The 105,908-nt window shown below is 66.1% G+C and carries 122 protein-coding genes, 2 tRNA genes and 2 pseudogenes (1 of these 126 running past the window's edge); 51 read left to right on the forward strand and 75 right to left on the reverse strand.

Going from position 1 to position 105,908, the window contains the following annotated elements; genetic code table 11:
* The 13 genes from pstA to ACO05N_RS19120 form a co-directional block, all read left to right on the forward strand.
* Nucleotides 1-302, forward strand: partial view of a phosphate ABC transporter permease PstA gene (gene pstA, locus ACO05N_RS19060; RefSeq protein WP_422058553.1) — the 3' portion only. Its footprint begins 1,000 nt before the window's first position; only the last 302 of its 1,302 coding nucleotides appear in the window; its start codon lies off the left edge, out of view; the stop codon is at nucleotides 300-302.
* The gene (gene pstB / locus ACO05N_RS19065; RefSeq protein WP_422058554.1) at nucleotides 302-1,120 is read left to right on the forward strand and encodes a phosphate ABC transporter ATP-binding protein PstB; all 819 of its coding nucleotides are present in this window, start codon (nucleotides 302-304) and stop codon (nucleotides 1,118-1,120) included. Before pstA ends, pstB begins: the two co-directional genes overlap by 1 nt.
* Nucleotides 1,120-1,821, forward strand: coding sequence for a phosphate signaling complex protein PhoU (gene phoU, locus ACO05N_RS19070; RefSeq protein ID WP_422058555.1), 702 nt, complete (start codon nucleotides 1,120-1,122; stop codon nucleotides 1,819-1,821). Before pstB ends, phoU begins: the two co-directional genes overlap by 1 nt.
* 1 nt (nucleotide 1,822) lies before the next feature.
* Complete coding sequence (gene phoB, locus ACO05N_RS19075; RefSeq protein WP_422058556.1) at nucleotides 1,823-2,515, forward strand: phosphate regulon transcriptional regulator PhoB; 693 nt, start codon at nucleotides 1,823-1,825, stop codon at nucleotides 2,513-2,515.
* 163 nt (nucleotides 2,516-2,678) lie between these two features.
* Nucleotides 2,679-2,981 carry a hypothetical protein gene (locus ACO05N_RS19080; RefSeq protein ID WP_422058557.1) on the forward strand — a complete coding sequence of 101 codons (303 nt, stop codon included), beginning with the start codon at nucleotides 2,679-2,681 and terminating at the stop codon, nucleotides 2,979-2,981.
* Nucleotides 2,982-3,075: 94 nt separating this feature from the next.
* Nucleotides 3,076-3,972 (forward strand): SDR family NAD(P)-dependent oxidoreductase, encoded by an 897-nt coding sequence (locus tag ACO05N_RS19085; protein WP_422058558.1) that lies wholly within the window; start codon nucleotides 3,076-3,078, stop codon nucleotides 3,970-3,972.
* A 124-nt stretch (nucleotides 3,973-4,096) separates the two neighbouring features.
* Nucleotides 4,097-5,164 (forward strand): hypothetical protein, encoded by a 1,068-nt coding sequence (locus ACO05N_RS19090; RefSeq protein ID WP_422058559.1) that lies wholly within the window; start codon nucleotides 4,097-4,099, stop codon nucleotides 5,162-5,164.
* A gap of 409 nt (nucleotides 5,165-5,573) precedes the next feature.
* The gene (locus ACO05N_RS19095) at nucleotides 5,574-6,347 is read left to right on the forward strand and encodes a hypothetical protein (protein ID WP_422058560.1); all 774 of its coding nucleotides are present in this window, start codon (nucleotides 5,574-5,576) and stop codon (nucleotides 6,345-6,347) included.
* A gap of 68 nt (nucleotides 6,348-6,415) precedes the next feature.
* Complete coding sequence (locus ACO05N_RS19100) at nucleotides 6,416-6,907, forward strand: pyridoxamine 5'-phosphate oxidase family protein (protein ID WP_422058561.1); 492 nt, start codon at nucleotides 6,416-6,418, stop codon at nucleotides 6,905-6,907.
* Nucleotides 6,908-7,025: 118 nt separating this feature from the next.
* Nucleotides 7,026-8,351, forward strand: coding sequence for an MFS transporter (locus ACO05N_RS19105; protein WP_422058562.1), 1,326 nt, complete (start codon nucleotides 7,026-7,028; stop codon nucleotides 8,349-8,351).
* Nucleotides 8,348-9,268, forward strand: coding sequence for a cysteine synthase A (cysK, locus tag ACO05N_RS19110; protein WP_422058563.1), 921 nt, complete (start codon nucleotides 8,348-8,350; stop codon nucleotides 9,266-9,268). Before ACO05N_RS19105 ends, cysK begins: the two co-directional genes overlap by 4 nt.
* Before the next feature lie 100 nt (nucleotides 9,269-9,368).
* Nucleotides 9,369-9,662: a hypothetical protein gene (locus ACO05N_RS19115; RefSeq protein WP_422058564.1), complete on the forward strand. Its 294-nt coding sequence runs from the start codon at nucleotides 9,369-9,371 to the stop codon at nucleotides 9,660-9,662.
* A gap of 68 nt (nucleotides 9,663-9,730) precedes the next feature.
* The gene (locus ACO05N_RS19120) at nucleotides 9,731-11,071 is read left to right on the forward strand and encodes a cell wall hydrolase (protein WP_422058565.1); all 1,341 of its coding nucleotides are present in this window, start codon (nucleotides 9,731-9,733) and stop codon (nucleotides 11,069-11,071) included.
* Here the strand turns inward: ACO05N_RS19120 and ACO05N_RS19125 are convergent.
* From ACO05N_RS19125 to ACO05N_RS19135, 3 genes are read right to left on the reverse strand one after another with little or no spacing between them, the layout of a single operon-like run.
* The gene (locus ACO05N_RS19125; RefSeq protein WP_422058566.1) at nucleotides 11,064-12,515 is read right to left on the reverse strand and encodes a PH domain-containing protein; all 1,452 of its coding nucleotides are present in this window, start codon (nucleotides 12,513-12,515) and stop codon (nucleotides 11,064-11,066) included. The two genes, ACO05N_RS19120 and ACO05N_RS19125, sit on opposite strands and share 8 nt — an antisense overlap.
* Complete coding sequence (locus ACO05N_RS19130; RefSeq protein WP_422058567.1) at nucleotides 12,512-12,997, reverse strand: PH domain-containing protein; 486 nt, start codon at nucleotides 12,995-12,997, stop codon at nucleotides 12,512-12,514. The genes ACO05N_RS19125 and ACO05N_RS19130 overlap by 4 nt, the downstream gene beginning before the upstream one ends.
* Nucleotides 12,998-13,046: 49 nt before the next feature.
* Nucleotides 13,047-14,225: a hypothetical protein gene (locus ACO05N_RS19135; RefSeq protein ID WP_422058568.1), complete on the reverse strand. Its 1,179-nt coding sequence runs from the start codon at nucleotides 14,223-14,225 to the stop codon at nucleotides 13,047-13,049.
* Between the two features lie 170 nt (nucleotides 14,226-14,395).
* On the opposite strand from ACO05N_RS19135, the gene ACO05N_RS19140 reads away from it, so the two are divergent.
* The 3 genes from ACO05N_RS19140 to ACO05N_RS19150 are packed head-to-tail and all read left to right on the forward strand — an operon-like array spanning nucleotide 14,396 to nucleotide 16,471.
* Complete coding sequence (locus ACO05N_RS19140; RefSeq protein WP_422058569.1) at nucleotides 14,396-15,607, forward strand: hypothetical protein; 1,212 nt, start codon at nucleotides 14,396-14,398, stop codon at nucleotides 15,605-15,607.
* Nucleotides 15,597-15,935, forward strand: coding sequence for an STAS-like domain-containing protein (locus ACO05N_RS19145; RefSeq protein ID WP_422058570.1), 339 nt, complete (start codon nucleotides 15,597-15,599; stop codon nucleotides 15,933-15,935). Before ACO05N_RS19140 ends, ACO05N_RS19145 begins: the two co-directional genes overlap by 11 nt.
* Nucleotides 15,935-16,471 carry a hypothetical protein gene (locus ACO05N_RS19150; protein WP_422058571.1) on the forward strand — a complete coding sequence of 179 codons (537 nt, stop codon included), beginning with the start codon at nucleotides 15,935-15,937 and terminating at the stop codon, nucleotides 16,469-16,471. Before ACO05N_RS19145 ends, ACO05N_RS19150 begins: the two co-directional genes overlap by 1 nt.
* Before the next feature lie 48 nt (nucleotides 16,472-16,519).
* Here ACO05N_RS19150 and ACO05N_RS19155 read toward each other — a convergent pair whose 3' ends face one another.
* The 4 genes from ACO05N_RS19155 to hisI are packed head-to-tail and all read right to left on the reverse strand — an operon-like array spanning nucleotide 16,520 to nucleotide 19,666.
* Nucleotides 16,520-18,319, reverse strand: a complete 1,800-nt coding sequence (locus ACO05N_RS19155) for an acyl-CoA dehydrogenase C-terminal domain-containing protein (protein ID WP_422058572.1) — start codon at nucleotides 18,317-18,319, stop codon at nucleotides 16,520-16,522.
* Nucleotides 18,320-18,336: 17 nt separating this feature from the next.
* The gene (locus ACO05N_RS19160; RefSeq protein WP_422058573.1) at nucleotides 18,337-18,768 is read right to left on the reverse strand and encodes a MerR family transcriptional regulator; all 432 of its coding nucleotides are present in this window, start codon (nucleotides 18,766-18,768) and stop codon (nucleotides 18,337-18,339) included.
* Nucleotides 18,769-18,800: 32 nt separating this feature from the next.
* A complete protein-coding gene (locus tag ACO05N_RS19165) occupies nucleotides 18,801-19,310 on the reverse strand; it encodes a hypothetical protein (protein ID WP_422058574.1) in 510 nt (169 codons plus the stop codon).
* Nucleotides 19,307-19,666 (reverse strand): phosphoribosyl-AMP cyclohydrolase, encoded by a 360-nt coding sequence (hisI, locus tag ACO05N_RS19170; RefSeq protein ID WP_422058575.1) that lies wholly within the window; start codon nucleotides 19,664-19,666, stop codon nucleotides 19,307-19,309. The genes ACO05N_RS19165 and hisI overlap by 4 nt, the downstream gene beginning before the upstream one ends.
* Nucleotides 19,667-19,747: 81 nt before the next feature.
* Here hisI and ACO05N_RS19175 point away from each other — a divergent pair, with 81 nt between their 5' ends.
* The 3 genes from ACO05N_RS19175 to ACO05N_RS19185 are packed head-to-tail and all read left to right on the forward strand — an operon-like array spanning nucleotide 19,748 to nucleotide 22,229.
* Nucleotides 19,748-20,308 carry an RNA polymerase sigma factor gene (locus tag ACO05N_RS19175; RefSeq protein ID WP_422058576.1) on the forward strand — a complete coding sequence of 187 codons (561 nt, stop codon included), beginning with the start codon at nucleotides 19,748-19,750 and terminating at the stop codon, nucleotides 20,306-20,308.
* Nucleotides 20,305-20,799: a hypothetical protein gene (locus ACO05N_RS19180; RefSeq protein WP_422058577.1), complete on the forward strand. Its 495-nt coding sequence runs from the start codon at nucleotides 20,305-20,307 to the stop codon at nucleotides 20,797-20,799. The genes ACO05N_RS19175 and ACO05N_RS19180 overlap by 4 nt, the downstream gene beginning before the upstream one ends.
* A complete protein-coding gene (locus ACO05N_RS19185; RefSeq protein WP_422058578.1) occupies nucleotides 20,796-22,229 on the forward strand; it encodes an alpha/beta fold hydrolase in 1,434 nt (477 codons plus the stop codon). The genes ACO05N_RS19180 and ACO05N_RS19185 overlap by 4 nt, the downstream gene beginning before the upstream one ends.
* A gap of 77 nt (nucleotides 22,230-22,306) precedes the next feature.
* On the opposite strand, the gene ACO05N_RS19190 is transcribed toward ACO05N_RS19185, so the two are convergent.
* The 5 genes from ACO05N_RS19190 to ACO05N_RS19210 form a co-directional block, all read right to left on the reverse strand.
* Nucleotides 22,307-22,684: a hypothetical protein gene (locus ACO05N_RS19190; RefSeq protein WP_422058579.1), complete on the reverse strand. Its 378-nt coding sequence runs from the start codon at nucleotides 22,682-22,684 to the stop codon at nucleotides 22,307-22,309.
* A 90-nt stretch (nucleotides 22,685-22,774) separates the two neighbouring features.
* A complete protein-coding gene (locus tag ACO05N_RS19195; RefSeq protein WP_422058580.1) occupies nucleotides 22,775-23,917 on the reverse strand; it encodes a serine hydrolase domain-containing protein in 1,143 nt (380 codons plus the stop codon).
* The gene (locus ACO05N_RS19200; RefSeq protein ID WP_422058581.1) at nucleotides 23,914-25,500 is read right to left on the reverse strand and encodes an FAD-dependent oxidoreductase; all 1,587 of its coding nucleotides are present in this window, start codon (nucleotides 25,498-25,500) and stop codon (nucleotides 23,914-23,916) included. Before ACO05N_RS19200 ends, ACO05N_RS19195 begins: the two co-directional genes overlap by 4 nt.
* Nucleotides 25,501-25,802: 302 nt before the next feature.
* Nucleotides 25,803-28,004 (reverse strand): catalase/peroxidase HPI, encoded by a 2,202-nt coding sequence (katG, locus tag ACO05N_RS19205; RefSeq protein ID WP_422058582.1) that lies wholly within the window; start codon nucleotides 28,002-28,004, stop codon nucleotides 25,803-25,805.
* Nucleotides 28,005-28,269: 265 nt separating this feature from the next.
* A complete protein-coding gene (locus ACO05N_RS19210) occupies nucleotides 28,270-28,518 on the reverse strand; it encodes a DUF7218 family protein (RefSeq protein ID WP_422058583.1) in 249 nt (82 codons plus the stop codon).
* Between the two features lie 136 nt (nucleotides 28,519-28,654).
* On the opposite strand from ACO05N_RS19210, the gene purF reads away from it, so the two are divergent.
* Both purF and ACO05N_RS19220 read left to right on the forward strand, forming a co-directional pair.
* The gene (gene purF / locus ACO05N_RS19215; protein WP_422058584.1) at nucleotides 28,655-30,106 is read left to right on the forward strand and encodes an amidophosphoribosyltransferase; all 1,452 of its coding nucleotides are present in this window, start codon (nucleotides 28,655-28,657) and stop codon (nucleotides 30,104-30,106) included.
* Between the two features lie 4 nt (nucleotides 30,107-30,110).
* Complete coding sequence (locus ACO05N_RS19220) at nucleotides 30,111-30,821, forward strand: SDR family NAD(P)-dependent oxidoreductase (RefSeq protein ID WP_422058585.1); 711 nt, start codon at nucleotides 30,111-30,113, stop codon at nucleotides 30,819-30,821.
* Nucleotides 30,822-31,525: 704 nt separating this feature from the next.
* On the opposite strand, the gene ACO05N_RS19225 is transcribed toward ACO05N_RS19220, so the two are convergent.
* From ACO05N_RS19225 to ACO05N_RS19245, 5 genes are read right to left on the reverse strand one after another with little or no spacing between them, the layout of a single operon-like run.
* Nucleotides 31,526-32,008 (reverse strand): FKBP-type peptidyl-prolyl cis-trans isomerase, encoded by a 483-nt coding sequence (locus ACO05N_RS19225; protein WP_422058586.1) that lies wholly within the window; start codon nucleotides 32,006-32,008, stop codon nucleotides 31,526-31,528.
* A complete protein-coding gene (locus ACO05N_RS19230) occupies nucleotides 32,005-32,895 on the reverse strand; it encodes an alpha/beta fold hydrolase (protein ID WP_422058587.1) in 891 nt (296 codons plus the stop codon). The genes ACO05N_RS19225 and ACO05N_RS19230 overlap by 4 nt, the downstream gene beginning before the upstream one ends.
* Nucleotides 32,896-32,911: 16 nt before the next feature.
* Nucleotides 32,912-33,349, reverse strand: coding sequence for a hypothetical protein (locus tag ACO05N_RS19235; RefSeq protein ID WP_422058588.1), 438 nt, complete (start codon nucleotides 33,347-33,349; stop codon nucleotides 32,912-32,914).
* On the reverse strand, nucleotides 33,349-33,804 hold the full coding sequence (locus ACO05N_RS19240) for a YybH family protein (protein WP_422058589.1): 456 nt from the start codon (nucleotides 33,802-33,804) through the stop codon (nucleotides 33,349-33,351). Before ACO05N_RS19240 ends, ACO05N_RS19235 begins: the two co-directional genes overlap by 1 nt.
* On the reverse strand, nucleotides 33,801-35,774 hold the full coding sequence (locus ACO05N_RS19245) for a putative bifunctional diguanylate cyclase/phosphodiesterase (protein WP_422058590.1): 1,974 nt from the start codon (nucleotides 35,772-35,774) through the stop codon (nucleotides 33,801-33,803). Before ACO05N_RS19245 ends, ACO05N_RS19240 begins: the two co-directional genes overlap by 4 nt.
* Before the next feature lie 59 nt (nucleotides 35,775-35,833).
* On the opposite strand from ACO05N_RS19245, the gene moaA reads away from it, so the two are divergent.
* The 5 genes from moaA to ACO05N_RS19270 all read left to right on the forward strand — a co-directional run bounded on the left by moaA (nucleotide 35,834) and on the right by ACO05N_RS19270 (nucleotide 39,989).
* On the forward strand, nucleotides 35,834-36,832 hold the full coding sequence (moaA, locus tag ACO05N_RS19250) for a GTP 3',8-cyclase MoaA (protein WP_422058591.1): 999 nt from the start codon (nucleotides 35,834-35,836) through the stop codon (nucleotides 36,830-36,832).
* Nucleotides 36,829-37,602 carry an NAD kinase gene (locus ACO05N_RS19255; protein WP_422058592.1) on the forward strand — a complete coding sequence of 258 codons (774 nt, stop codon included), beginning with the start codon at nucleotides 36,829-36,831 and terminating at the stop codon, nucleotides 37,600-37,602. The genes moaA and ACO05N_RS19255 overlap by 4 nt, the downstream gene beginning before the upstream one ends.
* 170 nt (nucleotides 37,603-37,772) lie before the next feature.
* A tRNA-Asn gene (locus tag ACO05N_RS19260) sits at nucleotides 37,773-37,847 on the forward strand.
* A gap of 158 nt (nucleotides 37,848-38,005) precedes the next feature.
* Nucleotides 38,006-39,259 carry a tyrosine-type recombinase/integrase gene (locus tag ACO05N_RS19265; RefSeq protein ID WP_422058593.1) on the forward strand — a complete coding sequence of 418 codons (1,254 nt, stop codon included), beginning with the start codon at nucleotides 38,006-38,008 and terminating at the stop codon, nucleotides 39,257-39,259.
* A 16-nt stretch (nucleotides 39,260-39,275) separates the two neighbouring features.
* Nucleotides 39,276-39,989 carry a hypothetical protein gene (locus tag ACO05N_RS19270; RefSeq protein ID WP_422058594.1) on the forward strand — a complete coding sequence of 238 codons (714 nt, stop codon included), beginning with the start codon at nucleotides 39,276-39,278 and terminating at the stop codon, nucleotides 39,987-39,989.
* A 197-nt stretch (nucleotides 39,990-40,186) separates the two neighbouring features.
* Here ACO05N_RS19270 and ACO05N_RS19275 read toward each other — a convergent pair whose 3' ends face one another.
* Entirely contained in the window at nucleotides 40,187-41,368 is a 1,182-nt protein-coding gene (locus ACO05N_RS19275) for a tyrosine-type recombinase/integrase (protein WP_422058595.1), read from the reverse strand.
* Nucleotides 41,369-41,390: 22 nt separating this feature from the next.
* Between ACO05N_RS19275 and ACO05N_RS19280 the strand changes: the two genes are divergently transcribed.
* A complete protein-coding gene (locus ACO05N_RS19280) occupies nucleotides 41,391-41,588 on the forward strand; it encodes a hypothetical protein (protein ID WP_422058596.1) in 198 nt (65 codons plus the stop codon).
* A 113-nt stretch (nucleotides 41,589-41,701) separates the two neighbouring features.
* On the opposite strand, the gene ACO05N_RS19285 is transcribed toward ACO05N_RS19280, so the two are convergent.
* The 45 genes and pseudogenes from ACO05N_RS19285 to ACO05N_RS19505 form a co-directional block, all read right to left on the reverse strand.
* A complete protein-coding gene (locus ACO05N_RS19285; RefSeq protein ID WP_422058787.1) occupies nucleotides 41,702-42,004 on the reverse strand; it encodes a hypothetical protein in 303 nt (100 codons plus the stop codon).
* Between the two features lie 151 nt (nucleotides 42,005-42,155).
* Nucleotides 42,156-42,629, reverse strand: a pseudogene (locus ACO05N_RS19290) (DNA cytosine methyltransferase); the annotation flags it as partial.
* Nucleotides 42,601-42,804: a Com family DNA-binding transcriptional regulator gene (locus ACO05N_RS19295; RefSeq protein ID WP_422058597.1), complete on the reverse strand. Its 204-nt coding sequence runs from the start codon at nucleotides 42,802-42,804 to the stop codon at nucleotides 42,601-42,603. The gene ACO05N_RS19295 and the pseudogene ACO05N_RS19290, both read right to left, overlap by 29 nt.
* A 118-nt stretch (nucleotides 42,805-42,922) precedes the next feature.
* Nucleotides 42,923-43,717 carry a DNA adenine methylase gene (locus ACO05N_RS19300; protein ID WP_422058598.1) on the reverse strand — a complete coding sequence of 265 codons (795 nt, stop codon included), beginning with the start codon at nucleotides 43,715-43,717 and terminating at the stop codon, nucleotides 42,923-42,925.
* A gap of 304 nt (nucleotides 43,718-44,021) precedes the next feature.
* Nucleotides 44,022-44,402: a hypothetical protein gene (locus tag ACO05N_RS19305; RefSeq protein WP_422058599.1), complete on the reverse strand. Its 381-nt coding sequence runs from the start codon at nucleotides 44,400-44,402 to the stop codon at nucleotides 44,022-44,024.
* Between the two features lie 48 nt (nucleotides 44,403-44,450).
* Complete coding sequence (locus ACO05N_RS19310; protein WP_422058600.1) at nucleotides 44,451-45,080, reverse strand: hypothetical protein; 630 nt, start codon at nucleotides 45,078-45,080, stop codon at nucleotides 44,451-44,453.
* On the reverse strand, nucleotides 45,077-45,595 hold the full coding sequence (locus tag ACO05N_RS19315; protein WP_422058601.1) for a lysozyme: 519 nt from the start codon (nucleotides 45,593-45,595) through the stop codon (nucleotides 45,077-45,079). Before ACO05N_RS19315 ends, ACO05N_RS19310 begins: the two co-directional genes overlap by 4 nt.
* Nucleotides 45,585-45,791 carry a hypothetical protein gene (locus ACO05N_RS19320; protein ID WP_422058602.1) on the reverse strand — a complete coding sequence of 69 codons (207 nt, stop codon included), beginning with the start codon at nucleotides 45,789-45,791 and terminating at the stop codon, nucleotides 45,585-45,587. The genes ACO05N_RS19315 and ACO05N_RS19320 overlap by 11 nt, the downstream gene beginning before the upstream one ends.
* A 41-nt stretch (nucleotides 45,792-45,832) precedes the next feature.
* Nucleotides 45,833-46,330, reverse strand: coding sequence for a hypothetical protein (locus ACO05N_RS19325; protein WP_422058603.1), 498 nt, complete (start codon nucleotides 46,328-46,330; stop codon nucleotides 45,833-45,835).
* A gap of 11 nt (nucleotides 46,331-46,341) precedes the next feature.
* A complete protein-coding gene (locus ACO05N_RS19330) occupies nucleotides 46,342-47,850 on the reverse strand; it encodes a hypothetical protein (protein WP_422058604.1) in 1,509 nt (502 codons plus the stop codon).
* On the reverse strand, nucleotides 47,847-48,248 hold the full coding sequence (locus ACO05N_RS19335; RefSeq protein ID WP_422058605.1) for a hypothetical protein: 402 nt from the start codon (nucleotides 48,246-48,248) through the stop codon (nucleotides 47,847-47,849). Before ACO05N_RS19335 ends, ACO05N_RS19330 begins: the two co-directional genes overlap by 4 nt.
* Nucleotides 48,249-48,284: 36 nt before the next feature.
* On the reverse strand, nucleotides 48,285-49,544 hold the full coding sequence (locus ACO05N_RS19340) for a hypothetical protein (protein ID WP_422058606.1): 1,260 nt from the start codon (nucleotides 49,542-49,544) through the stop codon (nucleotides 48,285-48,287).
* Nucleotides 49,544-51,412 (reverse strand): hypothetical protein, encoded by a 1,869-nt coding sequence (locus ACO05N_RS19345; protein ID WP_422058607.1) that lies wholly within the window; start codon nucleotides 51,410-51,412, stop codon nucleotides 49,544-49,546. Before ACO05N_RS19345 ends, ACO05N_RS19340 begins: the two co-directional genes overlap by 1 nt.
* Complete coding sequence (locus ACO05N_RS19350; protein WP_422058608.1) at nucleotides 51,397-51,843, reverse strand: DUF6950 family protein; 447 nt, start codon at nucleotides 51,841-51,843, stop codon at nucleotides 51,397-51,399. The genes ACO05N_RS19345 and ACO05N_RS19350 overlap by 16 nt, the downstream gene beginning before the upstream one ends.
* Nucleotides 51,840-52,436, reverse strand: coding sequence for a hypothetical protein (locus ACO05N_RS19355; RefSeq protein WP_422058609.1), 597 nt, complete (start codon nucleotides 52,434-52,436; stop codon nucleotides 51,840-51,842). The genes ACO05N_RS19350 and ACO05N_RS19355 overlap by 4 nt, the downstream gene beginning before the upstream one ends.
* Nucleotides 52,436-53,035 carry a hypothetical protein gene (locus tag ACO05N_RS19360; RefSeq protein ID WP_422058610.1) on the reverse strand — a complete coding sequence of 200 codons (600 nt, stop codon included), beginning with the start codon at nucleotides 53,033-53,035 and terminating at the stop codon, nucleotides 52,436-52,438. Before ACO05N_RS19360 ends, ACO05N_RS19355 begins: the two co-directional genes overlap by 1 nt.
* Entirely contained in the window at nucleotides 53,032-56,037 is a 3,006-nt protein-coding gene (locus tag ACO05N_RS19365) for a hypothetical protein (RefSeq protein WP_422058611.1), read from the reverse strand. Before ACO05N_RS19365 ends, ACO05N_RS19360 begins: the two co-directional genes overlap by 4 nt.
* Nucleotides 56,038-56,052: 15 nt before the next feature.
* On the reverse strand, nucleotides 56,053-56,175 hold the full coding sequence (locus ACO05N_RS19370) for a phage tail assembly chaperone (RefSeq protein WP_422058612.1): 123 nt from the start codon (nucleotides 56,173-56,175) through the stop codon (nucleotides 56,053-56,055).
* Nucleotides 56,176-56,192: 17 nt separating this feature from the next.
* Entirely contained in the window at nucleotides 56,193-56,582 is a 390-nt protein-coding gene (locus ACO05N_RS19375; RefSeq protein ID WP_422058613.1) for a GTA-gp10 family protein, read from the reverse strand.
* Nucleotides 56,579-57,007 (reverse strand): phage tail tube protein, encoded by a 429-nt coding sequence (locus ACO05N_RS19380; RefSeq protein ID WP_422058614.1) that lies wholly within the window; start codon nucleotides 57,005-57,007, stop codon nucleotides 56,579-56,581. The genes ACO05N_RS19375 and ACO05N_RS19380 overlap by 4 nt, the downstream gene beginning before the upstream one ends.
* Before the next feature lie 20 nt (nucleotides 57,008-57,027).
* The gene (locus ACO05N_RS19385; protein ID WP_422058615.1) at nucleotides 57,028-57,450 is read right to left on the reverse strand and encodes a hypothetical protein; all 423 of its coding nucleotides are present in this window, start codon (nucleotides 57,448-57,450) and stop codon (nucleotides 57,028-57,030) included.
* A complete protein-coding gene (locus tag ACO05N_RS19390; RefSeq protein WP_422058616.1) occupies nucleotides 57,447-58,016 on the reverse strand; it encodes a hypothetical protein in 570 nt (189 codons plus the stop codon). Before ACO05N_RS19390 ends, ACO05N_RS19385 begins: the two co-directional genes overlap by 4 nt.
* The gene (locus tag ACO05N_RS19395) at nucleotides 57,994-58,227 is read right to left on the reverse strand and encodes a hypothetical protein (protein ID WP_422058617.1); all 234 of its coding nucleotides are present in this window, start codon (nucleotides 58,225-58,227) and stop codon (nucleotides 57,994-57,996) included. Before ACO05N_RS19395 ends, ACO05N_RS19390 begins: the two co-directional genes overlap by 23 nt.
* Nucleotides 58,228-58,239: 12 nt before the next feature.
* Entirely contained in the window at nucleotides 58,240-58,578 is a 339-nt protein-coding gene (locus tag ACO05N_RS19400; RefSeq protein WP_422058618.1) for a head-tail adaptor protein, read from the reverse strand.
* A complete protein-coding gene (locus ACO05N_RS19405; RefSeq protein WP_422058619.1) occupies nucleotides 58,575-58,898 on the reverse strand; it encodes a head-tail connector protein in 324 nt (107 codons plus the stop codon). Before ACO05N_RS19405 ends, ACO05N_RS19400 begins: the two co-directional genes overlap by 4 nt.
* Nucleotides 58,895-59,239 (reverse strand): hypothetical protein, encoded by a 345-nt coding sequence (locus tag ACO05N_RS19410; RefSeq protein ID WP_422058620.1) that lies wholly within the window; start codon nucleotides 59,237-59,239, stop codon nucleotides 58,895-58,897. Before ACO05N_RS19410 ends, ACO05N_RS19405 begins: the two co-directional genes overlap by 4 nt.
* 89 nt (nucleotides 59,240-59,328) lie before the next feature.
* Nucleotides 59,329-60,582: a phage major capsid protein gene (locus ACO05N_RS19415; protein ID WP_422058621.1), complete on the reverse strand. Its 1,254-nt coding sequence runs from the start codon at nucleotides 60,580-60,582 to the stop codon at nucleotides 59,329-59,331.
* A gap of 85 nt (nucleotides 60,583-60,667) precedes the next feature.
* Nucleotides 60,668-61,375, reverse strand: coding sequence for a head maturation protease, ClpP-related (locus tag ACO05N_RS19420; RefSeq protein WP_422058622.1), 708 nt, complete (start codon nucleotides 61,373-61,375; stop codon nucleotides 60,668-60,670).
* On the reverse strand, nucleotides 61,368-62,765 hold the full coding sequence (locus tag ACO05N_RS19425; protein WP_422058623.1) for a phage portal protein: 1,398 nt from the start codon (nucleotides 62,763-62,765) through the stop codon (nucleotides 61,368-61,370). The genes ACO05N_RS19420 and ACO05N_RS19425 overlap by 8 nt, the downstream gene beginning before the upstream one ends.
* The gene (locus tag ACO05N_RS19430) at nucleotides 62,762-64,618 is read right to left on the reverse strand and encodes a terminase large subunit (RefSeq protein WP_422058624.1); all 1,857 of its coding nucleotides are present in this window, start codon (nucleotides 64,616-64,618) and stop codon (nucleotides 62,762-62,764) included. The genes ACO05N_RS19425 and ACO05N_RS19430 overlap by 4 nt, the downstream gene beginning before the upstream one ends.
* Nucleotides 64,587-64,961: a P27 family phage terminase small subunit gene (locus ACO05N_RS19435; RefSeq protein ID WP_422058625.1), complete on the reverse strand. Its 375-nt coding sequence runs from the start codon at nucleotides 64,959-64,961 to the stop codon at nucleotides 64,587-64,589. Before ACO05N_RS19435 ends, ACO05N_RS19430 begins: the two co-directional genes overlap by 32 nt.
* Nucleotides 64,962-65,054: 93 nt before the next feature.
* Entirely contained in the window at nucleotides 65,055-65,549 is a 495-nt protein-coding gene (locus ACO05N_RS19440) for an HNH endonuclease (protein ID WP_422058626.1), read from the reverse strand.
* The gene (locus ACO05N_RS19445) at nucleotides 65,485-65,670 is read right to left on the reverse strand and encodes a hypothetical protein (protein ID WP_422058627.1); all 186 of its coding nucleotides are present in this window, start codon (nucleotides 65,668-65,670) and stop codon (nucleotides 65,485-65,487) included. Before ACO05N_RS19445 ends, ACO05N_RS19440 begins: the two co-directional genes overlap by 65 nt.
* A 24-nt stretch (nucleotides 65,671-65,694) precedes the next feature.
* Nucleotides 65,695-66,024: a hypothetical protein gene (locus ACO05N_RS19450; protein WP_422058628.1), complete on the reverse strand. Its 330-nt coding sequence runs from the start codon at nucleotides 66,022-66,024 to the stop codon at nucleotides 65,695-65,697.
* 2 nt (nucleotides 66,025-66,026) lie between these two features.
* Nucleotides 66,027-66,533, reverse strand: a complete 507-nt coding sequence (locus ACO05N_RS19455) for a host-nuclease inhibitor Gam family protein (RefSeq protein WP_422058629.1) — start codon at nucleotides 66,531-66,533, stop codon at nucleotides 66,027-66,029.
* Nucleotides 66,530-66,748 (reverse strand): hypothetical protein, encoded by a 219-nt coding sequence (locus ACO05N_RS19460; RefSeq protein ID WP_422058630.1) that lies wholly within the window; start codon nucleotides 66,746-66,748, stop codon nucleotides 66,530-66,532. Before ACO05N_RS19460 ends, ACO05N_RS19455 begins: the two co-directional genes overlap by 4 nt.
* Nucleotides 66,739-66,975 (reverse strand): hypothetical protein, encoded by a 237-nt coding sequence (locus ACO05N_RS19465; protein WP_422058631.1) that lies wholly within the window; start codon nucleotides 66,973-66,975, stop codon nucleotides 66,739-66,741. Before ACO05N_RS19465 ends, ACO05N_RS19460 begins: the two co-directional genes overlap by 10 nt.
* Before the next feature lie 131 nt (nucleotides 66,976-67,106).
* Nucleotides 67,107-67,796, reverse strand: a complete 690-nt coding sequence (locus tag ACO05N_RS19470) for a hypothetical protein (RefSeq protein ID WP_422058632.1) — start codon at nucleotides 67,794-67,796, stop codon at nucleotides 67,107-67,109.
* Entirely contained in the window at nucleotides 67,774-68,184 is a 411-nt protein-coding gene (locus ACO05N_RS19475; protein WP_422058633.1) for a hypothetical protein, read from the reverse strand. The genes ACO05N_RS19470 and ACO05N_RS19475 overlap by 23 nt, the downstream gene beginning before the upstream one ends.
* Before the next feature lie 160 nt (nucleotides 68,185-68,344).
* Entirely contained in the window at nucleotides 68,345-68,890 is a 546-nt protein-coding gene (locus tag ACO05N_RS19480; protein ID WP_422058634.1) for a hypothetical protein, read from the reverse strand.
* Nucleotides 68,887-69,885, reverse strand: coding sequence for a hypothetical protein (locus ACO05N_RS19485; protein ID WP_422058635.1), 999 nt, complete (start codon nucleotides 69,883-69,885; stop codon nucleotides 68,887-68,889). The genes ACO05N_RS19480 and ACO05N_RS19485 overlap by 4 nt, the downstream gene beginning before the upstream one ends.
* Nucleotides 69,886-69,896: 11 nt before the next feature.
* Nucleotides 69,897-70,253 (reverse strand): thermonuclease family protein, encoded by a 357-nt coding sequence (locus tag ACO05N_RS19490; protein WP_422058636.1) that lies wholly within the window; start codon nucleotides 70,251-70,253, stop codon nucleotides 69,897-69,899.
* A complete protein-coding gene (locus ACO05N_RS19495; protein ID WP_422058637.1) occupies nucleotides 70,250-70,663 on the reverse strand; it encodes a hypothetical protein in 414 nt (137 codons plus the stop codon). Before ACO05N_RS19495 ends, ACO05N_RS19490 begins: the two co-directional genes overlap by 4 nt.
* Nucleotides 70,660-71,247: a hypothetical protein gene (locus tag ACO05N_RS19500; protein ID WP_422058638.1), complete on the reverse strand. Its 588-nt coding sequence runs from the start codon at nucleotides 71,245-71,247 to the stop codon at nucleotides 70,660-70,662. The genes ACO05N_RS19495 and ACO05N_RS19500 overlap by 4 nt, the downstream gene beginning before the upstream one ends.
* A gap of 249 nt (nucleotides 71,248-71,496) precedes the next feature.
* On the reverse strand, nucleotides 71,497-71,892 hold the full coding sequence (locus ACO05N_RS19505) for a helix-turn-helix domain-containing protein (protein ID WP_422058639.1): 396 nt from the start codon (nucleotides 71,890-71,892) through the stop codon (nucleotides 71,497-71,499).
* Nucleotides 71,893-71,954: 62 nt separating this feature from the next.
* Here ACO05N_RS19505 and ACO05N_RS19510 point away from each other — a divergent pair, with 62 nt between their 5' ends.
* The 16 genes from ACO05N_RS19510 to ACO05N_RS19585 all read left to right on the forward strand — a co-directional run bounded on the left by ACO05N_RS19510 (nucleotide 71,955) and on the right by ACO05N_RS19585 (nucleotide 81,449).
* Nucleotides 71,955-72,218: a DNA-binding protein gene (locus ACO05N_RS19510; protein WP_422058640.1), complete on the forward strand. Its 264-nt coding sequence runs from the start codon at nucleotides 71,955-71,957 to the stop codon at nucleotides 72,216-72,218.
* Nucleotides 72,215-72,379 carry a hypothetical protein gene (locus tag ACO05N_RS19515; protein ID WP_422058641.1) on the forward strand — a complete coding sequence of 55 codons (165 nt, stop codon included), beginning with the start codon at nucleotides 72,215-72,217 and terminating at the stop codon, nucleotides 72,377-72,379. Before ACO05N_RS19510 ends, ACO05N_RS19515 begins: the two co-directional genes overlap by 4 nt.
* Nucleotides 72,380-72,692: 313 nt before the next feature.
* Nucleotides 72,693-73,178: a hypothetical protein gene (locus tag ACO05N_RS19520; protein WP_422058642.1), complete on the forward strand. Its 486-nt coding sequence runs from the start codon at nucleotides 72,693-72,695 to the stop codon at nucleotides 73,176-73,178.
* A gap of 98 nt (nucleotides 73,179-73,276) precedes the next feature.
* A complete protein-coding gene (locus ACO05N_RS19525) occupies nucleotides 73,277-73,726 on the forward strand; it encodes a helix-turn-helix domain-containing protein (RefSeq protein ID WP_422058643.1) in 450 nt (149 codons plus the stop codon).
* The gene (locus tag ACO05N_RS19530; protein ID WP_422058644.1) at nucleotides 73,723-73,896 is read left to right on the forward strand and encodes a hypothetical protein; all 174 of its coding nucleotides are present in this window, start codon (nucleotides 73,723-73,725) and stop codon (nucleotides 73,894-73,896) included. Before ACO05N_RS19525 ends, ACO05N_RS19530 begins: the two co-directional genes overlap by 4 nt.
* Nucleotides 73,896-74,087, forward strand: a complete 192-nt coding sequence (locus ACO05N_RS19535; RefSeq protein WP_422058645.1) for a hypothetical protein — start codon at nucleotides 73,896-73,898, stop codon at nucleotides 74,085-74,087. The genes ACO05N_RS19530 and ACO05N_RS19535 overlap by 1 nt, the downstream gene beginning before the upstream one ends.
* Nucleotides 74,084-74,323 (forward strand): DUF2312 domain-containing protein, encoded by a 240-nt coding sequence (locus ACO05N_RS19540; protein ID WP_422058646.1) that lies wholly within the window; start codon nucleotides 74,084-74,086, stop codon nucleotides 74,321-74,323. The genes ACO05N_RS19535 and ACO05N_RS19540 overlap by 4 nt, the downstream gene beginning before the upstream one ends.
* Nucleotides 74,324-74,346: 23 nt before the next feature.
* Nucleotides 74,347-74,688, forward strand: a complete 342-nt coding sequence (locus ACO05N_RS19545) for a hypothetical protein (protein WP_422058647.1) — start codon at nucleotides 74,347-74,349, stop codon at nucleotides 74,686-74,688.
* Nucleotides 74,689-74,880: 192 nt separating this feature from the next.
* Nucleotides 74,881-76,905 carry a ParB/RepB/Spo0J family partition protein gene (locus tag ACO05N_RS19550; protein WP_422058648.1) on the forward strand — a complete coding sequence of 675 codons (2,025 nt, stop codon included), beginning with the start codon at nucleotides 74,881-74,883 and terminating at the stop codon, nucleotides 76,903-76,905.
* Entirely contained in the window at nucleotides 76,902-77,228 is a 327-nt protein-coding gene (locus ACO05N_RS19555; RefSeq protein ID WP_422058649.1) for a hypothetical protein, read from the forward strand. Before ACO05N_RS19550 ends, ACO05N_RS19555 begins: the two co-directional genes overlap by 4 nt.
* Entirely contained in the window at nucleotides 77,225-77,581 is a 357-nt protein-coding gene (locus ACO05N_RS19560; RefSeq protein WP_422058650.1) for a hypothetical protein, read from the forward strand. Before ACO05N_RS19555 ends, ACO05N_RS19560 begins: the two co-directional genes overlap by 4 nt.
* Complete coding sequence (locus ACO05N_RS19565; RefSeq protein WP_422058651.1) at nucleotides 77,578-78,060, forward strand: hypothetical protein; 483 nt, start codon at nucleotides 77,578-77,580, stop codon at nucleotides 78,058-78,060. Before ACO05N_RS19560 ends, ACO05N_RS19565 begins: the two co-directional genes overlap by 4 nt.
* Entirely contained in the window at nucleotides 77,982-79,757 is a 1,776-nt protein-coding gene (locus ACO05N_RS19570) for a hypothetical protein (RefSeq protein WP_422058652.1), read from the forward strand. The genes ACO05N_RS19565 and ACO05N_RS19570 overlap by 79 nt, the downstream gene beginning before the upstream one ends.
* Before the next feature lie 241 nt (nucleotides 79,758-79,998).
* Entirely contained in the window at nucleotides 79,999-80,367 is a 369-nt protein-coding gene (locus tag ACO05N_RS19575) for a hypothetical protein (protein ID WP_422058653.1), read from the forward strand.
* On the forward strand, nucleotides 80,364-80,591 hold the full coding sequence (locus ACO05N_RS19580) for a helix-turn-helix transcriptional regulator (protein WP_422058654.1): 228 nt from the start codon (nucleotides 80,364-80,366) through the stop codon (nucleotides 80,589-80,591). Before ACO05N_RS19575 ends, ACO05N_RS19580 begins: the two co-directional genes overlap by 4 nt.
* A gap of 270 nt (nucleotides 80,592-80,861) precedes the next feature.
* Complete coding sequence (locus ACO05N_RS19585; protein ID WP_422058655.1) at nucleotides 80,862-81,449, forward strand: CC0125/CC1285 family lipoprotein; 588 nt, start codon at nucleotides 80,862-80,864, stop codon at nucleotides 81,447-81,449.
* A 93-nt stretch (nucleotides 81,450-81,542) separates the two neighbouring features.
* On the opposite strand, the gene secA is transcribed toward ACO05N_RS19585, so the two are convergent.
* From secA to folE, 5 genes are all read right to left on the reverse strand, one after another.
* Nucleotides 81,543-84,284 carry a preprotein translocase subunit SecA gene (gene secA / locus ACO05N_RS19590; RefSeq protein WP_422058656.1) on the reverse strand — a complete coding sequence of 914 codons (2,742 nt, stop codon included), beginning with the start codon at nucleotides 84,282-84,284 and terminating at the stop codon, nucleotides 81,543-81,545.
* Between the two features lie 108 nt (nucleotides 84,285-84,392).
* Nucleotides 84,393-84,662: a hypothetical protein gene (locus ACO05N_RS19595; RefSeq protein ID WP_422058657.1), complete on the reverse strand. Its 270-nt coding sequence runs from the start codon at nucleotides 84,660-84,662 to the stop codon at nucleotides 84,393-84,395.
* An 87-nt stretch (nucleotides 84,663-84,749) separates the two neighbouring features.
* Nucleotides 84,750-85,118 (reverse strand): dihydroneopterin aldolase, encoded by a 369-nt coding sequence (locus tag ACO05N_RS19600; protein ID WP_422058658.1) that lies wholly within the window; start codon nucleotides 85,116-85,118, stop codon nucleotides 84,750-84,752.
* Entirely contained in the window at nucleotides 85,111-85,860 is a 750-nt protein-coding gene (locus ACO05N_RS19605; protein ID WP_422058659.1) for an SDR family oxidoreductase, read from the reverse strand. The genes ACO05N_RS19600 and ACO05N_RS19605 overlap by 8 nt, the downstream gene beginning before the upstream one ends.
* A complete protein-coding gene (gene folE / locus ACO05N_RS19610; protein WP_422058660.1) occupies nucleotides 85,860-86,483 on the reverse strand; it encodes a GTP cyclohydrolase I FolE in 624 nt (207 codons plus the stop codon). Before folE ends, ACO05N_RS19605 begins: the two co-directional genes overlap by 1 nt.
* Nucleotides 86,484-86,714: 231 nt before the next feature.
* On the opposite strand from folE, the gene ACO05N_RS19615 reads away from it, so the two are divergent.
* From ACO05N_RS19615 to ACO05N_RS19630, 4 genes are all read left to right on the forward strand, one after another.
* Nucleotides 86,715-89,426 (forward strand): TonB-dependent receptor, encoded by a 2,712-nt coding sequence (locus ACO05N_RS19615; RefSeq protein ID WP_422058661.1) that lies wholly within the window; start codon nucleotides 86,715-86,717, stop codon nucleotides 89,424-89,426.
* A 116-nt stretch (nucleotides 89,427-89,542) separates the two neighbouring features.
* Nucleotides 89,543-89,749 (forward strand): DUF2945 domain-containing protein, encoded by a 207-nt coding sequence (locus tag ACO05N_RS19620; RefSeq protein WP_422058662.1) that lies wholly within the window; start codon nucleotides 89,543-89,545, stop codon nucleotides 89,747-89,749.
* 40 nt (nucleotides 89,750-89,789) lie between these two features.
* Nucleotides 89,790-90,059, forward strand: a complete 270-nt coding sequence (locus ACO05N_RS19625) for an SWIB/MDM2 domain-containing protein (protein WP_422058663.1) — start codon at nucleotides 89,790-89,792, stop codon at nucleotides 90,057-90,059.
* Between the two features lie 123 nt (nucleotides 90,060-90,182).
* Nucleotides 90,183-91,202 carry a sensor histidine kinase gene (locus ACO05N_RS19630; RefSeq protein ID WP_422058664.1) on the forward strand — a complete coding sequence of 340 codons (1,020 nt, stop codon included), beginning with the start codon at nucleotides 90,183-90,185 and terminating at the stop codon, nucleotides 91,200-91,202.
* A 37-nt stretch (nucleotides 91,203-91,239) separates the two neighbouring features.
* On the opposite strand, the gene ACO05N_RS19635 is transcribed toward ACO05N_RS19630, so the two are convergent.
* Nucleotides 91,240-91,323, reverse strand: a tRNA-Leu gene (locus ACO05N_RS19635).
* A 294-nt stretch (nucleotides 91,324-91,617) separates the two neighbouring features.
* On the opposite strand from ACO05N_RS19635, the gene rpoB reads away from it, so the two are divergent.
* From rpoB to rpoC, 3 genes are read left to right on the forward strand one after another with little or no spacing between them, the layout of a single operon-like run.
* The gene (gene rpoB / locus ACO05N_RS19640; protein WP_422058665.1) at nucleotides 91,618-95,763 is read left to right on the forward strand and encodes a DNA-directed RNA polymerase subunit beta; all 4,146 of its coding nucleotides are present in this window, start codon (nucleotides 91,618-91,620) and stop codon (nucleotides 95,761-95,763) included.
* 9 nt (nucleotides 95,764-95,772) lie between these two features.
* On the forward strand, nucleotides 95,773-95,982 hold the full coding sequence (locus ACO05N_RS19645; RefSeq protein WP_422058666.1) for a hypothetical protein: 210 nt from the start codon (nucleotides 95,773-95,775) through the stop codon (nucleotides 95,980-95,982).
* Between the two features lie 3 nt (nucleotides 95,983-95,985).
* Nucleotides 95,986-100,266, forward strand: coding sequence for a DNA-directed RNA polymerase subunit beta' (rpoC, locus tag ACO05N_RS19650; protein WP_422058667.1), 4,281 nt, complete (start codon nucleotides 95,986-95,988; stop codon nucleotides 100,264-100,266).
* 152 nt (nucleotides 100,267-100,418) lie between these two features.
* Here rpoC and ACO05N_RS19655 read toward each other — a convergent pair whose 3' ends face one another.
* Nucleotides 100,419-101,792 (reverse strand): alginate export family protein, encoded by a 1,374-nt coding sequence (locus ACO05N_RS19655; protein ID WP_422058668.1) that lies wholly within the window; start codon nucleotides 101,790-101,792, stop codon nucleotides 100,419-100,421.
* A 270-nt stretch (nucleotides 101,793-102,062) separates the two neighbouring features.
* On the reverse strand, nucleotides 102,063-102,314 hold the full coding sequence (locus ACO05N_RS19660) for a hypothetical protein (protein ID WP_422058669.1): 252 nt from the start codon (nucleotides 102,312-102,314) through the stop codon (nucleotides 102,063-102,065).
* Between the two features lie 37 nt (nucleotides 102,315-102,351).
* Between ACO05N_RS19660 and ACO05N_RS19665 the strand changes: the two genes are divergently transcribed.
* Nucleotides 102,352-102,906: a hypothetical protein gene (locus tag ACO05N_RS19665; protein ID WP_422058670.1), complete on the forward strand. Its 555-nt coding sequence runs from the start codon at nucleotides 102,352-102,354 to the stop codon at nucleotides 102,904-102,906.
* Nucleotides 102,907-102,962: 56 nt separating this feature from the next.
* Here the strand turns inward: ACO05N_RS19665 and ACO05N_RS19670 are convergent, their stop codons facing one another.
* The 4 genes and pseudogenes from ACO05N_RS19670 to ACO05N_RS19685 all read right to left on the reverse strand — a co-directional run.
* Nucleotides 102,963-103,502, reverse strand: a complete 540-nt coding sequence (locus ACO05N_RS19670) for a DUF805 domain-containing protein (protein WP_422058671.1) — start codon at nucleotides 103,500-103,502, stop codon at nucleotides 102,963-102,965.
* A gap of 77 nt (nucleotides 103,503-103,579) precedes the next feature.
* Nucleotides 103,580-104,458 (reverse strand): annotated as a pseudogene (locus ACO05N_RS19675) (YifB family Mg chelatase-like AAA ATPase); the annotation flags it as partial.
* Nucleotides 104,459-104,675: 217 nt separating this feature from the next.
* Nucleotides 104,676-105,125: an SRPBCC family protein gene (locus ACO05N_RS19680; RefSeq protein ID WP_422058672.1), complete on the reverse strand. Its 450-nt coding sequence runs from the start codon at nucleotides 105,123-105,125 to the stop codon at nucleotides 104,676-104,678.
* Nucleotides 105,122-105,908: Rieske 2Fe-2S domain-containing protein (locus tag ACO05N_RS19685; protein ID WP_422058673.1), on the reverse strand; the 787-nt coding region annotated here is incomplete at its 5' end. The genes ACO05N_RS19685 and ACO05N_RS19680, both read right to left, overlap by 4 nt.

Genomic DNA, 105,908 nt, shown 5'->3' on the forward strand with positions numbered 1-105,908 from the left:
ATCACGTCCTGCCGCTGGCACTGCCCGGGATCCTGACCGGCACGATCATCGGCATGGCACGTGCACTGGGAGAGACCGCGCCGCTGCTGCTCATCGGCATGCGCGCGTTCATCGTCACCCCACCGGGCGGCGTGTTCGATCCGGCGACGGTACTGCCGGTTCAGATCTTCCTGTGGTCGGACCAGGTGAGCCGCGGCTTTGTCGAGAAGACGAGCGCCGCGATCATCGTCCTGCTCATCTTCCTGCTCGCGATGAACGCCATCGCCATCTATCTTCGCAACCGTTTCGAGACTCGCTGGTGATGACCCAAACCGATTATGCAAGCACCGCCGTCGACAGCGCCGCGCCCGCCCGGGCCGGGGCCACGCCCAAGATGTCGGCGCGCGGCGTCAACGTCTTCTATGGCGAGAAACAGGCGATCCGCGAGGTGTCGATCGATGTCGACATGGACAATGTCACCGCGTTCATCGGCCCGTCGGGCTGTGGCAAGTCCACCTTCCTGCGCACGCTCAACCGCATGAACGACACGGTCGCCAGCGCGCGGGTCGAGGGCAAGATCACGCTGGACGGCGAGGACATCTACGACAAGGCGATGGACGTGGTGCAGCTGCGCGCCCGCGTCGGGATGGTGTTCCAGAAGCCGAACCCCTTCCCCAAATCGATCTATGAAAACGTTGCCTATGGCCCGCGCATCCACGGCCTTGCGCGCTCGCGCAACGAAATGGATGCGATCGTCGAACGCTCGCTCAAGCGCGCGGGCCTGTGGGAAGAGGTCAAGGACCGGCTGCAGGACAGCGGCACCGCGCTGTCGGGTGGTCAGCAACAGCGGCTGTGCATCGCGCGTGCGATCGCGGTCGACCCCGAAGTGATCCTGATGGATGAGCCCTGCTCGGCGCTCGACCCGATCGCGACCGCAAAGATCGAGGAGCTGATCCACGAGTTGCGCGGCAAATATGCGATCGTGATCGTTACCCACAACATGCAGCAGGCCGCGCGCGTCAGCCAGCGCACCGCCTTTTTCCACCTCGGCACGCTTGTCGAATATGGCGAGACGGACCAGATCTTCACCGCGCCCCGTCAGGAGCGGACGAAAGACTATATCACCGGAAGGTACGGCTAATGGCGACGGGCCAGGAACATACGGTCAAGGCGTTCGACGAGGACATCAAGCACCTCCGCGCGCTGATCTCGCAGATGGGCGGCCTCGCCGAAGAGGCGATCGGCGATGCGATGACCGCGCTCCAGCGCGGCGACGTCGCGCTCGCCAAGCAGGTGCGGACCAAGGACAAGGCGATCGACGCGATCGAGGCCGAAGTCGAAAAGCTCGCCGTGCGCGTCATCGCGCTGCGCGCGCCCATGGCCGACGATCTGCGCGACGTTGTCGCTGCCCTCAAGATCGCGGGCGTGGTCGAGCGGATCGGCGATTATGCCAAGAACATCGCCAAGCGCGTTCCGCTGATCCACCCGTCGGGCACCGACCGGATCGAGGCGATTTCGGTGATCCCGGCGATGGCGCAGATGGCGAGCGAGATGGTGCACGACGTGCTCGACGCCTTCTCCGCGCGCGATGCCGAAGGCGCGATCCGCGTGATCGAGCGCGACAACCGGCTCGACGATTTCTACGACAGCATCTTCCGCACGCTCGTCACCTATATGGTCGAAAATCCGCGGACGATCAGCGAGGTCGCACACCTGCTGTTCGTCGTGAAGAATCTCGAGCGGATCGGCGACCACGCGACCAACGTCGCCGAAATGGTCTATTTCGCCGCGACCGGCCAGTATCTGGCGGATCGCGACGCAACCGAAGTGCCGGAGGCCTGACATGAGCCGCGCGCGCATGCTGCTGGTCGAGGACGATGCGGCACTTGCCGAGCTTCTCACCTATCATTTCCGGCGTGAGGATTTCGAAGTCCGCCACACGCCAGATGGGGAGGAGGCACTGCTGCTCGCGCAGGAATCGCCGCCCGATATCGTCCTGCTCGACTGGATGGTCGAAAGCCTGTCGGGCATCGAAGTGTGCCGCCGCCTGCGCCGGATGAGCGAGACGGCCAACGTGCCGATCATCATGCTCACCGCGCGCGGCGAGGAAGAGGACCGCGTCCGCGGCCTGGAAACCGGTGCCGACGACTATGTCACCAAGCCCTTCTCCCCGCGTGAACTGGTTGCGCGCGTCGGCGCGGTGCTGCGCCGCGTGCGCCCGGCGCTTGCGGGTGAGGCGCTGACCTATGTCGATATCGAAATGGACACGGTCGGGCACAAGGTTCGGCGCGGCGGCGAAGTCGTGCCGCTCGGCCCGACCGAGTTCCGCCTGCTCAAGCATTTCCTCGAGCATCCCGGTTGGGTCTTCTCGCGCGAACGCCTGCTCGACGCGGTGTGGGGCCATGACAGCGACATCGAAAGCCGCACGGTCGACGTCCATATCCGGCGACTGCGCAAGGCGATCAACATCGGCAACCGCCCCGACATTATCCGCACCGTGCGCTCGGCCGGCTACTCGCTCGACGCGGGGCAGTAACAGGGAACGGCGCTGCACCGGTCGGTACTCCCGGTAGGCTGGCTGGTCGGTTCCGCCGTCATCCGGCTTGCTGGATGAACATTGCACCGGAAAGATTCGCCTCCTGACGCGTTGGCGCGACGAGCAATTCGCTCCGAAGCGTAACAATGTCAGGAGAACGAAGATGAAGCTGATCGCACTCGCCGCCGCGCTTGCCATGGCCGGGACGGCTGCTGCGCAGGACATGGGCACGACGTCTGCACCGACCGCGCCGCAGAGCACCACCACGGCAACCCCGACTGACGATCCGGTCGGCGGCTACCAGCCCGCAAACCCGCCAATGTCGGCCCCGCCGGCACCGGGTGCGACGGTCGTGTTCCAGCAGGCGCCTGCACCGGACGTCGCCTTCCCGGCCCCCGCACCGCTCGCCGAATATCCGATCTGCAAGAAGGGCCAGTACGACAATTGCCGCCAGCGCGGCGGCTGACCCCGTGGGGCGGGTGCGATCCCGCCCCCTCCCCGCTTGCCAGCCGCGCATGTGCGCCGCATAGCTTGACGGAAACGTCAATGCGGAGAGGGTTATGAGCATCGATTTTGCAAGCCGCGTCGCGATCGTAACGGGTGCCGGCGGCGGTCTTGGCCGCGCTTATGCGCTGGAACTTGCGCGGCGGGGCGCACGCGTCGTCGTCAACGACCTTGGCGGATCGCGCGACGGCAGCGGTGCATCGGATGCTGCCGATCGCGTCGTCGCCGAAATCGAAGCCGCCGGGGGCGAGGCCATGGCCAATGGCGGCAGCGTCACCGATTACGCGCAGATGCAGGACATGGTGGCACAGGCGCAAGCGAAGTGGGGCGGCGTCCACATCCTCATCAACAATGCCGGGGTGCTGCGCGACAAGAGCTTCGCGAATATGGAGCCCGAAGATTTCCGCTTCGTCGTCGACGTACACCTCAATGGATCGGCCAATGCGACCAAGGCGGTGTGGGCAACGATGCGCGACCAGAATTACGGGCGCATCCTGATGACCGCGTCGTCCAGTGGACTTTACGGCAATTTCGGCCAGGCAAATTACGGCGCCGCAAAGCTCGGCCTCGCGGGCCTGACCAAGACGCTCTACCTGGAGGGCGCGAAATACAATATCCGCGTCAACACCCTCGCCCCCACCGCGGGAACGCGGATGACCGAGGATATCTTTCCCGAAGCCGCGTTCAAGGCATTCACCCCCGAAAGCGTTGCGCCCGCCGCACTGTTTCTCGTCAGCGAGGACGCGCCGACCAATGCGATCGTTGGCGCGGGCGCAGGCGTGTTCCAGGCTGCCTATGTCACGCTCACGCAAGGCGTGCGCCTGACGGGCGACGACATGAGCCCGGAAGGCGTCGCGGCGCACTGGGCACAGATCATCGATCGCACCGGTGAGATCGTGCCCAAGTCAGGGGGCGAGCAGGCGATGACGATCATGGCCAAGCTGCAGGGCTGATCCAGTCCTCCCCTTGTCTCGCAAAGCAACTGGATGAGGGGATGGGCGTGGCCCGACGCCCCGCCATACCGTATTGCATCACTAATACAGCTGTGGCAGTCTCGCCGTTACAGGAGGGACTGCCATGTATAGCGAAGTCGATCTGAACAGCGCGGTGGAGGCGGGGGCGATTAGCCCGGAGGCCGCCGCCGCATTCCGCGACCATATAGCATCGATGCGCGCCGCGCCGATTGCGGACGAGGAGCATTTCCGGCTGCTCACCGGGTTCAACGACATCTTTGTCGCCATTGCCGCGGCGCTGATGCTGGTCGCGGTCGGCAAGATCGGTGCCGAGATCAAGCCATGGCTCGGCGGCATCGCGGTCGCCGCGCTAGCCTGGGGGCTCGCCGAATATTTCACGCGCGTACGCCGCATGGCACTGCCCAGCATCCTGCTGTTGCTCGCCTTTGTCGGGGGCATTGCCGCCACGCTGGTGGGCGTCGTTGCCGACAATGTGATGCTGCTCGAACGCTATGTCGGCAATGATGAGACGCTTTCCCGTCAGGTCGGTTCGGCTATCGCCGCGACTGTCGGCCTCGCCACGGCGACGGCCGCCTGGCTGCACTGGCGGCGCTTCATGGTACCAATCACCGTTGCTGCGGGGGCGGTCGCGGTGATCGGCGTGCTGATCGCGCTGATCATGCTCGCGCTGCCGGCGGCACAGGACTGGGCGATGCCGATCGTGCTGACCGGCGGCGTGCTGATGTTCCTGTTCGCCATGCGCTGGGACATGTCCGACCGCGAGCGCAAGACGCGCCGCGCCGACGTCGCCTTCTGGCTGCATCTTGCCGCAGCGCCGATGATCGCACACCCGATCTTCCAGATGCTCGGCGTCTTCGACGGCGCGGTCCAGCCGGGCATCGCCGCGATCGTCCTGCTGCTCTACATCGGCTTCGCTATCGTCGCACTGGCGGTGGATCGCCGCGCTTTGCTCGTCTCCAGCCTCGCCTATGTTCTCTACGCCATGTACGCGCTGCTGCAGACGGCGGGCGCGGTCGAACTGGGTGCGGCGCTGACCGCTTTGGTAATCGGATCGGCGCTCCTGACCCTGTCGGCCTTCTGGCAGCCCATGCGGCGGCTGGTGGTCGGCCCACTCGGTGGTCTCGGCCACCGTCTGCCGCCGGTCGCCGCGCGTGAAGCCGCTTATGCCTGATCCGGATGGGGGCGCGGGTCGACCGCGCCCCCATCCGCTTCCAGCGGCACGATTGGACCCAATATGGCCGTATCTTTGATCGGATGGCCGACCGATTGCTTGCGCGACCGTGTAGCGCCCGATGTGTCTTTTGGGCCGCGACTATCCATATTTTCCGGTCACTGACCCGTACGGCGCGCAAAATGAGTAGCTGACGCATTGCGCGCCCGGCGCAGAACGCCCTTACTTTGCTCCACTTTGGGGAAAACAGTGGCTTTTCTGCGTGCGAACCTCACATGCATCAAGTTGGTCTGCGGCCACATCATCCAGGCCAGACAGACGGCATCAGGCAGCGGCGCCGCTATCGGGGCCTGAATTCGATCTGCACATCCTCGCATTTGTCGTGTCGGCGACGGCGCATGCGCTGGAAATGTTCGGAAACCTGAACAGCGCAGTGGTGTTCGCGGCGACGGCGCGGGCCTGTGGCCCGTTCGACCAGACACCAGGACGCAAGCGCCCGGTAAGCATCAACGCGCTGGCGTCATCGATCGGCCGCCCGTTCGAAACGACACGCCGCCATGCCCTTACCCTGATCGAGGGTGGTCTGATCGCCCGCTCCCCCGACGGTCTTTCGGTGACCATCGATGCGATCGCCGACCCGCGCGTGGCGCGCTTTACCGAAAGCTGCCACGATCTGCTCGTCCGGCTAGCCGCAGATTTGGGCGAAGGCGGCTTCGCATTGCCGCCATCCGCCATCGACATCACCTATGACCCGCGATCCGGCATGGGGATCGCGCTCGACCTCATCCTTGCCGCGATGGAAAGCCATGGGCCGCGCGAGGAGAATTTTACCCGGCTCGCCCTTTTGCTGGCAATCGAATGGGCGCATTGCCACCATGGGCATCTCGGGCCGGATGGCACGCGCGCGCCGATGATCCGCACCAGCGACGCCGCACGCGTGCTCGGGCTGCCCTACGCGACCACGTCCCGCAATATCGATGCGCTGGTTGAGCGCGGCCTGCTCACGCGTTCCGGCGCCATGCTGCATCCGGTTGCCGATGCCGCGTCGGCCGTCGCGGCCGACGCCGCGCTGGCCAATCGTGCGCGTCAGCTCATTGGACGACTCGCCCAGTGCGGCTTTCCGATGAAAACTCCCGGCCACGCCTATATTCGCGGCCGCACGCCGCTGCCCGATCTGGGGTAGCATCCGTACGGAACCGCGCCACCGCATCGTCCGTTCCCGCTGCAACTCAATCATACAGGAGCAGCCCGATGCCGACCCCGCAGGAACTCGCCGACAAATTCTGGAAAGCGCTCGACAGCGACCGTACCCTGTTCCTCGGCCTCGACGGCGCCCGCGACGGCCATGCCCAGCCGATGACCGCGCTGCGCGAGGACGGGCAAGACGGTGGCCCGATCTGGTTCTTTACCACCAAGGACAACAGCCTTGTCGCCGCGCTGAGCGAGAGCAACCGCGCGATGGCGCATTTCGTGTCCAAGGGGCATGAGCTTTGGGCGACGATTCACGGCAATCTGGTCGCCGATAACGACCGTGCCACGATCGACCGGCTGTGGAACCCGTTCATCGCGGCCTGGTATGAAGGCGGCAAGGACGACCCCAAGCTTCAGCTACTGCGTCTCGACACCGAACACGGCCAGATCTGGCTCAACGAAAACAGCCTGTTCGCCGGCCTGAAGATGTTGCTGGGTTCGGATCCGAAGGCCGACTATCAGGACAAGGTCGCCGACGTTTCGTTGGCCTGACCCACGTGAACCCGCGCGGACGTCGCGCGCAACGATAACTTCATTGCGCGAGGCGTTCGCCTGATCCTAAGGCCGGTGCGTCCGCCGATCATCGTGATTGGCGGGCGGACAGGAAACCATGGCCGCGCACCCTTTCTCGATTCACAATTACCGCGTCTATTGGATCGCGCGGCTCGCTTCGACGCTTGCCGGGCTATCGATGGTCGTCGTCATCGGCTGGCAGGTCTACGACATTGCGCGCGAGACCATGGGCATTCGCGAAGCCGCACTGCAGCTCGGCTTTGTCGGGCTGGTCCAGTTCCTGCCGCTGCTCGCGCTCACTCTGGTGACCGGGTGGGTCGCGGACCGGCTCGATCGCCGCTGGATCGTGCGCGGTGCGATCGCGCTCGAACTCGGATGCGCCGCCGCACTTGCCTGGCTGACGCAAACCGACACCATCACGCTCCCCGCCTTGTTCGGCATTGCCGCATTGCTCGGCGTCGCGCGCGCTTTCATCAGCCCGGCGCAGCAGGCGCTTGCCCCCAACCTCGTCCCGGCCACCTCATTACCGACCGCCATCGCGCTGAGCGCTCTGGCGTGGCAGGTCGGATCGATCGGCGGCCCGGCAATGGGTGGCTATCTTTATGCCGTCGGCCCCGCCGTCCCCTATTGGGTCGCGACCGCATTGTTCGGCGTCGCCTTGCTGATGATGATGCTGGTCACGCCGGTGGCGCGCAGCGCGATCGCACGCGTCGGCAGCCCGTTGATGCAGATGATCGAGGGGCTACGCTATGTCCGACGCAACCGCCTGGTCCTCGGCGCGATCTCGCTCGACATGTTCGCAGTGCTCCTGGGCGGCGCCACCGCGATGCTCCCGATCTATGCCCGCGACGTTTTGATGATCGGCGCGGACGGCTTGGGTCATCTGCGTGCCGCCCCCGCAGTGGGCGCGGTGGCAGTGGCGGTGGTGCTGTCGTGGCGACCGCTCAAGACCAATGTCGGGGTCAAGATGCTGTGGGCCGTGATCGGCTTTGGCGCAGCGACGACCGTGTTCGGCTGGGCCGGGCCGTTGATGACCCGCTGGTTCGGACCGAGCATGATCGGCAGCGAACTGGCCCCGGCGGTGCTCGTCTCGATCGCGGCACTGATCGCGCTGGGCGCGTTCGACATGATCTCGGTCTATGTCCGCTCCTCGCTAATCCAGTTGCACACGCCCGATGCCATGCGCGGCCGGGTCGGTTCGGTCTCGACCCTGTTCATCTCCAGCTCGAACGAGCTGGGTGAGGCGCGCTCGGGCTTTCTCGCCTCGCTGATCGGTCCGGTCGTCGCGACTGTCGGCGGCGGCATCGCGGCCATCTTGGTAACCGCGCTCTGGGCGCGTATCTTCCCCGAATTGCGGCGCGCGCGGACCTTCGATCCGCCCGCGTCGTTGGACAATCCCCCGCCAGAGGAGATCAAGGCATGAAGGCGAACACGATCCTCGAAACGATCGGCAACACCCCCCACATTCGCGTGGCCCGGCTGTTCCCCGATGCCGAGGTGTGGATCAAGTCGGAGCGCACCAATCCCGGCGGATCGATCAAGGACCGCATCGCGCTGGCGATGGTCGAGGCAGCCGAGGCCGACGGCAGCCTGAAGCCCGGCGGCACGATCGTCGAGCCGACCAGCGGCAATACCGGCGTCGGCCTGGCGATGGTCGCGGCGGTGAAGGGATATAAGCTCATCCTGGTGATGCCGGAGAGCATGAGCATCGAGCGCCGTCGCCTGATGCTCGCTTATGGCGCCAGCTTCGACCTGACGCCGCGTGAAAAGGGGATGAAGGGCGCGATCGAGCGCGCGCTTGAAATCGTCGAATCGACCCCCGGCGCATGGATGCCGCAGCAGTTCGAAAACCCGGCCAATGTCGATGTCCATGTCCGCACCACAGCGCAGGAAATCCTCAAGGACTTTGCCGACACCCCGCCCGACGTGATCATCACCGGCGTCGGCACCGGCGGCCACATCACCGGCGTTGCCGAGACGCTGAAGAAGACCTGGCCCGCGCTCAAGGTATTCGCGGTCGAGCCGGAGCTGTCGCCGGTCATTTCAGGCGGCCAGCCCGGCCCGCACCCGATCCAGGGCATCGGTGCGGGCTTCGTGCCCAAGAACCTGCACACCGACGCCATCGACGGCGCGATCCAGGTCGACGCCGCCGATGCGAAGGAGTTCGCCCGCCGCGCGGCGCGTGAGGAAGGCATGCTGATCGGCATCTCGTCGGGCGCGACTCTGGCGGCAATCGCGAAGAAGCTGGGCGACCTTCCGGCCGGTTCGCGGGTGCTGGGGTTCAATTATGATACAGGTGAGCGCTATCTCAGCGTTCCGGACTTCCTTCCGGAGGCCTGAAAGACTCGCATTCTGTCCCAAACCGGATAATCTGCCCTGAGTCGGGGAACACGGATTCCGGGGGGAAATCGTGCGTAATGCAATGATCTGCGTCAGCGTCATGCTGGCTATCTTTCTCGCGTGGCCGATGGTGTTCGGCAGCGAACAATCATCGGCCGTGCGGGCAGCCGGGGCGAAGGTCGCGGCGGTCGCCGCGCCAGCTGCCAGCGCTGCCGATGGCCGACTGGTCAAGACTGCCGTCAAGCCTGCGGGCGCACCGCAAGCAAAGGCGTTGGAAAGCTGCTTCAAACGCTATGAGCGCGAATATGCGCGCTGCAATGCGATCGACAGCAGCTGCCGGATGAAGGTCGCGGACCAGTGGGATCTGTGCGAGGCGACGGGCTTCTGGCCCTGAGCCGCGACGGTTCGACGGCCTGAGACGAGCGCGCGGTTTGCCGGGCGCGCGTCTTGGGCTAAAGGGCAGTGGCCAGCGCCGCTGGCGTTTTGCCGCTGAAGGACTGCGCGCTCGCTGTGACCCCCTCCCCCGTTCCGGTAACCGCGCCCCGTCCTACGCCGGGCCTGTGGATCGCGCTCGCGGCGATTGCGCTGTCGGCGATCGCGCTCCCGCTGCTTGCCGTGCTATTCGCGCCGCCACCGCCGGCTTCACCCGTTCTCGCCGAGATTTCGAAGCCCAAGCGCGTTGTGCCGGCTGCCGAGCTGCCCGAGGTCGAGCCCGTCCGCCTTGCCGCGCTGTCGCTGGACGACGCGCGCGCCTTCAACGCCGCCATCCCTTTTTCCACCGACCCCAACCCCGCTGCGCGCCCACTGATCCTCGACGCCGGGGCCGAGGATTTCGGACGCGCAGTCGACTGCCTTGCCGCCGCGACCTGGTATGAGGCGGGCGACGACCCCGTCGGCCAGCGCGCCGTGGCACAGGTCGTGCTCAACCGGATGCGCCACCCCGCCTTCCCCAAATCGGTCTGCGGTGTGGTGTTTCAGGGGCAAGAGCGGCGCACCGGCTGCCAGTTCACCTTCACCTGCGACGGCGCGATGCGGCGCACCCCCTCCCCTGTCGCCTGGGGCCGGGCGCAGACGATCGCGCGCCAGGCACTGACCGGATCGGTCTTTGCCAAGGTCGGGCACTCGACCCATTACCACACTGACTGGGTGGTCCCCTATTGGAGCTCCAGCCTCGACAAGGTGGCCGAGGTGAACACGCACCTCTTCTTCCGCTGGACCGGCTGGTGGGGCACCCCGCCCGCCTTCCGCCGCGGCTATGCCGGGGCCGAGCCGGTGGTCGCGAAGATGGCGGCGCTCTCGCCCTCCCACGGCGGCAGCGATGTGGCGCTCGCTACCACGGTTGATCCGGCGGCGATGCTGGATCCCGAGACGATCCCCGACTCCGCCGTGCCAAAGCCGGTCGCGGTGGGTGGCGACAGCTTTCACGTCGCGCTCGACAAGGCGCTGGGCGCCGACGCCTTTGCCGCGCTGGCGATCCGGACCTGTGGTGCGCGGGCCTATTGCAAGTTCTTGGGCTGGACCGACCGGACCAAGGTGCCGGCGGTCGGCGCGGCGCTGACCCCGGCGCAGATCGAGGCGATGTCGTTCAGCTATCTGCGCGACAAGGATCAGGGGTTCGGCAAAGCGCTTTGGAATTGCGCCGAGTTCAAGCGGCCGAGCCCGATCCAGTGCATGCGCCGGACGCCGGTCGCTGCGGCGGCTGCACCGGCGCCCGTTCCGTCGGCGACGCCGGAGGTGCTGAGCGGGGTTCGGCGGAAGGCTGCTCCGTCTCCTACTCCGGTCCCCTCCCCGGCCATCAACTGACCGCGGCGGCGAGGTTGCGGGCCAGCGTCGCCCCGTCTTCCAGTGCCACATCGACGACGGCCGGGGTGCTGGTGAGGCTCGCCCCGGCGGTGTCGACTTCGACGGTGGCGAGGCCCAGCCAGCGCTGGATCAGGCCCTGGCGGACGGTCACGACCTGGATATTCTCGACGGGCACGATCCAGTCGCGTTGGGCCAATACTCCGCGCATCACCTGCAGGCTGGCGTTGCGGAGGGCGTAGCGGTGGAATTTGCGTTGCAGCAGGGCAGTGAGGACTGGCGGGAGGGTCAGGATCAGGCCCAACCAAGCCAGCGGGGTTAGCAGCAGGGCGGCGGCGATGACGCCGATCGGTAGCGGCACCGCCAGGACCAAGGCTCTGAGGATGTGGGCCGGGGCCACCGGGCGGAGCGGCAAGCGTTCGAAGGGGGGCAGGCCGGCCCTTTCGACGATTGCCGCTACTTCATACTCCCGGGCCAGCGGGGCGAGGAGCTGTCGGCCGCTGGGGTCGTTGCTGCCGCCGAGGGTCTGGACGCTCAGGGCATTCCAGCCGAGCAGGCCGCGGAACGGCCCCCGCTGGATCAGTGCCAGCTGGATGCGGCGCATCGCCACGACCACTTCGCTGCGGGTCAGCAGGCCGCGGGTCCGGCGGAAGCGGCCGATCCCGGCGCGCAGCTTGAAATTCCATTCGCGCAGCACTGTCCGGGCCACGCCGGTCACCACCCCCAGCACCACCACCAGCCCGAACAGGCCGAAGCCGGTGGAATAGTTCAGCCGGCTCGTCACTTCGCCCTGCGCCGTTTCCGCCATGTCGGCGATCTCGTCCCAGCCGAACCCCAGTGCGTCGCCGAGGAACTGGATGCCGGTGGCCAGGGCGGCGATCCAGACCAGCGAGAAGCTGAACAGCCCCAGCAGCAACACCCGGCCGGGTGTCATTGCGAAGACTTCGGTCAACGTGTCCTCGACCGGCTGGTCCAGGCCGACGCTGGCCCGCTTGACCGGGGCTCCGCGCAGGGCTCCGCGCAGCCTTGCCGCTTCGGACAGGGAGACGCTGTCCAGCACCGCTTCGTCCTTGTCGCCGCCGCCGGTTTCGACGCGGACTTCGGCGAGGCCAAAGATGCGGGACAGCGGCCCCTGTTCGATGCCGACGTCCTGAATGCGCTCCAGAGGGATCGAGCGGCGGGTGCGGTTGAGCAGGCCGCGTTCGATCACCAGTTCGCTGTCGGTCACTTCATAGGTGAAGCGCCGCCAGTTGATCCACGTCCACACCAGGCTGGCGACACCGATCCCGACCGCCGCCAGGGCGATCCAGCCAAGGCCCCGGCCAGAGGTGATGCCGATGATCGCGGGCAGGCCGAGGACATTCTGTGGCGCCTTTTTGAGGAACCAGATGACGACCGTCAGCGGATGGACGCGGCGCGGTCCGTGGTCTTCAAGCTCCGCGCTCACCACGGGTCGACCGTCAGCTGGTCGCGGATCGCGTCGCGGATCTCCTCCGCCGTCTCGCGGCTGATGCCGGGCAGGTCGACCTGGCTGTTCGCGGTCCCGGCGGTGTGCAGCACCAAGGTGGCGACGCCGAACATCCGCTCGACCGGCCCCTGCGTCACGTCGATATGCTGGACGCGCGCGGCGGGGACGATGGTGTGGCGGCGGGCGAGCCAGCCGGAGGCGACGTGCAACTCCTTCCCCGTCCATGCCCAGCCCCAGCGCCGCCAGCGCGCCGGGGTCGCGATCAGCACCGACCACAGGCCGAGCGGGACGATGACCAGCGGCGGCAGCCAGAGCGGGAACCAGTCGAACGCAGTGCTGAGACCGAAGCCCGGCCCGATCGAGACGAGCGTGGCGATCGTCCAGAAGACGGCGGCGGACAGGCGCATCGCCTTGAGCTGGCCATGTTCGAGCGGGTTTAGCGGCGTGTCCGGGAGTAGCATTCCTCCGTTATGGCGGGGTGGGCGAAAGGCTCAAGGGGTTATGGGTTGGCTATTCCTCCCCGAGCTTGTCTCGGGGAGGGGGACCGCCGCGCAGCGGGGGTGGAGGGGCCGCCCTCACAGAGGGCGGAATTTTGTCGAACTGTTCACCGGCCGTCTGCGCGGCCGCCGCGCGGGTTTTGGCGAGCCAGGCTTCGCGGGCGGTGTGGCCGGCGGCGATCAGTTCGGCGCGTTCGAGGGCGTCGGCGGCCGTGACAGCGGCTTCCTCTTCCTCGGTCAGTTCGCGTTGATAGTCTTCGGCGAGGGGATCGCCCTCCTCGAAGCCATCGAAGCCGGGGGGCGGCGGGAAATCGGTGCGCCAGCCGCGATGCTCGTCGCTCCACCAGACCGAACCGTGATAGTCATCGTCACTGTCCGGACGATCCTGACAAGAATCGCGGGTTTCCGGCGGGCTGTCAGGCTGTTCCTCCGGCGGGGCTTCGGATGCGAGGGCGACGAGGCCGATGGCTTCGGCGCGGCGCCATTGTTCGTCGGTCCAGGTCGCGCGGTCGGCGGGGTCGAGGTCGGTGGCGGGGACGGCGGCGCTCTCGTCCACATGGGTGCGCAGCCAGCGATCGGCGCGGGCGAGCGTGCGGATCGGGGCGAGGTCGTCCTCACTCGCCACCCCCGCCGCCCCGAAGCGCGCGGCGAGGAACAGGCCGGCGCGGCCCGGTGCCGCCGATTGTTCGACCAGATCGAGATATTGTTCGAAGTCCGCCGCGGCGAGCCGGACGGCGGCGGCGTCGGTGTCGGTGCAGGCGGCGTCGGCGCGCTTGTCGAGCCGGTTCAGCATCTTCCACGCCAATTGGTTGTCGTGGCGGTGGCGGGTGGTGATGCGGCCATCGTCGCCGGTGACGGATTCACGCACGCCGTTGAAGGCGCGGTCCATCAGTTCGTCGGCGAGGCAATCGCGGGCGCGCAGCTGAGCCGCCTTCCACCCCAGCGCAAAGGCCGCGCCGCGCGCGCTGTCGCGCAGGGCATAGGCGGTCTGGCGCGACATGCCGACGATGGCGCACGCCTTGGTCACATTATGCCCGCGCGCGAGGGCGGTGAGGAAGCGCTTCTGCTTTTCGGGGGTCCAGCCGTCGTACCGCTGGGCATCGGGCACGCCGGGTTCGAGTTCGTGGAAGGCGGCGTGGTTGAAGGTCGAGACGTCGTAGGGCGCCGGTTCTGGCGTGGTGAAAGCGTTCATGTCTGCCGGTCCTTTGCTGATGTGATGCAGAGGACCGGTTAGGTATGCCGGAACGGGGGCTGTAGGAAAGTTCTATTTTTGTTCCAATTCGCAGCGCGAGCCACATAGGGTGTTATATTCCATATTTTGTAACCTATATGGAACTTTTAGGCGCATTGTGAGGGGCGGCGATGTTGAATGTTATGTCTAATCCGAAGGTTCTTGCCATCTGGCGTGATTTTCGCGAGGCAGTGTCAAGTGACAGGGATAATCCAAACTTGAAAAAGCTAAGTTCGTCTCAGAAGATCAAACTGCTACGCTTGAATGCAAGGCGCGCTCGTCGGCGCCTTCGGCGCCCTAGCGTCGCCTTCAATGTCGGAAAAACGGCCCAAGCAAAAGCGCTGTTTCATGCAGAGCGCAGCCGCCTCCCCACCATAGTTATCGATAACTACCGATATGATGGGTACTTCGCATTTACGCCTCCAGAGAACCTGTCATTTTCGGAAAATTATGAAGAAACTCTCGCATTTATACTCGATTTTAAGAGACTGTTTGCTGAACGTCGAAGCCACCGATGCTCTGACGGGGTAATGAGAAAGGCTTATGCCGACTTTGCCGCCATGGAAAGAATCGGAGCCGGAGCCGGACTCGTTCTCGCTGCGGAGGTGCACCGGTATTCTCAATATTTGGGCAAACCTCCAACTGTTCATGACCATCTCTGGGCGGAAGAAGTCAGGTCCTATTTTCTTGAAGCCGGCCTTTTTGACCTATTGAAAATTGATCCAGAGGAAATTTCTGTAAAGCAATCGCCCGACCCTCAGCGCCAAACACTTAAGTTTCGGTCGGGCAGAACCTCTCAAGGGCGTGACGCAAGAGCCTTGATTCAGGAGATGCAAGCCTTGGCCGGCCATTCCATGGGGCCAAACCCAACCGTGTACGCAGCTATCGCGGAAGCGCTGGCAAACGTATCCCACGCCTATCCAGAATGGTTTCGTACTTGGCCGTACCGTCCCTCAAGGCGATGGTGGGCCTCAGGTTTCTGGGCACCCACTAGCAAAACCGTTGGTCTGCAGTTATATGATCAGGGTGCCGGGATTCCAGCAACCTTGCCGAAACAGACACATTGGCCAAAGCTTTTGAAAGCGATCGACCCCGAGGGAACGCCTGCAGGGCTAATTTCTGCGGCGCTGCAATATGGTCGAACATCAACTGGCCAAGCCGGTCGAGGTAAGGGACTGGCTGAGATGGCAAATTGGATCGAAACGACCAATTCAGGGTTTTTAAGGATCATGAGCGGGGGTGGCGAAATCACCTATCGGCCTGGCGCGCAAATTTCGAGGCGGAACTTCAATGCTCCATTCTGCGGCACACTCATTCAATGGGAGGTCAACGTTGGAAACTGACCCCGTCGTTATCCGCATTGCGACCGATTTCAGCGAGACGCCTTTCGGGAGGTATAGAGAAGACGGGCCGGAATCCGGTCAAGTTTTTCGGGAAGACCTCCTCGTGCCCGCATTGGATAAGGCTGGAAAGGTGACGCTGGTTCTTGATGGCGTGGACGGATTGCCATCCTCCTTCTGGGAGGAGGTGATGGGCGGATTGATCCGAGCAGGTTGGACCGTGGAGAAGTTACGGAGAGCGATTGAGATCGAGGTTCGTGACCCTGCGTTGAAAGTATACGATCGAATTGGATGGAGGCACGCCGAAGAAGCTGAGAAGCGTTCACATTAATGAGCGCGTTTCTCTGGACATTAATCACTCCAGCGTTCATCGCTTCGCTCGTTTCGATCGCGATCAATTTACGAGCCGATAAGGTTCGGGCAAATCGAGAGCTAGTTACTAGTTCGTTTGAAACGACAAGAAAATTGATCGAAGATGCAGTTAAATCTGCAGCGGATTATTTTCCGCTTCCAGCGCCGCGCAGAACACCGATATCGGAAGCCAAAGTTTGGATGTCCGACAGGTCGTTAAGGTTTGCGCTACCGAGCTTGATCGGAAATTCAAGCAGCGAGCTATCGAAAGAGCTCACACAGCTGGAGAGCTCTTTCGACAACTTTATAATGCTTCTTACGGGCGGATCATTCGGATCAGTGAATGCAGAAGCCGATGTGAAGCATTTTCGCCTGATCGCGGCAGCCGGCGCGGAACTCGGAGCCAAACTGCTAGATTTGAGGCATGCTGAACTTCGCAGAGCAGTTGAACGTGATCCTATGTCGCGCTTTCTAAACTATTGGACCACTCCATACGGAGAAAGGTTGAGTGGGTAGCAATCCGCAGCCATCGTTGAAGTCGGCATGTAAGATTGCCCCCTCCCCTCAAACCCCAAACGCCTCCACCGGCAGCGCCATGATCGTCTCCGCGCCGCTTTCGATCTTGCGGCGGAGCGCGCCGGCGTTGGGCATGATGCGGTCGGCGTAGAAGCGGGCAGTGACCAGCTTGGCTTCGTAGAACGCCTTGTCGTCGTCGCCTTCGGCCAGTGCCGCGACGGCGGCGTCGGCCATGCGGAGCCACATCAGGCCGATCGCGACGGTGCCCATCAGCTCCATGTACGAATAGGCGCCGGCGCCGACCTGGTTGGGGTCCTTCATGCCGTTGGCCATGAACCACATCGTCGCGGCCTGAAGCTGGCCATTGGCCTTTTCGAGGGCTTCGGCGAGGTGGGTCAGTTCGGGCTTGGCCTTGGCGACGGCGACCTCTTCGGCGACGATGCGGAACAGGGTCTGGACCGCGCGGCCGCCATTCTGGGCGAGCTTGCGGCCGACCAGGTCCATCGCCTGCACGCCGTTGGTGCCTTCATAGATCATCGCGATGCGGGCATCGCGGACGTACTGCTCCATGCCCCATTCGGCGATGTAGCCATGGCCGCCATAGACCTGCTGGCTGTCGGTCGCGATGCGGTAGCCGGCGTCGGTGCCGACGCCCTTGATCACGGGGGTGAGCAGGCCGATCAGGTCGTCGGCGAGCTGACGCTCCTCCTCGCTCGCCGCCTTGTGCGACAGGTCGACCTGAAGGCCGCCCCACAGGCACAGGGCGCGCAGCCCTTCGGTCATCGCCTTGGCCTCCATCAGCATGCGGCGGACATCGGGGTGGACGAAGAGGGTGTCGGCCTTTTCCTGTGGCTCGGCGGGGCCGGTGAGCGCGCGGCCCTGACGCCGGTCGTGGGCGTATTGGACGGCGTTCTGGTACGCGACTTCGCCGATGCCGAGGCCTTGCAGGCCGACGCCGAGGCGGGCCGCGTTCATCATGATGAACATGGCGGCGAGGCCCTTCATCTCTTCGCCAACGAGCCAGCCGGTCGCGCCGTCATAGTTCATGACGCAGGTCGAGTTGGCGTGGATGCCCATCTTGTGCTCGATCGAGCCGCACGAGACGGCGTTGCGGTCGCCGAGCTTGCCGTCGTCGTTGACCATGAATTTGGGGACGACGAACAGGCTGATGCCCTTGCTGCTCTCCGGCGCGCCCGGCGTCTTGGCGAGGACGAGGTGGATGATGTTGCTGGTGAGGTCATGCTCGCCGGAGGAGATGAAGATCTTCGTCCCCGTGATCGACCAGCTGCCGTCGGCATTGGGGGTGGCGCGGGTCTTGATAAGGCCGAGATCGGTGCCGCAATGCGGTTCGGTCAGGTTCATCGTGCCGCCCCATTCGCCGCTGACCATGCGGGGGACGTATTTCTCCTGCTGCTCGGGGCTGCCCTTGGCGAGCAGCGCCTCGATCGCGCCGTGGGTGAGGCCGGGATACATGGCAAAGGCCATGTTGGCGCTGATCATATATTCCTGGAACGCGGTGGAGACGACGTGGGGCATGCCCTGGCCGCCGAACTGTTCGGGCGCGCTGAGGGTGCCCCAGCCGGATTCGACGAACTGGGTGTAGGCTTCCTTGAAGCCGTCCGGCGTGGTGACGCCGCCGTCGGCGTGGCGGGTACAGCCCTGCTGGTCGCCGCTATGGTTGATCGGGAAGAGGACTTCGGCGACGAACTTGCCGCCCTCTTCCAGCACCGCGGTGACGGTGTCGGGGGTCGCGTTGGCGAAACCGGGGAGGTCGGCGTAGCGGTCGATCTTGAGCACGCGGTCGAGGACGAAACGGGTGTCGCGGACGGGGGGATTGTAGCGGGGCATCTCTCTCGTTCCTGTTCTTATTTGATGGGTGCGGCGCGGCCTTCGAGGACCGCGATGAAATCGTCGAGTTCGGCAATGGCGGCGTCGATATCGACCTTTTGCCGTTCCAGCAGCTCGATGCGCGCGCGGCATTTGTCGAGCGTGACCTGATGCTGGGTGCGGCGTTCGTCGCCGACGTCGTAGAGGTCGATCATCTCGCGGATCTCGGCCAGGCTGAAGCCGACGCGCTTGCCGCGCAGGATCCAGGCGAGCCGGGCGCGGTCGCGGTGCGAGTAGATGCGCTGGAGCCCGCGGCGTTCGGGGCTGATCAGCCCTTCATCCTCGTAGAAGCGCAGCGCGCGCGCAGTCACCTCGAACTCGGCGCACAGGTCCGAGATCGAGAAGCTCTCCTTGTCCGGCCGCGCTTCGATCGGTGCGAAGCTGGCGACGGCTTTCAGTTTCGTTGCCATGCGGGCGAATTTAGTCGTGGTTGACGTTAACGTCAACTACCGCAGAGACGCGTTCCTTCGGCGCTGCGGAGAGCTTCGGCTTCGGCGGCGGATTCGCTCAGCCGTTCGACTTCGAGTGCGGCGAAGGAGGCGCGGGGGCCGCAGAGTTTGGCGCAGGAATCGGGAACGGTGGCGGGGAAGGTGATGCGGTCGCCGTCGAACTTCGCGTCGAAGCTGCAGGTCTCGCCGTTCCGCCCCTTGAACTCGATCGCGAGGGTGGAGCCGGAGCGGGCGGCGGTGCCGCGGCCGGTGCAGCTGACCTTGTCGCCATAATCGACGAACGCGCCGACGCGATAGGCAGTGCCGTCGGGCACGACGCACAGCCGGTCGGTGTCGCGGGCGTAGAGGCCGGTGACGTCGCTCGCCTTGGGATCGCGGACGAGGCCGCGTTCGATCGCGGCGGCCTCCAGGCTGGGCGGCGTCGGCGACGCGCCGGGCTGCGGCGCGCTGCCCGAGCAGGCGGCGAGCAACAGCGCGGCGGAGAGAACGCCCCCTTCCCTCACCCGCGCACCAGCCTGCCGCCCTCGATCCGGCGGAAGAAGCAGCTCGGTTCGCCGGTGTGGCAGGCGGGGCCGGCGGGGTCGACCTTGAGCCACAGCGCGTCCTGGTCGCAATCGATCCGCGCCTCGACCACGCGCAGGACATGGCCGCTGCTTTCGCCCTTTTTCCACAGCCGCTGGCGACTGCGCGACCAGAACCACGCCTCGCCGGTATCGAGCGTCTTTGCCAGCGCATCGGCGTTCATGTGCGCGAGCATCAGCAGCTCGCCGGTCGCGGCATGGGTGGCGACGGCGGTGATCAGCCCGTTGGCGTCATAGTTCGGGTTCAGCTCGAGCGTGGAATCGCGGGGGTCGGTCATGCCGCGGTGTTAGCGCCCGATGCCATTCCGATGAACCTTTTTTGCCGTCCACCGACTACGAGGGAAAGCATGAGGTGATCGATGCGGCCGGATGGCAGGGAACAAGCGGGGGCGATCGCGGACGAGCTGCTGGTCGTGCGCTGCCAGCTGGGCGAGCGCGACGCGTTCGATGCGCTGGTGCGGCGGTGGGCCGGGCCGGTGAGCGGCTATGCCCGGCGCGTCACCGGCGACGCGGATGCCGCCGCCGAACTGACGCAGGACATCTGGTTGCGCGTGGTGCGCGGGATCGGGCGGATCGAGGACACGAGCCGGTTCCGGTCGTGGCTGTTCGGCGTCGCCCATCGCGCCTTTGCCGACCAGCTGCGCCGCAAATACCGCGCCGCGATGCCGCTGCCCGCCGAGGATGACATCGCCGAGGCCGATGACGGCGAGGCGACGTTCGATGGCGCGGCGGTCGAGCGCGGGCTGGCACGGCTGGCCCCGGTCGAACGCGAGATCCTGACGCTGTTTTACCTGGAGGAACTGGCGATCGACGAGGTCGCCACCGCGCTCTCGATCCCGACCGGGACCGTCAAGTCACGGCTGTACCGCGCCCGCAAGCAGTTGCGGCGCGCGCTTGAGCTGCATGGAGATGCCCAATGAGCCTTGCCCCCCAGATGGATGCTGCGGCCCCCGAGGTCCGGATCCTCAGCGCCGAACTGTCCCCCCGCCCCCGTGTCGCCCACGCACTGTTGCTGGCGGCGGCGCTCGGCGGGACGGTGGTCACGCTGTCGCTGTTCATCACCGAGCCCGACCTGCCACTGCGCACGCGCGCCGCACTTGCGGTGCTGTCGCTGATCGGGATGGGGTGGACCGGCTATGCGCTGTGGGTGCTGACCCAGCGCCGCGTGCTGTATGCGCGCCAGCAAGTCGTCGCGGGGTGGATGGCGGTCGCATTCACATCGGTGTTCTCGCTGGGGGCACTGGCGATCGGGATCGGATCGGGGATGCCCGTCGGGTTCGTCGCAGCGGCGATGGGCGTGGCGATGATCGGGGCCGCGCTGGTGGTGCTCAGCCGGGCGCGGCGGCGACTCGCGACGCTGACCGCAAAGCGGCGGGCGCTGGAGACGCAACTGGCGGAGGGCGCGCGATGATCCGCATCCTGCTGACCGGGCTGGCGCTGCTGGCCAGCGCCACCGCCGCCAGTGCCGCGCCGATCGCGCCGCAACTGGGTGAGGCGCAGGCCGAGCGACTGGTGGCGCCGGACGGGCGCGCGATGGCGGTCGAGCGCGGTTTTCTCCGCGTCCCCGAGCGCCGCGATGGCGCGGTGCCGGAGGGGGTGATCGAGCTGGCGGTGATGCGGCTGCGTTGGGCGGGCGCGCCGAGCCGGATCGTCAACATGGTGCTGGCGGGGGGACCGGGCGATTCCGGGACCGGATTGCTGAGCGGCCTTTCCGGCGCGCGCGCGGCGGCATTGCTCGACCTGATGGGCGGGGACGTGATCGCATTCGACCAGCGCGGGAGTGGGCGGTCGCGGCCGAACCTCGCCCTGCCCGAGCGCACACCGCTGCCGCTGGAAGCTGAGGGCTCCCCTGCCCTGTGGTTGCCGGTGATGGCGGATGCGGCGCGCGCGGCGGCGCGGCGGTTCGCCGCGCGCGGGGTGCGGCTGGCATCCTATACCAGCGTCGAGAATGCCGACGATGTCGACGCGGTGCGCGCCGCGTTCAGCTATGCGACGATGCATGTGTGGGGGCGCAGCTATGGATCGCACCTCGCGCTGGCGACGCTGCGGCGGCATCCGGACAGCATCGCGCGACTGATCCTGGTCAGCCCCGAAGGCCCCGATCACACTTACAAGCTGCCCGCGCTGACCGATGCGGTGATTGCGCGCATCGCCGAGCGGGCGGGAGTGCCGGAACTGCCCGACACGATGCGGACGGTGATCGCGCGGTTGCGGCGCGCGCCGGTGACGGTGGAGATGGCGGGGCCGGACGGTGTGTCTCGGCGCGTCACCATCGGGGCGTTCGACGTGCAGTGGCTGACCGCGCAGACGCTGGGCGATCCGCGAACGCTCGCCACCCTGCCCGCCGCCTATCGCAAGATGGCGGCGGGCGATTTTAGGCGCATGGGTGCGGTGGCGCTGGCGGCGCGCAGCCAGTGGCGGCTGGGGTCGGGGATGAAGTACATGATGGACCTCGCCTCCTACGCCAGCCCGGCGCGGCTGCGGCGGATCGAGCGGGAGGCGCGCACCGCTTTGCTGGGCAATGCGATCAACTTCCCGCTGATGGGGCTGCGCGATGCCTGGCCGGCCGTCGATCTGGGCGCGGCCTATCGCAAGCCGGTGCGCAGCGCGGTGCCGACGCTGATCCTGGTCGGCGACCTCGACGCGCGCACGCCGGTGGAGAATGCGCGGGAGATCGCGCGGGGGCTGTCGCATGCGCAGGTCGTCGTCGTCGAGAATGCCGCGCACCAGTTCGACCTGTTCGGCGATCCCATGCTCCAGCCGGTGTTGCGAGGTTTTGTTGCGGGTCGGGCGGTGCCGACGCAGCGGGTGCGAGTGCGGGAGATTGGGTTTCAGCGGTGACGGTGGCTGGAGTGGAGCCCGGCACGGGCACCCGGGTGACGACGCGGCTTTGGCCCGGCGACCGGGCGCGACCGGCGTCAGGTCCGGTCAGCAGCCGCCTTTTGGTGATCCAACTGGCTCGCTGCAACGGCGGTGACGGCGCAGAATATGCCCTCAATCGCAGCTCCAATGAAGTCCGCTTCGAGCAGGACCGCAATGACGGCGCGAAGGGCGAGGAGGATCGAAAGCACATAGGCGACCATCGGCGCATGGCGGTTGCCCGATGCAATCACACCGAACAGCAGAAGACCAAGAAAGACGTTCCATCCGCCCGCCGCCACGTTTGTCACGATCAGAGGAATTGAGAAGAGCATCATCGCGGCAGCGGTCGCAAAGGCGAGCCAGCGCCCGAGCCCCGTCCACTGATATGCCTTGCCTGTGTTCATCGCGCTGACGTTGCGGGCGATGTCCTGCACAGTCAACGATAGTGGGGCAGTTTACGCCGGCATTTCGGGTACGACTTGATCCGGCACAGCGGCGCGGTACCGGAGGACGATCAACTCGCCTCAATAACTGGGCAGCCCCGGATATTCCCAGCGATAGGGCACGCCGGTCTCGCCCAGCGCGGCGCGGACCAGGGTGGGAAAGGCGCGTTCGGCGCGGACGTCGTTCGACAGGATCAGCACGCAGCGCCGGCCGCGCCGGAGGCAGACCAGGGTATTGGCGGTGATGTCGTCATGGCCGCCCTTGAACCATCCCGTCCCCTGCGGTCCGCGAAATGCGATCACGCCGAGCGCGGCCTTGGCGGCGGGGCGTTCGGCGGGCGGCGCTTCGGGCAGCAGGGTGGGGAATTGCTGGCGCGTGGTGATCGGCAACGTTCCCTGGCTGAAGCGGGCATGCCCCGCTTTGGAGAGGCCGTAGCCGCGCACCATCGCCGCCGCCATCCGCGCCATGTCGGCGATGGTCGTGTCCATCGATCCGGCGACGCGCACGCGGCTGCGCTGATCGTGCGGGTGGGCCGCGCCGCTTTCGTCCCAGCCATCGGCGAGGTTGGCGGCGAAGCGCTCCTGCCATTTCAGGCTGGTGCGCGTCATGCCGAGCGGCGCGAAGAAGCGCTTCTGCAACTCCGCCTCGACATCGAGGCCGAGGCCGCGTTCGAGCCCGAACTGAAGCAGCATCAGCCCTTCTCCCGAATAGGCATAGCGCGTGCCCGGCGTGAAATGGATGCGCAGGCGGCGATCGGGCTCGAGGAAGGCGAAATTGGCAAAGCCGGTCGAATGGGTCAGCGTCATGCGCGGCGTGATCGCGCTCCAGCGTGGATCGTTCGCAAGGTCGCCCCACTGGCCCGATCCGGGCACATTGCCATAGGCCGGGATCGGTTGCGGCAGCAGCGCGGCGATCGGCCGGTCGAGGTCCAGCCGGCGCTGGTCCGCCAGCTGGGCGTTGAAATAGCCGAACACCGCCTTGGTCAGCGAGGCGCCATACATCACGGTGTCGACCGTCAGCGGCCGGCCCGACGCGTCGCGCGCGCCAAAGGCGGCGACATGGGTGACGCGGCCGCGCTCGACCAGCGCGATCGCCAGCCCGCGCGCGCCGGTCTGGGCCATCGCCGCGCGTGCGGCGGTGTCGATGCGGTGCGGGGCGGCCATGGCGGGGACGGCCGCGGCGGCGAGCAGCGCGCCAAGGCCAAGACGGAGGATGCGGCTCATGGATTTCCCTCGATATTGCGCGGCGGGGGCGCGTTGACATGGGTCCAGATTGCGCTGACGACGACCGAGCCTTCGCCGACGCTGCTCGCGACGCGCTTGACCGATCCTGAGCGGACGTCGCCCACCGCGAAGATGCCGGGGCAGGAGGTGGCATAGCTCGACGATCCGCCGACGTCCCGCCCGGTGCGAACGAAGCCGTGCCGGTCGAGTTCGACCAGTCCCGACAGCCAGTCGGTGTTGGGTGCGGCGCCGATCATGATGAAGAGGGCGCGGCAATCGACACTCATGCTGCCCGAGGGGCGGGAGAAGGTGACGCGCTCGAGATGCGCGTCGCCGTCGAGGCATTCGAGCTGGCTGTTGGTGTGGATGGTGATGCGCGGGTCGGCCTCGAGGCGCTCGCGGAGATAGGCGCTCATCGTGGCGGCAAGGCTATTGCTGCGCACGATGACATGGACGCGTTTGGCGACGCGCGAGAGATACATCGCCGCCTGTCCTGCGCTGTTGCCGCCGCCGACCACCACCGCCTCGGTCTGGGCGCAGAGGCGCGCCTCCATCTCGGTCGCGGCGTAATAGATGCCGGCCCCTTCGAACGCTTCGAGCCGGTCGAGCGGCAGGCGGCGATATTGCACGCCGGTGGCGACGAGCACCGCGCGGGCGCACAGCTCCTCGCCCCCGTCGAGCATTGCGCAGAAGCCCTCGTCGCGGCGGGCGAGTGCCTCGACCCGGCGCGGCATCGCGAAGCAGGTGCCGAACTTCATCGCCTGAACCTGTCCGCGAAACGTCAGGTCCGCGCCGGAAATTCCAGTGGGGAAGCCCATGTAATTTTCGATGCGCGAGCTGGTGCCGGCCTGACCACCGATGGCGCAATCCTCGATCACCAAAGCGCGCAGCCCTTCCGACCCGGCATAGACGGCGGCGGCGACCCCGGCGGGCCCGGCGCCGACGATCAGCAGGTCGAACGGCTCGGTCGAGCTGGCGGTGAGGTCGAGGCCGAGTTGACCCGCGACCGCGCGCGGCGTGGGATCGGGGATCGGATGGCCCGACCAGCTGACCTGCGGCGGGCCCTCCGCCTCCTCATGGAACGGGATGCGGTTGCGGTGGAGGAAGCTGGCGACGCGCGCGACGGCGGGGTCGCGATCGGCTCCGCGCACGACCAGGCTGCTGTCGCCCGCCTCGAAGATGCGGCGGCGGCGCGCGGAGAAGACGGTGAGGATATGGTCGCCGATTTCGGGGACCGCGCTCATCAGCCGGAGCATGTCGGGGCGCGGCACTTCCAGCGTGCGCGTAGGGACGCTGGCGCGCATGGTCAGCGTGAGCGGGCCGCCGTTGAGAAAGGCAAGCTCGCCCATGAATTGACCGGGACGCAGGGTAGAAGCGTGGATACGTTCGCCGGTGACCGGGTCTGCGACCTCGATCTCGCCTTCCTCGACCAGCACAAACCGGTCCTGGGGGGCGCCGGCATCGAGGACGTTCTCGCCCTGTCGGTAGTGGCGGGTGGTGGCGATGGCGCGGATGGCGTCCAGCTGCGGGCCAGGGAATGGCCGGGGGGCCATCGTGTTCAGGTCGCCGCCGATCGATTCCATGGGGGGACTTTAGGGGCGGCTTTTGGTGAAGCCAACCGGAGGCTGCGCCGGACGTTTCGGCCCAACTCGTGACCCCGGCCTTGTACCGGCGTCCACCGGGAGGCAAGCTCGGGACTTGAGGCTCGATCGATGCGCCTGTGGCGAAGTGGACCCCGGCACAAGGCCGGGGTGACGATGGGCTGTGAGGCGGCGGCATGAACGAAAATGGCCGCGGCGGGGTGTCCCGGCGCGGCCGTCTCGTGAGGGGACAGGCCCTCCCCCGGCCCCTCCCGCAAGCGGGAGGGGGGAAGAAGGGTTTGGCGTTACGCCTTCAGGTCGAAGCGGTCGGCGTTCATCACCTTGGTCCAGGCCGCGACGAAGTCCTTCACGAACTTCTCCTCATGGCCGTTCTCGGCATAGACTTCGGCAACCGCGCGCAGTTCGGAGTTGGAGCCGAAGATCAGGTCGGCGCGGGTCGCGCGCCAGGTTTCGTGGCCGCCCTTGCGGTCGGTCGCGATGAATTCCTGATCGTCCGATCCTTCGGCGGCCTTCCAGACATTGGTCATGCCGAGCAGGTTGACGAAGAAGTCGTTGGTCAGCTGGCCCGAGCGCTTGGTGAAGTGGCCATGGCCACGCTCGCCATGGTTGGCGCCGAGCACGCGCAGGCCGCCGATCAGCACGACCAGTTCGGGGACCGAGAGGCCGAGCAGCGATGCGCGGTCGAGCATCATTTCCTCGGTCTTTACCGCCAGCTTCTTCTTGCCGAGATAGTTGCGGAAGGCGTCGGCCTCCGGCTCCATCACGGCGAAGCTGTCGGCGTCGGTCTGTTCCTCGGTCGCATCACCACGGCCGCCGGTGAACGGGACCGGGACGCTGTGGCCCGCGTCCTTGATCGCCTTCTCCAGGCCCACCACGCCGCCGAGCACGATCGCGTCGGCCATCGACAGGTTGCCGCGCAGCCCGTCGAGGGTGCTCAGCACCTTGGCCAGCATCTCCGGCTCGTTGACCTCCCAGTCCTTTTGCGGCGCGAAGCGGATGCGCGCGCCGTTGGCGCCGCCGCGATGGTCGGACTTGCGATAGGTGCTGGCCGATGCCCAGGCGGTCTTGATCAGCTGGCTGACGGTCAGGCCGCTATTTGCAATTGCCACCTTCACCGACGCGACCTCCGCGTCGCTCGGCATGGTGCCGGCGGGGATCGGGTCCTGCCAGATCAGGTCTTCGGAAGGCACTTCCGGGCCGAGGTAGCGGACCTTGGGCCCCATGTCGCGATGGGTCAGCTTGAACCATGCGCGGGCGAAGGCGTCCTTGAACGCTTCATGGTCGTTGCGGAACTTCTCGCTGATCGCGCGGAATTCGGGGTCCATCTTGAGCGCCATGTCGGCGGTGGTCATCATGGTCGGGACCTTGATGTTCGGGTCCCATGCCGCAGGGGCCATGTCCTCTTCGCGCTGGTTGATAGGCTGCCACTGCTGCGCGCCGGCGGGCGAGTGGACCAGCTCGTAATCATAGTCGAGCAACAGGCGGAAATAGTTCTCCGACCATTGCGTCGGCGTGTTGACCCACGATCCTTCGATGCCGCTGGTCACGGTATGCTCGCCGATGCCGCCGCTTTCATGGCTGCTGACCCAGCCGAAGCCGAGTGCGGTGATGTCGCCACCCGCAGGCGCATTGCCGAGCAGCGAGGCGTCGCCATTGCCATGCGCCTTGCCAAAGGTGTGGCCACCGGCGGTCAGTGCGACGGTTTCCTCATGGTTCATCGCCATGCGCTCGAACGTCGCCTTTATGTCGCGCGCCGAGAGCAAGGGGTCGGGGTTGCCGCCCGGCCCTTCCGGATTGACGTAGATCAGACCCATCTGGATCGCGGCGAGCGGGCCTTCGAGTTCGTGCATGCCGTGTTCGGGCGCGATGCGGGTCTGGACGCCTTCGTTCACCCACTTGTCTTCGCTGCCCCAATAGATGTCCCGCTCGGGCTCATAGACGTCGGCGCGGCCGCCGCCGAAGCCGAACACCGGGCCACCCATGCTCTCGATCGCGACGTTGCCGGTGAGGATGAACAGGTCGGCCCAGCTGATCGCCTGCCCGTATTTCTGCTTGATCGGCCAGAGCAGGCGGCGCGCCTTGTCGAGATTGCCGTTGTCGGGCCAGCTGTCGAGCGGGGCGAAGCGCTGCTGCCCGCTATTGGCGCCACCGCGACCGTCGGCGGTGCGATAGGTGCCGGCGGCGTGCCATGCCATGCGGATGAAGAACGGGCCGTAATGCCCGTAATCGGCCGGCCACCAAGGCTGGCTGTCGGTCATCAGGGCGACGAGGTCGGTCTTGAGCGCAGCATAATCGAGCTTCTTGAACGCCTCGGCATAATCGAAGTCGGGGCCCATCGGGTTGGACGGGCCATTGGGGTTGAGGATTTCGGTGGCGAGCATCTCCGGCCACCAATCCTTGTTGGTGCGGCCGAGCAGCGCGCGAACGCCGCCATTGCCGTGCACGGGGCAGCCGCCGCCGTCGATCGATCCGGTCTTTGCGTCCATCGGGAATCCCTCCTTGGGTGGGTTGTCGTGGTGTGAAGCTATCGGAGCGCGGGCGCGCGTTGAAACGGGATAAACCGGTCAGTGCGAGTGAAGAAATCGATCATGTCATCGTTGCGTCATCGATTAGGGCGAACGAGGTAGGGATTGCGCCCCTTCGTCACCCCGGCCTCGTGCCGGGGTCCACTCAGCCTCATGCGCGGCGATTGAGCCACCTGCTTCGCGCCAGCCTCCCGGTGGCCCCCGGAACAAGTCCGGGGTGACGGCATCAATGCGATCGAATCGCGTCGATGAGTTCGTCCTTGGTCATGTCGGAGCGGCCTTCGATGCCGATATCCCTGGCCTCGTCATACAGCTCTTCCTTGGTGCGATCCTCGAGCCGGGTGCTCTTGTGATCGAGCGAACCTTCCGCCTTGGCATTGGCGATGCGCGCGGCTTTCTCTTTCGAAGCGCCGTCCTTGCGCAGGTCTTCGTAGAGCTTGTCGTCCTTGATCTGGGGTCCGTGGTCCTTGGCCATGATCCGTCTCCTGCTGATCCCCAGAAAACCTACGGAGAAACACAATGATCCCGGATTTGATGTGACAAACAGGCGACAAAGCCGGATCGCCTCCCTATATGGCCGCGGATCGACCAACGACTCCCCCGAAGGGCCGATGCTGACCACACATCCATTCGACGACGACAAGCTGCGCGAAGAGTGCGGCGTATTCGGTGTTTCCGGTGCGGAGGGCGCGGCTGCGCTGGTTGCGCTGGGCCTGCACGCACTCCAGCATCGCGGGCAGGAGGCCGCCGGCATCACCAGCTTTGACGGCGCGAACTTCCACACGCACCGCGCGATGGGCCATGTCGCGGGCAATTTCGACCGCGACGAGGTGATCCGCGCGCTGGCCGGCGATGTCGCGTGCGGGCATGTCCGCTATTCGACCACGGGCGAGACGGCGCTGCGCAACGTCCAGCCGCTCTATGCCGAGCTGGCGAGCGGCGGATTTGCCGTCGCGCACAACGGCAATATCTCCAACGCCATGCACCTGCGCCGCGAGCTGATCCGGCGCGGTTCGATCTTCCAGTCGACGTCGGATACCGAGACGATCATCCACCTGGTCGCGACCAGCGGCTACAAGGATCTGCTCGACCGCTTCATCGACGCGCTGAAGCAGGTCGAGGGCGCCTATTCGCTGATCTGCATGACGCCCGAAGGCATGATCGCGTGCCGCGACCCGCTGGGCATCCGTCCGCTGGTGATGGGTCGCCTCGGCGACAGCTTCATCTTTGCCTCGGAGACGGTGGCGCTCGACGTGGTCGGTGCGACCTATGTTCGCGATGTCGAGCCGGGCGAACTGGTGATCGTCAAGGACGGCGCGATGCGATCGATCCGCCCGTTCACCGCGATCGCGCCGCGCCCGTGCATCTTCGAATGGGTCTATTTCAGCCGCCCGGATTCGATCGCGCAGGACCGGTCGGTCTATACCGTGCGCAAGGGCATCGGCGCCGAGCTGGCGATCGAATCGCCGGTCGAGGCCGATCTGGTGATCCCTGTGCCGGATTCAGGCGTCCCCGCCGCGATCGGCTACGCCCAGCAATCGGGTATTCCGTTCGAGCTGGGCATCATCCGATCGCACTATGTCGGTCGCACCTTCATCCAGCCGAGCGCGGAAGTGCGGCGGCTGGGGGTCAAGCTCAAGCACAATGCCAATCGCGCGCTGATCAAGGGCAAGCGTGTCGTGTTGATCGACGATTCGATCGTGCGCGGGACGACCAGCCTGAAGATCGTCGAGATGATGCGCGAGGCCGGCGCGGCGGAGGTGCATATGCGCATCGCCAGCCCGCCGACGACGCATAGCTGTTTCTATGGCGTCGACACGCCCGAGCGCTCCAAGCTGCTCGCCGCGCAGCATGATGTCGCCGGCATGGCCAAGTTCATCAAGGCCGACAGCCTGGCGTTCGTGTCGATCGACGGACTGTACCGCGCGCTGGGCGAGGCACAGCGCGGCGACGTGTTGCCGCGTTATTGCGACGCGTGCTTTACCGGCGAATACCCGACCCAATTGACCGACCATGACGAGCAGGCGGTCGGCCAGCTCGCCCTGCTCGACGAGAAGCGTTGATCCCATGACCGAACAGGCACTTGCCGGGCGCGTCGCGCTCGTCACCGGCGCGAGCCGCGGCATTGGCGCGGCGACCGCGATCGCGCTGGCGGCACAGGGCGCGCATGTCGTGCTGACCGCGCGCACCGCCGGGGGGCTGGAGGAGGTCGAGGAAGCGATCTTCGCGGCGGGCGGGTCGGCGACGATCGCGCCGATGGACCTGATCGAGACGGATTCGATCCCGCGCCTGGCCGCCGCCGTGGCGGAACGCTGGGGCAAGCTCGACATCCTCGTGCTGAACGCTGCCGCTCTGGGCACGCTGTCGGCGGTGTCGGCATTCGATCCGAAGGAAGTGGCCAAGGTGCTGGCACTCAACGTCAGCGCGCAGGCGGCGCTGATCGGCGCGTTCGACGGGCTGCTGCGCAAGTCGGACGCGGGGCGCGTGATCGGCGTGACGTCGAAGGTCGGGCGTCAGCCGCGCGCCTATTGGGGCCTGTATGGCGCGACCAAAGCGGCGTTCGAGAACCTGCTGCTGAGCTATGCCGACGAGGTGCGCAACCTGACCAAGGTGCGCGTGGCGCTGCTCGACCCGGGCGCGACGCGGACCAAGATGCGCGCACGCGCCTATCCGGGCGAGGCGCCCGAGAGCGTCAAGCCGCCGGAAGAGGTGGCGGCGCGGATCGTCGCGATGCTGGGCGCGGATTTCGAGACGGGGGCGTTTGAGGCGTTGGGGTGAGCTCAGCCGAGTAGTGGCATCACCGACACCAAGCGAATGTGATCGCTGTCCCGACTATAATCGAAGTGTAGTTTCTGACCCGCAAATTCAAACCAATCCAAGCCCGAACTTCGAGCGGGTAAAAATGTCCGGAGCCTTCCCGGCTCCCCCTTGGTTCCCCCATCACTGCCCTGACATCGGCGCGCGAGCTCTGAAAAATTAGCTCAGTGGGCAGGCTTCCAACATATTGCCGGTATCTCCGTTTATTTTCAGCACCGAACAACTGCACGCACGTGCAAACGTCGTCCCAATCAATCAAGATTGCAAGCCTCGATCTGGCAGTTCAATGTAGCGATCCAAACCATACTCCGGATCGTCTTCGGGAGGTCGCTCAGGTGCTGTTACAGAGTAGCCGAGAATAGAGGCGAACTCGCGGAGACGCCGGCCAATTAAACGATGCTCGATCATGGGTTAAGCCGCCCATTTTCGGGCTAAATCAGAAAACACAGTCGCGCCACCTCCCCCTCTCCTTCCGTCATGCTGAACTTGTTTCAGCATCCACCGCGCAACAGACGACTGGGCCGCTGGTGGAAGGGTGGATCCTGAAGCAAGTTCAGGATGACGGGGACGTGGTTGGTGACCGGCGCACTGCACCGGCGCGCTGCGTTGGCGGTCCGGGAGATGGGCCCCGGGTCAAGCCGGGGGTGACAATGGCGGCGGGGCGGTTACTCCCCCGCCCCCTCGATCCCCAGCAGTTCCACCGTGAACAGCAAGGTCGCGCCGCCCGGGATCGGGCCGCGGCCGTTGGGGCCGTAGGCGATCTCGGACGGAATCGCGAATTCGACCTTGTCGCCGACGCCCATCAGCTGGACGCCCTCGGTCCAGCCGGGGATGACGCGGTTGAGGGGGAAGGTGATCGGCTGGCCGCGCTTGATCGAGCTGTCGAATTCTGCGCCGTCGGTGAAGCTACCGACATAATGGACGGTCACGCGGTCGGTCGGGCCGGGGTGCTGGCCGGAACCATTTCCCGCGATCAACCGCCAGCGCAGGCCGCTCTTGGTCACGTTCCAGCCTGCGCCGCCGTGACGCTGCGCCAGCGCGAGCGATTGCTGGTTGTGCCATGCGACGTCCTGCGACCGGTCGGGCGCGTCCTGCGCGGCGGCGGGCAGCGCGATCAGCGCGGCGGCCAGTGCGATGGCGGCCTTCATGCTGCGAGGAACGCCTTGACCTGTGCCTGGAAGAAGGGCGCGTTGTCCCACATGATGAAATGCGCGGAAGATGGCACGCGCACCAGCTTTGCGCCTTTGATCGGGGCGTAGGACGCCTGGTAGAATCCGTCCATCTGCGCGTCGGTGACCGGGGCGCCCTTTGGCGTCACATAGAGCACCGTGGTGGGTGCGGTGATCTTTGACAGTTCGGGCATCAGGTTGGTCATGATCAGCTCACCATAAGCGCGGGCGGAGACGTCGCGGTCGGACTTCACCGCGTCGTCGAGGGCGGGGGCGCGCATGCTTTCAGTCGCGACCATCGACGCGATCGTGCCTTCGAGCTGCTTGGCATAGGCGTCCTGCGGGCTGTTGCGCATGCCGTTCATGATCTGGTCGGCGATGGGCTTGAGCGTCTCCGGCGTTGCCTGTGGCCCGCCGAACATCGCGCCGAGGAAGGGGAGCATGTCGACGACCATCAGCTTGCCGATCTGATCCGGGTGGCGCGCGGCAAGCATCATCGCCATCGTGCCGCCCATCGAATGGCCGATCACCGCGACCTTGCCGAGCTTGTTTTCGGCGATGTAGCGCGAGATTTCCTCGGCCACCGGCGCGGCGACGTTACCCTCGGTGTTCCCGCCCTTGTCGAGCCCGCCAAACCCACGCACCTGCACCTTGTGGTAGCGATAGCCGGGCAGCGCGGCGGTCATCTCCGCCCAGACGCGGGGGGATGACGACAGGCCGGGGATCAGGATGACGTCGGCGCCCTTGCCCTCCACCGTCACGGCGATGCGGTCGGACGCGAAGCCCTTTGCCGTTGCTGGCGTGGGGAGCAACGCTGCGGTGAGCAGCATCGCCAGTGTCGCGAACAGGCCGCGGCGGTTCATCATCTCAATCCCTCCCATGTCAAAGGCGCCATGCGGGCGGCGCCGGGTCCCCCAGTTCGATCAGCAGTTCTTCGTCCACCGCCGCAGCTTCGTCCAGTTCCTCGGCGCTGAAAATTTCGCGGTTCATCACGAAGCTGCCGTGATAGCCGGAAAAGCGCCATTCGCCGGTGACTTCGGTGCCATCCTCGTTGATCCGGCCGCTATAGGCGACGCTGTGCGCCAGCGGACCGGACGGGTCATATTGCTTCACGAAATCAAGCGCGTCGCTGGCGCGCGTGCCGGAAACAAAGGCGCGGCGGATGTCGGACAGGCCGGTGTCGTCGGGTTCGGTGATCACGCCTTCGATCGCGCCGCCAAATTCCTCAAGATGAGCGATGAAGCTGTTTTCGGGCACGTCCCAGCCGGTCGCGAAATAACGGCCATACCAGACGCCGGTCACGTCGTTTGGATTGTCCATCAGCTGCTGTGGTCCGCAATGATCTTCCAGCCTTTGGCCTCTCGGCGGAACAGCAGCGAGGTCATACCGGTCTTGACCTCACCGCCCGCCGCCGGCGTCAGCGTCCAGCGTGCGATAAGATGCGCGTGGGTGGTGCCAATCAGCTGAAACTCGCGGTAGCTGAAGCTGAGGCTGGTGCGCTTTGGCCGTTCGCCCTGGCCGAATTGATCGGGATAGTTTCCCGCATAGCGCGCGCGAATTGGGCCAAGCCCAAGCTGGACGCCCTTCGACCCGGTGAAGCTGGTGCCGGGATCGTCGGAATAGACCGCGAGGAACGCGTCGAGATCGCCGCGATTCCAGCCATCGGCGCTGTCGTCCATCGCCGCCTCGATCTGGATGCGCGGATCGGGCCGCTCGCGGGCATCCGCAGGGAGCGTGGTGAGCGCAAACAGGCACAGTAGCAGCCAGCGGATCATTGAGCCTCCATCAATGCGACGAGTTGCGGAACGGTGAGCGGCTCGGCGCAGAGATAGCCCTGATAGAACTGGCACCCCTCCTTTGCCAGCAGGTCGAGCTGTTCGGCGGTTTCGACCCCCTCGGCAATGACCGTGAGGCCGAGCGAGCGCGCCATGTCGATCACGCCGCGCACGACGATGCGGTCGCGCGCGCTGCCGGTAATGTCCTGGGTCAGCTTGCGATCGACCTTGAGGTAATCGAGCGGGAGCGACTTCAGGTAGGCGAGGCTGGAATAGCCGGTGCCGAAATCGTCGATCGCGACGCGGCATCCGGCAGCGCGGAGTTCACTGAGCAGGCGCGAGGCTTCACCGAGATCGTCGATCAGCCCGCCTTCGGTGATCTCGACCGTCAGGCGCGCGCGGGGGAAGCCGCTGCTGTCGACCCAGTCGAGGAACAGGTCGGCGAACCCCGAGCGCGCGACATCGGCGGCGGTGACGTTGACCGAGAGGCGGAGGTTGCGCAGCGATGCCGGCCAGCGCGCCGCCTGTGCCAGCGCGAGGCGCTGGACATGCTCCGACAGCGCGACCTCCAGCTCGGCGCGGGCGGCGGCGGCGAACAGGGCTTCGGCGCCGACCTCGCCATGCTGCGGGTGGCGCCAGCGGGCCAGCGCCTCGACCCCGACGATCGCGCCGGTTGCGACCGCGACCTGGGGTTGCAGGCGCAGTTCGATCTCTCCCGCCTCCATCGCGCGGCGCAGATCGACTGCGAGCGTTTCGATCGGGATGGTGCGGTCGTCGGCGTCGTCACCCGCCAGCGCTTCGCCCACGCGGCGGAGCAGTGCGGCGGGATCGTCATCGGCACGCGATTGCGCGACCGCCACCCGCGCGCCGACCGGGGCGATCGCATCGCCGATCACGAAGGGGCGGGTCAGCGCCTCCTGTATTGCCTTGGCCGCGGCGGCCAGCGCTTCGGCATCGGCATCCTCGGTCGCCACAAGGAACTCGGCCCCGCCCATGCGCGCCAGCGCCGCCCGCCGCCCCAGCGTCGCGCGCGCGGCATCGGCGATGCGGGTCGATGCGGCGCGCAGCACGGCATCGCCCGCGTCGCGGCCATAGGCGGTGTTGACCATGTCGAACCGGCCCAGCGCGACCAGCACGACGCCGACGGGCTGGGCATCGTCCAGACGGCGGGCGAGCCAGCGGCGCATCCCCACATCGTCGCGCACGCCGGTCAGGACGTCGCGGACGACAGCACTGGCGTCCACCTCGCCCAGCCGTTCGATCAGCGCATGGACACGGCCGGTACGCGCGTCGCGCTGAAGATGTTCGACCACCCGCCCCGCGCCGGGCAGGTCGTGCGCGAAGGCGGTCGCCTGAATCCCGTCGCGCAGCCGCGCCAGCGCGCCGCGCATCGCAACGCGATCCGCCGCCTCGACATGGCGCAGCATGGTGCGCAGCGACGGCGCCGCGCTGAGGCCCAGCATCGCGGCAAGCGCGGGCGTGACCTGCAGCGAGCGCAGCGCGGGATCGTAGCGCCAGCCAAGCGGCTCCCCGGTCGCCCGGGGCGCATCGCTGCCGGTGCGCTGGGCGTGGCGGGCGGCGAAACGAAGCGCCTGGACGAACTCGACCTCACGCATCGGGCTGGCGAGGAAATGGGTGGCGCCGGCGTCGTAGAATTCGCCGAGCCGGGCGGTGTCGTCGCGCGAAACGAGCGCGAGCAAGGCCGCGCCACTGGCGCCGGTGACAGCTGCCAAAGCGCGGGTCGCGGCCAGCCCGTCGGCCACCGAACCGCGCGCATCGACCACCGCGACCGCCGCCCCGCTGGCGAGGAAGCGGCGATCCGCCCCCTCCCCGCGCCGCGCCGCGACCACGCGCCAGCCCGCGCGCGCCGCCTGCGCCGCGAGCTCGTCGCGCTGACGGAAGGACAGCAGGAACAGCGGCCGGTCGCGCCCGGTCATCGGTGTGGCAGAAACGGGCGCGGCGTCGGTCATCGCCCCCATTCCTAACGCAAGGGTTGTCGGGATGCTATGAACAGCTTAGCTCCATTTACATGGCGAGCGATCGGCCTCTTGTGGACCGGCATGGCCGCGCGATCCGTTACCTGCGGGTGTCGGTCACTGATCGCTGCGACCTGCGCTGCCGCTATTGCATGGCCGAGGAGATGCAGTTCCTGCCGCGCAGCGAAGTGCTGTCGCTTGAGGAAATCGCGCTGATCGCGGAGCGGTTCGTCGCGCGCGGCGTGACCAAGATCCGGCTGACCGGCGGCGAACCGCTGGTGCGGCGCGACGCGCTGGAACTGGTACGGCGGCTGGGCCGCAGCGTTGGAGCCGGGCTGGACGAGCTGACGCTGACCACCAACGGCACGCAATTGGCGACCCATGCGGAGGCGCTGGCGCAGGCGGGCGTGCGGCGCATCAATGTCAGCCTCGACAGCCGTGATCCCGCCATCTTCCGCCATATCACCCGGCGTGGCGATCTGGCCCAGGTGTTCGACGGCATCGCCGCCGCGCGCGCGGCCGGCCTCACCGTCAAGATCAACATGGTCGCCCTTAAGGGGCTGAACGATGCGGAGATTCCCGCGATGCTGGCGTGGACCAGCGCGCAGGGCATGGACCTGACGCTGATCGAGACCATGCCGATCGGCGCGATCGACGAGGATCGCGCCGATCGCTTCGTGCCGCTGACCCGCGTCCTGGATGATTTGTCTGCACAATTCGACCTGTCCCGAGATGCCCATGACAGCGGCGGGCCGGCGCGCTACTGGCGGATAGGCGGGAGCGGCGCACGGCTGGGCCTGATTTCCCCGCTGACGGGCAATTTCTGCGACAGCTGCAATCGCGTGCGGCTGACTACGGAGGGCAAGCTGTTCACCTGTCTGGGCCATGACGATCAGGTCGATTTGAAAGCCGCGATCCGCAGCGGCGGACTGGCGGCGGTCGATTCCGCGATCGACGCCGCGCTGGCAAGCAAGCCGGCGCGGCACGATTTCGATGTCGCACCGGGCGCCGCGCCCGCCGTGGCGCGCCATATGAGCGTGACCGGCGGATGAGCATCTTGCGCCGGGCGCTCGCCGCCTCCCCGACGACTCCGGCCGAAACGGCCGCGGCGGAACTGCTCGCCGGGCGCGACTGGGTGCCGGTCGAGGAGGCCGACATGGTGGTCGCATTGGGCGGCGACGGCTTCATGCTGCAGACGCTGCACGCGATGCTGGAGCGGCGGCGGATCGTGCCGGTGTTCGGCATGAACCTGGGCACCATCGGCTTCCTGATGAACGACTGGCGGCCCGAGGGGCTGGAAGATCGGCTGGCGCGCGCGCGGCCGTTCAAGGTCAGCCCGCTGGTGATGACCGCGACGACCATGGAAGGGGAAACGCATGTCATCCCCGCGATCAACGAAGTGTCGCTGCTGCGCGAAACGCGTCAGACCGCCAAGCTGGAAGTGCGGGTGAACGACCGCGTGGTCCTGCCCGAACTGGTGTGCGACGGCATCCTGGTCGCGACGCCGGCGGGATCGACCGCCTACAACCTTTCGGCACATGGCCCGATTTTGCCGCTTGGCTCGCGGCTGCTGGCGCTGACGCCGATCAGCCCGTTCCGCCCGCGACGCTGGCGCGGCGCGATCCTGCCCGAAAAGACGCGGATTTCGCTGCGCGTGCTCGACCCCGGCAAGCGCCCGGTGAGTGCGGTGGCGGACCAGCGCGAGGTGCGCGACGTGGCGCAGGTCGACATCGCGATCGACCGCAACCGCGACCTGACCCTGTTGTTCGACCCCGAGCATGCGCTGGACGAGCGGATCACGATGGAACAGTTTATCGCTTAGTTTGAGGTCGGCTGTGCCGACGCGGCACCGGCCCGCTCCCCCACCCGGCCACCCATAAATTACTGACGTAGGCTGGCCGGGTGGAGGAGCGAGCCGGTGCCGCACAAAAATGCCCTTTCCCCGCTTGCATTGCCCGGCACCCCTTCGTATAGGCGCGCCCTCGCTGGTGTTCCCTGATAGCTCAGCGGTAGAGCTCTCGACTGTTAATCGAGCGGCCGTAGGTTCGAATCCTACTCAGGGAGCCACTTCACCGGATCAGGCGGGATCAAGGCGGGTCAAAACCCCTTGTATTCCGCCGATCCCGGCGACAAACCCGGATCATCGCGGATTATCCCGGATCAGGGAAGCGCCCCCAAGGTGGGGGCACTTTCGGGGCACCGGTCACCGCACCTGGGGGCATCGGTTGCTGACCGACATACAGTGCCGCAAGGCGGCGAAGAAGGACAAGCCGTACAAGCTGGCCGATTCGCTCGGGCTGTATCTCTACGTCACGCCGACGGGGTTTCGCTCCTGGCGATTCAAATACCGAATCGATGGCAAGGAAAAGCGGCTGATCTTCGGCCCTTATCCCGAGGTGTCGCTGGTCGAGGCGCGCGAGCTGCGCGACGCGGCGCGAAAGCATCTTCGGTCGGGACGGGATCCAGCGCTCGAGCGCAAGCGGGACCAGGCGGCGGCGGCGCGCTCTGCGGCCAACACCTTCGAATCGGTGGCGATCGAGTGGCACCAGCTGAAGTCGCCGGCGCTCGCTGTGCGCTATGCGGGCCAGATCATGGATCGACTGAAGGCCGACGTCTTCCCGATCATCGGGGGGCACCCGGTCGCGGACATCACGCCGGCCGAGGTCCTGGACGTCATCCGGGCGATCGAGAAGCGCGGATCGACGGAGATGGCGCACAAGGTGCGGACCCATATTTCGGACGTGTTCGTGCACGCGATCGCGACGGGCAAGGCGCAGCAGGATCCCGCGCACGTCATCCGCAAAGCGCTGCAGCCGACCACGCCGCGGCTCTGGCCCGCCGTAACGCGGATCGCGGCCGCGCGCGAGGTGCTGAAGACGGTGGAGGCGCAGCATCGCAGCTATTGGGGGTCGCGCTTCGCCTCGCGCCTGTTGGCGCTGACGGCTGCGCGGCCCGGTGTGGTGAGGCTGGCGGAGCGGCACGAGTTCGAGGACCTGGACGGCAAGGCACCGATCTGGCGCATCCCGGCCGAGAAGATGAAGCTGACGCGCGAGCGCAAGAGCGACGTAACCTTCGAGTTCGTGATCCCGCTATCGCGTCAGGCGGTCGAGGTGGTGGAGCGCGCGCTGACGCTGTCGGACGCGCCCAAGCTGCTATTCCCGAGCATCCGCAGCCTGCACAAGCCGATCAGCGATTCGACGCTGAGCAAACTGTATCGGGACGCAGGCTTCGCCGGTCGCCACGTTCCGCATGGCTGGCGCGCGACCTTCTCGACCATCATGAACGAACAGGCCGCGATCGACGATCGCGAACGCGACCGCGCGATCATCGACATGATGCTCGCGCATATGCCGGAGGGCGTCGAGGCTGCGTACAACCGGGCGGCGTACATGCCGCGACGGCGCGCGATCGCGCAGCAGTGGGCGGATGCGCTGACCAAGGGGCTGGAAACGGCGGAGCAGCTCGCGCAGCGACGCTGATCGCGGGAGGCCGGGCATGAGCGCCCGGGCCGGATTCAGCAGCGCGCCGCTCGGCTATGCTTCGCGGCGCACGATGCAATCGGTGCGGCGCAATAGTCCACACGCCGGGTCGGCCGAGGTCGAGCTGTGGAAGCGGCACAACCGCTTCAGCCGGGCGGAGAACAATGCCTGGCTCACCGCAGCCGAGGAGCACGAGCGCGCGACGAAGATGCCGGGCAAGCGCAACGGCGCGCTAGGCGACATTGGGATGAAGGTCCTGCGCCTGTTGCTGCGACTGCGCGGGAAGCTCGATGGTCGCCTCGACCCCAGTTACACTTGGATTGCGCAACAGGTCCGGATCGCACGCAGTTCGGTCGGCAAGGCGCTCGCTCGGCTCAAGGCGGCTGGCTTCCTGGACTGGATGCGCCGATCGGAACCGGTCGAAGATCCGGAGCCAGGCGGTCAGTACGTCAAACAGGCCAGCAACGCCTTCATCCTGCGCGCCAGCGGCGCCGCAGCGGAGATGATCCGACGGCTGCTGCGGCGCCCGACGGCGGCGATGCAGCGCGTGAAGATCGAGCGCGAGCGCGCCGCTAAGCTGAAGCGCCCAGTGAGCGAGATCATCGCCGACGCGAAGGACCCTGCCCTCGCCGCTCTGCTGGAGAGCCTTTACGAAGGCGTGCGCGATGACGTTGAGGGTGAGAAACCGCCGAGCGGTCTCAATACGCCCCTGAATGGATCAATGGGATAAGGAATGGGCCGCTTAAGGCGGCCCATGAGCCAGTTTGTTGATCCCCCCCGCGCCGAAAGGCCCCTCTCCCCCTCCCCCGACTGCCCAGACTTGGCTGTCGGATGCGGGCGGCTGCGCCGCCCTCGGGCTATCAGGGGGGATGAGCACGAACCGTGCCACCCCATCCTCGGCCAAGTCGCCCGCGGCAGCGGGCAGGATCAAGAATGGATCAAATCCGCCCAGGCCAAGAATAGCCGCCGACGTCGATCGAGCTGCTCGGCCCGGTTATACGCGGCCTCGACCTTGTTCTTGTTCGTGTGACCCAGCGCGGCGTCGATCGCCTCGCGCTCCCCGGGCAGCACTTCATTCATGATCGTCGAGAAGCTCGACCTCCAGCCGTGCGGCACATGCCGACCCTTGAACCCGGCCCGCGCGATCAGCGCGCCGATCGCCGCCTCGCCAACCGGGAACACCCGCGCCGCACGATCGATCATCCCGGCGCCGCCAACGAATTGATCGGCCGCGACCTTGCGCAGCACCTCGACCGCAGCAGGCGCGAGCGGCACCAGGTGCGCGAAACGCGCCTCGCCCTTCTTCGCCTTTGCCAGCTTCAGGTGGTCCGCGGGGATCCGCCACAATGGCGCCGCGCCGTCGAGATCCTCGATCTCGCTCCAGGTCATGGCGCGCAGCGAGCCGAGGCGCGGCACTGTCAGCGCAAGAAACTGCGCCGCGCGGCGCACGATCGGCACGCCGCCGGCGCGCTCGCACGCTGCGAACAGGGCGCGGCATTCGTCCATATCCGTCAATGCCGGCATCGGCCGCGCGGGCGGCCGCACCGCCAGCTCGTCGGCGACGTCGGCGGGATTGTGGCTGACCAGGCGACGGCGCCGCGCGAAGCGGAACACGCCATCGATGCGCTGGCGAAGGCGGCGCGCGGTCTCGACACAGCCGCGCGCCTCGACCCCCTCGAGCAGCTCGAGCACGCCGCCCTCGTCGATATCGGCCAAGCGCTTCGCGCCGATCGCGGGGAAGACGTCGCGCTCGAGGCTGACAAGGACGTCGCCGGCATGCACCGCAGACCAGCGATCGATGCGCGCCGCATGCCAAGCGCGCGCCACCGATTCGAAGGTGTCGGCCGATGCGACCGCGCGATCGCCGCGCGGATCCGCGCCGGCCGCGATCGCCAGCCGCGCGGCATCGCACCGGGCGCGGGCCTGGGCCAGCGTCATCTCGGGATAGCGGCCGAAGGTCAGCAGCAGCTCGCGGCCCTGATACCGGCACTTCATGCGCCAGCTCTTCAGGCCGGTCGGCGTGACGAACAGGAACAGGCCGCGTTCGTCGGCCAGCTTATAGGCGCGCGAACGCGGCGACGCGGCTTTCACCGCGGCGTTTGTCAGCATAGGGTGTCCTCAGGAGGGTTCGATGGCCGATGAGACGATCACGCTGGTGGGCGGACCTGCCGCCGGCAGTAAGTTCGCCTGGAGCGGCGGCGATCTGTTCAAGTTCGTCCCGCCGCCGGCATTAATGATCGCGACCGAGCGGGGCTTAACCCGGCCGAAAGAGCCGATGCTCTATCGCCGCTCACTCAACAACAGCGCGCTGTTCGTCTTCCAGCCCTGACCACGGCGGACAATCCCTCCGCCGTGGCGTGACGCCGAAATGGCGGAAATTCGCCAGTTTCGACGCCACGCAGTGCAGGCGATACCCCCATTGATACCCCCAGCTGTTCGACGCTATTCAGGCGTCCAGCTGGTGAGCAGTCTTGAGAACTGACCACGCGAGCGCTGCAGCCAGGCTGCATACCCCGTTACCCGCGCCCCGGGTGCGGTCCAGCCGGTCGGCCATCCCATCAGCATCTCGAGGAACTGCGGGTTCGGCACCAGGGTGTCGAAGTAGCAGTGCTTCCCACTCCTCAAGCTCAGACGGACCGGGTGCGAACAGCGGGAGCGCATGCTCGGCCGCCAGCCGAGCGCCTTCAGCGCATCGCGAAACGTGACCCACATCTTCGCCGCTGTCCCGGCCGAGATCTGCGCCATCGATGTCTCGAGGCGCTCCGGCTGACGCACGAACCGTATCCCCTTCCCCGACAGCTCGAGGTCCGGAGGGTGGCCGCTGTCCGACGCGATCGGCGTGGGCCAAAATGAAGATTCGGCGCCGCCGGTGATTGGCGCCCGCTTCTCGCGCTGTGAAGATGCCCGCCTTTGTCGTGTAGCCCAGCTCGCGAAGGTCTCGAACGACGTCGGCAAATCCCAGATTGATGTGGCCTTCGACGTTTTCACAGAACACCCACTCGGGTTCGACCTCGCTGACGATGCGCGCGATCTCTGGCCAAAGGTGCCGAGGGTCACGGTCGCCGCGTCGCCGCCCAGAATAGCTGAACGGCTGGCACGGATATCCTGCAGAGACGAGATGAACGCGGCCACGCCACGGTCGGCCGTCGAAGGATGGAAGGTCGTCCCAGATAGCAGCTTCAGCCAGGGCCTGGTCTGCCATCCGCGCCACGAGAGTGGCCGCCGCATGGCTTTCCCGCTCGACGAAAGCCACAGTTCGATATCGGGGCTCGGCGATGTGCAGGCCGAGGTCGAGGCCGGCATATCCGGCGCAGAGGGAGATTCCCCTGAAGTCGTCGACTTCAGGCAGGAAGCGGGAAGATAGGTCCACAATGTGAGCTCCGTTCGGTCGCTCGATTGGCGATCGCGGTCGGGTGGCTCACAGGCCGTATGGAATTGAACTGGCGGCAACGCCGGCACTTAATCTCGATTATTCCGGCGATCGCGCAGGCGATCGCTTTGAACAGGAGCGCCTTACACCCGGCGCAGCGAAACGATTCCTTCAATGCCTTCTCCTCGCCACCGCAATGCGGTCGGCGGCTGATGGCACCCGGCTAAGCGTGCGATGGTGGGCGACCGGCTGACCGGTCGCCACTCCCATGCCGCTTCATCGTCACATCCGCGTTAACGCGCAGGCCCGGTGATAATCAGCTCGGTCACGCGCTTCGCTTCACCCGCGCCGATCGTCCAGCACGTGTCGGCCGTGCCGATCGCGAAGCGGTGAAAGGCGCAGCGGATCTCCGGCGCATCATTGATCGACAAGATGAAGCGGCCGCTGATGCCCGCCAGGAGCTCGGCGAGCTGCTCGAAGTCGGCCGCGGAAAACACCCCGGGGCCGTAATCGCCTTCGCACCCGAAATAAGGCGGGTCGAGATAGAACAGGGTTTCGGGGGCGTCGTAGCGGCGGATGAAGTCTGCATAGGGCAGCCGCTCGATCGTCACCCGGGCCAGACGATCGTGCAGCGCCGCCAGCTGGTCTATCAGGCGGGCCGGGTTGAACATGGCGGGCCTATCGCGGGCAACCCCATAGTTGCGCCCGACGACCTTCCCCCCGAACGAAAGCCGTTGGAGATAAAGGAATCGAGCGGCCTGCTCGATGTCGGTCAGCGTCGTCGGATCGACGCGCTTCTGCCTTTCGAACTCGTCACGTCCTGCGATCATCCAGCGCAGCTCGTGCTCGAGCGCGGCGCGATGGCGACGCACGACCCGGAACAGGTTCACGACGTCCCGACTGATATCGTTGATCACTTCGGCGGGTGCCGGCGATCGCCGCTTCAGGAACACGCCGCCCATTCCGACAAAAGGCTCGGCGTAGGTTCGGTGCGGTGTTGCTTCGATCAGCTCGACGAGGCGGCGGGCAAGGTTGCGCTTGCCGCCGATATAGCGTGCGGGCGTCTGCACCGCGGCGGAGGTCTTCATTATGGATCACGTCCTTCAGGCAAGGCACGTCGGCTACGCGCGCCTGATGGTTTCGGCGGCTCCTCGAGCACGCCGATCGGCGCCGTCCTGGCGGCGCGCAGATCTCGATGATGCTGTGGTGGGGCGGCTCCTGCTGCCCGCGGCCACCCGAAAGCCGGGTGGTTAGCCGCACGGACCACAGGAACCGCGCCCTGCGTATTTCCCCAAGGGTATTCTATTCCGCAGGCCACCCGACAAAGTCGGCGACCTGTGGTACCGCGCGCGCGGGCCACTCCTCTCGGCTAAGGTCAGAGCGGCTTCAGCCCTATGGCACGCCGGCGGCGGTCTCACTAGCCCCGGCCAGCGCCCGTCGCTCAAGTTCGCGCGCGGCCATCAGTCGCTCGGTCAGCTCCTGATCTGGCGGGATGCCGAGCGCGCGCCAGATCCTGTGCAGTTCCGTGTGCAAGCTGCTCGCGCGGATGATGCACCGGATCGAGTCGTTGTCGGCCCAGGGCAGCGGGTCGGCGCAAGCCTGCCAGAACGCGCGGAACGGCGCGGGATCGCCGCCGGCGCGCTGGTGCAGATAGGCGAGCGCCAAGCGCAGCGCGTTGGTGCGCGGGACCGGCCCCGCCTGCCCCTGCAGCATCGCGGCATCGAGCAGGCTCAGCGCCAGAATGACGGTCATCTCGCGGTCGAGTCGCTCCATCCGCCCACAAAAGAACGAAAGTGGAACAGCGCGCAAGCCGCCGCGCGATCATCTCGGCTGCGCGAACGTCTCCCGGTACCAGTCCTGCCAGCCCTCAGCCTTCACGGTGTTGGCGGTGCAGATCCGGATGTCGTCTTCATCCAGGAGGGGCGTTGGACCGGTTCGGTCAGCAGCGCCGGCGGCGTCGGTGCGCGCGGCGGCTCCACCCGCTTCGCCGGCACCGCCGTCAGTTCCTGTGGCGGAGAGACCCGCGAGCTGGTCCCGCAACCGGCGAGCATAATCAGCAGCGCGGCGCAGCTCGGTCTCCATCCTTTGGGAGAGTTCATTCTGGTGCTCCTTGGAAATCTGCGCGTCTCGCGCTTCGATGGCCCGCGCTTGGGCCTCGCCATCGGCGCGGGCGGTCTGCGCGGCGAGCCGCACCTGGTCGAACGCCTTGCCGTAGCGCTGGATCTGTTCGGGCAGCTGATCGACCTTGAGTCGCTTGGTCGCGGGCCAGCCATTGGCGACCCCGGCGGCCGCGACCGAGGCAGCGAGGATCTGGCCGCGCTCGGCAGCCAGCGCGCGCTGCGCGTCGCGATCGGCGTCAATCGCAACCGTATTGGCGACGATCGCCGCGATCACCACGCCCAGCACGATCGGAAGCCAGTGGCGGCGGAGGAACGCGGGCACGCCGATCATGCGCCCAGCCCGGTCAAACACGCGGCGCGCTCGCGCTCGCGCCGGAGCTTCAGTCCGCGCACCTCGACCATCCGGCCGTTCACCCGGGCAAAGCGCCAGGCGATGAACCCGTCGCATCCAGCGCGCCATGCGCCAGCGTTGAACCGCCGCGCGACCGTCGATCGACAATAGGCGCTGGTGCCGATGTTGAACGCCAGCCGCGTCGCGGCCGCCAGCTGGTGCGGCCGATCGGCAAGGCCCGGCGTGCAGTGCAGGACGCCGCGCAGGTGCTTCTCGGCGTCCGCCTTCAGTAGCGCTTCGCACTGCGCATCGGTGCGGTACCGGCCGACGCGGACGTCGGGACCGGTATGCCCGTAGCATTCGGTCGGCACCCGGGCGATATCCAGATAGCCGATGTTGACCTTGCCCTCGTCCGGCTTCAGCGCGGCAACGGCCATCGCCAGCGCCGCGATCGCGCCGGCGCCGAGCGTTCCGATCGCCGCCCGCGCCTGACCCGGCGTCAGGTCATTCGCCATCGCCCGTCCCCTTCCCATGCTTGCGGCCGAGCAGGCTCTGCACGGTGTCGGTCTCGTAGATGCGGATCAGCGTCCAAATGACGGTCAGCAGCGCTGCGATGTGGGGAAGGACCTGCGCGAGCGTGCCGACGGCAATGCCGACCGACGTGATGTCAGCCGACATCTTCACCGCGACCGGGATGTGGTCGAGCGTCATTTCTATTCTCCGGGGATGGGCCGGCTATGGCCCGGTAAGGGTCAGGCGGCGGCAACCGCGGCGGTGCGCGCGGCCTGCAGTTCTGCGGTGAGGGCGCTGTTCTCACCGGCCAGGCGCTGTATCTCCTGGCGCAGTTCGGTTTCACGCTTGGCAGCCTCGGCCAGCTCGCCGTCGCGCTGCGTGATCAGCGCGGCCTGGCTCTCGATCGTTTCAGCGCGCGCGGCGGCGCTCTGTTCGGCGGCGACCAGCTCGGCGCCGATCTGCTCGATGGTCTGCTGCAGATCCAGGATGACATTCGCCTTCGCCGCGGCGTCCTCGATCGCCGGGCATCCTCCATCCAGCGCGCCGGCCAGGTCGCCCGCTTCGACCGTGCGGACCTCCGGCTTGACCACGACGAACACCTGTTGTGTTCCGCCGGGGGCGTCGGCAACGACCCGCTCCTCCAGATAGCCGGTATGTTCGTGCGCCTCGCTGCCGCGCACCGTGCCATCGGGGTTGAAGATGACGGTGACGCGCTCGAGATATTTGGTGATGTCCATCGGTCGATCCTTCAGGCTGCGATCGTGCGATCGGTGACGCGGCGCCAGTTGGTGCCGTCGGAGAATACCGGCACGGCGCCGCCGGCCTCGTTGGTGCAAAAGGCTTCGGCCCCCGCGCCGACTGTCGTCGGATTGGGCAGACCCGCGACGGTGTAGCTGGGCAGCTTGGGCGGGTAGAGGAACGTCGTCTGCAGCGTCGTGAAATTGATGCGGATCGCATCGGCGATCGCCGTTCCCTGCACCTGCTGCCCGATGGCGAAGGTGCCGTCGGTGCGCAGTCCCATGCCCCACTGCTGGAAGTCGGTCTCGCGGAAGAAATCCAGAAACAGGTTGCCGTTGCCGATGATCCGCCCGCCGCTTCGGCCGCTGGCATGGGTGTTGCGCACGCTGAACCCGTCGAACCGCGTCGACGCCGAAAGCTCGGCTTCGAAGCCGGTGGCCGATCCCGTGATCGCGTTGGTGTTCATATAGACCAGGCGCGCGCCGTTCGTGAATCCGGCGACCCCCGTCAGCGCGAACAGCGACTGAATGTCGAGCTGGTTCAATCCTGGCGAAGCGATCGACGCGTAGATCGGCTGCCCGATCTGCAGATGGTTCTTGAAATCGAGGAAGGGCAGGTTCAGCCGCGCATTTCCCGCAGCGTTCATCTGACGCTGCCAGGGGGTATTGTTACCCTCATGGCTGATGCGCACCTGATTGCTCAGGAAGATCGACTTGTCCCCGCCCTCCGTGCCGCTGAAGATCAACGACACATGGACGTTCCGATAACCGTCGGCGAAGGTGTGTTTCGCGGCGGTGAAGCTCACCCCCGAGTCATAAGCCCAATCGGCATTGTTGAACGGGGCATAGACGCTGATCGGCCGATACTCGATCCCGCCCGATCCCACGGTGTGCATCGCGTGGTGAAATTCCGACCCATCGATCCAGCCGCCGGGATTGGCCGGGTTGATCGTCGGCACCTTGAAACGATGCTCGATGCGGATTGACGGCGCGCCCTTGGTGTTGACGATCGGCGTCAGGCTGGAATTGAGGTTCCAGCTCAACCCCGCCACGTTGTTCGTATATTCGGGCTGTCCCGAATATTGCGCATTGGCGGCATATGGATTGTGGCTGAAGGTCAGCGCAAACCGGACGCTCGACGGCACACCGCCCTCACTGCGGTTGGGCGAATCGAATTGGAGACCTGCCTGGCTCGTGCCGGACGCCGGCGTCGCGGGGGGCACCGTCGCCACGTAAAACGCCTGCGCGGTGGAGGAGTAGTCATCGATCCGCTCCAGCCCGCCTGCGCGGCGCGCGAAGCGACCTGAATTCGACACCGGGGTGGGGCTGCCCGTTACCGGGTCCAGATGCGAGCCGCTGTCACCGAGCACGATGATCGTTTCGTCGATCGTGCCGGTCGATGCAGCCGCCGCCGACCACGTTTTGAAGCTTTTGTAGCCGGGGTCACCCTTCGCGCCCTGCGCGCCCGTCGCGCCGGTGCGACCGGTCAGCGCCCGCACGCGCGCTCTGCTCAACGTCATAGCGTGTTAACTCCAGGATAGACGATGAACGGCGCGAGGCGGAGCGAGTCTTCCGTCCCGTTCGCGTAGTGAATCTTGATCTCAAACCAGAAGGTCTGAGCGGAACCGATCTCAGGCTGGTGCAGGCCCGGCAACGCGGCCAGTTCCGCGCGCGTGATGCCGGGGTCGATGATCAGGAGCCGAAGGTCCGGCTCTTCATCCGTGGGATAGGGTTCGTCGATGATGGCAAGATTGGACTTGCTGATGAGCGCCGCGCCGGCCGCTCCCTCATACTGCCGAACCTCAAGCGAAGCCGTCGCGCCGGCGAGCTCGGTCAGCTGCCCGCCGGTATAGCCATGCTCGATCGGCTCGAGATCCATGTTGCGCCGCGCGTACAGCGGGTCGATCACCGCAGTCATTCGCTGGGCTCCATCGCATTCTCCATCGGTTGAGGTTCAGGCCGCGCTCAGCGCCTGAAGCTGCGCCGTCAGCGCTTCCAGCTGCTCCGCCATCCGCCGCTGCTCCGCTGCTTGGCAGGCGAACAGAAACAGGTTCAGCTCGCCCGTGCGGACGCCGAAAACGTTGCCAGCCGGTCGCTCGCGCCAGACCAGGCCGTCCGCATCGATGACCTCGTCCTTCTTCGGGCGATAACTGGGCGTGGCCACCCGCTGCACCGTGTCGGTCACGGCGGCCGCGGTCGCCGTCGCGCGCTTGACGCACTTCTCGCGCATCACGGGCTCACGCTCCGCTTCCCAGCTGTCGAACGTCAGAAATGACATGCGAAAGCTCGGGCGATCGCCCTCGGGTATGGAAGCGTCCGCCGCGAAGTCGAGCGGTTGCAGATCCTCCACGCCCTCGTCCATCAGGATGCGCGCCACCTGCTGCGCCCGCACGCCCACATGGATCCGGCTTCCATCCAGCCAGCAATACAGCCCGATCTCACTGGCGATGCGCAGCCCCGCGCGCAGCATCGCGGGCGTCAACTCGCCCAGCCAGTTCTTCAGCCGCTCGTCGGATGTGTTGATGGTCGCGTTGCCCGCGAAGACCTCTTTCCACCGGAAGGATGCGGTCCCCAGATTGGCGCTGTTATCGGCGCCGGGGCGAACATCCGCCGCGCTGACCCGGAGGATCGTCGTCCCTCCGGTCGCAAAATTCCGAAACGTGGCGACGCCATTGTAGGCATCGAAAAACACGCCGCCCGCGGTCTCGCTGCGAAAGACAAGGCTACCGTCAGTTGCCAGACGCATCCGGCCCGCGAACGCCGAACTATTGGCGGTGAAGTAGAAGTCCGCACTCCCCGTCGAATTGAGCACGATCTGAGTCGCCAACGCGGGATTGGTCGCCAGCACCACTGGCCCCGTGCCGGTCACCGTGTTCGACAGGTTCCCCAGCCCGACCGCTGCGGCGTTCAGCGGCTGCCACGTCTTGTCCCCGCGCCGATATTGCGCCGTGGTACCGGCGGCGACCGCCGGTTCCTTGGCGTTCAGTGCCGCCTGCAGGTCCGTCTGCGCCGACAGTAAGCCGGTGATACCACCCCACGCTACCGCGCCCTTGGCATGGAGAAGCGTGGCATAGTCATCGGTACCATTCCCCCATTTGAAGAAGCCCGTGTCGATCTCGACGCACGCCTCGCCCAGCTTCGGGATTGGATTGATGCTCACCCAGTTGGCCGCGGTGTCGGCCGAGGCGCGCAGCGGAACGATCCGGACAGTCATTATCGCGCCAGCACATCGGCGGCGGTACCGCCCCAATATTCGACCCCGGCCACACTGACAGGGCCAAGGATCAATCGCCCGCCGGTCTGCCCCCGCGAACGATACCGCACGCTCGCCTCGTAGGTTGCCCCGGGGTCCAGGCCAGCGATCGCCTTCTCCGTAATCGTCGGGGGCTCGATGCCTGCGGCGATCCAGTCGCCTCCGGCGGGCCGATATTCGAACAGAACGCTATCTGCGATGCCGTTGTCCACGGCGCCGCTCAAGATCATCCTGCCCCCGCCGTCAGTCGAAAGCGCCCATTCTGGCGCCCCTGGCGGGTCGATCGTCGTGTCGTAGACGATGCCGGCATCGGGTGGGGGGCTTCCGATCTGGGCCAGCGCTGCTGCATGCTTCGAATCCGTTTCCGACCGGACAGTGAAGGTCACGATGCTGTCGGGCTCGATCGACCGCGACAGCAGCAGCAATTTCACGTTGTCCGTATCCGGGAGATCAAGAGTGAGGCAATCCCCGGGCGCGTAGTTCAGCCATTTCGGCTTCAGCGGGAAGGTGCCCGGTCCGATCTCGCGGCTGTCTTCGATATCGTAGCGGGCGAGAACGGCGGCCTGCGCGGCATTTTGCACCAGCGGATACTCTAGCTCTTTGGTTCGCCGATCTCCGTCCGCCTCGACATAGGCATCGACCGAGATTTCGCTGCCGGGGACGATCTCCCATTCATGGTCCGGCGAACGAAAGCGCGGGATGACGGTATTGAACTTGGATCGCCGCGGCGCGGAGCGCGCGAGCTGGGCGTCGCCGACGATATCCGCTGCTGTGATCGTCGCGAGCGAAACGCGCGGCGTGTTGATCAGGCAGCCGATCCGGGCTCCGATGCGGAGCGGTTGCCCAGCGCCGGCTTGAAGGATCAGCTTGAGCACGTTCCATTTGGTGTCCGGACGCGAATAGACGACACCTCCGACCTTCCACCCGTTGGCGTCGGCGATGTTCGCGCCCTCGACGAACATGGGCACGATGATCTGGTCGAGCAGCGCGCCGAGTCCGGCGATCCGCTTGCGCTTGCCCGCGACGATCGCGTGCCGACCGATGCACCAGGTCAGCGCGTGCAGATACGGGTTTTCCGTCCACTCCCAGGTCTCCTCATCGTCCCACCGATGGGATCCCGAACCGCCGGGGAAGGTGCTGTCCTTGCGCGGATCATAGCAGCGGACGCCATCGATCAACCATTGCGGCTTCGGCACGCCGCTCTGGAAGAACACTTCCTTCTTGCTGTCATAGCGCAGGCGCCAGAGGGTGGCCGCCATACCCGAGATCTTGTGACTGGACGTCCAGCCGGTCGGATTCGCCGAAGATCCGGCCGTCACCTGAAGTGCGGAGGATTCCGGCGTTGCCCCAAGCTGGCGGTCCTGGAACATGATGTCGCGGTACTTGCCGATCGCGTTTCCACTCGCGTCGAAGGTGACCGGCTCCTTGTCCGAGGTGAAGCTGACGAAGCCGCCGATCGGGCCGCACCCGGACAGGATGGTCACCAGATCGTTCAGGTCGTTTTTCGCATTGCTGCCAAAGCCGTCGGCCGCGCGCCGAAGCACGATCTGCCCCGCAGTTGCAGTTCGGCCCATCGCATAGGGGACCCCGGCATTCGGATCGGCGGAGAACTGGGTCTGCGATCCACCCCCGACCCCGCTTGGGCGCTTGGTCAGCAACCCCGCACCGATTGTCAGCGCCCCCGACGCCAGAAAGAGCGTGCTTGCCGAGACGCCGATGCCAAAGGATGTGGCGGTGGCAAGCGTCAGGCCCGCGGCGAGGCCAACACCGGTGAACGCCAGCGCGACGGCGCCGACGATCATCGCGGCCGCTCTCAGGAACTTGGCCATGCCGGCTCCACTCGCCACGCTGCTGTGATTTCGAGGGGCTGCACCACGACCGCGCCGATGGCATCCTCGTGATAGCCCAGCGCCCGCCCGTTCCCCATTGCGATCGCCAGCGCGCCGATCGGCTCGACGCTCGGCAACTCGAGGATGTCGCCGACGATCGCTTCCGCAGGGGCGATGCGTTCCAACCCCAGATCGTCCATCGCCGCGGCAAGGCTATCGTAGCCCCGCGCGCGCAACTGCTTTAGCGCTGACCGATACGAACGATAGGAACCTGACGCGGGGAGCCTCACCCGATAACCCAGCTTCCGCAGGTGCATTCCCACCATGCGCAAGCAGTCGCGTACCCCATAGCGAAACGGAGCGTCCTTGAAGCGGTCGAGAGTTGCCTGCGCAGCTTCGACGCGCGCGACCATTATGGGTTGCTCGCTCATTTTTTGACGATCGCCCCGACATTGTCCGTGCCCCACGGCACCGTTTCTGTGACCCCGGTCACGAAGGAGAGGCCAAGCTCCCCCGGGTAGATGCTTTGGTGCCAGGCATCGGACAGGCGGATGCCTTCCTCGAGCTCAAAGAACCGTTCGAACACCGAAGTGACGCGATATTCGACCTCGCGCTTGTGCATGCCCCATTTGATCGTCGGCACGTCGATTGTGCCGTCGAACAGGACCAGCGGGTCTGGAATGACCAGGCCGGTCAGCCGGTCGAGCACGCCGAGCGAGATACGCACCCTCGATCCCTGCACTTCCTCGCTCGAGATCTGCAGCGCGGCCTCGTGCGACGGTGGCTGCAGGGTCATCGTAATGGTGGGAGCTTCGTCGCCGGTGCCGTCGCTGATCCCTTGCAGGGCCACCACCGTTCCGGCGATCGGATCGCGCCCTGTGAACTTGTTGCCGCCGATCATCACCGCACCGGACCCGTCGAGCAGGCGGACATCGTGCCCGGGCAGGTTGATCTCGAACGCGCCGAACACCAGCGGGCGGTCGGCCGAGATCGCGCCCAGCAGGGCCGGCGTCATCTGGCCCATCAGGCGTCCTCGTCGATCCGGACCGTGCCGACATCGATATGCGGTGTCGTGAGCACGTCCCAGGGGAAGTCCTGGCCGATCAGCGATCCCTCGATCTTGGGGACCATATCGACCACGTCACCGTCGTCGGGAATGACGCGCAGCATCGGCAATAGCGGGAGCGTGGCAAGGCCAGCGTCATCAGCGATCACCTGTGCGGTGACCATGTGCAGATAGCGACGCCCCCCATGGATGAGGCTGAAGAACTGGCCCGGTCTGAACGGATAGACGGCGGTCGCGCCCTTCACTGCCAGCAGCGATCCGCTCTGCCCGTCGCCATTGACCGTGACCGCTCCCGGTGCGCCGACGTCGAACCCATCCTGAATGAACGGCATGATCGCGCCGTCCAGCTTGGCCTGGGCCAGCTTCGCCACCCAGTTTCGACCGACCGGCTCGGTCCGCAGCGGCGGCATCACGAATTCGAAGGACCAACGCGTCCCCAGTCGCAGCAACGTCTGTGTTTCGCCTCCCAAGATCGGCACGAGCCTTCCGCCCCAATCGAGCAGGCGCGGCTTGGCGCTACGGATCCCGGGGCTGGAGGGAAGCAAGATCGAGCTCATGACAACGCCGTCGACGATTGTTCCGCGAACTGCTGCTGCGCCAGGCGCGCGCCGCCGATCGTCGCCGCCACGCCAACGCGCTGCAGCTCGTCCAGCAGACCCTGAGCCAGGATCGCGCCCTGCGCATTCACCTGCCAATGGTGTTGATGCACCACGGCGGCGCGATCATTGGCGCTCAGACGCGACAGATCCGGCAGTCGCGCGATCGATCTTGGAAGGCTGCTTGGCAGGCCGCTGGGGAGACCGCCGCTGGCGAAGCGGGGCAAGGTCCCCTTGTTCATCGCGTCAATCACCGGCCAGTACTTGCGCGTCGCCTCCGCGTTCACGATGCTTTCGCCGTTCGATACGAGGATCGGGTCGCGCCCGTTCAGCAGCGCAAGAATGCTGTCCGATCGCCCCGTTCCGGGGCCAGAAATCCGACCATTGGCGGCGCGATCTGGCCGACCGCCATCGGCGAAGCCAAAAAGCTTTCCGATCGAGCCGAACAGCCCTCCTCCGGTCGACCCGGGCCCGCCAAACAGGAACCCCGCGATCTGGCGCTCGATCCCGACCCGGATCAGAGCGGCTACCACCTCGCCCAACGCGCCCTTTAAACCGAGCGCCTTGGTCGCTGCGCCGGCTAGCTCGTCCCCAAGTTTGCGGACGGTGTCGATCTTGATGTTGTCGATCTGGTTGTTGATGTTGTCGATCGAGTTCAGCTCGCGCTGATATCGATCGAACGCGCCTTCATTCTGGCGCTTCAAACCCTCCTCGTCGTTGGCCTTCCGCTGGGCCAGGTCGGCAGCCCGCGCGATCGCCTTAGCGTATCGGTCCCAGTCCTTCGCCGCGAACGCCGTCGCGATCTCGATCGCGGCCTCGTTCATCTCGATCCGATAGGAATTTTCGAGCAACTGACGCTCGATCCGCGCCCGATCTTCCTGTGTGTCCGCGATCTGAAGCTGCGAGCGGAGCAGATCGTCGCTCCGCTGCACCTCGTCGCGCAGATCCGCGAGCTGCTTTTCGGCATGCGCGGCGATCTGTTCGCGCGCGATCGCCGCGCGGCGCGCTTGCCGCGTCTGTTCGTTCACCTCGAGCAGCTGGGCCGCCTCGGCTTCCTCGAGCTTGCCGGCCGACAGCTGCAATCCGATCTTACGCGCGCGGGCCGTCGCTTCTGCGTCAATCTCCTCGACCAGCAGTCGGGCGCGCTCCTCCTGAGTGACGGCGGTCTTGCCCTGGGCGTCGAGCAGCCGTCCACGCGCCGCGCGCATCTCGTCGACGAAGCTGATATCTTCCGCCAGCTCGCGCTGGCGCAGCGTCTCCTGCTGCCTCTCGATCGCCTCACGCGACTTGCGAGTCTTGGCGAAGGCGACGTGGAAATGGTTGCTGTGCCCCTTGTCGCCGGGACCGAGGAGCTCCTTGATCTGCACGCCCTGCGCTTCGAGCGTCGTGCGCACCTGTGCTTTGCTGACCGATCCCATGCCGCCCGCAGGCACGAAGTCCACGGCCTGACCTTTGTAATGGTACGATCCGGGCACGTGCTTGCCGCCGGTCGTCGAGGTGACGGTGCCGCCGAAGGCGGTTTTCAGCAGGTCGCCGACCTGCTTGGGCGTGGCGCGCTCCTCGCTTGGGGTTGAGCTCGCTCCGCCCTTCGCCTTACGATTGTTCTCCTGAAGCTGCTTCAGCTCCTTCTGGCGCTCGCTATCGAGTTGGGCCAGCGTGCGCGCGTATTTGGTCCAATCGCGCGACCGCTCTGCTTCCAGCCTGGCTTGCTTTTCCAGCTCGTCGAACCGCGTGTTGACCCGCCCCTCAGGCGTGGACCTCGCTTTAACCCGCTCTGCCACGATGCGCGCCTGCGCACGGTCCAACGCCTTGGTGAGCCGCTCGATGGCAGCGCTGTTGTCGGCCTGTTGCGCTTCAAGCTTGGCGAGTTCGGACTCTCGCGCAGCTATCAGGGCGGCACGGCCCGCCGCCGCACCCGTCTGTCCATCCCCTCCGCCACCGCTAGGGGCAGACTTCGCCGCCGCGAGCTGCGCTTTGGCCTGCTCGATCAATGCAGCGGTGCGCTCACGGGTGGCGATCGTCGCCTCACGCTGCTGGCCGATGTCGATTAGATCCTGGCGAATCTTCTCCGCAGTCGATTGAACGGCACGATCTTGCGCTTCGATCAGCGCATCGATCGCCTTCGCATGGTCTTTGGTGGCCTTCTCGGCCTCCTTGTCCGCGTCGCTCTTTTCCCAAAGCTTGGCCACAAGAGGAGTCAGCAACACCAGCGCCGAGGAAATCGCGATCCCCCACGGCCCACCGATGAACCCGACAAACCCCTTCGTGCTGTTCGTCATCAGCCCGATCGCCTGCGTGACCTGACCGATCTGCTGGGCAAACACGATCGAAGGAGGCGTCCCGGCCGCCAGCTGGGTCGCGACATCGCCCAGCTGATAGCTCAGCTGCTGCATGCCCGCGCGGGCCTGCCCGGTGACCTCGACGATACGCTTGCCCGGTGCGACGACCGAATCCATCCGCCCTTCGACCGCGGTCAGCGTGTTCGCCTGTTCGCGCAGCGCGATGGCATAATCTTCGGCCTCGCGCGCGGCGACCATCGCGGCCGCTGCATACTGGGTCACCTGGGTGTTGGTGTTGCCCTGGGCGAGTGCTTCGGCGCGCGCGGCGTCTGCCACAATGCGGATAGCGGCCGCGCGCTGCTCGGCAGCGGCCGCCGCCTGACGCGACGCGTTCGCGTTGAGAACGGCCATCGCGTCGGAACCGCTATCGGCGCCCAGCACCTGCTGCGCGTTGGCGCGGATCTCGCGAAAGGCGTTGGTGTAATTCTGGGTCAGCTGCTTGGCGCTGGCGGCGGGGTCGCGGCCCAGCTGGCGCAGAGATTGCTCGACGGCTTCCAGCTGCTTTTCGGCGTTCCCGGCGAATTCGACCAGCGCCGAGCTGCCACCCTTGAGCGCGTTCTTGAGCGGATCGACGGTGCCCGAAACCTGCAGGAACAGATCTCGGCGCGCATTGCCACGAGCCATCGGGCCTCCGTCAGATTATCCGGCGCGGACGGCCTTGACCGCCTCTTGCCGTGCTTCGACCATCGCCCACAGCTCGTGTGGGGTGGCATTCCAGAATTGGTCGACCGACCAGTGAAAGGCGTCCAGCACGACGCCCATCAGTTGCCGGTAGGGGATCAGCTGATCGCCATCTCCGCTACCGGCTTCATTTCCCCCGTGGCGGTTCGCCCTCCCGACGCGGCATCGAGAAGACAGATCGTGACGCGCGCCATGACGTGCGGCATCCCCTCCTCGAAGATCAGCTCGGCGATTCGCTCGGCATTGACGCCGGCGGTCAGATCGTCGCCCTTGCCAGCGCCGGCGCGGATCAGCTCCGCGACGACGACGCCGAGGTGGGCGAGCGACAGGTCCGACGCATCCGCCAGGCGCAGCAGCGCCATGAGCGAGTGGCCGGTCTTCGCCTCAGCCGCACTGATCGCGGCATAGGAAGGGCGCAGCACGTAGCATGTCTTACCGAGCTTCAGCTCGTGCTCGCCACGCGCCGCGTTAGCGGGGTGATCGCTCACGCGACCGCCGCCATGTTATCGGTGGTTGGCACGGCGCTGGCGACCATGTCGAACGACCAGGTGCGCGGCCCATCCTTGGGGCCGGTGACATTGACGTTCCCGATCGCGACTTCGCCGGCATAGAGCACCACAGCGCCCTCCAGCAGCTTGACGTTGACCTTCTTCGTCGCCGACTTGGATACGGTGATCGCGCGGGCGAGGCCGTCGTCGGGCAGCTTCGTGATGCCGCTCACCTTGATCGTGATCTTGCGCTGGCCGAAGCTGAATGCCGCAATGTCACCATCGTCCTTCGAGCTTTCGTCCAGCTCCTGGGCGGCCGAGCTGTATTCCCAGCTCGTCTCCCCACCGATGATATCGAACGCCTCGGTCGGGGTGGTGCCGTCGCCGATGTGGAGACGCGAGTCCTTGCCGTGCTTGGTAGCCATAATTCACTCCTTCTCGGCGCTCAGGCCGGTTCTCCGAAAACTTCGAATTCGATGATGCCGGCATGGGTGATGCCGTCCGCGCCTGCAGGGCTGGATGCCGCGCCGCGCCACTCGATTGCCCCGAACTCGACGCCAGCGACGTCGGGCACATTCCCATCCAGCGCGACACGCACCTGGTGCATCAGCGCATGCAGCGCAGACCGCTGCGTCCCGCGGTAAACCACGATGACCTGCACACTCAGCAGCTCGGCCTGCTCGCCCTTGCCGCCCTCGCTCGAGCTATCGATTTCGCCGATGATGACGAAGCGCCGGTCGCTGGTGTCGCTCGGATCGATCGGGGTCGGATTGGTGGTGACCTCTGCGATCTCCGGCCCGATCGCGGCGTCCAAGAGCGCGATGAACCCATCCGATGCTGCGGAGACAAGATCGACGGGCTCAGTCATCCACCTGCTCCCGTGCGCGTCAAAACCTTCGCCCAATAGTCCGCCAGCTGAAGCTCGGCCGCGCCCTGCAACTCAGGCTGCGCGATGAATGGACGCGCACCCTTCGCGCGGACCCGCAGCTTGTACGGGTCCCCGACGAAGCTGCCTGCGTTCGGGCTCGATCGCGGACGTCGCCGCTTCTTTGCACCAAGATATTCCACCCTGCGCGCGCTTTCTGTGCCGTTGCCCCGGATGCGCCGCCGCTTGACGCGCCGTGTGACGAGCACCGTTTGCGCCTTCCGGCCGAACTCGATCAGACGGCCGACGAAATTGTTCCTGCTGCCCCGCGAGCTGGATCCACGGATCAGACCGATCCGCACCTTCAGCCGCTCGACCAGCAGCTGCAGCGTCAATGCCTGCGCGGTCGAGCCGGTATCCCGCGCTACATCGGCCCGCTGCGCAGCGAGCACCTCGCGGCCGAGGATGCCCATTTCGACGGCGAGCTCGTCGCGCGCGGCCTCGGGGATGGACTGATCGAGCAGCGCGATCGCGCCGCTTAGGCCATCAACCCGCGACTGTCGGCTCATCGTCGCCTGCAGGCTGAAAGGCGATGTCCGAACGGATCAGCCGCGTCGCTTCCTCAGGCGAACAGCGGTATCGCGCGCGCGCAGCGGCACCGGGGATCGCGCAGCGCGTTCGCACCGTGGCCATGCCGTCGGCATCGATCGCCAGCTCTGGCAGAACGTCGGCGCCATCTACCGGCTGAGCTGGCGGGGCGGATCGTCTCGGTCGCTTCATTTGATCCTCGCGTCAGGCGGTCTTGAGTGCCGCGCCGGAGCTGGCGGAAATCAGCAGCCACTCGCGGCGTCCGTCGGGGTTGGAGGGCGGTGCGGTCACGTTCAGGTCGATCGCGCCGTACTTCACCTGCCACTTTGCGCCGACGTCGCCCCGCCAGCGGATCCAGATGCGATAGCTGGAAATGCCTTCCATGACCTGCCCGACCATCGCCTCGCGGCCGTCCAGCGCCTCGACAAAGGCGCGCACGCCGGTCGCGATCTCGGCGAAACCCGCGGTGTAACCGCCCTTCCCGTCCTTCTCGCGGGTCGGTTGAAGCAGATCGACGCGGTGGCGAAGCTTGCCCGGCCTCATTCTCCGTCGTCCCATTTCATCAGGGGCTCGATGAGCCAGGTCAGGGTGCCCGGGATCTCGCGCGGCGCGGTTGCCTCGCTCGCGATGTGCTCGCGACTGCTGAACCAGGTGCCGACGATCAAGCGGATCGCGTGCTTGGCCATTTCTAGATCGGCGCCCGCGAGCGAAGGCTCGTCAGCGACGATGGTCTGCCCCGTCTTGATCTCGATCGCGCGGCGCGCAGCCAGCAATAGCGAGGTCAGATAGGCGTCGTCAGTCGTGTCGTCGGGATCGAGGTGCAGGTGGACCTTGATGTCCTCGATCCCGACAGGTTCGCTCACGCCTGCAGGCTCCGCGCGTATTCAACCGCAGCCGGCGACGGGTCGACCTGCTCGCCATGGGCGATCAGCTCGTCCTCGGTCAGTTCGACGACGTCGTTCGGCTCGTGCCCGTCAAAGGCGACCAGCACGCGAGCGTGGATCCGTTCGACGCTCCGCTCGTCTCCTGCGCTGGCGGGCTCTTCCGCCTTCTCCTCAGCCGCGGGAGGTGCGGCGGGCTGCTCGGTGGGCGCAGGGGGTTCAACCGCCTGCTCGGCCGCGATCGGCGCCGCTGGGGTCTCTGCGGCGGGCGCCGCGGCGGTTGCCGGGGCGCTTGCCGCCGGCGTCGGGGTACGCTTGGTCATGACCTTCTCCTTCGCTTTCGGGAACGCCGCGGACGGCGCTCGCGAAAACGGGAGCGGCGAGACGCCGCCCCCGAATGCTGGTCGGGCGATCAGGTCGCCGAGTTCTGGTAGTATTTGACCGGCGAACCGGCGGTGACGAGCTTTCCATCGTGCCGCGACCAGGCGAGGAAGCCGATCTGCCCCTTCTTGATGAAGGCGCTATCGTCGAAGCGGAACAGCGTCACCTGCATGATGTCGCGGATCATGTACGAATGCAGATCCCCGAACAGGATCGACTTCGCGTTCGCCGCCATTACCGGCATGGACTGGTTGATGGTGTAGCGATAGCCGAGCAGCACGTCCGGCTCCTTCACCGAAATCCCCGGCTGCCACAGCGGACGGTTCTCTCCGTCCTTCAGCTTCTTCAGGTTCCGCAACGTCGTGTCGTGGAACATGAAGCCGACCGTCGGCAACTCGCGATATGCCGGATCCACCGAATGCTCGAGATCGACGAGGTCGTCATGAGTTACGGTAAGGGTCTGGCCGGTGGTACCGACCTTGCCCGAAGCGGCCGCAGTGACGATACCCTGCGGCTGACCCGAGCCGGTCCCAGTGGTAAAGTGCTTGTTGGTGATCCGCGCAATGCGCTGCGCCGCAGCGCGACGGACAAACGCTTCGACATCGATGCCGGGGCCCGCGTCCTGCAGCAGCTCGAACGGAATCGTGAACACCTTCGAGCTGTATTTGTAGGCGCCGATCTGGATGGTGCCGAACGCGGCGTCGCCATCGGACGCGGCCGCGTTTTCTGCGACGATCTCGCCTTCGACGGCGGATTCATCGACCGTCGGCCAGGGCAGCGGGTTGCCGCCGGCAGTGGAGATCACGTTCGCGACGTTGCGCATGCCGCCGAATGCCTTCAGCGCCTCGAGCAGCTGGCCACCCCAGCCCGTCGGGACCAGATACCCGCCCTCGCTGGGGGTGCCGGTGGACTGCGCATTCTGGATCGGGCCTTCGCGCAGCGCGAGGACCTCCTCATTGGTCATGCCGCGCTCACCGTTGAGGATGAAGCTGCGGAAGGCGTTGGAGTAGCGCTCTGCGCGCTCGCGCTGCTCGGGCGGCAGACCATTGAGCAGACGCTCACGGCCTTCGTTCGCGCCTTCCTGCGCGGCCGCGTCGCCATCGATCTTGGCCTGCTTTTCGGCGCGCGCAATCTGCGCATCGATGCGGTCGATCTCCTCGTAGATCGCGTCGACCTGGTTCTCGATGTCCTTCGACCATTTGTCGCCGGTGTTGGTGTCGAGCAGGTTGCGGGCTTCCTTCGCCTTCGTGGCACGCTGGTCCCGGAGCGCCTTGATGTTCGGCATGGGGTCTTCTCCAATAAAAAAGCCCCGCTGGAGGGCGGGGCTTCAGGCAGGCGTCCGGTGGGACCGGCGCCGGTTTCGTCGGCGGTCAGGCCGTCCGTTCGTAGAGGCCGCAGCGGGCGAGCATGCGCTGGCGCACCTCCTCCGCATCCGGCGTCGGTTCGATCAGCGCCTTGGGCGCGTTCTGGTAAGCGGCGATGTTGAAGGCGCTGGCCTTGGCCTTGCTCGCGTTCGTGGCCATGATCGCGTCGGCGAAGCCAGCATCCACTGCCTCCTGCGCGTTGAACCAGCTCTCGACCTTCATCAGGTTGCGGACTTCGTCGGCATCCTTGCCGCTTTTCTCCACATACCCCTCGACCAGCACGTCATCGATCTTGGTCAGGAGCTTGGCTGTGGCGGTTAGGTCGTCGGCGTTGCCCATCGCGAACGTCCACGCCTGATGGATCATGTAGAAGCCGCCGTCGGCAATCTCGACGCTATCGCAGGCCAGCGTCAGCGCGGTCGCGGCCGACGCGGCGAGGCCGTCGATCTTGGCGGTGAACGTCGCCGGGTGCTCGGCGATCGCCGTCATCATTGCGCGCGCTTCGAACACATCACCGCCCGGCGAGTTGATGCGCAGCACCACGTTCGGCGCTGTGATACCCGCCAGCGTCTTCGCGAAGTCGGCGGCCGAAACGCCCCACCACGCGTCGATCATGTCATAGACATAGACCGTGGCAGTATCGCCATCGACCTCCGAACGGATCCCCGCACCCTTCCCGGCATTGGCCTGGGCCAGGTCGAACAGCTTACGCATCGTCGTTTTCGTCCTTCTCTGCTGGTGCCGGCGCAGGATCGCCCTCGGGATCCTCGTCGACGTCATCGGCTGCGCCGCCGGGCACCGCCACAGCACCAGGGACCGGGAAATAGACCTTCCGCGATTCCTCGGTGTTCAGCGGCTGGAGGTTTTTCTTCCGCCGCACCTCGTCCTGGCTCATCCAGCCCGGGATCTGGTTGCCGCCCAGCGCCTTTCCGAAATAATCGCCTTGGCTCTTGAGATCGCCGACGTCGAGCGCGTCGGGATCGAAGTCGATGAACAGCTTCGGCACCTTCGCGCCGACTACCGGGAATAGCTTGCGTGACAGCTCCTTCGCGAAGCGGCGCAGATGCGGCATCACGGTGTAGAGCCGGAAGCCCATCGTCATCTGCTCGATTCCGGTGCCCCAGCTGGTGGCAGCGCTGGTCTCGCCGATCATGTGCGGCGGCGTGCCAAAGATCCGCGCGACGTCGACGACCGAATACTGGAGCAGCTCGAGCAGCTGGGCGTCCTTTGCAGTGACCGCGACCCGCTTCCACTCGCCGCCATTCTCGAGCAGCAGCGGATTATGCGCATTGGCGACGCCCTGCGCGCGCTTCAGCAGATACGCCTTGAACGCGGCCCGCTGATCTTTCGAGATCGTCTGCCCGGCGGGAAACTGGAAATAATCGCCGGTCATCAGCCCGCGCTCGAACTGCCCCGAGGTGTATTCCCGGGTGGCGAGGTTGATGCCGATCGCCTGCGCATGCTGCGAAATCGGGCCGAGTGCCTGGATGCCGTTCGCGTCGCGCCCTGGGCCGCGGAAATGGATCACGTAGGAGCTGTGATGATCCTCGGTCGAACCATCGTCGTTAGTGAACCGGTACCAGACGCTGCGATCGGCCGATCGGAACGGCATCACCCGCGCGGGGTGATAATAGTCCATCGACGTCATGCGCCCATTGCGGGATTGCCGCATCAGCGCATAGCCGTTGCCGCGCAGCAGGATCGCCATGCTGGCAAGTTCGATCATCTCGGGCCCGGACATCTCCTCGTTGGGCTCGATCTGCAGGAAACGGTTGAAGTCGTGGTCCTCGACATAGCGTCGGCCATTGCCGGGGAGCCGCTCGTACACGCCCAGGGGAGCGGACATATTGGTCCCGCTGATCAGCGTCACGCATCGCCAGACGGCCGAGGAGCGCATCGCCGTCTCCGGTGTCACATTGACCCCGGCGACGCGCTGGCCGCTCCCGAACCACTCCATCATGTCGGCATCGCCGGCGATCACCGGCACGCTGTCTGTCGCATTCAGCACGGGTCCGCCATTATGGCCCAACCCGGCGCTAGGCGCTGACCAGCGCGCCTCGGCCTCCGCCGCGCGCGCCGACAATCGATAGGCGGATACGCTCATTCGTCCTCCGCCTCTTCCTCGTCCACGTCGTCAAGATCGACGACGAAACTGCCTTCGTAATTGTCCGCCTCGAGCGGCACGTTGTCCGCCGCTCCGGCACCCATGGCGCTGGTGACGATCCCGTCGATGCGCCCGCGCGAGCGCTTCTTGTCGAAAGCCCGGTTCTTCATACCGTCCTCGATCAGCGCGGCGTTGGACGCGCACATGTAGGTGACGGGGGATTCGTCGATGACGATCGTCTCCTTCAGGATCCGATCCTCGAACCGCTCGATCGAGCGCGGCATGCAGTATTGCCGATCCTCGAATACCACGCGCGTGCCCTGCGCATGCTTCACCAGCTTCAGGCCGCTGCCCGCTGGCTTGTCCGGCCCCTCATATTGCCAGACGTCGAACCCGATTTCTTCGCAGGCGGTCAGGAAGTCCGCCATCTGCGCGATGTCGAACACCAGCTCCTGGACATCATGCTCGGCACAGATCTTGGCGACCTGCGCTGCGATGAACGCCTTGTCGATCGTCGCCCCAGGAACCGGCGTCAGCCAGCCCTGCTCAACCCATTTCTCATAAGGGGCCTTATCGGCGACCGCCCGATCGGCGAGCCCGTCGGCCGTCGTCCAGTACCAGGTCTTTTGCCACAGGATGCCCGCGCCATCGATCCACGTCGCGGTCAGCGCCGTAAGGTCGTTCTTCTTCGACAGATCGAGGCTGAGCCAGCATTTGCAGCCCTTGAGTGCCACCATCGTTGCGTCGTCGACCGGGCCGAGCACCTTCGCCCACTTCTCCTCGGCGATCCAGAAATCCGCCGCGCCGGCGGGAATGCCGAAGTACAGCCGCTTGACCGATGCAGCCTTCGACAGCCGGGTCTTGGCCTCCTGCACCGCCTCCCGGATGTTGGTCACCGGATAGGTGACGCCCAGCGCCGGAAGCGACTTCCCCCAGGCCGCCTCATTCTCGAAGATGGTCTCGTGATCGCGCTTGTCGGTGCGCGCCACGAAACCGAAGGCGGTGTCGCTCTTGACCTCGCCTTTCGCCACCGCCTGCGCGGTGTCGGAAATCTCGGTGCCGACGTGCTGCGAAACCGCCGGGGTGTTGCTCCCCAGCACCATCATCGCACTGCCAGCGATCTTGTCGATCGCCGCCTGCCAGATCTCGATCTGGTCGATCGACGAAAACTCGTGGATCTCGTCCGCGAGCACCATGCGCGGACGAGGTCCCGACTGCTGCTTTCCGTCCGCGAGCGGAAGGAAGAACGACTGCGAGCCGGGGTGCTCGATCTTGCCGGCGTTGTCACCTTCGCCGCGGATCACGACGTGGCCCATGGATTCGAGCGTCTCGTGCTCGTCGTAACCTGGCACCGGTGCGCGACACATCGCCGTCGCGTCCTTGAATAGGACCATCGACGTCTGCTTGTTCGCCGCGATCGAGTAGATCTGCGACCGGCGAAACCCGCACCAGCCCATGGCATATAGGCCAAGCCCCGCCATCATCGGCGACTTGGCTTGCCCCTTGCCCGTCTCGACATAGGCGGTGCGAAACCGCCAGCGCCCCGTGGCATTCACCCAGCCCATCAGCGAGCCGACGATGAACACCTGATACGGGATCAGGCGGAAGGGCTGGCCTTCAGCTGGCCCGTCCGTGATCGTGAACAGCGACGGAAAGAAGTCCAGCGCGCGCTGGGCCAGCTCCGGCCGCCAGAAATAGCCTCGCCGCTCCGCGTCGCGCAGATCGCGCAGATGCCGCTCCGCCGCGTGGCGAACCAGGTCGCCGACAATGAAATCGCCCCGCACCGCCGCCTCGGCCCAGGCCGTGGTGGGATCGCTTGGGCTAGCCCTTCGGGCCGAGGAACGCGTCGGCACCGGCGCTGCGCTCCCGCTTCTTCGTCACCTTCCCGACCTTCGCGCGCCGCCCGGGCGTCAGCCCGAGCTGCTGCTCGAGCCGTTCGGTCGTCTTTTCGGCCTCCCGCATCGCCTGATAGTAGATGGAGAGGCGCGCGATCGCCTTAGGGTTGTCCTTTGCCGGCTCGGTGACCAGGCCGTCGGTCGCGACGCTCAGCGAGCAGCGATCATAGACCAGATATGCGAGCACCAGGCGCTGGACTGAGTGACTGTTGGAATCCGCGAACGTCTCCCGATCGCGCATCTCGCCGACAATCCGCTGCCAATGTGCGCTCGCCGCGATCCGCTCCGCCGCGTCTGGCAAAAGGCGCTCCCAATCGGGCTCGCCATCCATCCGCTTCGGTTTGGCCGGGGCCCTCCGTCGCTTTGCCGCCGGCTTCGCTTTCACCATCGCCGATCAGCCCTCCCGGTCGACCGAACTTTTTGGTTTCAAAACCCCGATATTGCACACGGCTGCACTGCGCGGTGTCCGGGGGGTGGGCGCACCGACTTTTGACCCCCCGGGGGGCCTCACGCCCGCCCAGGGATGGTCGGGGTGCGTCGGGCGCCCTGCCTGATCGATGCGACCGCGGCCCTCGGCCTGGTCGAACCCGAACTGATCGGCGGTCACCTCGATGTCGCAAGGGCGACACAGGTTCTCGGTGTTGTCGTCCTCATCACTGCCACCATGGGCCAAGGGGACGATATGGTTGACCCGTTCAGCCAGCCGCGTGTTGGTCGGCGTCCGACCGGCCCAGCGGTTGATGCCCAAGCATCGCTCGCAAAGGCCATTCGTGCGCTTCAGCCTGCGCTGGCGCTGCGCCTGCCCTGCGCGGCCGCGCTTGCGCTCAATAGGTGCCGCGGCCAAGGCTGAACCCACGCCGCAGGCGGCGAGCCAGCTTGTTCGGCCCACGCTCGCGCTTCCTGCGCGCCACCGCAACGCCGAACTCGACCATCAGGGCCGGCTGCATCGAAGCCGGAGCGTTATCCGCACGCTTCTTCAGCGCATCGAGGCGCTGCAACGTCATCATCATGTGGGCATCCTTGCTCGTCGAAGCTCAAGGTTTCTCGGGCAGCCAGGCGCGCTCGACAGTGACCGCATCGATGGTCAACTCGGCGCGCCCGGCCAGCGTGTAGATATCGCTGGCCTTGAGTTCGGAGATCATGTGCCCGGGTAGCTCGAACGCATCCGCGTCCAGCGCCCCCGCCCACGCCGATAGCCCGTCGCCCGCATCGGCCACCAGCACCAGCTGATGCTTGCCGCCGGTAAAGGTCGGCGACGACCAGGGCCGTGCCGCCTGCGCCGCCAAGGTGACGGTCAGGCCCGCGGCCACCGCCGATCGCTCCAGCGCTCGCCACAGCCGGTCGCAGGCTTGCACCGCGCTCACAGTCACCGCCCCAGCGTTGGCAGCTTCACGCTGCTCACGAAAAACACCGTCGCCTGCCTCTCGCCAAAGCCCATCGCCTTCAGCGCATCGCCGCGCTTGCTGCTCAACGCCTCGCGAGTCTTGGTCTTGTCGACCGAATAGCTCACCGTGATGAGCGGTTTGGCCCACTTCTCCGCCTGCAGCTGCGCCAGGCCGAAATCCTCCGCCGCGCCTTCATAGGTCAGCGACGCCGCCGATTCCCGCGTGCCGATCTTGCATCCGCCCAGCACTATCGACTTGGCGGTCTTGCGCGCGGCCTTCGCCTCGTCACTGTTCCACCATGGCTTCAGCCGTTCGACGAGGCGCTCACGCTGGGCGAGCGCCGGGACCAGCAGCCTGTCGGCCGACGCGTTGATCTGCGCGATCTTCGCGACCCGCACTCCGTGCCGCGCGACGATCCGCGCATCGAGACGCGCGATGCGCTCGAGCAGCCGGGTCGCTTCGGCCAGATCCTTTGGAGGTTCGATCATGGCCGGACCTGCTGCAGCGCCGAATATGGCTCTCTACGGATCATCTCCAGCGCCACATGCGGTTCGCTGCGCCCCGCCAGCACTGCGCGCGCCGTGGCACCCAGCTCGAGGTCACGAACGAGGCCGAGCAACGTCGCCTTGTCGAGCGGCACCGATGCGCCCTCGGGCAGCGCCTCGACGTCGCGGCGGAGTGAAGCGTGATCGATCATGGGCATGCCCAGACGCCCTTTCCGGTGCGGACGATGCGCCCGCCTGCGGGCTGCGGCTTGCGGAACGGCGCGACGATCGCCGCGGCGATCGCCTGCGCCTCTGCTTCGAGCTCGTGCAGCTCGAGCGGATGTCGGGAGCCCAGCCGCGCCTTCTGGATCAGAGCGTCGAAATCGGGAACGACGCGATCAAGGGCGTCGGCAATCGACGCATGCGATACTCGCTGGCTGGGCATGAAGGTGGAGACCTCCGAAAACGCGAAAGCCCGCCTCCGGGGGGTAACGGAGGCGGGCTGGGCGCAGGTATCGCTGCTGTCGAAAATGCCGATTAGGTGGCCATTTCGGGAGGGGCAAAAGCGTCACACCCTCAATTTATCCGCGCATGAGCCCGATCCACGTCTGCCTGATCGATGTCGCGGCGCGCCTCGGCAAGCATGCGCGGCCACTGGTCCAGAGCGTCGATCAGCATGCGGCGAAGCCTGCGCACATGCAGGCGATAGCGCTGCGCGACGATAGTCACCCCGCGGTCCTGGGCGATGATCTCGATGATGGGACACGCGAACACGCCCAGCATGTCGCGCCATCGGCCATAGGCGCGCTCGGCGCGCACCTGCGCCAGCGTCTCGAATGCGGCACGCTCGCCAATCCGGCTCACATCGACGCGGGTCTCGAGGCTTGCGGTCCCGATCGTGGCGTCGCGCATGATCCGCTCGACGATCGCCGCGATCGCCACGGCCGATCCAAGTTGCACCTCGTCGATCGCGCCCGAATGATGAAGCCGCGCGATCGCGCCAGTGCGTCCCGTCCGCAGCTCCTCTGGCGTCAGGCTCGCGACCAGGTGCGCAAATGTCTCGGGCGTCCCCTGTCGTCCGCCAAAGGTTTCGCGCAAGGCGACGGCGCGCTCGATCTCGGGGTCCAGCTGATGGGGCACCTTCCGCGCCGACTTTCCCCGGCCGATCTTGCGCGCCGGCGGTCGCGGGCGGCCAAGCACCAGGTGCTCGATCCGCTCGCGCTCCCGCGCTTTCGGACAGCCGTCAGCCGCCTTCGTCGTTTCCATGATCCACCCCGACATCGAACTCGATGTCCGGGATGTAGTGCAGCGCGATCGGCACCAGCAGGGGCGAATCCGTCACAGGCGGCGCTGCGATCTCCATGCGGGCGGGATTGACGACATATCCGGCCTCACGCAGCAGCTGAAGCGCGCGTTCGAATTCCCCTATCGGCAACAGTCCGCGCGGCACACCGGGAAAGCGCAGGATGCGGCCTTCTTTTGCCAACTGCCTGACCAAGCGCCGCGCCTTCTCGACGTGGATGCCCCCCAGCGCAGTTGCGAGCTGACGCAGCCCACAACCATGCCCGGTAAGGAGAAAGTTGTGCTCGATGAACGCCACCGCATTCACCTTCAAATTCGGCCGCTCCGGCGCGAGAGTAAACGCGGCATCCATGCGGCTGCCCTCCCCAAGAAGGAACATAGCGGGAAAACAAGAATTTGCGAGGGGCGATTGTGGCGGCGGTCCGGCAAGTGTATCCGAACGCCGGAGCGTGAGCATCGAGCTGGTGGCGAATACCCATCGTCGTTTCGGACGTTGAGCAAGGGGGCGCGCTCTACACCTTTTGCAGAGGCCGCGGGGTCGGATCGTCAGGCGCGAAGCGCTGCTTTCGAAGAGCATCCATCGTCTTGTCGCGCTCGCCTTGGACTTTCGCGCGAGCGACCAAGAGCGCGTGTTTGCGGTTGATGTCGAGGATCGCAAAAAATGCCCGCCCAACCGCGTGAATCCGCCCGCCCAGTAGCGCCAGTTCGATGCAGGCTAGAGCGAGCAGCAGCCTAGTTGCCACACCGGACCATCTTGGGTGCGCCCCGGCATCGATGGCGATAATCGCAACCATCGTCGCCGCTAAGGCCGCCGCCAGCGCGAATGTCGCCACGAGAACCTTCATCACGAATTTCAGTTGCCCATACAGCTCGTCGACCTGGAGCGGCGAGCGATGGTCCCCCTTCATCGCGCCGATCGTCAGCGTCATGCAGGGAAAGATGCCGGTCGCGAGCAGCGCTATCGCCGGCACGACGATACGCGCGGCTGGCTCGACCGCCGGTAGCGGGAACCAGATCGATGCGATCGCAAAGAATAGTCCGACAGCGGCGGCTTTCACGGGTCCTGACCGAGGTTGATGGTGCCTGCGTTGCCCCATCTATACAGCTGGCCGATAATTTGTTCTATCGCCTCGTTCGGATCGAGACCCGCCGGCGTCTCTGTCACCCGCACGGGCTCGGCCAGGTAGAGTTTCCCGCCCCGCGCCTTGGAACCCTTCCGATCAATATCGAGATCGTCCTGATCAACATTTCGAAGGGCGTGGTTCAGCGTCCTGCTGGAGACGGCCTCGCGCTTACGCCCACGCCGAATATAGACTTGGAAGTCGCCCTCAAGCTTCCCGTCGTCAGGGATGTCTTGGCGAATGCTTTCGATGGCGTCATCGCCAACACCAAGCACCCGCAGCACTTCGAGCACCGTGCCGCCCTCGCCCTTCGCGTCCTTCTTCTTGACCCGCTCCGATTGACCGGCTGAGTTCACGGCGCCGGCGCGAATTCGGAAACCCCGGGCTTCCGCCTTTGCTGCCTCGGGCGCGTCAGCTACAGGGAGGAAGTTGCTGAGCTCGATCACGTCTTCGACGTCCAGAAGCTCGCTCTTGTCTTTCATCAACCAGGTCAGATAGCGCTCGAGCCATCTTGGGGTCACCGACTGCGATGCGATGATGCCACAGTGATCGCCGATCGCCGCGAAATAGAGCGCGCCCACGATCGGTTTGTTCTTCCCGTCAGTTTTGAACAGGTTGAGTTCGAAACGGTTATGCTCACCATCGAGATCCTCGCTGATCGCGGGGACATCGAAGCCCTTCCTGTAGAGCAGAAGCTCGCCTGCTAGGAACGAGTCGGCGTCTAGCCCTTTGATCCCGTTCAGGACCGTCAACTGGCCAGCCTGATCAAGATCGGCGATCCGCAACTTGGCCCGCTCGCCAATGACGTGTTCGCCATGTCGCATTCGCAGCCCCCGCGCGAGCAGCTGGGAAAGCGTTTCGGTGCCAGGCGCAAGCCCGGCCCGCGCGCGATGAAGATATCGATACTGAACGGTCCGCTGAACTTTCGCCATGTCCCCTCCGACTAAACGGCCTGTGCCGGCCACCTCACTGCATGCCCGCCGCGCAGCTGCGCATCTCCCAGATCGTGGCCGCCGACGCTGCACCGTGCCACTGGGCGGCCGTACCGATCGGTGCGCTGAAACCCCGTCTCGAACGGATTGGCGTCGACCACGCGGCATCGCACCGGCCCGGCCGCGATCAGGCGCGCCAGATTGTCGCGCGACGCGCGCGGATCGCCGGGCGCACAGCGCCGCCGCGGCGGACACCCGTGCAGCTCGGGCGCGTCGATCCGCGCCAGGCGCACCCGGCCGATCCCGCCACACCGCAGCGTATCCCCATCGACCGCGATCGCGGCGGCGCAGAGGAAGGTGAGACTCAATAGTCGCCTTCGGCCATTTGTCTGCGCGCTTCACGCATACCTCGCCCGGAGATCAGCATCTCGACCGGGACGTCGATGCCTTCCTCCAGCTGGTCACAGATGATCTGATCCGGTCCGCCTTGAGGCGGATCGCACGGACAGTAGTCCTTATAGCACATCGCGGGGCGCTCACGTGTCGGTTGGTCTCGCGATCCACTTCCGAGTTTTCCCGCGCTAATCGCTTCAGGTGCCGATCCTCGGCGCCGAGCAATCTCTTCGTTCAGCGCCACTTTGAGATTGGATATTTCTGCGTCTCGGTCCATCAGCTCGCTTCGAAGAGATTCGATCTCGTTGACGAGGTTGGCGTCTGGAATCTCTTCGCCTCCAGAGCATCCGGCCAATAGAAGCAGGGCGGCAAGCGCGTGCCTCATCGTCGGCCCGCCACCTGCTTGAGCGCATCGCTAATTTCAACCGCCCACTGCACTTCCTCAGCCGCGTGCCGACGGTCAGCGTCAATGATGGCCGCACCGGCGTCTAAAACGTAGCGGCAAATACGCGGCCCCTCGGGCATCCGCGTGAATCCCCGAAGTGCCTTCACGACGTCGCTGCCATCCGGCGCGAGTCGTCCGCATTGCTCTAGCGCAGCTTCGATCGTCCGATCGTTGCCCCCAAAATAGCGGGCGTATCGCTCGATTTGCTCGCGCAAAGCATCTGCCTCGAGCGGGTGGTATTCGCCGTCACAGCGCGCCAGAAAGCAAAGGAGCCGGGCGAGGTTCGTCAGCGCCTTGTCTTCGACCGTCAACGCGCCGGTCGAGGCCAGCAGCGCGAAGTGCGGCGCCGCTTCCAGCACCTCGCCGGTCTCTACGCAGACGAGTTCTGTAATATGATCTACCCGGAAATTCCGGGGCTGCTGACGTTCGTGACAATAAGCATGGACGATATCGGCCGCGCCATAGTGCCCGCTCAATCGCTTGCATGTAATTCGGCGCTCAGAGGCCTCGCCGCTCGCATCCACGTAGCAGATCCACGCGGACCAGCCTGACGACTCGTCTCGCTCCTGCGTGACCGGCTCAAAATCGTGAGAGGCGGGAGCACTTGGAGTGCGGCCGACTGGAATATTGGGCGTTACCCGAAGTCCGTCGAGTACCCGTCCAAGGTTCAACCAAAGCCCCGCGCCCCTTGGGCCGTGTTCGATCCCGCCCAGACCACCCATTCATCATCCCCCAACGACCGCGTCCGCCATGTCGCACAGCCTAACAAGCTGTCACCTTTTGTCACCATCTTGCGCAAATGAAGTGCGCCCGGAATGAACCGTGAGGTTGATCAGTGGCTGCGCCTCGCCGACCAGCGCCCTCAAAATCGTGTTGATCGCGTGTCGCTGCTCCGCCGGAATGGCACGCAGCCGCGCCAGCGTTTCCAGCTCCCATGCCTCAAATTCAGGTGTCTGGCTGGGTATTCCCGTGAGCAACTCGACAATATCGACGCCAGCCTCACTGATTCTCAGCAGGTAATCGACATCCGGCGAACGATCGCCCTTTTCATAGTTCGACTGTGCCGTTCTCTGCACGCCGGCAAGCGCGCCGAACGCTGCCTGATCAAGGCCCAGATCCTTGCGCGCAGCACGCAGCCTTGCAGAAAATGAACTCAATCGCGGAATCATATTGACCAACTTCGCGTATGGGTGCACGTAGCGACTCGTGGTGACATACGAGCACATTGCACATGCCTGACGCCAAGTCTCTCTCCCCGATGAAACGCCGCGTTGCCGCGGTGCGGGCGCGATTTGAGGCTGAGGGGATCAGCTTCGCCGATTGGTCGCGCGAAAAAGGCTTCGCCTACAGCACCGTCAAGGCGGTGCTGACCGGCAACCGCCAGTGCCGCTTTGGCGAGTCGCACAAGATCGCTGTCGCGCTGGGTCTCAAGGATCCGCCGCCCTCCGCGGCCGCCACCCCCACAGCGGACCGCCTCGAAGGTGTTCGCCAATGACCGGCTCACCCTTCACCCCCGAACAGGAAGCGCGGATCCGCAAGATCGCGCGGGACCAGTCGACCAGCCTCGGCATGGTGTCGTTTCTGTTCTCGCTGATCGCGATCGTGCTCACGCTGCTGCTGATCTTTCTCCACGCCGTAGAATGGATCTTCGCATGATCCCCGCGGCGTCCCTTTTCTCCCGGCGGCGCAATCTGTCCCGCGCCGCCGCATCCGGAGGGGGCGCGCAGCCCAAGCGGCGCGCCCCCGAAGGCTCCCGTGCATCCCCGTTCTCCCCCATTGCCCGGTGGCAGGCCGGTCAACCGCCGCGCGACTTTCCCTCCGCCCGCGGCGTCGCGAGTACCCCCTGCCGAGTAGCGCGTACCGTGCGGGGCGTCGGTGTCACGAACCCGCCGGCGCCCCGCATTCGCGCTACCACTGCGCCCTCCATCGGTCAGCGCCAATCGCGGCGCAGTTTTCGCGCGGGTGCCAAATGACAAAGCGCGTTCTCCCGTTGACCGAGGGCGACGCGATCGCCCAGATCACCGCCGCGCTCCCGGGTGGCATCGCCCAGGCGGCGCAGCTGGTCGGCCGCGACCCTTCGACCGTCTATCGCTGGGGCAACCCCGACACCGACGACAGCACCCCGGTCAGTTGCGCGATCATCCTTGAGCGCGCCTATCGCGAGGCTGGCGGCGTCGGCTCGCCATTCGGCGAATACATGGCGGCGGTCGCATCGCTCGCCGACGCCCAGGCGATCGCCGAGAATATCGAGGTTCACCGCCTCGCAATCGAGATCAATCGCTCCGCCGGTAACGCCAATGCCGAAATTGGCGAGCTCGCGCTGCCTGGCGCCACCGACAAGGATTGGCGCGAAGCGGCCGAAGCGACCGAAACCCTCCTGCAAAAGCTGACCCGGATCGTCCCGCTGCTGAAGCGCGGACCGCGCCTCCCCGATCAGCAGCAACAGCCTCCGTAAGGGTCCCCCCTTCCCCTTTGTAACAGCAAAACCTCTCCGCGCTTCGCTGGTCCGCCAGCGAAGGCGGTTTCTTGCACCCTCAATTCGGCGCACCCGCGATGACCAGCACCCTGCCATCCCCCGGCACCTATCTGCGCCTGCGGCGCGAGGCACAGCGTCTGTCGATCGACGAGGTCGCCGCCCTGGTGCGGACCGATCCGGACGTCCCGCTTGCCGCGCGTGCGGATCTGCTGCGCGCGATCGAGGCCGGTCTTACCCCGATTTCCGACGTCGTCATCGGATCGCTGATGCGCGCCGCCGATGTCGGGTCGTTCCGCTTCGATCCCGAAGTGCTGGTCCGCCTGATCGACATCGCCGCCGGCGACCTCAGCCGCAAGCCGCCGCGTCTTTGCCGCAATTGCGCCTGCAGCGAGTTCGACGCCTGCCATTGCGGTAGCCAGGGCGGGCACTGGATCGGCTGCCACTGGGTCGAGGCCGACCTGTGCAGCGCCTGCGCCCCATCCGATGCCCCCGCCGCCGCCCTTCAGCCCGAAAGCCGCGCGGCATGAAAGCGCGCCGGGCCATCCGCGCGGTTCATGCCGCGGCGTGGAGCGGTGCCGCCGCCCTCCCGCTCGCCGCTCTCGGCCACGCGGCCGCGGCGATCATCGCCGCCGCGATCGCCGCCTTCCTGATCATCCTCGCGCTGCTCTGGCAGCTGACACAGGAGAACAAGCGCTGATGCGACACGCCCACCACCGCGACGAACCGCGCCGGCCGATTGAGGTCCACCCGATCGACTGCAGCTGCTGCGGCCATGACGACAGCGCCCTGGACTGGAACGGCGTCGCCATCCGCGTCCTCGCCGGGCTCGGCCTCGGCACGGCGATCGCGCTGACCCTTTCCGCGTTCTCAGGAGTGCCGGTGCTGTGAGCGATTCAATCTCCGCCGAGCAGCTGCGGCTGCTGATCGAGCGCATCGAGCGGCTCGAGGAAGAAAAGAAGGGCATCGGCGACGATATCAAGGATGTCTATGGCGAGGCCAAGGCGACCGGTTTCGACGCCAAGATCATGCGCACCATCATCCGCCTGCGGAAGATGGAGAAGCACCAGCTCGACGAGCAGGACGCGCTGCTCGAAACCTATCGCGCCGCGCTGGGGATGGCATGATGGCGGGCAGCACTTTCCTCCGCATGAGCGCCTCCGCCGACCGCCAGCTCTCGACGCCGATCTGGCCGCGCGATCGCGCTTGCCCGTCGCGCGCTGACTTCGCGCCGATGCCCCGGCCGATCGTGCTGCTCAACGGTGCCGATCGGTGCATCGTCCCGCATCCCAGCGGGCATGAGGCGGTCACGCCGATCGTGGGGGGCATCAACCTCGCTTGGACCCACGCTGCGCCGATCGGCGGCGTCGCCCTCGTCCAGTTCGGCGGAAGCGGCGAACCGGACGGCCTCGTTACGATCCTGTCCCGCGACGGCCTGCGCAGCCTGATCGCCGATCTTCAGGCGATCGACGCCCAACTGGGAGATCGGTGATGGCTCGCCCAACCCCGCCAGCCGGTTCGCGCTTCGATCCATTCGCCGACGTGCGCGTCGGCAAGTCGCTTTTCCAAATGAGCCCCGAGGACTGGCTCGTGCCTGATGAGTCCTCGTCCGATGACGGCACGCCGGCGGTAGCCCCCGCCGGCGTGCCTCAGCCTCCTGCCCTATCAGCACCGGAGACCGTCCATGTCCGTTAGAACCTTCACCGCGGCGCAGCTAGACGTCTCGCCGTTCAACGTGCGCAAGGATCGCCGCGCGATCGAAAGCCTCGCCGGGCTCGAGGCGTCGATCCTGCGCGTCGGCCTGATCCTCCCCCTCGCCGTCCACCCGATGAAAGGGTCGAAGAAGTACGGCGTGTTCGACGGCGGCCGCCGTTTCCGCGCGATCCGCAATCTAATCGGCCGCGGCGACCTCCCGGCCGACTGGCCGATCGACGCCAGCGTGCGCGAGATCGAGAGCGAGGCGCAGCTGCTCGAGATCTCCAGCGCCGCCGGATTGCTGCACGTCGACCTGCTGCCCTGGGAGGTCATGGAAGGGCTGCGGCGCGCGACCCGGCGCGGTGCGACGCCCGAAGAGATCGCCGAGGTCACGGGCCAGAGCATCACCTGGGTGCGCCAGCACCTGCGCCTCGCCGAACTCGCCGAGCCGATCTTCGCCGCCTATGTCGAGGGCAAGATCACGCAGGACCAGGCGCGCGCCTTTGCCGCCACCGCCGATCACCAGCTGCAGCTCGCGGCGTGGGACGCGTTCGGCCACCTGCCCAGCTGGGACCGGACGGTCGCGAAGATCCATCTGCTGATGAAGGTCGGCGATCGCGAGGATCAGAAGCTGCTGCGCTTTGTCGGCGAGGAGAATTTCCGCGCCGCCGGCGGCGTGTTCGAACTCGACCTGTTCGCCGACGCGGCCGAGCATCGCGGGCATGTGGTGCAACCCGGGCTGCTGCGCGAGCTGGTCGAGGCGAAGCTCGAGGCCGCGCGCGCGGTCCTGCGCCGGCGCACCGGTCGCGCCGATCTGCGCTTCGCCCCGGAATATCCGCAGGCGCGGCACGGCGGCATCGATCGCGATCTTGAGCTGGTACCAGCGACGCACACCAGTCCGGCCGACGCGCAACGCCTTGCCTTCCTGCGCGACGAGCTGGTCGAGCTGGAGTTTCAGGCCGAGCGCGCGGGCGAGCCGCAGGCGACCGCCGCCGCGGTGGAGCTGGCCGATTGCCGTGCCGAGATCCGCGCGATCGAGGAGCGCGGCGCGATCGATCTGCCCGAGGGCGAGATCTACGCCACGCTGCTGATCGAACAGTCGGGCGAGCTCGAGGTGCGCTGGTGGTGGGCCAGTCACGCCGCGAAGCGCGCGGCCGAGGCACCGGCGCCGGAACGGCTCGTCTCCGCCGGCCCGATCGGCGCGCCTTCGCCGACGACGATCGCACTCGCGGTCGACGCCGGGCGCGGATCGGTCAACCAGCAACAGGCCGCGCACGCCGCAAAGACTGAGCATGCACTCACCGCCGACGGTGTCGAGATCGTACGTGCCGTGCGCCGCGAAATGCTCCGCGCCGCCTTGGTCGGCGAATATGGCAGCAGCATCGGCCACGATTACCTGATCTGGGGGCTGCTGCGCCGCGAGCTGACCCAGCGCGACCACCGCGCGATCGGCGCGCGCGGCCTTGCCCGGTCGGACGACGGACCGCCGGCCCAGCTGATGCCGGTGATCCAGAGCGCGCTGCAGGAGACGCCGGCGCATCGCGATTGGGTCGCCCAGCTCGATCAGCTGCGCGCGCATCCCGCGATCGCCAGCGCCGACGAGGTCGAGGCGTTCGCTGCCTTCCGCGACGAAACCGCCGAATGGAAGGAGCTCGCCGCCGCCGCCGTCGCCGCGATCGCGCTGACCCGAACCGCGAACCTCGATGGCTACCGCCTCAAGATCCACGACCATCTGATGTGGGAAATGGGCCTCACGGATGACGAGGCGCTGCGCGACCTGTGGGAACCGACCGAAGCATTCATCGCTCTGCTGCCCCGCGCCAAGCGTCAGGAGCTAGCAGACCCGCACCTGGACGAAGCGACCAGGCGCAAGCTTCTCGGGATGAAAGCGGCCGAGACGATCGCCCCCGTCACCCGCGCGCTCAAGCGCGTCTGCTGGGTCCACCCGGCCCTGCAGTTCCAGTTCGAAGACACCGCGCCGGTCGCGGGGGAGCTTGAGGAGGCAGCGGCATGAGCGAGCATCGCCAGCGGATGTGCGACGACTTCAGCAAGCAGCTGCAGGTCAAGGTTCAGGAGCTCGTCAACCGCGAAATGCGGGTCGGCGGTGTGGTTTTCGATCAGGCCGAGATCGCCATGATGATCATGGAACTGGCGCGCGGCATGGCGCTGGGTTGGGCCGCCCACTGCATCATGAACGCCAAACCGGGGGTGTCACCCGATCAGTTCTTCGATCAGCTGATCCCGACGTTCGCCTCCGGCCTCGTGACCGCGAAGCCGCAAGTCTTGGCCCGGGTCGCCGATCCGGCGTTCCGAGCCCAAGCGGAGCGGCACGCATGACCCCGCCTCGCCCAACCCGTGTCGAGTTCGGCGGCACCGTCGAATCGATGTCGCAAGTCGAACGGCCATCGCTGGCGATCATTCTGCCCGGCATTGGACCGGTCGTCACGCACCATGCCGCCTTTGCCTTCGTCGGCGAGCACTCCGAGCCGAGCGGCGACAGCATCGTCCTCGCGGTCGGCCGCAAGCCATGCGGTTGCGGCTGTGGTGCAACCGGTGTCGCCTTCATGGCGTATCTGCCAGCGGACGAAGCACGGGTTATCGCCGAAAGGCTGGTCAACGCGGCCGAAGCAGCGGAGGCGATCGCGGCCCGCCAAGCCGCCGCGGCGATCAATAAGGCGCGCGGCCGATGATCGCTCTGCCTCCCGCGCCCACCGGCGCCGACCTCGTCGCCGCGATCCGCGCCCGCTCGGCCGAGACCGGCATCGCCGTGTCGCGGCTCGTGCTGCAGCTGTCGCCATATCCCAACAAATGGCTGACCCAGACGGAATGCGCGGCGGTCCCCAAGCCTCACACGATCGAACGCGTGCGCGCGCTACTCGCTGGGGAGCCGGTCCCACCGCCCCCATCGAACAACTTCCAGGCGTCGCTGGCGCGGACCGCCGATCGCGAAGCGCTTGAAGCGGCCGACCGCCGCGCCCAGGCGCTCCGTTGCAGCACGGTCAAGCACCCGATCACGCTTGATCGGCCCAAGCCCCAGCCGATCGCAATCTACGATCTCGACCGCCGCCCGCGGGCAGTTTCGCGCGACCCGTGTTTCCGCTGCCAGGTGCGCGGCGATCTCGGCTGCGCGCATCAACTCCCCTTCGAACTGGAGGCGCAGGTAGCGTGAGCGCCCTCCTCGACACCTCCAAGCTGATCGTCGGCGCTAGCGGCTCCGGCAAGACCGTCACAGCCAAGGGCGAAGTCGATCAGCTTCTGGCTCAGAACCGCCACGTCGCGATCGTCGATCCGACCGGCGTGTGGTGGGGCATGCGCGCGGATCCAGCGGGGGAGCCGAACGGGGCACAGCTCTACATCTTTGGCGGTGCGCACGGCGATGTCGCGATCACCGAAGATCAGGGGGCGACGATCGCGCGCATCATCGTCGAGCAGCGCGTGTCGGCGATCGTCGACCTATCCTCGATCGAGACCAGCCGGGGCTGGCGGCGCTTCATGCGCGACTTCATCGCCGAACTGCGGCGCAAGCCGCGCGGCAACTTCCACTTGGTTATGGACGAGGCCGACGAGTTCGCGGCCGAGCGCCCCGCCGACGATATCGGCTTCGCACTGCGGGAGGATCTGATCTGGATCGCCAAGCGCGGCCGCGTGGCGGGCTTCGTGCCAACCTGGATCACGCAGCGCACGGCCGAAATCGCCAAGGCGGTCATCAGCCAGGCGCAGACGATCGTAGCGCACCAGCTGATCGCGCCGACCGACCGCAAGGCGATCGACGACTATCTGAAGGGCCACGGCACGCCCGAGGCGCGGCGCGATGTGATGGCGCAACTTGCAGCACTCGGCTGCGGCGAGCACTGGATCTATTCGCCCGCCGAGGGCGTGCTCGAACGTACCATCACGCCGCCTCTCGCCACCTTTGACAGCTCGCGCACCCCTGAACCCGGCGAAACGCCGCTCGAGGCGCGCCCGCTCGCCGCGCTCGACACCAGCGCGATCGCTGCGGCGCTGGCACCGGAGCCAGAAAGGCAGAATTCTGGCTTTCCCGACGACACCATCCCGGCCGACTCGGTCGCGGCGTACCGAAAGGGCGGCGAAGTCGGCTCGATGCTGGTCGAGCGCGACGCGGAGATCGCGCGGCTGAAGGCGGTCGTGGCCGACCAGGCGGAAGAACTCGCGCACCTGCGCGGCGTCGATGAAGAGTGCGACGGATACCAGGACGGACTCAGGCAGCTGGAAGAACTGCTCGCCGCAATCAGCAGCGGGAACCCGTCCAAAGTGCATCGACAGGATGCAAAATCGAAATCCACCCCGGCGCCGGGCCGTCAATCCGCGCCGAAGGTGGAGGGCGCGCCCGCAGATGGCAATGGTGCCAGGCGGGAACCTGCGGGCGCGCCCACCAACCTCAACCGCACCGCGATCGATGCGGCCGAATATCTCAAGTCTCTCGCGCCCGCCTGCTCTCGCTGGAACGATATCCTGCTCGCGATCGGCCGCCGACCAAATTCGGGGGACAGCCGGAAGGCGCGCAATCTGCTGATCGATCAGCAGCTCGTCTACTGCAGCGGCGATCTGATCGGCGCGTCGCACAAGCTGTGCGATGATGATGCATTCGACCTCGCCCACATACGCTCCGCCTCGGAGCTGATCGAGCTATGGGCCGAGAAGCTGCGCGGCCCGGGCGGGGATATTCTGCGCGATCTGGCTCGCAACGGACCCTCGACGTCGGCCGAAATCGCCGCCCGCCTGTCCAGAAGCCCAACCTCGGGCTGGTGGCGGCAAGGGATCAAGGATCTGAAGGGATCCAATCTCGTCCGCGACGAAGGGCACGCGCTGCACCTTCACCCGCTGCTCGTCGAGGCAGACGATTGATGGCCTGCCAGCACGTCACGCTCCCCGACGGCGGTCGCGCGATCGTCTGCGGAACCCGGCCGCCCGCGGCCCGCTGCGCGTGCGGTGCCCCGGCCCCTTTGCTCTGCGACTGGAAGACCCCGGGCGAGCGCAACGGCACCTGCGACCGCCCGATCTGCGCCAGCTGCTCGACGTCGCCAGCGCCCGACAAGGACCTGTGCCCCCAATACACCAAGGCATGGGCAGAATGGAAGGCCCTCCGGTGAGGCTGCCGTTCTACCAGCGTCTCTGGCGCGACCTGCTGCTCGCCAAATGGACGGTCGAGGATATCGCCGACGGTTATGGCGTCTCGGAGCGGACCGTGCGGATGACCGTCGCGGATCCGACCGTCGTTGCAGTGCCCCCGCGCTGGGCCCGATCGGCCGCGTCCCGCTTCCCGATCGCGCCGACCGATGCGGACATCGCACAGGCAGAATCGCTCGCGCAGCGCGACCTCGTCCATCGTTTCCCGACGCTGGGCATCCAGCTCGAAGCCGCCCTGCGCGCCGCTTACCGCCGCGCGCTCGCCGACGCCGGCATCATCCCGGCTGGCTCGCCACTTCTCACCACCAGCAAACGAGTGCTGCCATGAACCAGGAACCCATCACCGCGGCGACCGACGCACCGCACGGCCGCTTCCTCGGCATGAAGGATGTGGTCGCGGACTCGGGGCTGTCCAAGCCGACGATTAATCGGCTGCATCGAGCAGGCGACTTCCCGCCCAAGCGCAAGCTCAGCGGCAACCGGATCGGGTGGTTTGAGAGCGACTATCTCGCGTGGAAGCACACCCGCGCCCGCGCGATCAACGACGGCTGACGCCCCGCTCAAGGGGCATCTTTGGGGGCATTAGCCAGCCTCTCCATCCAGTCAGCTACGATATTTCAGGGGGTTAGTGATGCAGTTCGGTTCGTACTCAGGGAGCCAGCGAGTTATCCTCCTGACATTGACACCGAACCGCGACGCATCGCTTGCGCCGCGCGGTCTTCTGTCGTTTCGTTCAGCATAGGGACATTTGGCCTGTGCTGAACGTTGTCACCGCAGCATCGGCACGATTCGCCGCAATATGAGATGCTTAGGAGGAAGATGATGTCCACCAAACCCGCCAGCCGGTCGCGCATTGCGGCGGTGGCCCTTGCCATGGCCAGTGCGAGCGTACTCGCGTCCTGCGCCACCCCGACGCCCTATCAGCCCGCGACCGGAAGCGGCACGTACCGCACCGGGTACTGGGACGAGCAGATCGAGTCCGATCGCTTCCGCGTCACCTTTGCCGGTAACAGCATGACGTCGCGCGAAACGGTCGAGCGTTACCTGCTCTACCGTGCGGCCCAGCTGACCGTGGAGCGCGGCGGCGATTATTTCGTGCTGTCCGACCGCGATACCGAAAAGAAGTCGCGCACCTATGCCACCACCAGCCCGTTCGCGGGCGGCCCATGGGGTGGCTGGGGTCCGTCATGGCGCTATTACGGCCCGCGCTGGGGCTGGCGCACGTGGAACCCGTGGGGCGGCGATCCCTTCTGGGACCGCGACATCGATATCCGCACCGTCGAACGCTATGAAGCCAGCGCCGAGATCGTGATCGGCAAGGGCCGCAAGCCCGACAATGTCCGCGCGTTCAACGCCCGCGAGGTGCTGGAGAATCTCGGCACGTCGATCGCGCCGCCGCGTCCGCGGTGAGGTGACCTGATCATCCCCCCGGAAAGGGGCAGATAGAAAAGGGGCCGCCCGGTTTGACCGGGCGGCCCTCTTCTTGTCAGCAGCAGGCGGTGGTTACACCACCGCGCCGTGGCACTGCTTGTACTTGCGGCCCGAGCCGCACGGGCACGGCGCATTGCGGTTGACGCGGCCTTCCCAGCTGGCGGGGTCGTCACCCAGCGCTTCGCCGGTCGGACGCGGGATCTGCATCGCGGGCAACTCGTTCGAGATCAGCCCGGCGCTGCCCGCATCCCAGTCCGCGCTGTTGTCGAGACCGGTCAGCGGATCGATGTGGGTCGTCAGGAAATCGGGCAGTTCGGGCAGGGCCGGCGGCGCCTGGAACTGGAACTCCGCCCAGGCCAGCGTGCGGGTCACATCCTCGCGGATCGCGACCAGCATCCGCTCGAACATCGCGAACGCTTCCTGCTTATATTCGTTGATCGGCGTCTTTTGCGCATAGGCGCGCAGGTGAACGACCTGGCGCAGCGCGTCGAGCATCGCGAGATGCTCCTTCCAGTGATGGTCGAGATTCTGGAGCAGGATCGACTTTTCGATCGAGGTCCAGGTTTCGGGGTCGAGTTCGTCCGACTTGCCGGTGACGCGCGCGGTGGCGAGTTCGCGGATGCGGGTTTCGACATCCTCGGGCTCGATCCCGTCGGTCTCCGCGATCCACTGATCGACCGGCGCCTCGACGCCCAGCATTTCCTGCACGCGCGCCTTCAGCCCCTCGACATCCCATTGCTCGGGATAGGTTTCGGGCGGACAGGCGGCGCCGACCAGATCGTTGACCGTCTCGGCGCGCATATCCTCGACCACGTCGCCGACGGTGTCGGCGTCCATGATGTCGGCGCGCTGTTCGTAGATCACCTTGCGCTGATCGTTCATCACGTCGTCATACTCGACGACCTGCTTGCGGACGTCGTAGTTGCGCGCTTCGACCTTTTTCTGGGCGGTTTCGATCGCCTTGGTCAGCCACTTGCTGCCGATCGCCTCGCCATCGGCGATGTTGTTGCGCATCATCTTCGCGAACAGCGTGTCCGGGCCGAAGATGCGCAGCAGGTCGTCGTCGAGGCTGAGGTAGAAGCGGCTGAGGCCCGGGTCGCCCTGACGGCCCGAACGACCGCGCAACTGGTTGTCGATGCGACGGCTTTCATGCCGTTCGGTGCCGAGCACGAACAGGCCGCCGGCCTCCAGCACGCGCTGCTTCTCGGCGGCGATCTCGGCCTTGATCTGGGCGATCGCGGCATCGCGCTCCGGCCCCTCGGGCATGTCGGCGAGTTCGGCCTCGACGCGGAATTCGAGGTTGCCACCGAGCTGGATGTCGGTGCCGCGACCGGCCATGTTGGTCGCGATGGTCACCGCGCCGAGGCGGCCGGCCTGTGCCACGATATGCGCTTCCTGTTCGTGGAAGCGGGCGTTGAGGACCGAGTGATCGACCCCCTCCTTGGTCAGATATTCGCTGAGCAGCTCGGACTTTTCGATCGACACGGTACCGACCAGCACCGGCTGGCCCTTTGCCGAATGCTCGCGGATGGCGCGGGCGATGGCGATGAACTTGTCCTGCATCGTCTTGTAGAACTCATCGTCCTGATCGATGCGCTTGACCGGCACGTTGGTCGGGATCGTGACGACGTTCATCTTGTAGATGTCGAAGAATTCCGGCGCTTCGGTCGCCGCCGTGCCGGTCATGCCCGACAGCTTGGGATACATGCGGAAATAGTTCTGGAAGGTGATCGAGGCGAGCGTCTGGTTCTCCGGCTCGATGTTCACGCCTTCCTTGGCCTCGACCGCCTGATGCAGGCCGTCGGACCAGCGGCGGCCGTCCATCATGCGGCCGGTGAATTCGTCGATGATGACGACCTTGCCGTCCTTGACGATGTAGTCGATGTCGCGCTTGTACATGACGTTCGCGCGCAGCGACTGGTTGAGGTGGTGCACCACCTGGGTATTCTCGAAATCGTAGAGGTTGGCGCCCTTGAGCAGGCCGGCTTCCTCGAGCATCCGCTCGACGCGCTCCATCCCGTCCTCGGTCAGGACGATGCTCTTCTGCTTCTCGTCCTTTTCGTAAAGGTCGGGCGCGAGCTGCTTCACGACCGCGTCGACGCCCATGTAGAGCTCACTCTTGTCGTCGGTCGGGCCGGAGATGATCAGCGGCGTGCGCGCTTCGTCGATCAGCACCGAGTCGACCTCGTCGACGATCGCCATGGCGAACGGGCGCTGGACCATCGAGGCGCGGTCGTACTTCATGTTGTCGCGCAGATAGTCGAAGCCGAATTCGTTGTTCGTGCCGTAGGTGATGTCCGATGCATAGGCCTCGCGCCGCTGATGATCGGCGAGGTTGGGGACGATCACGCCGACGGTCAGGCCGAGAAAGCGGTAGATCTGGCCCATCCACTCCGCATCGCGGCGGGCGAGATAGTCGTTGACGGTGATGACATGGACGCCCTTGCCGGGCAGTGCGTTGAGATAGGTGGCGAGCGTGGCGACCAGCGTCTTGCCCTCACCCGTGCGCATTTCGGCGATCTCGCCGCGGTGAAGGACGATGCCGCCGATCATCTGCACGTCGAAGTGGCGCATGCCGAGCACGCGGACACCGGCTTCCCGCACCGTCGCAAAGGCTTCGGGCAGAATCGAGTCGAGCTTCTCGCCATTGCCCAGCCGCTCGCGGAACTTGACGGTCTGCGCCGCCAGCTCCTCGTCGGACATTGCCTTGAGCGCAGGCTCGAAGCCCGCGATCTTGGCGAGGATGGGGTTGAGCGAACGAACATACCGGTCGTTGGACGAACCGAACAGGGACTTGGCCAAGCCGCCGAACATGATGATTTCCAGTCGTGTGAAATTGCAGGGGTCGCGCCCGGCATGCGAGCGCCAACGATTCGAATGCGAAATGGATGCCGGCCGCGTGCGACGCGACGGCAGGCGCGGCTATTCGAGCCGGCGCTCGCTGGTCAGGCGGGCAGGCGTGCCGGCCGGAGCATCGTGGATCGCGAACGGCGCCGCGGCGGGCGTTTCGCGGGTGGCATGGTGGGGGCTGGCCACCGCAGCGGCAACGCTCGCCACCGCCTCGACGGCGGTTTCGGCGGCGCAGGAGATGGCGGTGCCGCTGCGCTGCTGAAACCCGCGCAGGTCGCGGTCACCGGCAATCGCACCGGTGAGGCTCGCGAGGAGCGCGGAGAGGAACAGCAGCAATTGCACGCGAAAACCCGTTAAACGGCCCCTTGTTGCCCGCCGCTGAACGACGGACCGTGCGGACATAGGGACAAGGTACGCTTCATCCAAGTCCTAAAGAGTCGAACCTGTCCGGACCCGCACCACTTCACACCCCACGCGCGCATCGGGATAGACGTCGAGCTTCATCGAACGGACGCGGACTTCCGCGACACGCGGGTCGGCGGACAGGGCCAGCGCGGCGACGGCGTCGCACAGCGTTTCCTGAAGCTCAATATGCCCCTGTGCCGCCAGCGTGTGGATGCCGGTGCGCAGATAATCGTAATCGACCACGGCATCGATCCGATCCCGCGGCACTTCGGCATAAACGCAGCGCATCGCGACGTTGAGTTCGACCCGCTGCGGCGCGGCGCGCTCATGATCGTGGATGCCGAGGCCGATCTCAACCACCAGTCCGTCGAGATGGATCGTATATTCAGCCATGCGGACGCTCCCGCCCGGAAAACATCACGTCGCCGTCGCGTTTCACCAGGCGCTGGCCGCAATCGACGAAGACATTCTGACCGGTGATGCTGCGCGCGGTGAGCAGAGAGGCGACGGTCGCGGCGAGATCGGAGAGGTCGACCGGGCGTTCCAGCAGGTTGGCGCTGGCGACCGCGGCGAATTCCTCCGGCGTCTGGTCGAGGCTGGGCAGGCTCAGCCCGGGCGAGACCGCGTTGACGCGGATGCGGGGGGCGAGCTGCATCGCGAGCAGGGTCGTCGCCTCGGCCAGCGCGGCCTTGCTGAGCGTATAGGTCAGGAAGTCGGGATTGGGGTTGGCGAGTTTCTGGTCGAGCAGGTTGACGATCGCCCCCTCCCCCAGCCCGACCTGTGCCGCCAGCGCCGAGGCCAGCAGCAACGGCGCGCCGAGATTGACATGCATATGCCGGTCGAGCCCGCTGTAATCGGCGAGCGGGATCGCGTCCCAGGCGAAACGCGAGGCGTTGTTGACCAGCCCCTCGACCGGCCCGCCCAGCGCATCGGCGGCGGCGGCGATCAGCTGGCGAACGTCGGCGGCGTCGCCGAGGTCGGCGGTGACCAGCGCCACGCCGAGCGCCTCGGCCAGCGCGTCGGCCTCGTCATGCGAATCATGGTGATGCACCGCGACCGCATGGCCGTCGGCGACGAGGCGGCGGACGATCGCCGCCCCGATCCGCCGCGCGCCACCGGTGACGAGAACCCGCATCAATAACCCATGAGTGCGAGCACTTCCTTGCGGCTGCGCTCATCCTCGCGGAAGGTGCCGATGACGCGGCTGGTGACCATCGACACGCCGGGGGTGCGCACGCCGCGCGCGGTCATGCAGGCATGGCTGGCGTCGATCACCACCGCGACGCCGCGCGGCTTCAGATGATCCCAGATGCAGTCGGCGACCTGCGCGGTCAGCCGTTCCTGCACCTGCAGCCGCCGGGCATAGGCATGCAGCACGCGGGCGAGCTTCGAGATGCCGACGACATGCTTCCCCGGGAGATAGGCGATCGACGCCTTGCCGATGATCGGCGCGAGGTGATGTTCGCAGTGCGACTGGAACGGAATGTCCTTGAGCAGGACGATATCGTCATAGCCGCCGACCTCCTCGAACACCCGGCTGAGGTGATAGGCGGGATCCTCGCCATAGCCCTGGCAATATTCCTTCCACGCCCGCGCAACGCGCAGCGGCGTGTCCAGCAGACCTTCGCGACTCGGGTCGTCGCCGGCCCAGCGCAGCAGCGTGCGGACGGCATCGGCGACGTCGTCGGGCACCGGAATCTTGGGCGTGGGCGCGGCGAGGTCGCCATCGGCCGGATCTTCGTCGTGATGGCAGCTCATAATGACTGATGCCCTATCCTTTTGTGCTGACGCTACGGCAAGCGCCTCTGCCGTGTTGCCCTGGTGCAACAAACGGTGTCGGAACGGGAAATAGCAAGCATTTCCGCCGGATTCCTAGCGTGATTTGACGTTGACGTAAGGATTCGAGCGACGGTAGCGTGCGACCCAACAACAACAAGAAGACCGGTCCCGGAGGGAAACACCCCCGGCGGACCCAGAGAGGAGAGACCCATGCGCACACTCCAGCTGTTTTCCGCATCCGCGCTCGCGCTGATCGCGGCCACCCCCGCCATTGCCCAGGACGCCTCCGCCCCTGCCGCTCAGGAAGAAGAAGCGTCGGGCAACGAGGTCGTGATCACCGCGACCCGCCGTAACGAGACCGTGCAGGATGTGCCGATCGCGGTGACCGCGGTCCCGGCCGCACTGCTCGAAAATGCGGGCATCGAGGATATTCGCGGGCTCGAGCAGCTCGCGCCGTCGCTGCAGAGCTCGACCGGACAGTCGTCGGCGACCGGCACCACCCTGTACATTCGCGGCATCACCACCGCAGGCGACAATCCCGGGTTCGAGCCGGCGGTCGGCGTGTTCATCGACGGCGTGTTCCGCGCGCGTGCCGGCGTCGCCATCTCCGAACTGCCGCAGCTTGAGCGCGTCGAAGTGCTGCGTGGCCCGCAGGGCACGCTGTTCGGTCGCAACACCTCCGCCGGCGCGCTGTCGATCTTCACGGCCCAGCCGGCGTTCGAGCTCGGCGGCTATCTCGAAGGCAGCTATGGCAATTACAACGCGTTCGAGCTGAAGGGCGCGATCACCGGCCCGGTGACCGACCAGCTCGCGCTGCGCGTCGATGGCGGCTATCGCAAGCGCGACGGCTATATCGAGGACGTGAACGCCGACCGGTCGTTCAACAATGTCGATCGCTGGTATGCCCGCGGCCAGGCGCTGTACGACACCTCGACCTTCTCGTTGCGCCTGATCGCCGACTATTACGAGACCGACGAGCAGTGCTGTGGCGCGATTTCGGTCGTGCGCGGGGCGTTCGCGCCGCTGATCGAGGGCATTGCCGCCGCGCAGGGCCGGGACGGACTGTATACCGGCACGCAGCGCACCGTGAACGGTCTGCCGACCACGGTCGACCCCGAACAGCGTCGTATGGCAGCATCGCCCAACCGCGACCTGAGCGAGCGGGTGCGCGACTGGGGCATTTCGGGCGAGATCAACGCCGAGCTGGGCGATATCAAACTGACCTCGATCACCGCCTATCGCGACTGGCGCGTGCGGCGTAACCAGGATGTCGACTTCTCGGGCATCGATCGCGCCTATCGCGACGGCTATCGCAACGAGCTGACCGACTTCACCCAGGAACTGCGCTTCCAGGGCTCGGCGTTCGGCGGCGTGCTCGACTGGCTGGTCGGCGGCTTCTACCTCAACGAAACCAACAAGGTCCATGACACGGTCCGCGTCGGCAATGACGGCAACCGGTACGTCGATTCGATCTTCAACGCGCTGGCTGGCCCGTCCTTTGGCGGATCGGTGCAGTTCTTCGGATCGCTGGGCACGGCCCCGACCCCGGGCGCGGTGTTGCTGAACCCGGCAGTGCCGAACTCGCTCGCTGCCTATCAGGCCGTATATGGTGCGACCCTGGCACCGCTGGTCGGCTGCTTCCGCACCGCCGCCGGGACCGCGCCGTCGGGCACCGTGCCGGTCGCGACCTGCAATGCACTCGGCTATTCGGGCGCCCCGGTGGCCGGCCTCGCCGCGCTGGCCGCCAGCCCGCTGCCCGGTGTCAGCGCCGGTCAGGGCAACAACAACGACTATCGCGTCAAGACCAACGCCTTCGCACTGTTCACGCACAACATCGTCAACATCAGCGACAAGCTGTCGCTGACGCTGGGTGCGCGCTGGAACTATGAGAAGAAGGACTTCACCGCGACCGTCAACAACAACACCGGCAGCTGCACCTTCTTCAACCAGGTGCGCTCGGGCAATACGGCGGCGGTGCAATACGCCACGCTGCTGCGCCAGCTCGGCCTGTTCAACAATCTCTACCTGCTGGCCTGCAACCCGGCGATCAACTCCGAGTTCAACGGCAGCTACGCGCACGATCAGGACGAGAGCAAGATCACCGGCACCGCCAAGCTGGCGTACAAGGTGAATTCGGACATCCTGGTCTATGGTGGCTATGACCGCGGCTACAAGTCGGGCGGCTACAATATGGACCAGGCGACGTTCGACAGCGTGCTGCTGGGCGGCAACGGTCCGCAGGCGAGCGACCTGGCGTTCGGTTCGGAATCGGTCGACGCCTATGAAATCGGCGTGAAGACCCAGTGGGGCCGCGCCTTCACGTTCAACATCGCCGGTTTCTACCAGAAGTTCAGCGACCTCCAGTCGCTGGTGTTCAGCGGCAACAACTTCGTCGTCCAGAATGTCGACAGCACGACCAGCAAGGGCGTCGAGGTTGAGTCGATCATCCAGCCGGTGCGCAGCCTCACCTTCCGCCTCGGCTACAGCTATATCGATGCGCAATATGATGCCGACAACGACTTTGCCGGCACCCCGCTGCAAGGGCAGGAAGGCCGTCAGGTCAGCAATCAGCCCAAGCACACGGTGACGATCGCGACGACCTGGACGCCGCAGATCACCAGCGGCATCCGCGGGCTGGTGCATGTCGACATGCGCTACAACAGCGAAGTCAACATCCCGTCGAACAACCCGAACCCGGCAACCGGTCGGACCGCGTTGTACAACCCGGGCTATGCGCTGCTGGGCGCCCGCGTCGGCGTTCAGACCAACGACGGCAAGAAGAGCCTCGAGTTCTTCGTCGAGAACCTGACCAACCAATATTACCATATCACCGGCTTTGCGGTGCCGGAGCAGACCGGCAACTATGCCGCCTATCCGGGCCTGCCGCGCTTCTTCGGCGTCAAGGCGAAGGTCGGCTTCTGATCGACCCGGCGGGCTCTGTGGAGCTCGACTGGGAACGTAAGGGGGCGCGTTCGGGAAACCGGGCGCGCCCCTTCCGCGTTTACCCTCCCAGAACAGCAGACTCGGGAGACTCGACCATGGCCAAAACGCTGAAAAAGGGCGATCGCGTCCGCTGGAATGCCCCTGGAGGCACCGCCAAGGGCGAAGTTCTCCACAAACAAACGTCAGATACCACCATCAAAGGGCATCAAGTACGTGCATCGCGCGAAGAACCGCAGTACATCGTGCGCAGCGACAATGGTGGCGAGGCATCGCACAAGCCGTCGGCGCTGACCAAGATTTGAGCCGGCATCGGGTTGCCGGCTCGCAAAGGAGAAGAATAGAATGGCCGAAAAGAAGGCATCTGGCGGCGCCCGTGGCGGCATCGCGAAGCCCGTCACCCCCTCGCCTGAGCTCGCTGCGATCGTCGGCGCCGGCCCGCTGCCGCGCAGCGAGATCGTCAGCAAGATGTGGGAACACATCAAGAAGAACAATCTGCAGAACCCCGCCAACAAGCGCGAGATTCTGGCCGACGACAAGCTGAAGCCCATTTTCGGCGGCGACAAGGCGACGATGTTCGAGATGAACAAGCACATCGCCAAGCACGTCAAGTAAGTTCACGCTCCGGAGCAATCCGGATCGGACAGCGAGAGCCTCCGGAACCTCTGGTTTCGGAGGCTTTTTCGATCCATGATGGCAACCCCCGCTTCGACGGGGACACCGGCAAAGGGGGATGCGGTGGACGGGCGTACGGGTCGATTGCTGGAACGGCTGCCGCTTGCCCGCGAACATCGCTGGCAAGGCTATGGCTCCGCGTTGCTGCTGTCGCTGGTCGGGCTCGTCACGCGCTGGTTGCTGGCGGATGCATTCCCACCAGGCTTTCCCTTTCTCACGTTCTTCCCAGCCGTGGTCCTGTCGGGTTTCCTGTTCGGGCGCGGCCCGGGCATCCTTTCGGCAGTGCTGTGCGGGCTGCTCGCCTGGTATTTCTTCATCCCGCCCGCCAATGCCTTCTCGCTCGCGCCCGGCGCCATGGTCGCAATGGGCTTCTATGTCGGGGTCGTTGCAGTCGACCTGCTTTTGATCGACTGGATGCAGCGCGGCAATGCCCGGCTGCGCATCGAGCGCGAGCGCAGCGAGATGCTGGCACAGCGCAGCCAATTGCTCTTTTCCGAATTGCAGCACCGCGTGTCGAACAATTTGCAGATGGTCGGCGCGGTGCTCGCCCTGCAGCAACGCAGCGTGACCGACCCTGCGGCGCGACAGGCGCTAGGCGACGCAGGCGCCAAGCTGCAGACGATCGGCCGCATCCAACGCCAGCTTTATGACCCGAGCGGCGACCCGCAAACGCTGGACCAGATGCTGCCCGATCTGGTGCAGGACGTGATCGCCACGACCGACAAGCCGGGCGTGATTACGTCGGTCACGGTGGATGCCGGTCTGCGCCTGTCGCCCGACGCGCTGATCCCGATCGCCCTGGTGGTGGCGGAGTGCATCGCCAATGCGATCGAACATGGCTTTGCGGGGCGCGACGGCGGACGGATCGACGTGCGCATGACGGCGCACAGCGACGCGGCGACGATCACGATCGCGGATGACGGCGCCGGACCGCCCGACGGCTTTACCGCAGCATCGTCCTCCAGCCTGGGCCTCAAGATTTCGCGCACGCTCGCCGGACAGCTCGGCGGCAGGTTCGACCTGTCCCCGCGCGACGGCGGCGGGGCGATCGCGACGCTGCACTTCCCGCGTGATCGCACATAGGCCGGGATCGACCGGCCGGGTCGATGCAATCGGGTGGTGGTGCCCCTGGCCGGACTCGAACCAGCATGCCTTGCGGCGGTCGATTTTGAGTCGACTGCGTCTACCATTTCGCCACAGGGGCAGCGAGCGCGCTGGCTAGACGATGGGCCGCGCGGCGGCAAGCCTTTAACCGCGCCGCGTTTGACACCCACCGCTCTACTGCCTATATCCCGGCCCTGCCCCGATCGGTCGGGACATGGCACGCCGTCGCGCAGCGCGCCGTACGAATGGACCGGACGGGTATCATAGACGCTTGAGAGGCTGAGTTTTTCCCCGTTTCGACGATGGGAATCGCTCGGCCCTTTTGGCGTCTGTCTGCGTGCCTGTCCCGGCGGTTACCGGGGCGAAATTCAGGCTGAGAAGGCGAAAACAGCACATGGCAACCAAAGCGATCGAAAGCGGCACCGCAAAGCGCCGCATCCGCAAGGTGTTCGGCGACATCCACGAAGTTGTGCAGATGCCGAACCTGATCGAGGTTCAGCGGGAATCCTACGAACAGTTCCTGCGGAGCGATCCCTCGATCGGTTATGTTTCGGGGCTTGAAAAGACGCTGCGCAGCGTGTTCCCGATCCGCGATTTCGCCGGAACGGCCGAACTCGACTTCGTGACCTATGAGCTCGAAGCGCCCAAGTTCGACGTGGAAGAATGCCGTCAGCGCGGCATCACCTATGCCGCGCCGATGCGCGTCACCCTTCGCCTGATCGTGTTCGAGGTCGATCCCGATACGGATGCCCGTTCGGTGCTCGATATCAAGGAGCAGGACGTGTACATGGGCGACATGCCGCTCATGACCGAGAACGGCACCTTCTTCATCAACGGCACCGAGCGCGTGATCGTGTCGCAGATGCACCGTTCGCCGGGTGTGCTGTTCGACCATGATCGCGGCAAGACGCATGCGTCGGGCAAGTATCTCTTTGCCGCGCGCGTGATCCCGTATCGCGGCTCGTGGCTGGACTTCGAGTTCGACGCAAAGGACATCGTCAACGTCCGTATCGACCGCAAGCGCAAGCTGCCGGTCACGACGCTGCTCTATGCGCTGGGCCTGAACAGCGAAGAGATCCTCAACCACTTCTACAACACCGTCACCTATGTGCGCGGTCCCAATGGCTGGCAGATTCCGTTCGCCGCCGAAAACTGGCGCGGCGTCAAGCCGATGTTCGACATCGTCGACGCCAAGACGGGCGAAGTCGTGTTCCCGGCTGGCCAGAAGATCAGCCCGCGCGCTGCCAACAAGGCGGGCAAGGACGGTCTCGAGACGCTGCTGATCCCGACCGAGGAAATCTTCGGCCGCTACAGCGCGTTCGACCTGATCAACGAGTCGACCGGCGAAATCTACATCGAGGCCGGTGACGAGGTTTCGGCCGAGAATCTGGAGAAGCTGGACAAGGCCGGCATCGACCGGATCGAACTGCTCGACATCGATCATGTGTCGACCGGTCCGTGGATCCGTAACACGCTCAAGGCCGACAAGGCCGAAGAGCGCGAGCAGGCGCTGTCCGACATCTATCGCGTCATGCGCCCCGGCGAGCCGCCGACGCTGGAGACCGCGGAGTCGCTGTTCGGCGGGCTGTTCTTCGATCCGGAGCGCTACGACCTGTCGGCCGTGGGCCGCGTCAAGCTCAACATGCGCCTCGACCTTGATGCCGAGGACACGGTGACCACGCTGCGCACCGAGGATATCCTTGCGGTGATCAAGACGCTGGTCGGCCTGAAGGACGGCAAGGGCGAGATCGACGACATCGACAACCTCGGCAACCGCCGCGTGCGTTCGGTGGGCGAGCTGCTGGAAAACCAGTATCGCGTCGGCCTGTTGCGCATGGAGCGTGCGGTCAAGGAGCGCATGTCGAGCGTCGACGTGTCGACGGTCATGCCGAACGACCTGATCAACGCCAAGCCGGCGGTCGCCGCAGTCCGCGAATTCTTCGGCAGCTCGCAGCTGTCGCAGTTCATGGACCAGACCAACCCGCTGTCGGAAGTCACCCACAAGCGTCGCGTGTCGGCGCTTGGGCCGGGCGGTCTTACGCGTGAGCGCGCAGGCTTCGAAGTCCGCGACGTTCACCCGACGCATTATGGCCGTATCTGCCCGATCGAAACGCCGGAAGGCCCGAACATCGGTCTGATCAACAGCCTCGCGACGTTCAGCCGCGTTAACAAGTACGGCTTCATCGAGACTCCGTACCGCAAGGTGATCGACGGCAAGGTGACCGACGAGGTCGTCTATCTGTCGGCGATGGAAGAGGCCAAGCACACCATCGCGCAGGCTTCGGCCGAAACCGATGCCGAGGGCCGCTTCGTCGAGGAGCTGGTGTCGGCACGTCAGGCCGGCGAATTCCTGATGGCGTTCCCGGACACGGTGACGCTGATGGACGTGTCGCCTAAGCAGCTGGTGTCGGTCGCGGCCTCGCTGATCCCGTTCCTGGAAAATGACGACGCCAACCGCGCGCTCATGGGTTCGAACATGCAGCGTCAGGCCGTGCCGCTGGTGAAGGCGGAAGCGCCCTTCGTCGGCACCGGCATGGAAGAGACCGTTGCGCGCGATTCGGGCGCGGCGATCGCGGCGAAGCGCGCCGGCATCGTCGACCAGGTCGACGCCTCGCGTATCGTCGTTCGCGCCACCGGCGACGTGTCGGCGGAGGAAAGCGGCGTCGACATCTACACGCTGATGAAGTTCGAGCGTTCGAACCAGTCGACCTGCATCAACCAGCGTCCGCTGGTGAAGGTGGGCGACATGGTCAATGCCGGCGACATCATCGCCGACGGCCCGTCGACCGAGTTCGGCGAGCTGGCGCTGGGCCGCAACGTCCTCGTCGCGTTCATGCCGTGGAACGGCTACAACTACGAAGACTCGATCCTGATCAACGAGCGCATCGTGAAGGACGACGTGTTCACGTCGATCCATATCGACGAGTTCGAGGTGATGGCCCGCGACACCAAGCTGGGGCCGGAGGACATCACCCGCGACATCCCGAACGTCGGCGAGGAAGCGCTGCGCAACCTCGACGAGGCGGGCATCGTCTATATCGGCGCCGAGGTGGAGCCGGGCGACATCTTGGTCGGCAAGATCACCCCCAAGGGTGAATCGCCGATGACGCCGGAAGAGAAGCTGCTCCGCGCGATCTTCGGCGAAAAGGCCAGCGACGTGCGCGACACCTCGCTCCGCCTGCCGCCGGGCGTTGCCGGTACGATCGTCGACGTTCGCGTCTTCAATCGCCACGGCATCGACAAGGACGAGCGCGCGATGGCGATCGAGCGCGAGGAGATCGAGCGCCTGAAGAAGGACTCGGATGACGAGCGCAACATCCTCAACCGCGCGACCTGGTCGCGGCTGCGCGAGATGCTGATCGGTCAGGTCGCGACTTCGGTGCCCAAGGGCCTGAAGAAGGGTACCGAGATCGATCAGGACCTGCTCGACAGCGTCGATCGCCACGAATGGTGGAAGTTCGCCGTCGCCGACGACAAGGTCCAGGGCGATCTGGAGACGGTCAAGGGTCAGTATGACGAGGCCGTCAAGCGCATCAAGGACAAGTTCGAGGACCGCCGCGAGAAGCTGGAGCGGGGCGACGAGCTGCCGCCGGGCGTGCTGAAGATGGTCAAGGTGTTCGTCGCGGTGAAGCGCAAGCTGCAGCCGGGCGACAAGATGGCCGGCCGTCACGGCAACAAGGGCATCATCAGCCGCATCCTGCCGCAGGAGGACATGCCGTTCCTCGAGGACGGCACTCCGGTCGACTTCGTGCTCAATCCGCTGGGCGTGCCGTCGCGCATGAACGTCGGGCAGATCTTCGAAACGCATCTGGGCTGGGCCGCACGCGGCCTGGGCGCCAAGATCGGCGCCGCGCTCGACGCATGGCGTGAGGCAAATCCGAACCCGCAGGCGGGCGAAGCCCCCGAAGCGGTCAAGGAATTGCTGCTCGAAGTCTATGGCGACAACTATGCCGAGCAGATCAAGAACCGCGACACCGCGTCGCTCGTCGATCTGGCGGAGAATGTCCGTGCGGGCGTTCCGATGGGCACCCCGGTGTTCGACGGCGCGGTCGAGGCGGACGTGACCGACATGCTCCGGCTCGCCGGGCTGGACGAGAGCGGCCAGGTCGACCTGTTCGACGGGCGCACGGGTGACATGTTCGACCGCAAGGTGACCGTTGGGTACAAGTACGTGCTCAAGCTGCACCACCTGGTCGACGACAAGATCCACGCGCGTTCGATCGGCCCGTACAGCCTCGTCACCCAGCAGCCGCTGGGCGGCAAGGCGCAGTTCGGCGGCCAGCGCTTCGGCGAAATGGAGGTCTGGGCCCTGCAGGCATATGGCGCTGCCTATACGCTGCAGGAAATGCTGACGGTGAAGTCCGACGACGTCGTCGGCCGCACCAAGGTCTATGAGGCGATCGTCAAGGGTGACGACACGTTCGAGGCCGGCATCCCCGAGAGCTTCAACGTGCTCGTCAAGGAAATGCGCTCGCTGGGCCTCAACGTCGAACTCAAGTCGATGGACGAAGGCGACGAGATGGCCGAGGCGGCGGAGTAAGACGGGAACATGCGCAACGGATCGATCTGGTGGCTCATCGCGGACCTCATTGCCTCAATGGCATGGTGCGTGATGCTCATCGGATTGATCTGGGGCGGATGGGAAATGGACGGCACGGCCTGGCTGGTTTTCTTAGCCGTTAGCTTTCTCGGTATCTTCCTGGCTTTCCTGGAAATTTTCCGTCGCCGTCGGGCGGCTGATACCCTGCAAGAGGGATAAAAAATGAACGAACTGACCAACTTCGCGAACCCGGTGGCCAAGCCGGAGACCTTCGACCAGATCCAGATCGGCATTGCGTCGCCTGACCGCATCCGTTCCTGGTCGTTCGGCGAGATCAAGAAGCCCGAAACGATCAACTATCGCACGTTCAAGCCCGAGCGTGACGGCCTGTTCTGCGCGCGCATCTTCGGTCCGATCAAGGATTACGAGTGCCTGTGCGGCAAGTACAAGCGCATGAAGTACAAGGGCATTGTCTGCGAAAAGTGCGGCGTCGAGGTTACCGTCTCGAAGGTCCGCCGTGAGCGCATGGGCCATATTGAACTGGCCGCGCCGGTCGCGCACATCTGGTTCCTCAAGTCGCTGCCCTCGCGCATCGGCCTGCTGCTCGACATGCAGCTCAAGCAGCTCGAGCGCGTGCTGTACTTCGAATCCTACATCGTCACCGAGCCGGGCCTGACGCCGCTGGAGAAGTTCCAGCTGCTGACCGAGGACGAGCTGCTCGACGCGCAGGACGAATATGGCGAAGACGCCTTCTCCGCCGGCATCGGTGCAGAAGCGGTCAAGATCATGCTCATGGACCTCGATCTCGAGGGCGAGAAGCGCACGCTGCTCGAAGAGCTGGCGACGACCAAGTCGGAGCTGAAGCCCAAGAAGATCATCAAGCGTCTGAAGGTCGTTGAGAGCTTCCTGGAGTCGGGCAACCGTCCGGAGTGGATGATCCTCGACGTCGTTCCGGTCATCCCGCCCGAGCTGCGCCCGCTGGTCCCGCTGGACGGCGGTCGCTTCGCGACGTCGGACCTCAACGACCTGTATCGCCGCGTCATCAACCGCAACAACCGCCTCAAGCGCCTGATGGAGCTGCGCGCGCCGGACATCATCGTCCGGAACGAAAAGCGCATGCTGCAGGAAGCCGTCGACGCGCTGTTCGACAACGGCCGCCGCGGTCGCACGATCACGGGTGCCAACAAGCGTCCGCTCAAGTCGCTGTCCGACATGCTCAAGGGCAAGCAGGGCCGCTTCCGTCAGAACCTGCTCGGCAAGCGCGTCGACTATTCGGGCCGTTCGGTCATCGTGACCGGTCCGGAGCTCAAGCTGCACCAGTGCGGCCTGCCCAAGAAGATGGCGCTCGAGCTGTTCAAGCCGTTCATCTACGCGCGCCTCGACGCCAAGGGTCTGTCGATGACCCTGAAGCAGGCGAAGAAGTGGGTCGAGAAGGAGCGCAAGGAAGTCTGGGACATCCTGGACGAGGTGATCCGCGAGCACCCGGTTCTGCTGAACCGCGCGCCGACGCTTCACCGTCTGGGCATCCAGGCGTTCGAGCCGGTGCTGATCGAGGGCAAGGCGATCCAGCTTCACCCGCTGGTCTGCTCGGCCTTCAACGCCGACTTCGACGGTGACCAGATGGCCGTGCACGTTCCGCTGTCGCTCGAAGCGCAGCTGGAAGCGCGCGTGCTGATGATGTCGACCAACAACATCCTGAGCCCTGCGAACGGCAAGCCGATCATCGTGCCGTCGCAGGACATGGTGCTGGGCCTCTACTACATCTCGATGGAGAAGGAGGGTGAGCCCGGCCAGGGCATGGTGCTCGGCGATATGTCGGAAGTGCACCAGGCGCTGTTCGCTGGCGCGGTGACGCTGCATTCGAAGATCACCAGCCGCGTCCCGCAGACGGACGAGGACGGCAACACGTACATGAAGCGGTTCGAGACCACCCCGGGCCGCATGCTGCTGGGCGAATGTCTGCCGAAGTCGCACAAGGTGCCGTTCGACGTCGTCAACCGCCTGCTCACCAAGAAGGACGTGGGCGACGTGATCGACGAGGTCTATCGCCACACCGGCCAGAAGGAGACCGTCCTGTTCGCCGACGCGATCATGGCGCTCGGCTTCCGTCACGCGTTCAAGGCCGGCATCTCGTTCGGCAAGGATGACATGATCATCCCGGCGTCGAAGGAAGCAACGGTCGACGAGACCCGCGCGCTCGTGAAGGACTTCGAGCAGCAGTATCAGGACGGCCTGATCACGCAGCAGGAGAAGTACAACAAGGTGATCGACGCTTGGAGCCGTTGCGGCGACGTGGTGGCGGCCGCCATGATGGACGAGATCAAGTCGGTGAAGGTCGACGAGACGACCGGCCGCGAGAAGCCCGCCAACGCGATCTACATGATGGCGCATTCGGGTGCCCGTGGTTCGGCGGCGCAGATCAAGCAGCTGGCCGGCATGCGCGGCCTGATGGCCAAGCCGTCGGGCGAGATCATCGAAACGCCGATCATCTCGAACTTCAAGGAAGGTCTGACCGTCCTTGAATACTTCAACTCCACCCACGGCGCGCGCAAGGGCCTCGCGGATACGGCGTTGAAGACCGCGAACTCGGGTTACCTGACCCGCCGTCTGGTCGACGTGTCGCAGGACTGCGTCGTCATGGAGCAGGATTGCGGGACCGAGCGCGCGCTGGAGATGAAGGCGATCGTGCAGGGCGGCAGCGTTATCGCGTCGCTGGGCGAGCGTATCCTGGGCCGCACCACGGCCGAGGACGTCGTCGATCCCAAGACCGGCGAGGTTGCGATCCCGACCGGCACGCTGCTCGACGAGCCGATGATTGCGCAGATCGAAGGTCTGGGCGTTCAGGGCATGAAGATCCGCTCGCCGCTCGTCTGCGAAGCCAAGATCGGCGTGTGCGCCAAATGCTATGGCCGTGACCTTGCCCGCGGTACGCCGGTGAACATCGGCGAAGCGGTCGGCGTCATCGCGGCGCAGTCGATCGGTGAGCCGGGCACGCAGCTGACCATGCGTACCTTCCACATCGGCGGCGCGGCGCAGCTCAACGAGCAGTCGAACCTCGAAGCCCCTGTGGACGGCAAGGTCGAGTTCCGCGACCTGCGCCTGATCACCGATCAGCGCGGCCGCCGCGTGGTTCTGGCCCGTTCGGGCGAGATCGCGATCCTCGACACCGATGGTCGCGAGCTGGCGGTGCACCGCATTCCGTACGGCGCGTACGTCATGTTCGACGATGGCCACATCGTCAGCAAGGGCGACCGCATGGCGGAATGGGATCCGTTCACCATGCCGGTGATCACGGAAACCGGCGGCGTCGTGAAGTATCAGGACCTGATCGACGGCAAGACGCTGACCGAGCAGGTCGACGAAGCGACCGGCATCGCGCAGCGCGTGGTGATCGAAAACCGCGGTTCGGCGGCGAAGAAGGAAGATCTGCGTCCGCGCCTGACCCTCACCGGCGACGGTGCGGCGGAGGCCGCGCGCTACATGCTGTCGCCGGGTGCGGTGATCAGCGTGGAGGACGGTGCGACCGTGCAGGGCGGCGACGTTCTGGCCCGTGTCAGCCGCGAGTCTGCCAAGACCCGCGACATCACCGGCGGTCTGCCGCGCGTCGCCGAGCTGTTCGAAGCGCGCAAGCCCAAGGAAAATGCCATCATCGCCAAGGTCTCGGGCCGCGTGGTGTTCGGCAAGGACTATAAGGCGAAGCGCAAGATCGGCATCCAGCCCGAGGATGGCGGCGAGGTCGTCGAGTATCTGGTGCCCAAGTCGAAGGTGATCGACGTTCAGGAAGGCGACTACGTCAAGCGTGGCGACAACCTGATCGGCGGCAGCCCCGATCCGCACGACATTCTCGAAGTGCTCGGCATCGAGCCGCTGGCAGAATATCTCGTCGCGGAAATCCAGGAAGTCTATCGACTCCAGGGCGTGAAGATCAACGACAAGCACATCGAGGTGATCGTTCGCCAGATGCTGCAGAAGGTCGAGATCACCGACGCTGGCGACACCACCCTGCTCCCCGGCGAGCAGGTGGATCGCGACGAGATGGACGAGACCAACTCCAAGCTGGAGCCCGGCCAGGCCCCCGCACAGGGCAAGCCAATCCTGCTCGGCATCACCAAGGCGTCGCTGCAGACCCGCAGCTTCATCTCGGCGGCGTCGTTCCAGGAGACCACCCGCGTCCTCACCGAGGCGGCGGTCCAGGGCAAGCAGGACACGCTGATCGGCCTGAAGGAGAACGTGATCGTCGGCCGTCTCATCCCCGCCGGCACCGGCGCGGGCATGAACCGGGTGCGCATCGCGGCCACCAGCCGCGACGCCGCGCTCCGCGCCCAGCAGCGCAAGCTGCAGGAAGCGCTGATCGCCCCCAACTCGGCTGCCGAGGAGCGTGCCGCCGAACTGGCGCAGGATCCCGTAGACGCGATGGTCACCAGCGACGCGCTGGAGAAGGTCGAAGTGTCGGGTGACGGCAGCGACGAAGCGGCCGGCGATTACCTGAACAAGGGCGAGTAATCGCCCGGTTCAGCGACCCGCGCTGACAAAGAAAAGGCCGCCGCCCGGGAGATCGGGCGGCGGCTTTTTTGTTGGGTTCGGGCGGGCAGCCGCGCTCTCCAATCCTCACCCGCCAAGGGCGAGGATCAGGTGACGTCGCTTCGGGGAGGCGCTCAGAAGAAGCTCGACAGGGTGAGATAGCCGAATTTCATGTCGCCGGTTGCAGGCGCATTGGGCGCATCGGTCAGGAAACGCCCCTTGGCGAGCAAGGCCGCGCCCGCCTCGACCCGCAGCTTCTTCGGCACCAGCCAGTTGCGCACGCGCGCCTCGACCTGCGTCCCGGCATCGCGACCCGACGCGCCGCCGGCATCGCGGACCGATGTGGCGGCAAAGCTGTCGGTGGCGGATGCGAGCAGGAATTTGCGCGCCTTGACCGTAAAGTCCCACGCCTTGCTCGGCTTCGCCTCGATCGCGACGCCGGGGCTGACGATGTTGGACCAGCTGGCCGGACCATACAGGCTGAGCGGCCCGAAATCGCCGCGCCGTCCGCCGAACAGCGGATCGAAGCGCCGATAGTCGGTGGCGGTGGTGTCGCCGCTGGCATAGCCCAGAAATGCCGTCACGCGCGGCGCCCAGCCCGACGCGACGGTGTAGCCGATCTCGACATTGGCCATGCCGGCGCGCACCTTGCGGTCGAGCAGGTCGCTCGCCGCGGTTGACCCACGGGTGGTGCCACGCTGAAGCGCGCCCTCCAGTTCGAAATCCAGCTTGCCCTTGCCCGGGGTGCGGTTGATCCGACCGCCAAAGGTGAACAGGTCGCGGTCGCGCGTGGCCCGGCCCGCGCGGTCGCGCTCGTCCAGCCCATAGGCAAAGACTTCGGCATTGGCGCCGGCAAGCATCTTGGCGCGCGTGAAGGACCCGCCCCAGAAGTGCAGCCCGGCATTGGCGCGGTCCAGCTCGACCTTGTTATCCTCGATCGACGCGCGATCCGAGGGCAGCTTGTCGAACACCCGCGCCGCGATGAGCGCCAGCCGGTCGCCACGCGCGCTGCTCCACTCGAGATTGGCACCAAGGAAGCTGTTGGGCGAGTTCGACCAGTCCGGTCGGTCGAGCAGGCGGCCCGAGCCGGAAGAGGCGGTGAAGCGACCCAGGCGCAGAACGCCCTTGCCCTTCTGACCCGCGACATTGCCCAGATCGACGCCGAGATAGGCCTGAAGCGGTTCGAGCGCGTTGCTTTCACTCGTTCCCGCGGTCGACTGGCCATGCTGGAAATAGCTGCGCGCATCGTCGAGCTCGGCGGTGAGATGCACGCCACCGAAATCATAGCGGGCGGTGATCAACGTGCGGAACGAGAGCATGGCGTCGCTGTCGGGCGCGCCCGGTTTCACCTGCCCATCGACCACCTCGACCCGCGCACGCACGCTGCCCTCGATGCTCAGGCCGGTCGCGTCGGCGTCCTTGCCCGGTGCGGCCTTCGCACCGCCCGCTGCACCGATCAGCAGCGCCACCGCCGCGCCGCCCAACATGGCGGTAGATCCAGTCTTCATGCGTGACATCCCCAATTTTGAACGTGCACCCATTATAGACGACGGGATCGGGAACCGGCGTGAAGACGCGGCGATTGGCGTTCAATGCCTGTACCACAGCCGAATTGCGCGGGATGCATCGCAGAAAACGGGCGCCAGCATATTGGCCAAACGGCACGGCGACACGTTTCTGATGATCAGCAGGACAATCGACCTCGTATTAATACTATGGCGCGGCCGACCCTGATCGACGCGTGCTTCAGAACGCGAACGTGGTCCTGAGCCCGACGATCAGCGCGGCACCGCGCCCGCGCGCTCCGGCGGGGTTGATGACGAGTTGCAGGTCGGGCACGGGTCGAACAGCGGCTGAGCGCGCGCACCAGCGTTCGGCTCGCGCTGACCCGCCAGCAGCACGCGGCGTCGCTGCTGCGATCGCATCTCGAAGCCGACATGATGCACGACGCGGTGCGCAGCGACGTGCTCACGCTGCTCGCCGCAGCAGACCCGGCGACCGGGATCAAGCGCGGGCGAAGCAGATGTCACGATCGCGCCGACTGGGCGTGTCAGCGAACTGGGTGGGTTGACCGCGGCGACCGCCGGCTTTCAACAGCAGCTTGCCGCCGCCGCCGCCGCGCGTGAGGCGCAGATGCAGCTGATCGTGGACAGTATCGGGACGGGGCTAGGCGCCTTGTCGCGCGGCGATCTGGTGACCGAAGTGACGGCCGAGCTCGACGGCCCGGTCGCGCGCCTGATAGCGGATTTCAACGGCGCGCTCGCGCATCCGCGGGCGCTGATCGGGGCCGTGGTCAACGGCGCACAGGCGATCCATAGCGGATCGGTCGAAATCGCACAGGCATCCGACGACCTCGCCCGCCGTACCGCGGGCGCTGACCGAGCGCTTCAACATCGGGGGCAAGCCCCCGGCGCGGGCAGCCATGCCAGCGGTTGTCGCGGCCGCCCCGGTCCCGGCGGCACCAACGCCGGAGCCGCCCGCCAACGCGCACCAGGCCGGCCCGGCGGCAAAGCCCAGCGCGAGCCCGGCGCCAAGGCCTATCGCTCACCGGTCAAGGCGCTGCCACGGACAAATGGTGCGGCCGCCGTGGCGACGGACAGCGAAAGCTGGGACGCCTTCTGAGCGGCTGGACAGCCGTCCGATACGCGCCGGGCCGCGAGCGACCCGGCCGTGTCATGTCATCCGAACACTTCGGGGGCGTCGAGATCCGTCCCCTTGGGGTCCTCGCCAAAGCGGTTCGGGCCGGACGTGCCCGGCGTGCAATACCAGACCAGCAGCACGATCGAACAGATGAAGCCGCCCAGCAGCGCAATCCCGCCAAGGATCACCATGGACGACATGCCGCCGTCCATCCCGCCGAGCGATTGCACCATGCCGATCCCCAACAACACCGCACCGACCAGGATCGGCCCCAGGGGGAGGAGGATCCACCAGCCGCTGCGGTCGAGATCATGCAGCCGCCGGACACCCACCGCCAGGCTGGGGATGAGGGTGGCGAGCGCGAAGATATTGCCAAGCAACCCGCCCCGCGCCGCGCTGGCCGGCCCCGTCATGTCCGCGTCGCCGGTAGCGCCGCCGTCCAGCCCGAGCGCGGAGTCGACGATCGCGAGCACGATCGAAACGATCACCACGAACAGCGTGTACATCCAATATTCCTTGCGCCGCGAGCGGCCCGAGAAATCGAAATAGCGTTTGAACGGCAGGATCATCCATTCCATCGGTCATTCCCCCTAAACCCCGACTCGCCCCGGCGGCCGGCGGACTCAGAGCGTAACCTACTCAAAGGGCGTTGCAATCAGCTTCGCGGTGCCTGTCGGCGGTAGCTGAGCGCTTCGGCGATATGGATGCGCCCCACGGTGCCGACGCCCGCCAGATCGGCGATGGTGCGCGCGACGCGCAGCACGCGGGTATAGCCGCGCGCGCTCATCCGCATCGCTTCGGCGGCTTGCGCCAGCAGCTTGCGCCCCGCTTCGTCGGGCGTGGCGACGGCGTCGAGCACCGGGCCGTCGGCTTCGGCATTGGTGCGTGGGCCGTCGCCGCCATAGCGGGCCCGCTGGACGGCGCGTGCCGCCGCGACGCGCGCGGCGACCTCGGCCGATCCCTCGGACGGCGGGGGAAGCACAAGATCGGCGGCGGTGACCGGCTGCACCTCGACATGTAGGTCGATGCGGTCGAGCAGCGGCCCCGACACCTTCGCCTGATAATCCGCCGCACAGCGCGGCGCGCGGGCGCAGGCGAGCGCGGGGTCGCCAAGATGCCCGCAGCGGCACGGGTTCATCGCCGCGACCAGCTGCACCCGCGCCGGGAAGGTCACATGCGCATTGGCGCGCGCGACGCTGACCGTCCCCGCCTCCAGCGGCTGGCGCAGCGAATCGAGCACCGCGCGCTGAAACTCGGGCAGTTCGTCGAGGAACAGCACGCCGAGATGCGCAAGGCTGACCTCACCCGGCTTCACCTTGAGGCCCCCGCCGGTCAGCGCGGCCATCGATGCGGAATGGTGGGGTGAGCGGAACGGGCGCGTCCGCGTCAGCCGCCCGCCCTCCAGCGTCCCGGCGACGCTCGCCACCATCGACACCTCCAGCGCCTCGGCTGCGTCGAGCGGCGGCAGGATCCCGGGCAGACAGCTCGCCATCAGCGACTTGCCCGCCCCCGGCGGCCCAACCATCAGCAGGTTCGATATAGCTACACTTTCCTCCGAGGTATCTGTGGATAGATTGCGGGAGGCGCAGCGGACGGCGGCTAGTGGGCCGGTTGCTGCCCGTCCGCTTCACAGAATCTGCATGCCGGAAGCGGACATCACTGCCGCGGCCGCAGCTTGCGCGCAATGGGATGGGCGATTGTATGGCGAGATCGTCACTGCCACACGTACGGCCCTCTAAGTCGGTGCCTAATTAAAGCCGCAGGACTTCGCGAAGATTATCGAAATACATATCGATATTGCCGCTCGACAGCCGGCGCAGCTCCTCACCCTGGTCTGGATCGAGCGGCAGGAAGTGCGTCCGCAGGACGACCATGCAGGCATCCGGCCCGGCGGGCGTAACCGTAATCCGGCCGCCATAATCTGCCCAAGGCAGCAGGCCATAATCGACCATGTCATAGCCGATGACGCGCTCGATCTCGTCGAGCTCAATCAGCCGCTCGACCACCGATCCCCCGCCGATCGCAGGGTCGAGATGATAGGTGCGCCGCCCCCCTATGCCCCGACCGACGGTTTCCACCCTCGCGACATAGCCGCGCGTCAGCACGTCGCCCGCGAAGTCGCCGACGAATTCCCACGCCCGTTCCGCCGGTGCCTCAATACGATGTGCGACCTCCACCCACAGCATGGCCAGTCCCTTCAACGGATATAGTCGGCGCCGGGATGGGCGCGCGGAAAGGTTTTGAGGTAATCGACGAACCTGCCGAGCGCCTTGTCGCCGCGCGTGAACATGCCGCGCGTGAAGCGGATGGTGTTCAGGATCTCGACGTCCTGATCGACGACCGAGATTTCCAGCGCCTGCGCAAAGTCGAGCGTTTCCTGCACGCGCTTGTCGTCCTCCGGCGTGCCGTCCGACTTCTGCGTCGCGATGACGAAATAGCTGCGCAGCGTGCCTGGCCGATGGATGCCGCAGGGATACAGAAACGCAAACCAGCGGCCGTTCACGCTGCCCATCTGATAGAAGATGTTGTTGCCGTGGATACCGACCTTGTACTCGATCGTGGCGCCGGTCTCCTTGAATCGGCCGCGCAGATCGTAACTATAGCCATGGTCGTGCCAGTCGATATCCTGCGACGGATCACCATCCACCTCGATGCCGTGCACGATGTTGATGTGGTTGAAATCGGTGGTATTGCACATGAACACCCACGGATCGGCTAGCAGGTCGAGATGTGGGATCTCGCTGTGGAAGGCGAGTTCCTCGTCAGGAAAGCCGAGGTCAGGCAGATCGTAGAGCGGTTCCTCGCCGTTAAACGCCCAGATCAGGCCATAGCGTTCCTGCACCGGATAGCGGAACACCCGCATCGCGCTGGTCACGGGATCGTTGGTGGCGGTCCGGGCGCATTTACCCGCCATGTCGAACTCCCAATGATGGAAGGCACAGACCAGCCGGTCACCCGCAACCTTGCCGATCGAGAGATCTGCG

Source organism: Sphingomonas sp. (assembly GCF_965227385.1).
Classification (GTDB): domain Bacteria; phylum Pseudomonadota; class Alphaproteobacteria; order Sphingomonadales; family Sphingomonadaceae; genus Sphingomonas.

Excerpts from the sequence above, each read along its gene's own strand:
- ACO05N_RS19275 (WP_422058595.1), bottom strand. The coding sequence starts at position 41,368 with ATGCTGACAAACGCCGCGGTGAAAGCCGCGTCGCCGCGTTCGCGCGCC.
- ACO05N_RS19645 (WP_422058666.1), top strand. The coding sequence starts at position 95,773 with ATGCGCAACGGATCGATCTGGTGGCTCATCGCGGACCTCATTGCCTCA.
- ACO05N_RS19095 (WP_422058560.1), top strand. The coding sequence starts at position 5,574 with ATGTTCGGAAACCTGAACAGCGCAGTGGTGTTCGCGGCGACGGCGCGG.
- ACO05N_RS19510 (WP_422058640.1), top strand. The coding sequence starts at position 71,955 with ATGCCTGACGCCAAGTCTCTCTCCCCGATGAAACGCCGCGTTGCCGCG.
- ACO05N_RS19245 (WP_422058590.1), bottom strand. The coding sequence starts at position 35,774 with ATGACCGACGCCGCGCCCGTTTCTGCCACACCGATGACCGGGCGCGAC.
- ACO05N_RS19380 (WP_422058614.1), bottom strand. The coding sequence starts at position 57,007 with ATGGCTACCAAGCACGGCAAGGACTCGCGTCTCCACATCGGCGACGGC.
- ACO05N_RS19285 (WP_422058787.1), bottom strand. The coding sequence starts at position 42,004 with ATGGCGCAGATCTCGGCCGGGACAGCGGCGAAGATGTGGGTCACGTTT.
- ACO05N_RS19325 (WP_422058603.1), bottom strand. The coding sequence starts at position 46,330 with ATGGACATCACCAAATATCTCGAGCGCGTCACCGTCATCTTCAACCCC.
- moaA (WP_422058591.1), top strand. The coding sequence starts at position 35,834 with ATGGCGAGCGATCGGCCTCTTGTGGACCGGCATGGCCGCGCGATCCGT.
- ACO05N_RS19320 (WP_422058602.1), bottom strand. The coding sequence starts at position 45,791 with ATGACGCTCGACCACATCCCGGTCGCGGTGAAGATGTCGGCTGACATC.
- ACO05N_RS19385 (WP_422058615.1), bottom strand. The coding sequence starts at position 57,450 with ATGACTGAGCCCGTCGATCTTGTCTCCGCAGCATCGGATGGGTTCATC.
- ACO05N_RS19600 (WP_422058658.1), bottom strand. The coding sequence starts at position 85,118 with ATGGCTGAATATACGATCCATCTCGACGGACTGGTGGTTGAGATCGGC.
- ACO05N_RS19335 (WP_422058605.1), bottom strand. The coding sequence starts at position 48,248 with ATGACTGCGGTGATCGACCCGCTGTACGCGCGGCGCAACATGGATCTC.
- ACO05N_RS19370 (WP_422058612.1), bottom strand. The coding sequence starts at position 56,175 with ATGGGCGTCGTGCTGGACGCCTTTCACTGGTCGGTCGACCAATTCTGG.
- ACO05N_RS19140 (WP_422058569.1), top strand. The coding sequence starts at position 14,396 with ATGTTGAATGTTATGTCTAATCCGAAGGTTCTTGCCATCTGGCGTGAT.
- ACO05N_RS19175 (WP_422058576.1), top strand. The coding sequence starts at position 19,748 with ATGCGGCCGGATGGCAGGGAACAAGCGGGGGCGATCGCGGACGAGCTG.
- ACO05N_RS19365 (WP_422058611.1), bottom strand. The coding sequence starts at position 56,037 with ATGGCTCGTGGCAATGCGCGCCGAGATCTGTTCCTGCAGGTTTCGGGC.
- ACO05N_RS19390 (WP_422058616.1), bottom strand. The coding sequence starts at position 58,016 with ATGAGCCGACAGTCGCGGGTTGATGGCCTAAGCGGCGCGATCGCGCTG.
- ACO05N_RS19425 (WP_422058623.1), bottom strand. The coding sequence starts at position 62,765 with ATGAGCGTATCCGCCTATCGATTGTCGGCGCGCGCGGCGGAGGCCGAG.
- ACO05N_RS19135 (WP_422058568.1), bottom strand. The coding sequence starts at position 14,225 with ATGAACGCTTTCACCACGCCAGAACCGGCGCCCTACGACGTCTCGACC.
- ACO05N_RS19550 (WP_422058648.1), top strand. The coding sequence starts at position 74,881 with ATGTCCGTTAGAACCTTCACCGCGGCGCAGCTAGACGTCTCGCCGTTC.
- secA (WP_422058656.1), bottom strand. The coding sequence starts at position 84,284 with ATGTTCGGCGGCTTGGCCAAGTCCCTGTTCGGTTCGTCCAACGACCGG.
- ACO05N_RS19545 (WP_422058647.1), top strand. The coding sequence starts at position 74,347 with ATGAGCGCCTCCGCCGACCGCCAGCTCTCGACGCCGATCTGGCCGCGC.
- ACO05N_RS19150 (WP_422058571.1), top strand. The coding sequence starts at position 15,935 with ATGAGCGCGTTTCTCTGGACATTAATCACTCCAGCGTTCATCGCTTCG.
- ACO05N_RS19585 (WP_422058655.1), top strand. The coding sequence starts at position 80,862 with ATGTCCACCAAACCCGCCAGCCGGTCGCGCATTGCGGCGGTGGCCCTT.
- ACO05N_RS19505 (WP_422058639.1), bottom strand. The coding sequence starts at position 71,892 with ATGATTCCGCGATTGAGTTCATTTTCTGCAAGGCTGCGTGCTGCGCGC.
- ACO05N_RS19080 (WP_422058557.1), top strand. The coding sequence starts at position 2,679 with ATGAAGCTGATCGCACTCGCCGCCGCGCTTGCCATGGCCGGGACGGCT.
- ACO05N_RS19525 (WP_422058643.1), top strand. The coding sequence starts at position 73,277 with ATGACCAGCACCCTGCCATCCCCCGGCACCTATCTGCGCCTGCGGCGC.
- ACO05N_RS19315 (WP_422058601.1), bottom strand. The coding sequence starts at position 45,595 with ATGGCGAATGACCTGACGCCGGGTCAGGCGCGGGCGGCGATCGGAACG.
- pstB (WP_422058554.1), top strand. The coding sequence starts at position 302 with ATGACCCAAACCGATTATGCAAGCACCGCCGTCGACAGCGCCGCGCCC.
- ACO05N_RS19185 (WP_422058578.1), top strand. The coding sequence starts at position 20,796 with ATGATCCGCATCCTGCTGACCGGGCTGGCGCTGCTGGCCAGCGCCACC.
- ACO05N_RS19300 (WP_422058598.1), bottom strand. The coding sequence starts at position 43,717 with ATGAAGACCTCCGCCGCGGTGCAGACGCCCGCACGCTATATCGGCGGC.
- ACO05N_RS19415 (WP_422058621.1), bottom strand. The coding sequence starts at position 60,582 with ATGCCGAACATCAAGGCGCTCCGGGACCAGCGTGCCACGAAGGCGAAG.
- ACO05N_RS19310 (WP_422058600.1), bottom strand. The coding sequence starts at position 45,080 with ATGATCGGCGTGCCCGCGTTCCTCCGCCGCCACTGGCTTCCGATCGTG.
- purF (WP_422058584.1), top strand. The coding sequence starts at position 28,655 with ATGCTGACCACACATCCATTCGACGACGACAAGCTGCGCGAAGAGTGC.
- ACO05N_RS19100 (WP_422058561.1), top strand. The coding sequence starts at position 6,416 with ATGCCGACCCCGCAGGAACTCGCCGACAAATTCTGGAAAGCGCTCGAC.
- ACO05N_RS19485 (WP_422058635.1), bottom strand. The coding sequence starts at position 69,885 with ATGGCGAAAGTTCAGCGGACCGTTCAGTATCGATATCTTCATCGCGCG.
- ACO05N_RS19495 (WP_422058637.1), bottom strand. The coding sequence starts at position 70,663 with ATGAGGCACGCGCTTGCCGCCCTGCTTCTATTGGCCGGATGCTCTGGA.
- ACO05N_RS19410 (WP_422058620.1), bottom strand. The coding sequence starts at position 59,239 with ATGACCAAGCGTACCCCGACGCCGGCGGCAAGCGCCCCGGCAACCGCC.
- hisI (WP_422058575.1), bottom strand. The coding sequence starts at position 19,666 with ATGACCGACCCCCGCGATTCCACGCTCGAGCTGAACCCGAACTATGAC.
- ACO05N_RS19155 (WP_422058572.1), bottom strand. The coding sequence starts at position 18,319 with ATGCCCCGCTACAATCCCCCCGTCCGCGACACCCGTTTCGTCCTCGAC.
- ACO05N_RS19535 (WP_422058645.1), top strand. The coding sequence starts at position 73,896 with ATGCGACACGCCCACCACCGCGACGAACCGCGCCGGCCGATTGAGGTC.
- ACO05N_RS19625 (WP_422058663.1), top strand. The coding sequence starts at position 89,790 with ATGGCCGAAAAGAAGGCATCTGGCGGCGCCCGTGGCGGCATCGCGAAG.
- ACO05N_RS19445 (WP_422058627.1), bottom strand. The coding sequence starts at position 65,670 with ATGATGATGACGTTGCAGCGCCTCGATGCGCTGAAGAAGCGTGCGGAT.
- ACO05N_RS19305 (WP_422058599.1), bottom strand. The coding sequence starts at position 44,402 with ATGGAGCGACTCGACCGCGAGATGACCGTCATTCTGGCGCTGAGCCTG.
- ACO05N_RS19130 (WP_422058567.1), bottom strand. The coding sequence starts at position 12,997 with ATGCTACTCCCGGACACGCCGCTAAACCCGCTCGAACATGGCCAGCTC.
- ACO05N_RS19460 (WP_422058630.1), bottom strand. The coding sequence starts at position 66,748 with ATGCCCATGATCGATCACGCTTCACTCCGCCGCGACGTCGAGGCGCTG.
- ACO05N_RS19255 (WP_422058592.1), top strand. The coding sequence starts at position 36,829 with ATGAGCATCTTGCGCCGGGCGCTCGCCGCCTCCCCGACGACTCCGGCC.
- phoB (WP_422058556.1), top strand. The coding sequence starts at position 1,823 with ATGAGCCGCGCGCGCATGCTGCTGGTCGAGGACGATGCGGCACTTGCC.
- ACO05N_RS19470 (WP_422058632.1), bottom strand. The coding sequence starts at position 67,796 with ATGGAAACGACGAAGGCGGCTGACGGCTGTCCGAAAGCGCGGGAGCGC.
- ACO05N_RS19230 (WP_422058587.1), bottom strand. The coding sequence starts at position 32,895 with ATGATGAACCGCCGCGGCCTGTTCGCGACACTGGCGATGCTGCTCACC.
- ACO05N_RS19270 (WP_422058594.1), top strand. The coding sequence starts at position 39,276 with ATGAGCGCCCGGGCCGGATTCAGCAGCGCGCCGCTCGGCTATGCTTCG.
- ACO05N_RS19580 (WP_422058654.1), top strand. The coding sequence starts at position 80,364 with ATGAACCAGGAACCCATCACCGCGGCGACCGACGCACCGCACGGCCGC.
- ACO05N_RS19240 (WP_422058589.1), bottom strand. The coding sequence starts at position 33,804 with ATGATCCGCTGGCTGCTACTGTGCCTGTTTGCGCTCACCACGCTCCCT.
- ACO05N_RS19565 (WP_422058651.1), top strand. The coding sequence starts at position 77,578 with ATGATCGCTCTGCCTCCCGCGCCCACCGGCGCCGACCTCGTCGCCGCG.
- ACO05N_RS19090 (WP_422058559.1), top strand. The coding sequence starts at position 4,097 with ATGTATAGCGAAGTCGATCTGAACAGCGCGGTGGAGGCGGGGGCGATT.
- ACO05N_RS19280 (WP_422058596.1), top strand. The coding sequence starts at position 41,391 with ATGGCCGATGAGACGATCACGCTGGTGGGCGGACCTGCCGCCGGCAGT.
- ACO05N_RS19420 (WP_422058622.1), bottom strand. The coding sequence starts at position 61,375 with ATGCGTAAGCTGTTCGACCTGGCCCAGGCCAATGCCGGGAAGGGTGCG.
- ACO05N_RS19235 (WP_422058588.1), bottom strand. The coding sequence starts at position 33,349 with ATGGACAATCCAAACGACGTGACCGGCGTCTGGTATGGCCGTTATTTC.
- ACO05N_RS19560 (WP_422058650.1), top strand. The coding sequence starts at position 77,225 with ATGACCCCGCCTCGCCCAACCCGTGTCGAGTTCGGCGGCACCGTCGAA.
- katG (WP_422058582.1), bottom strand. The coding sequence starts at position 28,004 with ATGGACGCAAAGACCGGATCGATCGACGGCGGCGGCTGCCCCGTGCAC.
- ACO05N_RS19520 (WP_422058642.1), top strand. The coding sequence starts at position 72,693 with ATGACAAAGCGCGTTCTCCCGTTGACCGAGGGCGACGCGATCGCCCAG.
- ACO05N_RS19200 (WP_422058581.1), bottom strand. The coding sequence starts at position 25,500 with ATGGAATCGATCGGCGGCGACCTGAACACGATGGCCCCCCGGCCATTC.
- ACO05N_RS19605 (WP_422058659.1), bottom strand. The coding sequence starts at position 85,860 with ATGCGGGTTCTCGTCACCGGTGGCGCGCGGCGGATCGGGGCGGCGATC.
- ACO05N_RS19400 (WP_422058618.1), bottom strand. The coding sequence starts at position 58,578 with ATGAGGCCGGGCAAGCTTCGCCACCGCGTCGATCTGCTTCAACCGACC.
- ACO05N_RS19195 (WP_422058580.1), bottom strand. The coding sequence starts at position 23,917 with ATGAGCCGCATCCTCCGTCTTGGCCTTGGCGCGCTGCTCGCCGCCGCG.
- ACO05N_RS19180 (WP_422058577.1), top strand. The coding sequence starts at position 20,305 with ATGAGCCTTGCCCCCCAGATGGATGCTGCGGCCCCCGAGGTCCGGATC.
- ACO05N_RS19350 (WP_422058608.1), bottom strand. The coding sequence starts at position 51,843 with ATGAGCGAGCAACCCATAATGGTCGCGCGCGTCGAAGCTGCGCAGGCA.
- ACO05N_RS19455 (WP_422058629.1), bottom strand. The coding sequence starts at position 66,533 with ATGATCGAACCTCCAAAGGATCTGGCCGAAGCGACCCGGCTGCTCGAG.
- ACO05N_RS19555 (WP_422058649.1), top strand. The coding sequence starts at position 76,902 with ATGAGCGAGCATCGCCAGCGGATGTGCGACGACTTCAGCAAGCAGCTG.
- rpoC (WP_422058667.1), top strand. The coding sequence starts at position 95,986 with ATGAACGAACTGACCAACTTCGCGAACCCGGTGGCCAAGCCGGAGACC.
- ACO05N_RS19225 (WP_422058586.1), bottom strand. The coding sequence starts at position 32,008 with ATGAAGGCCGCCATCGCACTGGCCGCCGCGCTGATCGCGCTGCCCGCC.
- ACO05N_RS19655 (WP_422058668.1), bottom strand. The coding sequence starts at position 101,792 with ATGAAGACTGGATCTACCGCCATGTTGGGCGGCGCGGCGGTGGCGCTG.
- ACO05N_RS19360 (WP_422058610.1), bottom strand. The coding sequence starts at position 53,035 with ATGAGCTCGATCTTGCTTCCCTCCAGCCCCGGGATCCGTAGCGCCAAG.
- ACO05N_RS19475 (WP_422058633.1), bottom strand. The coding sequence starts at position 68,184 with ATGGATGCCGCGTTTACTCTCGCGCCGGAGCGGCCGAATTTGAAGGTG.
- ACO05N_RS19615 (WP_422058661.1), top strand. The coding sequence starts at position 86,715 with ATGCGCACACTCCAGCTGTTTTCCGCATCCGCGCTCGCGCTGATCGCG.
- ACO05N_RS19105 (WP_422058562.1), top strand. The coding sequence starts at position 7,026 with ATGGCCGCGCACCCTTTCTCGATTCACAATTACCGCGTCTATTGGATC.
- ACO05N_RS19345 (WP_422058607.1), bottom strand. The coding sequence starts at position 51,412 with ATGGCCAAGTTCCTGAGAGCGGCCGCGATGATCGTCGGCGCCGTCGCG.
- ACO05N_RS19085 (WP_422058558.1), top strand. The coding sequence starts at position 3,076 with ATGAGCATCGATTTTGCAAGCCGCGTCGCGATCGTAACGGGTGCCGGC.
- ACO05N_RS19395 (WP_422058617.1), bottom strand. The coding sequence starts at position 58,227 with ATGAAGCGACCGAGACGATCCGCCCCGCCAGCTCAGCCGGTAGATGGC.
- ACO05N_RS19340 (WP_422058606.1), bottom strand. The coding sequence starts at position 49,544 with ATGACTGTCCGGATCGTTCCGCTGCGCGCCTCGGCCGACACCGCGGCC.
- ACO05N_RS19465 (WP_422058631.1), bottom strand. The coding sequence starts at position 66,975 with ATGCCCAGCCAGCGAGTATCGCATGCGTCGATTGCCGACGCCCTTGAT.
- ACO05N_RS19115 (WP_422058564.1), top strand. The coding sequence starts at position 9,369 with ATGCTGGCTATCTTTCTCGCGTGGCCGATGGTGTTCGGCAGCGAACAA.
- ACO05N_RS19670 (WP_422058671.1), bottom strand. The coding sequence starts at position 103,502 with ATGGAATGGATGATCCTGCCGTTCAAACGCTATTTCGATTTCTCGGGC.
- ACO05N_RS19210 (WP_422058583.1), bottom strand. The coding sequence starts at position 28,518 with ATGGCCAAGGACCACGGACCCCAGATCAAGGACGACAAGCTCTACGAA.
- phoU (WP_422058555.1), top strand. The coding sequence starts at position 1,120 with ATGGCGACGGGCCAGGAACATACGGTCAAGGCGTTCGACGAGGACATC.
- rpoB (WP_422058665.1), top strand. The coding sequence starts at position 91,618 with ATGGCAACCAAAGCGATCGAAAGCGGCACCGCAAAGCGCCGCATCCGC.
- ACO05N_RS19530 (WP_422058644.1), top strand. The coding sequence starts at position 73,723 with ATGAAAGCGCGCCGGGCCATCCGCGCGGTTCATGCCGCGGCGTGGAGC.
- ACO05N_RS19355 (WP_422058609.1), bottom strand. The coding sequence starts at position 52,436 with ATGGGCCAGATGACGCCGGCCCTGCTGGGCGCGATCTCGGCCGACCGC.
- folE (WP_422058660.1), bottom strand. The coding sequence starts at position 86,483 with ATGAGCTGCCATCACGACGAAGATCCGGCCGATGGCGACCTCGCCGCG.
- ACO05N_RS19160 (WP_422058573.1), bottom strand. The coding sequence starts at position 18,768 with ATGGCAACGAAACTGAAAGCCGTCGCCAGCTTCGCACCGATCGAAGCG.
- ACO05N_RS19330 (WP_422058604.1), bottom strand. The coding sequence starts at position 47,850 with ATGACGTTGAGCAGAGCGCGCGTGCGGGCGCTGACCGGTCGCACCGGC.
- cysK (WP_422058563.1), top strand. The coding sequence starts at position 8,348 with ATGAAGGCGAACACGATCCTCGAAACGATCGGCAACACCCCCCACATT.
- ACO05N_RS19220 (WP_422058585.1), top strand. The coding sequence starts at position 30,111 with ATGACCGAACAGGCACTTGCCGGGCGCGTCGCGCTCGTCACCGGCGCG.
- ACO05N_RS19620 (WP_422058662.1), top strand. The coding sequence starts at position 89,543 with ATGGCCAAAACGCTGAAAAAGGGCGATCGCGTCCGCTGGAATGCCCCT.
- ACO05N_RS19515 (WP_422058641.1), top strand. The coding sequence starts at position 72,215 with ATGACCGGCTCACCCTTCACCCCCGAACAGGAAGCGCGGATCCGCAAG.